This is a genomic window from Yersinia canariae (assembly GCF_009831415.1).
Lineage (GTDB): Bacteria > Pseudomonadota > Gammaproteobacteria > Enterobacterales > Enterobacteriaceae > Yersinia > Yersinia canariae.
This window is the reverse complement of record NZ_CP043727.1, coordinates 1-115,343: the sequence shown is the minus strand read 5'-3', so window position 1 is coordinate 115,343 and position 115,343 is coordinate 1. Positions and strand designations below refer to the sequence as shown.

Genomic DNA, 115,343 nt, shown 5'->3' with positions numbered 1-115,343 from the left:
TGCCATTGGAATTGTGGTGGGTATCAGTGATACCAGTGCTTTCCCTATTGAACAACTCAAAGCCATTGATGCCGTTTTGGACAGTGACAGCCTGTTTCCACCCAGCCTGTGGCGCATCCTCTGCTGGGCCACGGAGTATTATCATTATCCGATAGGCGAAGTGCTGTTTCATGCTTTGCCCATCTTATTGCGACAAGGCAAACCCGCGCAATCCGCCCCATTGTGGCAATGGTTCGCCACAGAGCTTGGCCGCGCCACCCCACCAGAAAGCTTAAAGCGCGCGCCCAAACAGCAGCAAGCTCTTGCCGCATTATTACAAAAGCCGGTTTATCGCCATCAAGTCAATGAAATGGCATTAACGGAAAGCGCGTTGCAAGCATTGCGGAGCAAAGGGTTAATTGATCTTCGGGCGCAGGAAGTTGCTACCACTGACTGGCGTCATGGTTTTTCCGTGCTGGGCGAACGCCTGCGGCTCAACACCGAGCAAGCAACTGCCGTCGGGGCAATTCGCAGTGAAGATACCCAGTTTGCCGCCTGGCTGCTGGCGGGGGTGACCGGCTCGGGTAAAACCGAAGTTTATCTCAGTGTGCTGGAAAATATTCTGGCGCAGGGCCGTCAGGCGCTGGTTTTGGTCCCTGAAATTGGCCTAACCCCACAGACTATTGCCCGTTTTCGCGAGCGCTTCAATGCGCCGGTTGAAGTGCTCCATTCTGGCCTAAATGATAGCGAGCGTTTATCGGTTTGGCTGAGGGCGCGCAACGGTGAAGCCGCCATTGTGATTGGTACTCGCTCCGCCTTATTCACTCCATTCTCCCGTCTGGGCGTCATCATTATTGATGAAGAACATGATAGTTCTTATAAACAGCAGGAGGGCTGGCGCTACCATGCCCGGGATTTAGCCGTGTTCCGTGCCCGCGAAGAAGGTATTCCCATCGTGATGGGGACGGCCACACCTGCGTTGGAAACATTACATAATGTGCAAATGGGTAAATATCGCCAGCTCACCCTGTCGAAGCGGGCCGGTAATGCCAAGCCAGCAATACAGCACTTGTTAGATCTCAAAGGGTTGCCACTCAAGGTGGGCCTTTCTCAGCCGTTGCTAAAACGTATGAAAACCCATTTGCAAGCTGACAATCAGGTGATTTTGTTCCTCAACCGTCGGGGATATGCGCCCGCATTGCTGTGCCATGAATGTGGCTGGATTGCTGAATGTCAGCGCTGTGACCACTATTACACTTTGCATCAGAATCACCGCCAATTGCGTTGCCACCACTGCGACAGCCAGCGCCCAGTGCCACAACAGTGCCCAAAATGTGGTTCGACGCATCTGGTGTCAGTCGGCGTGGGGACGGAACAATTGGAGCGGGAGCTGGCCCCCCTGTTCCCAGACACGCCGATCACCCGCATTGACCGCGATACCACCAGCCGTAAAGGTTCCTTGGAACAACATCTGGCGGATGTGCATCAGGGCGGCGCGCGGATATTGATTGGCACTCAGATGCTGGCAAAAGGCCATCACTTCCCTGATGTCACTCTGGTGGCATTGCTGGATGTCGACGGTGCGCTATTCTCGGCAGATTTCCGCTCGGCAGAACGGTTTGCTCAACTTTATACTCAGGTATCAGGTCGTGCAGGCCGTGCGGGTAAGCAAGGTGAAGTCATTTTACAAACTCACCACCCGGAGCATCCGTTGCTGCAAATTTTGCTACAACAAGGCTACGATGCTTTTGCAAAACAAGCACTTGCAGAACGTAAAAGCGTATTTTTACCGCCTTATACCAGTCATATTATTGTTCGCAGTGAAGACCACGATAACCAGCAGTCGGCGCTGTTCTTGCAACAATTACGTAATTTGCTGGAAGCCAGCCCACTGAAAGACGATGCATTATGGATTATGGGGCCAGTCCCGGCACTTCAGGCCAAACGAAGCGGGCGCTTTCGCTGGCAATTATTGTTACAACACCCCTCGCGGCAATTACTGCAACGGCTCATTAAGACATCTCAGCCGCTCATCAATACCTTGCCACAGGTGCGGAAAGTTAAATGGACTTTGGATGTCGACCCAATAGACAGCTAAATCCTTGCCCTATTTGCCATTGCGACTGTGTTAGTTGCACTCATTAACCCGAATAACTTACTTAAGTAAGCCCATCGGGATTCATTCGTTTACTGTCTTTTAGAAAGGCCAATTATTGGGGTGATTGGTTTTTCCTTAACAGTTTTATTGTTTGATCTATCATTCAAAGCAATCGTTTACCCTGCTTTGTGCGAGCCAGTTCGAAAAACCCCACTTCTGTCACACTTTTAATGCAAATTAGGTAACAAATTGCCCCCACTATCTGTATAGAATGACGGAAAGTCTGTATTCAACCGAAACCACACTGCCCTGAAAGGATATGAGCGCGCTTACCGAAACTGCCGGTTTACGTGTGACAACCCGTTAATATTCTGAGCCACTGGCCACGGGATATCTCAAGCATGAGTGCTGGCTCGGAGCCAGAGCAAGGAGAAAGGCGTTGGAACATAAGAAAGAATTCACGATGGCCACCATGAAAGACGTTGCCGAAATGGCGGGTGTTTCAACTGCGACTGTATCGCGTGCATTGATGAACCCGGAAAAGGTTTCAACAGTGACTCGGCAAAAAGTGGAGCAAGCTGTTCTGGCTGTCGGTTACTCTCCCCATGCTTTATCTCGCAATATTAAACGTAACGAGTCGCGCACTATCCTGGTTATCGTGCCTGATATCAGCGACCCCTTTTTTGCTGACATCATCCAAGGCATTGAACATGCCGCAGCCCAGCAAGGCTATCTGATCTTAATTGGTGATTGTGCGCAACAAACCCAGCAAGAGCGCACTTTCGTTAACCTGATCATCACCAAGCAAATTGATGGCATGTTGCTGTTAGGTTCCAATCTTCCTTTTGATGCCAGTAAAGAAGAACAGCGCAATTTACCGCCGATGGTGATGGCAAACGAGTTTGCGCCGGAACTGGAACTGCCTACGGTGCATATCGACAACCTGACAGCCGCCTATGAAGCCGTTAATTATCTGCATGAGTTAGGCCACAAACGCATCGCCTGTGTGGCCGGGCCGGAGAATTTTCCGCTGTGCCAATATCGGCTACAAGGTTATATTCAGGCGCTGCGCCGCAATGGTATTGCGGTTGACAGTGACTATATTATCCGCGGTGATTTTAGCTATGAGGCCGGAGCAGAAACCTTTGCAACACTGATGGAACTGCCTCATCCTCCGACTGCAATATTTTGTCACAATGATGTGATGGCAATAGGGGCTATGTGGCAAGCCAAGAAAATGGGGCTACGCGTCCCGCAGGATGTCTCAGTCGTCGGCTTTGACGACCTGAAATTGTCACAGTATTGTGATCCGCCCTTGACCACCGTGGCACAACCACGTTATCAAATTGGTCAGCAAGCCATGTTACTATTACTTGAGCAGTTACAAGGGCATTCAGTACAAAGTGGCTCCCGCTTGTTAGACACCGAATTAATCATCAGGGAAAGTACTGCTGCGCCTAAACGCTAGGCAAATATTCAGGGGTTCAGTAACATGACGGACTTATTCCATCATCACGACGCAGCGAAACGATAGTGGCACAAAGAGATTATGTAAGCCGAGGGCGCTCAGGAGCGCGGCGCAAAAGCACCAGCCGAAAAAAACGCAGTGCTCCAGCAGTATCCAAAACCGTGATGGCACTGGCCGTCGCGCTATTAGTGGTATTTGTTGGTGGACTTTATTTCATCACCCACAATAAACCGGGTGAGCTTCCGTTACTGCCCAGCCATGACCCACGTACAGGCAATGGGCTGCCGCCGAAACCGGAAGAACGTTGGCGTTATATTAAAGAGTTGGAAAATCGTCAGATTGGCGTGCCAACACCAACCGAACCGTCTGCCGGTGGCGAAGTCAATACCAAAACACAGCTGACCAATGAACAGCGCCAATTGCTTGAGCAGATGCAGGCGGATATGCGCCAACAACCTACGCAGCTTTCAGAAGTGCCGTATAACCAAGGGATGCAAGTGCCGCGCTCAGCAGTGACCATCAAACCACCGGTCACGAATATGCAGCAGCAGCCATTAACGCCGCCGCGTCAGACGACTGCACCGGTACAGCAGCAAACACAAGCACCACAGACACAAGTGCAGCCGCAGGTCACGACTCCAACGCGTACACCGCAACCGACGGCTCCGGTAACACAACAGGCGGCAACACCGCCGAAGCCGGAAAAAGAGAAAGAAAAAGCACAACGCTGGATGGTGCAATGTGGTTCATTCAAAGCCGCTGACCAGGCCGAATCTATTCGCGCCCAATTGGCATTTGAAGGCATTGAAAGCCGCATTACCGCTGGCGGTGGCTGGAATCGCGTGGTAGTCGGCCCTTACAGCACCAAGGCGGCTGCCGATAAAGCCTTACAGCGTTTGAAAGGCGCTGGTCAGTCAGGATGCATTCCCCTCGCTGTTGGGGGTTGAAAAGTCATAATCCTCCCCCATTTATAATCTCAATATACCCCATACTGTTTTTCTGAATTCAGTATGGGGACTCATTCAGTCTGCAACGAGGGTCTGCTCGTGACAACAATTGTAAGTGTACGCCGTAATGGTCATGTAGTTATCGGTGGTGATGGCCAGGTCACTCTGGGCAATACCGTAATGAAGGGCAACGCTAAAAAAGTACGCCGCCTTTATAACAATAAAGTCATTGCTGGTTTTGCTGGTGGTACCGCTGATGCTTTTACCCTGTTTGAGCTATTTGAGCGCAAACTTGAGATGCACCAAGGCCACCTGACTAAAGCGGCTGTTGAGTTAGCCAAAGATTGGCGCACCGACCGTATGTTACGCAAACTCGAAGCACTGTTGGCTGTCGCGGATGAAACAGCATCACTCATTATCACCGGTAACGGCGATGTGGTTCAGCCTGAAGATGACCTGATTGCTATCGGTTCAGGCGGGCCTTATGCCCAGTCTGCTGCACGCGCGCTGCTGGAAAACACCGAATTGGGTGCTCGGGATATCGTCGAGAAATCTCTGAGTATTGCGGGGGATATCTGTATCTATACCAACCGCTTCCAAACCATTGAAGAATTAACGTACTAGGCGTTATTAACATACAAAGCGTAAGGATAGAGTGACATGTCTGAAATGACCCCACGCGAAATCGTCAGCGAACTTGATAGCTACATTATCGGCCAGGATAAAGCTAAACGTGCGGTGGCTATTGCCCTGCGTAACCGCTGGCGTCGGATGCAACTTAATGAAGAGCTGCGCCACGAAGTTACCCCTAAAAATATTCTGATGATCGGCCCAACCGGTGTGGGTAAAACTGAAATTGCTCGCCGCCTGGCAAAACTGGCCAATGCGCCGTTCATCAAAGTAGAAGCGACTAAATTCACCGAAGTTGGCTATGTTGGTAAAGAAGTGGACTCGATAATCCGCGATCTGACTGATGCCGCCATAAAAATGGTACGTCAACAATCCATTGAAAAAATGCGTTATCGGGCTGAAGAATTGGCCGAAGAACGTATTCTGGATGTGCTCATCCCGCCGGCTAAAAATAACTGGGGCCAGCCGGATGAAGCCCAAGAGCCATCCCCGACGCGTCAAGCTTTCCGCAAGAAACTGCGTGAAGGTCAGTTGGATGACAAAGAAATTGAAATCGATCTGGCGGCCTCACCGGTAGGTGTCGAAATCATGGCGCCTCCGGGCATGGAAGAGATGACTAACCAGTTGCAGTCCATGTTCCAGAACATTGCTGGTCAGAAACAAAAACCGCGCAAAATCAAAATCAAAGAAGCATTCAAACTGCTGATTGAGGAAGAAGGCGCGAAACTGGTTAATCCAGAAGAGCTAAAACAGCAGGCGATCGACGCAGTTGAGCAACACGGGATAGTGTTCATCGACGAAATCGATAAAATCTGTAAACGCGGCCAGACTTCAGGCCCGGATGTGTCCCGCGAAGGGGTGCAGCGTGACTTGCTGCCATTGGTCGAAGGTTGCACCGTATCAACCAAACACGGCATGGTCAAAACTGACCATATCCTGTTTATTGCCTCCGGGGCATTCCAGGTTTCCAGCCCGTCAGACCTAATCCCTGAGTTGCAAGGTCGTTTGCCAATTCGGGTAGAATTGCAGGCACTGACAACAGACGATTTTGAGCGCATCCTGACCGAGCCGAGTGCTTCACTGACGGAGCAATACAAAGCTCTGATGGCAACCGAAGGCGTGACTGTTGAGTTTACTCGTGAAGGGATCCGTAAAATCGCTGAGGCGGCGTGGCAAGTTAACGAGCGCACTGAGAACATCGGCGCACGTCGTTTGCATACCGTGTTGGAACGGCTGATGGAAGATATCTCTTATGACGCCAGCGAAAGTAATGGTCAATCCATTACTATTGATGCGGCATATGTTGGTCAACATCTGGATGAGCTGGTTGCTGATGAAGATTTGAGTCGTTTTATCCTATAACTCGCTTTATCAGCCTTTGCTGGATAAAATGGTTCGCCAAATTAATATTGAGTGGGAGGCATCGCCTCCCACTCTTATTTTTATTATATGATCGTTTTTTAACTCGCCGATATAGGCGGACCAGACTCCTATAAAATGAAGCAGAAAATGAGCCTATCAACTAACACCAACCAGACCCAGGCTTGGCTGGAAAGCCTTCGGCCAAGAACACTGCCACTGGCCTTTGCCTCTATCGTGACCGGCTCAGCTCTGGCTGTCTGGCTCGATAGTTTTAAACCCGCAGTCGCCTTGCTTGCCTTATTAACAGCTGGCCTGCTGCAAATTTTGTCCAATCTCGCCAATGATTATGGTGATGCCATTAAGGGCAGTGATACCGAAGAACGTATCGGGCCATTGCGCGGCATGCAGAAAGGGATGATTACTCGCGAGCAAATGAAAGTCGCGCTGATAATCACTGTCAGCCTGACAGCCATTTCGGGTATCGCCCTCATTACCGTCGCCTGTGAGAAACCCAGCGACGTGTTAGGTTTTTTACTGCTCGGGCTGATGGCCATTGTAGCCGCCATTACCTACACTGTCGGCAGTAAACCCTATGGTTATATGGGGTTAGGTGATATTTCGGTATTAGTCTTCTTCGGCTGGCTGAGTGTCGCCGGGACTTATTATCTTCAATCCGGGCACTTTGACAGTGTCGTCATGCTACCCGCGACCGCCTGTGGTTTACTGGCAACCGCGGTGTTAAATATTAATAATTTGCGCGATATCGAAAATGACAAAGCCAATGGCAAAAACACATTCGCAGTGCGTTTAGGCCCCGTCGTCGCGCGTTATTACCATGCTCTATTGATTGCCGCCGCTATCTTCTGTCTGGCGTTATTTAGCATGCTGAATCTGCATAGCTGGGCGGGTTGGATTTTTATTCTGGCCGTTCCCCTGCTGGTCAAACACGCCTTATTTGTACTGCGTGAACCTACAGCCGCGGGCATGCGCCCGATGCTCGAACATATGGTCAAAGCCGCTCTACTGACCAATATCCTGTTCGCTATTGGCCTAGTGCTCAGTTAATTCAGCCTTTTATTTCCCCGGGCAGCGCCAATAGAACCTGCCCGGAGTGATTTAACAATTGATGATTTTGCCAACAGTAGCCAGAAAGGGATATACTTAACATCCCAGCCGCAACCAGACGTTAATCCTATGAAATATGATACTTCCGATCTCTGTGATATCTATCATGAAGAGGTAAATGTGGTAGAACCACTGTTCTCCAATTTTGGCGGACGTACTTCATTTGGTGGCAAGATAACCACTGTAAAATGTTTCGAAGATAACGGCTTGTTGTTTGATCTACTGGAAGAAAATGGTCTTGGCCGTGTTTTAGTCGTCGATGGCGGTGGTTCAGTGCGCCGCGCATTAATCAATGCTGAGTTAGCTGACTTGGCATTGAAAAACGAGTGGGAAGGCATTGTGGTTTACGGTGCTGTCCGTCAGGTTGATGAACTGGCCGAATTGGATATTGGTATCCAGGCGATGGCCGCGATTCCTGTCGGTGCCGCAGATGAAGGTATTGGTGAGAGTGATATCCGCGTTAATTTTGGCGGGGTGACATTCTTCTCCGGTGACCACTTGTACGCAGACAACACCGGGATTATCTTGTCAGAAGAACCATTGGATATTGAGTGATATCTCTCTGATTTATAGATAATTCTCATTAGATAGGGCGATATTGATATCGCCCTTTTTGTTGCCCTTCAGACTCAAAGTGGCTACGTGACTAGAGGCTTTTAACTGTGCATGAGTGATGTTTTAAGCCAACTGGCACTCAGACCTCTTCCATCTTTCCCAACAGTGCCCGCAGACGATCCTGCCAAACATGCTGTTCTTGTTTCAGTTGCTCATTTTCGCGCACTAGCGCTTCACGGCCACCAGCAGCTTCCTGAACTTCTTGGGACAGGGTGTTATTTTTCTCTTTCAGCTCTTCAATTTCCATCTGTAATAAAGTGATGGTATCAATCGCCTGCTGAACTTTAACTTCCAATTTCTCAAATACTTCAAATGACATTCTTCGGTCCCCTTATGGTAGCAAGGCGTACATCTCTTGGTCGCAGTCATCATTCTTAACTTCAGTTGCTGCATTAACTAAAGCAACCACTGAGAAATGAAACTGCTGTGAATACTGATTTATCGCGCTATATCCATCGAACGAGTGCACCAAGCGCTATGTTTTAGGTGCCCGAGCGCACAAGCAACGCAGTTTGATAAAAACGATGGTCTTGTAAAGTGATGACCTTGTAGGGCGATTGTATGTAGCCAGTCCCCACCTGTCTAGCGCCATACCGGTACAAACCACACTCTGTAGCAATTTCGTGTCAGGAACCATCAGCAAAAACTGAAAAACCACTATGACCCATCGTGTAAAGTTATACACCCCCTTAACAACTAAGGAAGAAAGTACTGGTCTGATCACACTTTTAAAGTCCCTTAAGAGCCGTGGATAACGCGAAATCGCTCATTTTTATGACACACAACACACATTTTGATTTCGCTATTTCTCGTTTGTGCTCGTTAACGATAAATTTACATCACTCCCTTCGCAGTCCGAAGGGCAAAAATAAGAAATACCCTATAAATCTCTGTCTCTAGGACATCTACTATGAGCCAAACCGCTAGTTCGACCTTGAAGGGCCAATGTATCGCGGAGTTTCTCGGTACCGCTCTACTCATCTTTTTTGGTGTGGGCTGTGTCGCCGCATTAAAATTGGCAGGAGCCAGTTTTGGGCAGTGGGAAATTAGTATTATTTGGGGCCTGGGTGTTGCTATGGCCATTTATCTCACAGCAGCGATTTCAGGCGCTCATCTTAATCCGGCAGTCACCATTGCTTTGTGGTTATTTGCCTGTTTCGATCGCCGTAAAGTTATTCCCTACATTTTGGCGCAAATTGCAGGTGCATTTTGTGCAGCGGCCTTGGTGTTCGGCCTCTACTACAACCTGTTCATCGATTTTGAACAGACTCATCAGATAGCACGCGGCAGTGTTGAGAGTCTGAATCTGGCAGGCATTTTCTCTACTTATCCAAACCCTCACATTTCTGTTTTCCAAGCTTTCCTGGTTGAAACCGTTATTACCGCTATTTTGATGTGCCTTATCTTAGCGTTGACTGATGATGGTAATGGTATTCCACGCGGCCCACTGGCCCCGCTCCTGATTGGTATTCTGATCGCCGTTATCGGTGGTTCAATGGGGCCATTGACCGGGTTCGCATTAAACCCAGCACGTGACTTTGGTCCAAAACTGTTTGCTTATTTTGCAGGCTGGGGCGAAATCGCCTTCACTGGCGGGCGTGACATTCCTTACTTCCTGGTACCAATATTCGGGCCTATCGTGGGTGCATTAGTGGGTGCATTCGGTTATCGCGCTCTGATTGGTCGCCATTTACCCTGCGATGTGTGTGCCGTTGATGATGAAGAAACCACGGTGACGACCACAGAACGCAAAGCGTAAATAATAGATACTTAGAAACGGCAACTTAAAAGTAGGCTAACTATGACAACCGAAAATACTACTCCAAAGAAATATATTGTCGCGCTTGATCAGGGAACCACCAGTTCCAGAGCAGTGGTGCTGGACCACGATGCCAATATCGTGAGTGTTTCTCAGCGTGAATTCACCCAAATTTACCCGAAAGCAGGTTGGGTTGAGCACGACCCAATGGAAATATGGGCGACCCAAAGCTCCACTCTGGTCGAAGTGCTGGCCAAAGCAGGTATCAGTTCTGATGAAATTGCGGGTATCGGTATCACCAACCAACGTGAAACAACCATTGTTTGGGACAAAGCAACGGGTAAGCCGGTGTATAACGCGATTGTCTGGCAATGTCGACGCACCGCAGACATCTGTGAAAAGCTGAAAAAAGAAGGTCTGGAAGAATACATCCGCTTCAATACTGGGCTGGTGGTCGACCCTTACTTCTCTGGCACCAAAGTTAAATGGATCCTCGATAACGTAGAGGGCGCGCGTGAGCGTGCTGAGCGCGGCGAACTACTGTTTGGTACTGTGGACACCTGGCTTGTGTGGAACATGACTCAGGGCCGCGTACACGTAACGGATTACACCAACGCATCACGCACCATGATGTTTAATATCCGCACCAAAGAGTGGGATGAGCGCATGCTGAAGGCGCTGAATATTCCGCGCGCCATGTTGCCTGAAGTTCGCCCATCCTCAGAAGTTTATGGCCAGACCAACATTGGTGGTAAAGGCGGTACACGTATTCCAATCGCAGGTATCGCCGGTGACCAACAAGCAGCACTGTTTGGTCAACTGTGTGTACAGCCGGGGATGGCGAAGAATACTTACGGTACTGGCTGCTTCTTGTTAATGAACACCGGGACTGAAGTGGTTCAATCCAAAAATGGCCTGTTGACCACTATCGCCTGCGGCCCACGCGGCGAAGTGAATTATGCACTGGAAGGGGCAGTATTTATTGGCGGCGCATCCATTCAATGGCTGCGTGATGAGCTGAAACTGATTAGTGACTCATTCGACTCTGAATATTTCGCGACTAAAGTCAAAGACAGTAATGGTGTGTATGTGGTGCCAGCCTTCACCGGCTTGGGCGCCCCATATTGGGACCCGTATGCCCGTGGCGCTATCTTTGGCCTGACTCGTGGTGTGAACAGCAACCATATTATCCGTGCAACACTTGAGTCTATTGCTTATCAAACTCGTGATGTATTGGATGCTATGCAAGCAGATTCCGGTGAACGGCTGAAATCACTGCGCGTTGATGGCGGTGCAGTCGCGAACAACTTCCTGATGCAATTCCAAGCTGACATTCTGGGCACGCGCGTTGAGCGCCCGGCAGTACGTGAAAGCACCGCGTTGGGTGCCGCATTCCTAGCGGGTCTGGCAACTGGCTTCTGGAGTGATCTGGATGAAGTGAAGAGTAAAGCGACCATTGAGCGCGAATTCCGTCCAGGGATCGAAACCACCGAACGCGACTTCCGCTATAAAGGCTGGAAGAAAGCAGTGGCCCGCGCCCAAGCTTGGGAAGAGCACGAATAATAACGGTCTGCGGGTAAAATCGAGTCTGTTTTAAGCTCTCTATAACGCGCCATTATCCCCCGATGGCGCGTTTTCTATTGTGAAAAATCTCATCACACCAAAAGACACCCTTACAGCTTCACTTCACAAAGATGATAGAATTCCTGCTTACATTCTTCTATCTTCTATTACCCTAAATAATTCGAGTTGCAGGAAAGCGGCAAGTGAGAGAAGCACCAAGAGCTTACATTAAGTAAGTGACTGGCGTGATTGAGCGTAGCCAACGCAGATGCAGCTTGAAGTATGACGGGGATACAGGTCTAACCATGAAACGTGAATTAGCCATCGAGTTTTCCCGTGTCACTGAAGCTGCTGCGCTGGCGGGCTATAAGTGGCTGGGTCGGGGCGATAAAAATGCTGCCGACGGCGCTGCTGTACGGGCCATGCGTATTATGCTCAATCAGGTCAATATTGATGGGCAGATTGTCATCGGTGAAGGTGAAATCGATGAAGCCCCAATGCTGTTTATCGGTGAGCATGTCGGTACTGGCCAGGGCGATGCTGTTGATATCGCGGTTGACCCTATTGAAGGCACCCGCATGACCGCAATGGGTCAGGCCAATGCGCTGGCGGTATTGGCGGTGGGAGATAAAGGCACATTTTTGCATGCGCCTGATATGTATATGGAAAAGCTGGTGGTTGGCCCTGGGGCAAAAGGGGCAATCGACCTTAATCTGCCACTGGAACTCAATCTGCGCAATATTGCCATCAAGCTCAATAAACCCCTGACTGATTTAACGGTTATCACACTCGCCAAACCGCGCCATGACGGGATCATCGCCGAAATGCAGCAACTTGGCGTCAAAGTGTTTGCTATCCCAGATGGTGATGTTGCGGCCTCCATTTTAACCTGTATGCCAGAAAGTGAAGTGGATGTGATGTACTGCATCGGCGGCGCGCCTGAAGGTGTGATTTCTGCTGCGGTGATACGCGCGCTGGATGGTGATATGCAGGGGCGTTTATTGCCACGCCATCAAGTAAAAGGCGATAACGAAGACAACCGCCGCATGGGTGAGCAAGAACTGGTGCGCTGCAAAACCATGGGGATTGAAGCCGGTAAAGTGTTGTTACTGGGGGATATGGCCCGCAATGACAATGTGATTTTCTCCGCCACCGGGATAACCAAAGGTGACCTGTTGGAAGGTATTTATCGCAAAGGCAACATGGCAACCACCGAGACCCTGCTGATTCGCGGCAAGTCCCGCACTATCCGCCGTATCCGCTCCACCCATTTTCTTGATCGTAAAGACCCGGCTCTGCATGAATTCTTGCTCTAATCCGGTTCATAAATAGCATGAGCAATAAGTCAAAACGGGCGCGACACTCAAGTTTCACCCGTTTTTATTCAGTATTATCAATCAGTTAAACGCGATGTTCTTGCGGTTGCATCCGGTGGGATAACGGCCACCAGCACAACAAAATCAATAGCGCCATGGCAAACATCAACAACCCCAAACTGAATTGCCCGGTTTGTGGCAGCATGGCCGATAACCACGTCGCTAAACCTGACCCGATATTCTGCAAGCCGCCAACCAAAGCCCCTGCCGCACCCGCCAGATAAGGGAAAGGTTCCATTGCCCCGGTCGTGGCAAGAGGAAATAACATCCCGGCACCAAAGAAGAACAGCGCTGCGGGTATCACCAGTGTCCAAATATTCATGATGCCAAACCAGCCGGGTATCCACATCATCAAACCGGCCAGCAGACAGCTGATGACGGAGTGCCACATCAGGTTTTGGAAGGTTTTACCGTCACGACCGGCATACCATGCACCAAAGAACGCCGCCGGAATCGGCAGGATAAATAAAATACTGACCGTCACCCCACTTAACCCTAAGACACCGCCCATCAAGACGCCGGCACTGGCTTCAAATACCGCAATACCGGCTAATGCGCCAATCAACATCACCAGATAACAGCTAAAAGCGCGATCCGATAGCAATAGGCGGAAACTGGCTAGCATTCGCCGCTTTTCGGTTTGTTGCGGGCGAGTCTCCGGTAACCAACGGAACATGCAAAATGCCACCCCACCACATAAAAAGAGCAGAAATGCATAGCAAGCACGCCAGCCGAACAGACTGGCCAACACTCCACCGATCACCGGCGCCATAAGAGGGCTGACCAAAATCCCCATATTCAACATACTGTTAGCGTAACGCAGCGCCGTGCCAGCATATAAATCTCGTGGCATTGTGCGCGCCATTACCCCCGCAACCCCCGTCCCCATGCCCTGCAAAGCACTGGCCGCTACCAGCATAGGCAAACTATCCGACAGCCAGGCCCCTAATGCGCCCAACATAAATATCATCATGCCCGTCAGAATCACCGGGCGACGCCCAATCCTATCTGAGAGTGGGCCGTAAATCAGTTGCGAGAAGCCATAAGTCAATAAGTATGCCGCCATCACGCGCTGCACCGTCCCGGTACGCACTGATAAATCGCGGGCGATATCCGCAATAACAGGGACATAAATGGTTTGCGCCATTTGACCAACAGCAACCAACAGAATCAACATCGCCAACAGGTGGAAATTCTCTATTTTTCTCATTATCTTAACTAATTGTTAGCCGGACTTCGTGTCACACAATCTGGCAGCGAAAAACTGGATTTTGCGACACACCTCACTATTGGCGCATAAGCTAACAAATTCAGATTTTTTAGCGAGCCAGCACGACATATTGCCAAACGGCCGACTGGCAGATAAAAACACCATTGCCGTAAAGTTAACTGTCCATATGCGTGTTGCTGCGCCCTAATTGGGCAATGGCACCCATGGCGAAGAGAGATAACATTTAATCGATAATATTTTTCAGCCAGATGCCATAAAATATGACCATCATTTTAGACATCACATCAGATAAGCATATGACGGGAAAGAAATATGGCTGAATGGGTTAGTGGCAAAATTACTCACATCGAACACTGGACGGACGCTCTGTTTAGTATTCGGGTCAATGCGCCCGTCGATCCCTTTACCGCCGGTCAATTTGCCAAGCTGGCATTAGATATTAACGGTGAACGGGTACAGCGGGCCTATTCCTACGTCAATGCTCCCAGTGACGATAACCTAGAGTTCTATCTGGTTACTGTACCGGAAGGCAAACTCAGCCCGCGCCTCGACCAACTGGCGGTGGGAGGGGAAGTCATGGTGACCAAACAAGCTGCGGGTTTCTTTGTTCTGGAAGAAATTCCGGATTGTGACACGTTATGGATGTTGGCAACCGGCACGGCGATTGGCCCTTACCTGTCTATTTTGCAGGAAGGGCGCGATTTGGAGCGCTTCAAAAATTTGGTTCTGGTTCATGCTGCTCGCTTTGCCCGTGACCTCAGCTATCTGCCATTGATGCAGCAGCTCGAACAACGTTATAACGGCAAATTGCGTATCCAGACGGTTGTCAGCCGTGAAGAATCCCCAGGGTCATTGACGGGCAGAGTCCCGGCGCTGATTGAGAATGGCTCACTGGAAGCTGCTGTAGGCTTGAAGATTGATGCCGAAGACAGTCATGTCATGCTGTGTGGTAACCCGCAAATGGTGCGTGATACCCAGCAATTGCTAAAAGAACAGCGCGGGATGCGGAAACATTTACGCCGTAAACCGGGGCATATGACCAGTGAACAATACTGGTAAAGCTCAGTAACCTCATATCCAAGGGCGCAATAGCGCCCTTTTGCTTTATCAAACCTTATTAACTATTTGCTTTTTCAGCCAAAAATCTCACCGGCACAGCCTCTGGGCCAAAACGGTTATCGCCCTCGGTCCCGAGAAATGCACCACAGTCAATAAACATCATGACAATGATAAGTGTGGGAATAAACCGCCCAACGCCCCATTGCCAGATAGGCGCTAGCATCTGCCAGTTACCGGCCATTAGCATCCATGCGAGCACCATCAATAGCGCCCACCAACCGGCTTTATTGCGGTCATGCAGCCGCTTGACGACCACCGCCGCCGTAGGCCACAGTAAAAAGACAATAGCAAAAGCGGCGGTCTGAGTCGGAAGCCAATTTTGCCCTGCTAATGTAAAAACAACCAACATCGCCAGTAGCCACAACCCGATCCAGATCCAAAAATCACGCCGCCCGATACGGCCTTTAAACGAGAAACACCACTGCTGTATTGTCATCAATAACCTGATCCATTGAACTGATATAACGTAAAGTTGATATGCACAATAGAGTAACTCAACGCCGCAACTAACCTATAATCTTTGCAGTGAATTTTGACAATCACCACCAATTACCGTTTTAATCCCCTACACACACTTCAAACCACGGCGTAAGTCATGAGAAAAGAAATAACCGCAATGCTGACAATACTGCTGCTAATAGCAACGGTTAGCCGCGCTCATGCCGACCCCGAAGCTGGCGGAGATCAGCAGGCAGAAGAGACTCAGCCAACGGCACCTTACCTGCTTTCTGGCGCACCAACCTTTGATTTAACCCTGGTGAAATTCCGTGAGCGGTATAATCATGCCAATCCAACCTTGCCAATCAGTGAGTTTCACGCGATTACGGTAAAGGATGATTCACCGCCACTGACCCGGGCCGCCAGCAAGATTAATGAAAACCTCTATGCTTCCACAGCATTGGAGAGAGGTACGGGCAAGATAAAAACCATACAAATCACTTACCTGCCGATAAAAGGCAGTGAAGAAAAAACAGCCCGATTAATGGCTGTAAATTATATGGCGGCCATGATGCGCCAGTTTGAGCCCACTCTTACGGTCGAACAAAGTATCAGCAACGTGCAGCAACTGCTGACCCAAGGTAAAGGCTTGCCTTTCTTCACCCATCCTGTCGGCGCAATTCGCTATGTTGTGGCAGATAATGGCGAAAAAGGGCTTACCTTCGCTGTTGAACCGATTAAGCTGTCACTATCTGAAGCATAATCTCGCCGTAATTAATGACGAAAAGCAAAGCCATTGCCGCCAATCATCTCTATACTGTTGGACAGGTAAACTGCCTGTCGGGCAGTCATTATTATTGACCCTCGTGTCCCCTTGTTGGAGGAATAAATATGCGTCATCCATTAGTTATGGGTAACTGGAAACTGAACGGTAGCACTCACATGGTTAACGAGCTTATCGCTAACCTGCGTAAAGAATTGAGCACCGTTGAAGGTTGTGGCGTGGCCATTGCCCCACCCGCTATCTATCTGAATCAAGCTAAACATGAATTAGCCGGCAGCCGTATCGCACTAGGCGCACAGAATGTTGATGTGAATCTGTCTGGTGCATTTACCGGTGAAACTTCTGCTGAAATGCTGAAAGATATTGGTGCTCAATACATCATTATTGGCCACTCTGAACGCCGTACTTATCACAAAGAAAGTGATGAATTTATCGCGAAGAAATTCGGTGTGCTGAAAGAAGTCGGTCTGACTCCAGTATTGTGTATCGGTGAAACCGAAGCAGAAAACGAAGCTGGCCAAACTGAAGCTGTTTGCGCTAAACAGCTGGACGCAGTGCTGAACACCTTGGGTGCAAAAGCATTCGAAGGTGCCGTTATCGCTTATGAACCAATCTGGGCTATCGGGACTGGCAAATCAGCTACTCCAGCACAGGCTCAAGCCGTTCACAAATTTATCCGTGACCATATTGCTAAGCAAGATGCCGCCATTGCCGCACAAGTTATTATTCAGTACGGCGGTTCTGTTAACGATAAAAACGCAGCAGAACTGTTCACCCAGCCTGATATCGATGGCGCACTGGTGGGCGGTGCCTCACTGAAAGCTGATGCTTTCGCGGTTATTGTGAAAGCAGCAGCTGCAGCTAAAAAAGCTTAATTTTAGCGGGCAAGTTATTTATAAAGCCGGAGTTACCACTCCGGTTTTTCATTAATACTCTTATGAAATCCTTTCTGATATAAATCAATCCCGTCAGCGCCAACAGGGCCAAGGAATTTTCTTATCTCAATAACCTGATCTGAGATACTTGCCAGGTCACAGCTTAAATAGGTTTTCTTCTGCGCATCAAAAAAATGAACAAAATTACTATCTTTAAATTTAATCAGATTACAGGCATGCCCTTGTTTCGCACCTGGTAGCAGGCTTAGCATAGCTGGGCGATGAATAACAAGAACGCCATTTAATTCATCTGCGGTTTGATATTTTTCTAATTGAGAAATCAGCTCTGAAGCCGACGCCGCACTCTCAAATGGCAGCCCCATATTCCCTTTGACATCTGCACCTCGGAGCTTTGGCATAGCCAGATAAACTTCATTTCTCTCCAATGTCTCTGCAACGGCGGTCGCACAAGAAGCACAGTTAGTTTGACCAAAACCATGGAGACCAAATAGCTTAAGTAAAGCAGCCAGAGGCCGCAGTAACAGAGGCGGCTTCCCCTCACGATTTACGATATCTAACAAATAGTTTGTTAGATAATTCTGTTTGGTGACAAAGCAGCCATAGTTGCTGGGCTTAATACCAAAAGAGGCTTTCTCGTTTGCTATAGCTAATGATGGCGGTGTATAGGTATCCAAGTTTCCCAAATAGTGACAATTCATATCATGAAAAGATTCATCATTTAAACTCTTTGAGCTTTGTAACAATAACGGATTATTTATCCCCAATCCGTTGTTTTCTCCAGACTCTATTAAACTTGAACTCGAACTGAAATTACTAGCGCTGCTAATATTCATCTGCTTTTCTCTCCAATTTACTCAGCATTATTCAATAACGTATTTAACGTGTGTTGGCGAACCGGAGAGTTTTTATCTGTAAGAAGAGAGATAAATTGTGAAAATAATTTGAGCATGGGCGAGGCTGATAAAACAAAGCGCCCGTAAGTATTAATTTACGGGCGCTAAGTCTGCTACAGCTATCAAATCATTATTTTATGTTTTTTATTTTATCGCTTACTTATTTCGTCAAATACGCCGCCAGTCGCAAAATGCACCTGCTGTGCTTTCGTCCAGCCGCCGAAGACGTCATCAATGGTAAATAATTTCAGTTGAGGAAATTCTTTGGCAAACTTGGCCGCTACCGCCGGATCACGTGGGCGATAGTAATTTTCCGCGGCAATGGTTTGGCCTTCAGGTGAATACAAGTATTTCAGATACGCATCAGCCACTTCACGGGTGCCGCGCTTGTCGACCACTTTATCCACCACCGAGACTGTCGGCTCCGCCAAAATAGAAACACTCGGTGTAATGATATCAAACTGGTCTTTACCCACTTCATTCACCGCCAGCAAAGCTTCATTTTCCCAGGCAATCAATACATCGCCAATTCCGCGCTCCACGAAGGTATTCGTGGCCCCACGAGCGCCAGAATCCAAGACTTCCACATTCTTATACAGCTGTTTGACAAACTCTTGTGCCTTAGCTTGATCATTATTATTGTGCTCTAACGCATAACCCCATGCTGCCAGGTAGTTCCAGCGCGCACCGCCGGAGGTTTTTGGATTCGGCGTAATGACCGAAACACCCGGTTTCACTAAATCTGACCAATCATGAATCTGTTTTGGATTCCCTTTGCGAACCAGGAATACGATAGTTGAGGTGTAAGGTGCCGAGTTATCCGGCAAGCGCTTGATCCAATCTTTATCAATACGACCACGCTCAGCAATAGCATCGACGTCATAAGCCAGAGCCAGAGTCACAACATCAGCTTCAATACCATTAATAACCGAGGTCGCCTGCTTGCCCGAACCGCCATGTGACTGGCGTACGGTCACCTTGTCACCGGTTTTCTCTTGCCAATGCTTACTAAATGCCTGGTTATATTCTTGATAAAATTCACGTGTCGGGTCATATGACACATTCAGCAATTGAATATCTTTTGCCATGGCACCTGACGCCAGCAACAGTAATGAAAAACCTACACCCCATTTACGCATTGACCCGCTCCCCAGATTTATTGTCATTAACTTGAATAGTTATTAACTTAAAATGTAATCAACCCAATTGGTTGGCTTGATACTGAGCGTGCCAGAAACTTTCCAGTCAATTAAAGAATAAAAAAGTTTTGATTATATCAATATGAAATATAAAGCCGCTTAAATGCAAAAAGCCCCCGCGAGCGGAGGCCTTTTTTATCGAGCTATTGACTGTTTTAGAACAGTTTTTTCGCTGTGTCGTACCAATCTTCTTTAAATTTACTTTTCTTGTTTTCTGGCGCGATACAAACAGAGATTAATTCATGCACCATCTTCTCGTTCTGTACGCCAACACAGAAACCGCCGTGTGAATAGTCATGATTTTCCAACAGCAGGTCAACAGCATAAGCGCCCATGCGAGAGGCAAGAATACGGTCATAAGGAACCGGAGCACCACCACGCTGGATATGACCCAGAACCGTGCCACGCGTTTCACGACCAGTTTCTTTCTCAATGTATTTGGCCAGTTCGTCGATATTGTCCAGTTTTTCAGTAATAGCAACAATTGCGTGCTTTTTACCTTTCTCGATGCCCGCTTTGATTTCTTTTACCAAATCATCACGCTTGAACTCGACTTCAGGGATCGCGATAAACTCACATCCCCCGGCAATGGCTGCCGCCAGTGTCAAATCGCCGCAATAACGGCCCATGACTTCAACGATGGAAATACGCTGATGCGAGGAAGAAGTATCGCGTAAGCGGTCAATAGCTTCTACCACTGTGCCCAGTGCGGTAAAGAAACCGATGGTGTAGTCAGTACCTGCCACATCATTATCAATAGTGCCCGGCAAGCCGACACAGTGAATTCCGCCTTCTTTGGTCAGTAAATCTGCACCAGCATAAGAACCGTCACCACCGATAACAACCAGGCCATCGATGCCACGGTCTTTCATATTCTGTAGAGCAACTTTACGTTTTTCCGGGTCACGGAACTCAGGGAAACGCGCTGATCCCAAGAAGGTACCACCGCGGTTAATCATATCTGACACGCTATAGCGGTCCAGCTTCCTCATACGGTTTTCGTACAAGCCAAGATAGCCATCTTCAATACCGAAAACTTCCAATCCTGCTGACAAAGCAGCACGAACAACCCCACGAATGGCTGCGTTCATGCCTGGCGCATCACCGCCGCTTGTTAGTACACCGATTTTCTTGACCATGACTACCTCTGAACTTGTAGATGCGATTTTTTAAAATTATTTATTTGCCGATTATGTCTTGCACAGGTGAATAGTACAGAAAATCAGCTTTATGAGCTTAATATTGAATATTATAGCAAAAACACCAAGCTGAATTGATTCAAGTCATGCCATTTGGCGGTATTTTCTTCATGGCTGAACCATTTGTAACCACAGTTTACCTGTAGTTAATGTAGCAATAACTGATGAATAAATTATAACTCCCAATGCGCATGACGTTCTTTCGGTACTACCGCACTAGGATCTTGATGGATAAGTACATCTGCGCCGGGGAAGCGGTGTAATAGCGCCCGCTCCACTTGGTCTGCTAAAATATGCGCCTCCATCAATGGCAGCATATCCTCCATTTCGAGATGAAGTTGAATAAAGCGTGTTGGCCCCGACTGACGTGTCCGCAGGTCATGAGCACCAATGACGCCCGGCCATGAAGTCACAATATCGATAATTTCCTGCCGCTCATCATCCGGCAATGCCCGATCCAACAAAGCTTGTACGGCTTCATAACCCATACGCAATGCGCTATACAGAATATAAACACCGATACCCAACGCAAACAACGCATCCGCCCAATGAAAACCATACCAACTCAATGCCAATGCAATAAGAATAGCACCATTCATCATGACGTCAGATTGATAGTGCAACATATCGGCACGAATAGCTTGGCTCTGTGTTCTTCGCACCACCCAACGCTGAAATGTGACTAATATCAGTGTACTGAATAGTGCAATTAACGTTACCCAGATACCTATGCCAGGATCTTGTAATGGTGTCGGTGATGCCAAATGTTGGAAACCGGTCAAAAACAGGAACAACGCCGAGCCGGAAATAAACATACTTTGCGCCAGCGCAGCCAGAGACTCAGCTTTGCCGTGACCAAAAGTATGTTCTTCATCAGCAGGTTGCAGGGAATAGCGCACCACAAAAAGGTTTGTCAAAGAGGCGGCCAGATCTACCAGAGAGTCAACTAACGCGGCCAACAAGCTCACTGACCCGGTATGCCACCAGGCAAAAATTTTAATTATCAGTAAGATTGATGCCAGCGCAGTGGCACTGAGCGCAGCAGCTTTCACCAAGCGCGCATATTGCGGATCCATAACTCATACCGAATAATATTCAAGGGTTATTAGTATAACGGAAATGAGACAAAAAAAAGCCCCGCCATCATGGCGGGGAAAGACAGGGATGGTGTCTATAGCAAGGAAAACAGGGTATTACTGGGTACTACTTACTTCTGGGCAGAAGAGGGTTGTGCTGCTGGCGCTTGCTGCATTTTTTCAATGCGCTGCTGGTGCTTTTGGTTCAAGGCAGCTTTTTGCTCTGGAGTGAGCAAGTTAAACATTTGGTTACGAACTTTGGCCATTTCGACCTGACGATCAATCTGGTCCTTGGACATTTTCTCGGCCTGCGCTCTGACAGCAGCTTCGTCGAATTTATCCGCGGTAATCAGTTTGTGCATTGCTTCGCGGTCAGCCATATCTACACGAGGCTGGTCTTGGCGAGACTGACGCATTAGGTCACGCATTTGCTGACGTTGCTGTTCTGTCAGATTGACACCATCAAACATGTTATGGTGACCACGGCCATCTTTCTTGTTCATCATCGCACCGTCACCGTGGCACCAGCTATCAGTGGCACCCGCCTTATCGGCAGCGAAGGCGGCTTGAGAGCCGAGAACTAACATTGACGCCATGATTAACGTTGCTACTTTAGTTACTTTGCGCATCATTTAACTCCTAGGTTCTATCTGCTAAGCGATTTATGCTCTGCGATTCAATGAGGAGCAGTCTACCGGTCCGGCTGCAAACTAGCGTCAGTGGATGTAAAACTGGAGTCAGGGCATGTAAAGCTAAGTAAAGTCATGGAATACCGGCAATTGATAACGTATTTTGCGTCAAGAGGAGAAACAATCATGCATAAAATCCTATTAGTTGATGATGATCGTGAACTGACGTCGCTGTTGAAAGAATTATTGGAAATGGAAGGTTTTAATGTTGTTGTTGCTCACGATGGTGAGCAGGCATTAAACCTGCTGGATAGTTCTATCGACTTGTTATTACTTGATATTATGATGCCGCGCAAAAACGGTATCGAAACCTTGAAAGAGTTACGTCAACACCATCAGACCCCAGTAATTATGCTGACGGCACGTGGCAGCGAACTGGATCGGGTACTTGGTCTTGAGCTGGGTGCGGATGATTATCTGGCAAAACCATTTAATGACCGTGAGCTGGTTGCACGAATCAGAGCTATCTTGCGCCGTTCTAACTGGAGCGAGCAGCAGCAAAATGTCGATCAAGGTGCGCCAATACTGGAAGTTGATTGTCTACAATTGAACCCAGGCCGTCAGGAAGCCAGCTTTGAAGGCCAATCGCTGGAATTAACCGGTACAGAATTTACCTTACTCTACCTGTTGGCTCAGCACCTCGGCCAGGTAGTCTCGCGTGAGCATCTCAGCCAGGAAGTGCTGGGTAAACGATTGACACCTTTTGACCGCGCTATTGATATGCACATTTCCAATCTGCGCCGTAAATTGCCGGATCGCAAAGACGGGCTACCTTGGTTTAAAACCCTGCGTGGCCGCGGGTATTTGATGGTCTCTGAAACATGATTAACAGTTTAACGACGCGAATTTTTGCGATTTTCTGGTTTACTTTAGCACTGGTATTAATGCTGGTGCTGATGGTGCCCAAGCTCGATTCGCGTCAAATGACAACCTTGCTCGACAGTGAACAGCGTCAGGGAACGATGCTGGAGCAACATATCGAAGCCGAACTGGCCAGTGACCCAGCCAATGATTTGATGTGGTGGCGTAGGCTTTATCGCGCCATCGAAAAGTGGGCGCCACCGGGCCAGCATTTAGTGCTAGTGACCACGGAAGGCCGTGTCATTGGCGCTCAGCGCCACGAAATGCAAATGGTGCGTAATTTTATCGGCCAGTCAGATAACTCAGACCAGCCGAAAAAGAAAAAATATGGCCGCGTTGAGATGGTCGGCCCTTTCTCCATCCGGGATGGCGAAGATAACTATCAGCTTTATCTGCTGCGCCCAGCCAGTAGCCCGCAATCTGATTTTATCAATTTGATGTTTGACCGGCCGCTGCTGTTATTGATTGCGACGATGTTAATCAGTGCGCCACTGTTGTTGTGGTTGGCATGGAGCCTGGCGAAACCCGCGCGTAAGTTGAAGAATGCCGCTGATGATGTAGCGCGAGGTAATCTGAAACAGCACCCTGAGCTGGAATCCGGCCCACAAGAATTTTTGGCCACGGGTGCCAGTTTCAATCAGATGATCAGTGCTCTTGACAGGATGGTTGTAGCCCAACAACGGCTGATTTCGGATATCTCCCATGAATTGCGAACCCCACTAACCCGCCTGCAACTGGCGACAGCACTGATGCGCCGCCGCCATGGCGAGGGGAAAGAATTGGAGCGTATCGAAATGGAAGCGCAACGGTTGGATAGCATGATCAATGATTTGCTAGTGTTATCGCGCAGTCAGCATAAAAACGAGTTACATCGAGAGCCCATTAAAGCCAATGAACTTTGGTCTGATGTGCTGGAAAATGCACAATTTGAAGCTGACCAGATGGGGAAAACACTGGAAGTGACCGCCCCACCGGGGCCATGGACCTTATTTGGCAATCCTGCGGCCCTCGACAGTGCGCTGGAGAATATCGTGCGTAATGCACTGCGTTATTCTCATCATCACATTGCCGTGGCATTCAGCTCGGATAATCAGGGAATAACTATCACTGTCGATGATGATGGGCCAGGTGTCAGCCCAGAGGACCGTGAGCAGATATTCCGGCCATTCTATCGTACAGATGAAGCGCGAGATCGCGAGTCCGGCGGAACGGGTTTGGGGCTGGCAATTGTGGAAACTGCGGTGAATCAGCATCGCGGTTGGGTACGCGCCGAGGACAGCCCATTAGGGGGGCTACGCCTGATAATCTGGCTGCCACTTCACCCACTCAAAGCTTAATATATCTTTCACACTTGGCGCTGTAAGTGAATGACTGCAACGCCAAGTGTTTAAGATATAAATATTATTATTTATAGACATTGTTACTTATAAACATTGTTATCCGATCATACAGGATCGGGTGGATCGCCCGCGACCTCTCTCTGCCCCTCTTTTTCCAGTAGGCGCTTCTTGCGCTCAATTCCCCAGCGGTAACCTGACAATGCCCCATCCTGACGAATAACCCGATGACAGGGAATAGCCACGGCTAATATATTGGCAGCGCAAGCTCCTGCAACTGCACGCACGGCTTTCGGTGAGCCGATTTTCGCGGCGATATCAGCATAACTGGCCGTCTGACCCACCGGTATCTCTCGTAGTGTCTGCCAAACTCGCTGCTGGAAAGCCGTGCCGCGGATATCCAGTGGCAAATCCAGCCCAAATTGGGGCGCTTCAACGAGCCCAACCACCTGTGCAAACCATTGCTCGAACTCGGCATCCCCACCAATTAATTTCGCTAACGGAAACTTATCTTGTAATTGCTCCACCAGCAGGGCCGGTGAGTCTCCTAACAAAATAGCGCATATCCCCAGTTCACTTTTCGCCATCAAGAGAGCGCCGAGAGAGCTTTCTCCTACAGCAAAATGCAATGTGACATCGCGCCCACCCTTGCGGTAGCGAGTTGGAGTCATCCCCAGTAACTGATTCGATTGCTCATAAAAACGGCCATTGGAGTTATAACCAGCTTCAAAGATGGCATCAGTCACCGAACCTTGTCCCGCCAATTGCTCACGGACTCGCGCACTACGGGTCGCAGTGGCGTATGCCTTGGGCGTTAACCCGGTAATAGATTTAAATAGCCGATGGAAATGAAAAGCACTGAGATTTAGCTCAGCCGCGAGCGCATCTAGTGTATAAGGTGTTTCGGCTTGCTCAATTAAGCGACATGCCTGGCTAACTTTCTCTGCCTGCTGTTGCGCCAGAGATAACTGATTAGGTTGACAACGTTTACAGGGGCGATAACCGGCAAATTCAGCCGCATCATTATCAGCAAAAAATTCAATGTTTTCTGCTTTGGCCTGACGGGATGAACATGAGGGCCGGCAATACACGCCGGTAGTTTTCACCGCATAAACAAACTGGCCATCGGCAGTTTTATCACGATTGAAAATGGCAGCCCAGCGCGGGTCTGGCGCACTGTCTAGAACGCCCCTAATTGATGCCATGATGAATACCCCCATTGATACTGACTGTGGCGACCAACATATAAAATCATTACAGTTGGTACTCTCCGCTCCTTGCTTTCAAATTTTTATTTTATGACATCCTATTATGGTCAACAAAATAGCCAACCGCTGCACTGAGAGGGGGTTTCTGATATCCTGCGCCCCTCATTATTGGGGGACATATGCTTAATATCGTTTTATTTGAACCCGAAATCCCGCCGAATACCGGCAATATTATCCGGTTATGTGCGAATACTGGCTGCCAGCTCCATCTGATTAAACCGTTAGGTTTCACCTGGGATGACAAACGCTTACGCCGTGCGGGTCTTGATTACCATGAGTTTGCTAACATTAAGCATCACCATGATTATCAAGCCTTTTTAGACAGTGAAAATCTCGATGGCGCGCAATCTACCGGAGCACATCCTGCCCGCTTGTTTGCCCTGACCACCAAAGGGACGCCAGCGCATAGCGCCGTCAGTTATCAGGTGAATGATTATCTGCTGTTTGGCCCAGAAACCCGCGGTTTACCGCCCAATGTTTTGGATGCATTGCCTGCTCAACAGAAAATCAGAATTCCAATGCAAGCCGATAGCCGCAGCATGAATCTGTCAAATGCCGTGTCTGTTGTGGTGTACGAGGCCTGGCGGCAATTGGGTTATCCGGGTGCATTACTGAAAGAGTAGTTGTTCCGACCGAAATATGCCGGTGGTCAGCTAGCAACCCAATAGAAAGGTGCATCCTCAAAGGCATTGGAGTTGCAGGTAGGCGGCAAGTGAACGAGTCCCGATGAGCTTACATGAGTAAGTGATTCGGGTGAGCGAACATAGCCAACAACCCTGCGGCTTCAAGGACAAAGAGGATTAGATGCCGTCGCCGTACTCAAACCCGTGGCTCGCCCCATTGAAATGCTGATCCATGTCTAACGAGGGTTTATCACTCTCCGGTTTACCGACAATGCGGGCAGGAACACCAGCGGCTGTTGTATGAGGAGGTACCGCCTGCAACACGACTGACCCGGCACCAATTTTAGCACCACGCCCGACTTCGATATTCCCCAGAATTTTAGCTCCCGCGCCAATCATCACGCCTTCACGGATCTTCGGATGACGGTCACCACTGGTTTTACCGGTCCCCCCTAAGGTGACGGATTGCAGAATGGAAACATCATTCTCAACCACAGCGGTTTCACCAATCACAATGCCGGTAGCATGGTCCAGCATGATGCCGCAACCAATAGTTGCCGCTGGGTGGATATCCACACCAAAAGCGACAGAGACTTGATTTTGCAGGTAAATTGCCAGCGCTTTGCGATCCTGCGCCCATAGCCAATGGCCGATGCGATAAGCCTGTAGTGCATGAAAACCTTTCAGATACAGCAATGGCGTAGAATATTTATCAACAGCAGGGTCACGCAAGCGAACCGCCAGGATATCGCGAGCAGCAGAGACTATCATCTGCGCATCTGCACGATAGGCATCTTCAACCACCTCACGGATGGCAATTGCGGGCATGATGGGATTAGCCAGTTTATTCGCCAGAATATAGCTCAGTGCACTGCCCAAATTTTCATGCTTCAATAATGTCGCGTGAAAAAAACTTGCCAGCATGGGCTCACACTCGGCCAGCGCTCTCGCTTCTGATTTAATGCTACTCCAAACCAGCTCTAACTCTTCTAACGACATTGCATACTCCTGCCCATAAACAAGCCGCCTCGGGGAACGGCCGAAGCGACTAATACCCTGATTCCTTAATACTAAGGATTACGGATATATCTTTATTATTTTATTTCAGCTGAACAACCTAAATGCCGCTTTTCTCATCTTTTTTGGTCCGACCCAATAAGGTCAGTGCCGCTTCACGCGCATTTTTATGGCTGTACAGCACCTGATAAATTTGTTCAGTTATTGGCATTTCAACGCCATAGCGCTGTGCGAGCGCCAGAACTTCCTTGGTATTGCGGTAACCTTCAACCACTTGACCAATTTTATCCTGTGCTTCTTGTACGCCTAACCCCTGCCCAAGCATGATGCCAAACCGGCGATTGCGAGATTGGTTATCTGTGCAGGTTAGCACCAAATCACCTAACCCTGCCATGCCCATAAAGGTGGAGGGATCAGCGCCTAATGCTGAGCCTAAACGCGTCATTTCGGCTAAACCACGGGTTATCAATGCAGTACGCGCATTGGCACCAAAACCAATGCCGTCGGACATCCCAGCGCCAATTGCGATCACATTTTTAACCGCACCACCGAGTTGCACTCCGATAAAATCAGGATTGCTATAAACGCGGAAACTTTTGCCACAATGCAATAGTTGTTGTAGGTCTTCACTAAATTGCACATCGGTCGAAGCCAATGCAATTGCAGTCGGCAAACCGGCAGCCAGCTCTTTGGCAAAGGTCGGGCCGGAAACAACCGCCAGCGGGATGCTCTCTCCCAGCACTTCCCGCGCAACATCCGCCAACAAGCGGCCAGTTTCGGCTTCAAGCCCTTTGGTTGCCCAGACAATTCGCGCATCCGGGCGTAAGTGCGGTTTGAGCTGATTCAATACCGCCCCGAAGACATGGCTGGGCACAACCACTAGCACATCACGGCTGGCTGCCAGCGCGCGTGCCAGATCAGTTTCCAGTAACAGTGTGTCAGGGAAAGGGACATCGGGCAGAAAAGCTTGATTACAACGGTCTTGTTGCAGGGTTTGAATATGCTTAGGGTCGTGACCCCATAACACGACTTGGTGGCCATTACGCGCCAGCGTAATGGCTAATGCGGTGCCGTAAGATCCGGCACCGATGACAGTCATTGAAGCATGGGTGGTGTTCATCAGGCATCCTGACGTTGTTCAGCACCTTCGCCTTCAGCCTGCTGTTGCAGATAGTTCATGAACAGGGCATCAAAGTTAACCGGTGCCAGATTCAGCTGCGGGAAAGTACCGCGAGAAACCAGGCTGGTGATACATTCACGCGCATACGGGAACAAGATGTTCGGGCAATATGCACCTAAGCAATGCGCCAGTTGGGTACCGTCGATACCCGCGATGGAGAAGATGCCGCCCTGCTGTACTTCACACAGGAATGCTGTTTCTTCGCCCAAAGAGGCCGTTACAGTCACACGCAGTACCACTTCATACACATCTTCAGCCAGCTGACTGGAAGCAGTATCAAGATCAAGTTTAACTTCTGGCTGCCAATCCTGCTGGAAAACCTGCGGAGCATTTGGTGCTTCGAAGGAAATATCTTTGGTGTAGATACGCTGGATCTGGAAAGCCATTTCGGTGTTGTTTTGTTCTGACATGTGTATAGATACCCTAAAGTTAGACGTCCTTATTAAACAGCACTTCTGTCGAGAGCCTTTTCCATTAAATTAATGGGCCCACTGACAAGTTAAAGCAGCGGGTCAAGCCCACCGCGCGCATCCAGGGCGTGTAAATCATCACAGCCACCGATATGCTGCCCATCAATAAATATCTGAGGCACCGTCGTCCGCCCGCTGCGAGCAATCATCTCTTCACGTTTGGCCGGGTCACTATCAATTGCGATTTCATGGAAAGCAGCACTTTTGCTATTCAGCAACGCCTTAGCACGATGACAGAATGGGCATGTTGCTTTGGTATAAATCTCAATTTTCGCCATAGGTACACCTCAGTTAAAGTTACAATCTATTGATATAGCGAATATAATTCTTACTTACCGCGCGCCAGTGGCAGATTTTCACCACTCCAGCCGGAGATACCTTCTTTCAAGGTAAACACCCGCTCAAAACCAGCTTTATTCAGCAACTCAGCGGACGCACGTGAAGTTGTCCCTGTAGCACAAACTACAATAATAGGCTGTGCTTTGTGCTTTTCCAACTCAGCTAAACTGCCGTTCTTAATATCACTTGGCAGCAAATTAATAGAGCTGGCGATATGACCTTTGCGATAATCATCACGAGTGCGGATATCAACCACAACCGCATCTTCTTTGTTAATCAGACGCGTCGCTTCACCACGGGTAATCTCTTTGACTTTTGACAGAGTCGTTTTAAAGCTGGTGAAAATTACGGCAACGAACAACGCCACCCAAGCCAAGCTCAAAACTGGATGCTGGCTAATGAATTGCATAATCTCTTGCAACATGGGGGTAAAAACTCCCGTTAGTTAGGGGATAATATTCAAGGTCACAGAGTATACCTGCGCGTTGCGGCAAATACAGCCAATATGCAAGTGCTATTGCAGAAACTGCGAGCAATCTCGGGAAGTTTTGTCGCCTCTTTGATGATTTTTACGCAAAACCCCACACCAATGTTGATCTCTTTGGGCTATTTTTAACCGGTTTTGTAGTAAATTACCGCCTTTCTAATAAGAAAGAGGTTATGCAATGTCGAGCACTAAAAAACCGCTGGTTCTGACAATTCTGGATGGCTATGGTCACCGTGAAGAACAGCAAGATAATGCCATTCTGAATGCCCAAACACCGGTTATGGACCGTTTATGGCAGCAACAGCCTCATACATTAATTGCCGCTTCAGGTCTGGATGTCGGTTTGCCAGATGGGCAAATGGGTAACTCTGAAGTGGGTCACGTTAATTTAGGGGCCGGTCGTATTGTTTATCAGGATTTGACCCGCCTCGACAAAGAAATCAAAGACGGTGATTTTTTCACTAATCCAACGCTAACCGCCGCCATTGATAAAGCGGTTAAAGCAGGCAAAGCGGTCCATATCATGGGCCTGTTGTCTGCTGGCGGTGTTCATAGTCACGAAGACCATATTTTAGCGATGGTTGAATTGGCGGCCAAACGCGGTGCGACTGCAATTTACCTGCATGCGTTCCTCGATGGACGTGACACTCCGCCGCGTAGTGCTGAATCTTCACTGAAACGATTCACTGAAAAATTTTCTGAGCTGGGTAAAGGGCGCATTGCCTCAATTATTGGCCGCTACTATGCCATGGATCGCGATAACCGCTGGGACCGTGTACAGCTGGCCTACGACTTGCTGACCCAAGCAAAAGGTGAGTTTACAGCTGATAACGCGGTTGCTGGTCTGCAAGCCGCCTATGCACGTAATGAAAATGATGAATTCGTCAAACCCACTGTTATTCAGGCCGCAGGCGAACCCGATGCGGCCATGAACGATGGCGACGCGTTGATTTTCATGAACTTCCGTGCTGACCGTGCCCGCCAAATCACTCGCACCTTTGTGAATGCCGACTTTGACGGCTTCAAACGCGATAAAGTGGTTAACTTCGGCGATTTTATCATGCTGACCGAATATGCGGCTGATATTAAAGTGGCTTGCGCTTATCCACCTGCATCACTGGAGAATACCTTCGGTGAATGGCTGATGAAACATGACAAAACACAGTTGCGTATTTCTGAAACTGAAAAATATGCTCATGTCACTTTCTTCTATAACGGCGGTGTTGAAGAGCCATTTAAAGGTGAAGATCGCATTCTGATTAACTCACCAAAAGTGGCAACTTATGACCTACAACCTGAGATGAGCTCGGCAGAACTGACCGAAAAACTCGTCGCGGCCATCAAAAGCGGCAAATATGATGTGATCATTTGTAACTATCCAAATGGCGATATGGTCGGCCACACTGGCGATTTCGATGCTGCGGTGAAAGCAGTAGAAACACTGGATAATTGCATTGAGCAAGTGGTTGCCGCCGTGAAAGCGGTTGATGGCCAATTGCTTATCACCGCCGACCACGGCAATGCTGAGCAGATGCGAGACCCGGCGACCGGTCAGGCGCACACAGCCCACACCAGCCTGCCAGTTCCCCTGATTTATGTCGGCAATAAAGCGGTTAAAGCAGTTGAAGGCGGCAAACTTTCAGATATCGCCCCAACCATGCTGTCACTAATAGAAATGGAAATCCCGCAAGAGATGACTGGTAAGCCGCTGTTCATCGTGGAATAATCTTTCGTTATGAAGGAAAAGGCGTCATTTGCGATCTCCATGGTTACGGAACTGGCCATCAACGGCAATACTGAGAGCTCCTCAGTGTTGCCCAATAAGTTGCTGCGCCGCCCGTGGTCTGCACTGTACGCCAGCGTTTTTTGCGCTGGCGTATTGCTGTTCCCATTATCCAGCCATGCCGTTGATGCCCCCGCTGCTGCAAAAACAGCAGACAACAAAACCCAGTTGAAAACTATTCAGCAAGATATCGCTGAGAAAGAAAAAAGTGTCCAGCAACAAAAACAGCAACGCAGTTCGTTGCTTGACCAGTTGAAACAACAGGAAAATACGATTGCTCAGGCCAGTCGTAGCTTGCATGAAACCCAAAGTACCCTGACTGAACTGGACAAAGAAATCTCCAACCTCACCGCTTCGATTGGAAAGCTACAAAGTAAACAATCCCAGCAACAAGATATCCTGTCAAAACAACTTGATGCCGCCTTTAAGCAAGGCCAACACAGTGGTTTACAGCTTATTTTAAGTGGCGAAGAGAGCCAGCGCAGTGAGCGCATTTTGGCCTATTTCAGCTATCTCAATGAAGCCCGCCAGAAATCTATCGAAGCATTGGAGCAAACCCGCACCAATCTGTCTGCTGAGAAGAAAGTGCTGGAGCAAAAGAAAAACCAGCAAAAAGCTTTATTGGATGAGCAAAAAACTCAGCAACAAAAGCTGGAGCAAGCCCGCACGGCACGTAAGAAAACCCTGACGTCGTTGGAGGCCTCGCTGGAGAAAGATCAGCAAGGTCTGGCGGAGCTAAAACTGAACGAATCACGTTTACGTGATCAAATCGCTAAAGCCGAACGCGAAGCCAAAGCCCGTGCCGAACGCGAAGCTAAAGAAGCCGCTCGCGTACGCGAACAAGTGAAAGCCAAAGAGCAGCAAGCCAAGAAAACGGGCTCGAGCTATAAACCAAGTGAAAGTGAGCGCTCATTAATGGCGCGAACTGGCGGTCTCGGGCGTCCAGGCGGTCAAGCAGTTTGGCCGGTGCGGGGCAATGTGACCCATCGCTTCGGTGAAGCTTTACAAGGTGAGCTACGCTGGAAAGGCATGGTCATTTCCGCACCAGAAGGCAGCGAAGTCAAAGCAATTGCCGATGGCCGGGTGCTACTGGCGGACTGGCTACAAGGCTATGGTCTGGTGGTCGTCGTTGAGCATGGCAAAGGGGACATGAGTTTATATGGCTACAACCAGAGTGCGCTGGTCAATGTGGGCGCACAGGTGAAAGCAGGCCAGCCGATTGCTCTTGTTGGCACCAGCGGTGGCCAGGGCGAACCATCACTCTATTTCGAAATCCGTCGTCAGGGACAAGCTGTTAACCCACAACCTTGGTTAGGAAGATAGAGAACAACGTTAGGGAACACCTATTGCGCTATTTCAATACACGTCGGTTTATCATAGTAAGCACCCTACTCATCGCCAACGCCGCACAAGCGGGCAAACTTTCGATTGTTATTGATGACTTTGGTTATCGCCCTCAGAACGAAAACAAAGTGTTACAGATGCCGCTGCCTATTTCTGTAGCAATCTTACCGAATGCTCCCTACGCCAAAGAAATGGCGGTCAAAGCTCATAATCAAGGGCGCGAAATTCTGATTCATTTGCCAATGGCACCGCTGAGCAAGCAACCGCTGGAGCGCGATACATTGCAGCCATCAATGAGCAGCGAAGAGATCCAGCGTATCATTCGCCAGGCGGTAAATAACGTCCCTTACGCCACTGGCATGAATAATCATATGGGTAGCGCGATGACTTCCAGCTTGCCCGGCATGCAGAAAGTGATGCAGGTACTGGAACACTATCAGCTCTATTTTCTCGATAGCGTCACTATTGGCAACAGCCAGGCCAGTAAAGCTGCCGAAGGCACTGGTGTCAAAGTCATTAAGCGCAAAGTCTTTTTGGATGACTCACAAAATGAAGCCGCAATTCGCCAGCAATTTAATCGCGCAGTAGAACTGGCGCGCCGTAATGGCTCGGCTATTGCTATTGGGCATCCGCATCCGGCTACCATTAAAGTGCTGCAACAAATGTTGCCCCAATTACCTGCCGATATTGTATTGGTCAGGCCTAGTGCGCTGCTGAATGAACCGGTACACAATAATAGCGGCAGCGGCACTGTCTCTTCGGGTAAATCAAAACCGCGTGACCCGGCTAAAGGCGAGCGCCAGAAAGCTATCAAGCAATGCAACACGAAAGCCAGTTATGTTCCGGAGAAAATCTACGCCGATAAGATGTTTATTATCTTAGGTGAGAGCCTGATGCAAAGCCCGGCCGTGACATTTGTTCAGAAGCATTGGCAGCAATATTTCCCACCCGCAGCGCCCGTAACTCCGGTTGATAAACCCGCAGCCGAACAACCTAAAGCTGAAAATCCGTAATGTGCTCAATAAAAACGGGGCGGTCATCATCTGACTGCCCCGCTTTCAACTCGGTAACTTCAAGGCCGAAGGGCATCCCCAAAGTCATTGGAGCTACAGGTAGACTGCCAGTAAACGAATCCTGATGAGCTGACTCAAGTCAGTGATTCAGGTGAGTGCACGCAGCTAACACCCCTGTAGGTTCAAGGACGAAGGGGATTAATCCCAGCCTAAAACCACCTTACCCGACTTACCCGAACGCATGGCATCAAACCCTTGCTGGAATTCATCAATAGAGAAACGATGAGTAATAATTGGGGTTAAATCCAAACCAGATTGAATCAATGCCGCCATTTTGTACCAAGTTTCAAACATCTCACGGCCATAAATCCCTTTGATAAACAGCCCCTTAAATATGACCTGATTCCAGTCAATAGACATATCAGATGGCGGTATCCCCAGCATCGCAATGCGACCACCGTGATTCATTGAGTTGAGCAATGTACGGAAAGCTGGCGGCGCGCCGGACATTTCCAGACCGACATCAAATCCTTCGGTCATACCCAGCTCAGCCATCACATCATTCAGATTCTCTTTGCTGACGTTGACTGCTCGGGTCACCCCCATTTTACGCGCCAAATCCAGCCGATATTCATTCACATCAGTGATAACAACATGACGAGCACCAACATGCTTGCAGACCGCAGCCGCCATAATGCCAATCGGGCCTGCGCCGGAAACCAAGACATCTTCCCCAACTAAATCAAAGGATAATGCGGTATGCACGGCATTACCGAAGGGATCAAAAATAGCAGCAAGCTCATCAGAAATATTGTCGGGGATTTTGAATGCATTAAAAGCAGGAATCACCAAATACTCGGCAAAAGAACCCGGCCGGTTTACGCCGACCCCCACGGTATTGCGACAAAGATGGGTACGGCCACCACGACAATTACGGCAATGCCCACAAGTAATATGGCCCTCACCAGACACCCGGTCACCAATATTAAAACCTTTAACTTCCTGACCGATAGCTACAACTTCACCGACATATTCGTGGCCGACGACCATTGGGACAGGGATAGTTTTTTGTGACCATTCATCCCAGTTATAAATATGCACATCAGTGCCGCAAATAGCTGTTTTGCGAATTTTGATCATGATGTCGTTGTGGCCCAGCTCTGGCTGCGGCACCTCGGTCATCCAAATACCTTCTTCTGCTTTCAGCTTGGACAGGGCTTTCATAGACGAGACTTTCATGAACATTCCTTACGCAATAACGTTAAGCTGTTTGCCAATACGGATGAAGGCCTCTACAGCCCGCTCAACCTGCTCTGGCGTGTGATCTGCGGACATCTGGGTGCGGATACGCGCCTGACCCTTTGGCACCACCGGATAGAAGAACCCGGTAACGTAAATACCTTCTTTCAGCAGCGCATTGGCAAATTCTTGTGCTAGTGTCGCGTCACCCAGCATCACTGGGATAATGGCATGATCGGCACCGGCTAATGTGAAACCGGCGGCACTCATTTTCTCGCGGAATAAACGAGCATTCGACCATAAGCGCTCGCGTAATTCAGCGCCGTCTTCCAATAGAGATAACACTTCAATTGAGGCAGCGACGATTGCCGGGGCCAATGAGTTTGAGAACAAATAAGGCCGTGAACGCTGACGCAACCACTCAACAACTTCTTTACGACCGGCGGTATAGCCGCCTGATGCCCCACCCAGTGCCTTGCCTAATGTGCCAGTGATAATATCAACGCGATCTATCACTTCGCAGTATTCATGAGTACCACGGCCATTCGCACCAACAAAACCAACTGCATGGGAATCATCAACCATCACTAATGCCTGATACTCATCAGCCAAGTCACAGACACCTTTCAAGTTAGCAATCACGCCATCCATAGAGAACACGCCGTCGGTGGCAATCATAATATGGCGCGCACCATCAGCTTTAGCCTGTTCTAACTGGGTTTTCAATTCGCTCATATCATTGTTGGCATAGCGGTAGCGCTTTGCTTTACATAACCGCACACCATCAATGATTGAGGCATGATTCAGCGCATCGGAAATAATGGCATCTTCTGGCCCCAGCAAGGTTTCAAACAAACCGCCGTTAGCATCAAAGCAAGATGAATAAAGAATGGCATCTTCCATACCCAGGAAACTGGCCAGCTTCTGTTCCAGTTCTTTATGAGTATCTTGGGTGCCGCAAATAAAACGAACCGAGGCCATACCAAAACCATGGGTATCCATGCCTTTTTTAGCCGCAGCGATCAGCCGAGGGTGGTTTGCCAAGCCCAAGTAGTTGTTAGCACAGAAATTAATCACATGACGGCCATCGGCCACGGCAATATCGGCTTGCTGGGCAGAAGTTATTATTCGCTCATTTTTATACAGCCCTTCAGCGCGGGTCGTTTTGAGTTGTTGTTCTAATTGCTGATAAAAGGGATTTCTATCAAAAGGCAGGGTCATTCGGTTATCTCCAGAATTGGCAGTTTCACCCTACATTTTACTGCCTGACGGATGAACTGACGAGAAACCTTGTCTTGTATTATAAAAAATGCAGCACATATCACGGTGAACAATCCTAAAGCCGCATAGAAACGGAGAGATTAGCCCCTTCCGGCTGTGCGCTATCCTATGAAATGTTATGATAACGGCAAATAGAGTGTGGGGCATTGTGCCCGACCAAGAAGATTAGCAAGGGTGAACCTGATGATTATCGTCACTGGCGGCGCCGGTTTCATTGGCAGCAACATCGTTAAGGCACTGAATAATATCGGCTATAAAGATATTCTGGTTGTAGATAACCTGAAAGACGGCACCAAATTCGTCAATCTGGTTGATCTGGATATCGCTGATTACATGGATAAAGAAGATTTTGTTGCCAGCATTGTTGCCGGTGATGATATGGGTGATATTGATGCGATTTTCCACGAGGGTGCCTGTTCTTCCACCACTGAGTGGGATGGCAAGTACATGATGGATAACAACTATCAGTATTCAAAAGATATCCTACACTTCTGTCTGGATCGCGCTATTCCGTTCCTATACGCCTCCTCCGCTGCCACCTATGGCGGGCGTACTGACAATTTTATTGAAGATCGTCAGTATGAACAGCCACTTAACGTTTATGGCTATTCCAAATTCCTATTTGACCAATATGTGCGCGAAATTCTGCCACAAGCTGATTCACAGATTTGCGGATTCCGTTATTTCAATGTTTATGGCCCACGCGAAGGCCATAAAGGCAGCATGGCGAGTGTTGCTTTCCATCTGAATAACCAGATCAATGCAGGCGAAAATCCTAAATTGTTCTCCGGCAGCGAAAACTTCAAACGCGACTTTATTTATGTTGGCGATGTTGCCGACGTTAACCTGTGGTTCTGGCAAAACGGTGTCTCAGGTATTTTCAACTGCGGTACAGGTCGCGCGGAATCTTTCCAGGCTGTGGCCGATGCAGTGGTGGATTTCCACCAAAGTGGGCCGGTGGAATACATTGAATTCCCAGAAAAATTGAAAGGCCGTTATCAGGCATACACGCAAGCTGATCTGACTAATTTGCGTGCTGCCGGTTATGACAAGCCGTTCAAAACGGTCGCCGAAGGCGTCAAAGAATACTTGGCCTGGCTCAATCGCTCAGTCTAAATCACTTGCTGCAAGGAATTGATAAACGGTATGAAAATACTGGTCATTGGCCCTTCTTGGGTTGGCGATATGATGATGTCGCAAAGTCTTTACCGCACCCTGAAGGCCAAATATCCGGCAGCAGAAATTGATGTGATGGCACCCGCATGGTGCCGTCCACTTTTGGCCCGAATGCCAGAAGTGCGTCACGCGGTCCCGATGCCATTAGGCCATGGTGTTTTTGCTTTTGAGGAGCGCCGCCGTTTGGGTTTGGCCCTGCGTGAAACGGGATATGATTGCGCTTACGTGCTACCAAATTCATTTAAATCTGCCCTGATACCTTATTTTTCAGGGATTAAACAGCGAACTGGCTGGCGTGGCGAAATGCGCTATTTCTTGCTCAACGACATGCGCATTCTGGATAAACAAGCTTTCCCAATGATGGTCCAGCGCTATGTGGCACTGGCCTATGATAAAGAGCTTATTCGCTCAGCCGACGATTTACCTCAGCCTTTACTATGGCCCCAATTGCAGGTTCAGGATGAAGAAATTGCCGAGATTACGGCGTCATTCAACCTGACAGATAACCGCCCAATTATTGGTTTTTGCCCCGGCGCAGAATTTGGCCCAGCAAAACGGTGGCCGCATTACCACTATGCTTCATTGGCGCAGAAACTGATTGATGTTGGCTATCAGGTCATCTTATTAGGCTCAGCCAAAGATAATGAAGCCGGTGAAGAAATCCGTCAGGCGCTCGATGAAAGTTCTCGCGAATATTGTCTCAATTTTGCAGGCCAAACCTCACTGGACCAAGCAGTAGTGATGATTGCCGCTTGTAACGCCGTGGTCAGCAATGACTCGGGTTTGATGCATGTGGCTGCGGCATTAAATAAACCATTAGTCGCCTTATATGGCCCTAGTAGCCCGGATTTCACCCCACCGCTGTCTGATAAAGCCACAGTTATTCGCCTGATCACTGGTTATCACAAAGTGCGTAAAGGCGACAGTGCTCAAGGTTATCATCAGAGTTTGATTGATATTCAACCTGAACAAGTGATGGCAGCCCTTGAGAAGCAACTCAGCACACAAACCTGCTCAGCGAAAGAGGCCGATTAATGCATGTATTAATCGTTAAAACCTCATCAATGGGGGATGTTTTACATACATTACCCGCGCTGACAGATGCTATGAATGCAATCCCCGGCATTCGCTTTGACTGGGTGGTAGAAGAGGGCTTCAGCCAAATCCCGAGCTGGCATCCTGCAGTAGATAAAGTGATCCCCGTGGCTATTCGCCGTTGGCGCAAAAATTGGTTTGGCAGTGATACCCGGCAAGAGCGTTGTGATTTTAAGCGCGTGGTACAGCAGCGCAGTTATGATGTGGTGATCGATGCTCAGGGGCTGATTAAAAGTGCCGCACTCATTACCCGGATTGCGAAAGGAATGAAACACGGCCCGGATTGTAAAAGTGCCCGAGAGCCCTTTGCCAGTTGGTTTTATAACTGCCGCCATGAGATTGATACCAAACAACATGCTGTCGAGCGTATCCGCCAACTGTTTGCCAAAAGCCTCGGCTATGACAAACCAGAAAGTTACGGTGATTATGCTATCGCGCAACGCTTTTTAAGCGAGTTACCCAAAGATGCCGGTCAGTATCTGGTCTTCTTGCATGCAACCACTCGCGACAGTAAACACTGGCCTGAGAGTCATTGGCTGAAGCTGATTGAGTTGGTCGCACCTACGGGGTTAAAAATAAAATTACCTTGGGGCGCAGAACATGAGTATCAGCGAGCTTTGCGGCTGGCGGAGCATTCTCCTTTTGTTGAAGTTTTGCCTAAACTCAGTCTTCAGCAAGTTGCAGAGGTTCTGGCCGGTGCAAAAGCAGTGGTTTCCGTTGATACTGGCCTCAGCCATCTGACTGCAGCTTTGGACCGCCCTAACATTACCCTGTTCGGCCCAACTGACCCAGGTTTGATTGGTGGCTATGGAAAAAATCAGATAGCAGTGATTTCCGAGCAGAAAAGTATGGATACCATTACGGCTGAAACCATTATGGCGAAATTAGAAACACTGGTTTTATAAGTATTTTCTTTTTTCCCTGGCCATATCTGCTTGAAAAATTCGTTCGTAAGTATTTACTGTGTAATAACAATAGACTTTGATAATTATCAGAGTCTATTGTTTTCGGCATCAAAATAGTTAAGCATTATTAATATGTAACCTGCGTTATTAAGAGAGTCTGTTAATTCACTTTCCGCTAATAACTGCCTATCGGTTTCTCTGAGTATCTAATTAATGATTCAATACATTACCCATAAAACTGAAATTAGATAAACATACGATAAACCACTAAATAACAAAATATTATCAGCTAAAAATATCACTATTGGATAAGCTTATGATATCAACATCTACATGATTCATTACGGCCCTAGGTAATGAAAATCATTCTCATCATTAAACCGGAAAAATCATTTTTATCCCTGCTATTTGTTGAAAATTTATATTCTTTTTTATGAATAACCTGAGCTTACTCGGGTTATCGGGCAACCCCTGTGGAAAAGAGCCTTTCTTGCTCAAATATGGTATTATTCTTAATAATCCATATAAATGAAATTGATAGAATGTTACTGCGTTTATATCAGGTATTACTCTACCTTATTCAACCTCTGATTTGGCTACGGTTGCTGTTACGTAGCCGTAAAGCCCCCGCTTATCGCAAGCGCTGGGGGGAACGCTATGGTTTTTGTGCCGGTAAAGTTGTTGCCGGCGGTATCATGCTGCATTCAGTTTCAGTCGGTGAAACACTGGCCGCTATCCCATTAGTCAGAGCACTACGCCACCGCTACCCATCATTGCCCATTACCGTGACCACCATGACGCCCACCGGTTCTGAGCGCGTCCAATCCGCTTTTGGCAAAGATGTTCATCATGTTTATCTGCCCTATGACCTTCCCGGCTCAGTAAACCGTTTTCTTGATCAGGTGAATCCCAAACTGGTCATTATCATGGAAACTGAACTGTGGCCAAACCTAATCAATGCATTGCATCGTCGCAAAATCCCCTTAGTCATTGCCAATGCACGCCTTTCGGCCCGCTCAGCTGCTGGCTATAAAAAAATCGGTAGTTTTATCCGTAATATGTTGCAACGGATCACACTGATTGCTGCGCAAAATCAAGAAGATGGCGACCGTTTCATTGAATTGGGTCTCAGACGTTCACAACTGACCGTCACGGGCAGCTTGAAATTTGATATTTCTGTTACACCTGAATTAGCCGCCAGAGCCGTGACATTACGCCGTCAATGGGCGCCACATCGGCCAGTCTGGATAGCAACCAGCACCCATGACGGCGAAGAAACTATTTTGCTGGAAGCTCATCGCCAATTATTACAACATTTCCCAACATTGTTGCTGATTCTGGTACCACGCCATCCAGAACGCTTCCCGAAAGCGATTGAATTAACACAAAAAGTTGGGCTGAGCTACACCTTACGCAGCAAAGGCGAGGTTCCGTCGAGCAGTACACAAGTTGTGATCGGCGACACCATGGGTGAGCTGATGTTGCTATATGGCATTGCCGATTTAGCCTTTGTTGGTGGTAGCCTGGTTGAGCGCGGTGGTCATAATCCACTGGAGGCGGCGGCTCATGCTATCCCTGTGCTGATGGGGCCACATACATTTAACTTCAAAGATATTTGTGCCAAGCTGGAACAAGCTGAAGGGTTGATTACAGTGACCGATACCTCGTCGCTGGTGAAAGAAATCACCCAGTTGCTGACAGATGAAGATTGCCGCCTCTATTATGGCCGCCATGCGGTTGATGTATTGCATGAAAATCAGGGCGCACTGCAACGATTATTGCACTTGCTGGAGCCTTATCTACCGCAACGGAGCCACTAAATGAGTGCCCCAAAACGCCTGTCAGTGGTGATGATAGTCAAGAATGAAGCCTCCCTACTGACAGATTGCCTGGCGTCAGTTAACTGGGCTGATGAAATCGTAGTATTGGATTCAGGTAGTGAAGATGAAACCGTTGCTCTGGCCGAGCAGCATGGCGCAAAAGTGTACAGCAACACAGAATGGCCCGGCTACGGCAAACAGCGGCAATTAGCCCAGCAATATGCCACTGGTGATTATATTTTGATGCTGGATGCTGATGAACGTGTAACACCAGAACTTAAAAGTGCGATTGAAGCCGTGTTATTGGCTCCTGAAGAAGGCGCAGTTTATAGCTGTGCGCGGCGGAACCTGTTTTTAGGCCGTTTCATGCGTCATAGCGGCTGGTATCCCGATAGAGTTTCCCGTCTATATCCACGCGATCAATATCGTTACAACGATGATTTGGTTCATGAATCACTTGATAGTGGCTCTGCTAAAGTTATCCCGCTGTCCGGCGACTTACTGCATCTAACCTGTCGTGACTTTTTTGCCTTTCAACGAAAACAGCTTAATTATGCCCAAGCTTGGGCAAATCAGCGCCATCAGCAAGGTAAACGTTGCAGTTATTTCTCGATTCTCAGCCATACTCTCGGGGCATTCTGTAAGACATGGTTATTACGTGCCGGTTTCCTCGATGGTAAACAAGGGCTATTGTTGGCGGTCGTAAACGCACAATATACCTTTAATAAATATGCCGCTCTGTGGGCATTGAGCCATCAATATCAGAAGAGTGAGAAATCATGACTACTAAAGCCATCTATCCGGGGACATTTGATCCTATTACCAATGGGCATTTGGACTTAGTCACCCGTGCCTCAGAAATGTTTAGCCATGTTATTTTGGCTATTGCCGATAGTTCCAGCAAGAAACCGATGTTTACCCTGGCCGAACGGGTAGCATTAGCAAAGCAAGTGACTGCGCCACTGAAGAATGTTGAAGTATTAGGATTCAGTGAACTTATGGCGGAATTTGCCAAAAAGAACAATGCGAATATTTTAGTGCGGGGTTTACGTTCAGTTTCAGATTTTGAATATGAATGGCAATTAGCGAATATGAATCGCCATCTAATGCCAAAGCTGGAAAGTGTCTTTCTGATGCCATCAGAAAAATGGTCGTTTATCTCTTCTTCATTGGTGAAGGAAGTGGCACGCCATGGTGGTGATATCACGCCATTCCTTCCTGCCCCTGTCACTGCGGCGTTGATGAATAAGCTGGCTAAATAGATTAATGCTGGCAGTGGCGGCAAAAAAACGTGCTGCGCTGCCCATGTTTTGCAATTTCAATCACATTCCCACAACGGCGGCATAACTCGCCTGCCCGCCCGTATACCTGCAATTCTTGTGCAAAATAACCCGGCTTACCATCCGACTGTAAAAAATCGCGCAATGTGGTGCCACCCTGCTCAATAGAGTGTAATAGCACGGCTTTGATTGTTGCCACCAGCTGTGTTATCTCGGTTTCGGTTAATGAACCGGCAGCGCGTTCAGGTAGAATACCCGCCGTGAATAGCGATTCACTGGCATAAATGTTGCCAACCCCAACCACCACTTTGTTATCCATCAGCCACTGTTTAATTACGGTACGTTTGTTACGTGACTTCTCAAACAGATATTCCGGAGTAAACTCATCACTCAGCGGCTCTGGCCCTAAATGCGCAAGTACACTACTGGTTTCAAGGTCTTTCGCCCATAACCAAGCACCAAAGCGGCGTGGGTCGGTATAACGCAGTATTTTGCCATTACTGATCACCAAATCGACGTGATCATGTTTTTCCGCTTCAGTTTCTTCTGACAAAATACGCAGACTACCTGACATCCCAAGATGTACGATAATCCAACCGGTTTTCAGTTCTATCAATAAGTATTTAGCCCGGCGTTGAACACTTAACACCGGCTGGTCACTGAGCGCGAGGATTTCATCGGACACTGGCCAGCGCAAGCGGGCATTCCTAACCACGGCATACAGGATTTTCTGGCCGACAAGATAAGGCTCGATCCCGCGTCGGCTGGTTTCAACTTCTGGTAATTCAGGCATGCAACCTCCCTAAACGTATCTCACTGGGCTTTATATAATAAAAAACCCGGCCGAGGCCGGGTTTTCTTAATCCACCAAAATTAAAATTATTTAATTTTAGCTTCTTTGTAGATCACGTGTTGACGGACAACTGGATCGAATTTCTTCAGTTCCAATTTTTCCGGCTTAGTACGCTTGTTCTTCGTAGTGGTATAGAAGTGACCAGTACCAGCAGAAGAAACCAGCTTGATCTTCTCGCGAACACCTTTAGCCATGATTCAGTTCCTTAATACTTCTCACCGCGGGCACGAATTTCGGCCAAGACCGTTTCGATACCCTTCTTATCAATAACACGCATACCTTTAGCAGATACACGCAGAGTTACAAAGCGCTTCTCGCCCTCAACCCAAAAACGGTGAGAGTGAAGGTTCGGCAGAAAACGGCGTTTGGTCGCGTTCATTGCGTGGGAACGGTTGTTACCGCTCACCGGGCGCTTGCCAGTAACTTGGCAGACTCGGGACATGTCTATTCTCCAAAAATCAAATCAGCTCGAGCTTCGTATAGGATTTGGCCGCCTCGTCAGGCTTTAGAGCCCATCTCAGCAAATTCACTGAGAAGACTCACTGTCATCAGGTCAGAAACCCCTGTCACCAGGCTATAAACCTGCTGAGATAGGCTCTTCACGCCAAACCCAAGATTCTCAAAGGTGGCGTAGTATACGCTCTGAAGCGTAAGTGCTCAAGTCCCGAACAGCTAAAGATCCCGAAAGGATCAATTATTATTTCACTAAAGCCATCCGCGCTCGGCAAATGAGACACATTCACCCCGTCCAACCACCAAATGATCGAGCACCCGAATATCCAATAATGAACAGGCTTTTATCACCTGCGTAGTCATCAAACGGTCGGCTTGGCTCGGTTCAGCCTTACCCGACGGGTGATTATGCGCCAGAATCAGCGCGGCGGCATTAACCTTCAGCGCTTCACGCACAATTTCCCTCGGATGGACCTCAACGCTGCTGATGGTACCAGTAAACATCTCCTCATGGCGAATAACACGATGCTGGTTATCTAAAAACATCACTAAAAAAACCTCTCGTTCACGATGAGAAAGAATGTTTTGTAGAAATCTTTGGGTGATATCGGCATTAAGCAGGACACTTTCCCGCATCAGATGAGATGAAAAACAACGGCACGCCAGTTCTGAGATGGCCTGAATCTGGCTATATTTCGAAACACCAATCCCTTTTTTTGCACATAACGCCTGATAATCGGCAGAGATAAGCCCATGAAGCGAGCCGAACTCATCTATCAGGTATTCAGCCATTTTCATTACATGCATGCCCGGAATACCCGTACGTAGAAAAATAGCGAGCAACTCAGCATCAGTCAGTACAGCAGCACCGTATTTAAGCAATTTTTCTCTTGGCGCCATAGCCCCATACCATTCATCCATTCCCTGGCTCCTGTTTATCCCTGAACAGCCCGAGCAGCATGGCAGAAGGTTTTGTGAGCTGCCATACCACGGTTAGCAGCATGCGCAACGCCTCGCAAATTTGATGATTGATAGCATCATGAAATGCCCTGATAGCTAATCTAGCCAGCGGTTATGCTAAAATATCGCCTCTTACGGCTTTCATTTGGACAATCATGATGACGGGACTTTCCGGCAAACATATTGTGCTCGGAATTAGCGGGGGTATCGCCGCGTATAAATCTCCTGAGCTGGTACGCCGCTTGCGCGACAGAGGCGCAGAGGTACGCGTGGTGATGACCAACGCCGCCAAAGCATTCATTACACCGCTCACGTTACAGGCAGTTTCGGGCTATCCCGTCTCTGATGATTTACTCGATCCTGCTGCCGAAGCGGCTATGGGTCATATTGAACTGGGTAAATGGGCTGATTTAGTCATTATGGCCCCAGCAACAGCAGATTTACTGGCCAGAGTAGCGGCGGGTATGGCAAATGACTTGCTGACCACGGTTTGTCTGGCAACCGCAGCACCTATTGCAGCCGTGCCCGCCATGAATCAGCAGATGTACCGTGCTGCGGCCACTCAAGTAAACCTACAGACGCTCGCCAATCGTGGAGTGCTATTGTGGGGGCCAGACAGTGGTAGTCAGGCCTGTGGTGATGTTGGCCCTGGCAGAATGCTGGACCCGCTGGAAATTGTCACATTGGCTCAGGATCATTTCTCTGCGAAACAAGACCTGCAACATTTGAGTGTCATGATTACTGCGGGGCCAACGCGTGAGGCACTTGATCCAGTGCGCTTTATCAGTAATCAAAGTTCGGGCAAGATGGGCTTCGCTATTGCCCAAGCAGCCGCAGCCAGAGGGGCAAAAGTGACTCTGGTTGCCGGGCCAGTAACGCTCCCAACGCCTGCGGGAGTGAATCGTATTGATGTTGTCAGTGCGCTGGAGATGCAGCAAGCAGTTCAAAACTTAGCTGCCCAGCAGAATATTTTTATTTCTTGTGCTGCAGTAGCGGATTACCGCGCCGAGCAAGTTTCTGACGAGAAAATAAAAAAACAGGGCGATGAAATTACGCTTAAGTTGGTGAAAAATCCGGATATTGTTGCTGGGGTTGCTTCGATGGCGAAAAAACGTCCATTTGTTGTTGGATTTGCTGCCGAAACCCAGAATGTGGAAGAATACGCGCGACAAAAACTGGCGCGAAAGAATCTGGATCTTATTTGCGCTAATGATGTATCGCTCGCAGAGCATGGTTTTAACAGTGATACTAATGCCTTGCACCTTTTTTGGCCGACTGGCGAGAAACGTTTACCGCTCAGCGATAAGCACATCCTCAGTCAGCGTTTAATAGACGAGATTGTCAGCCGTTATGATGAAAAAAATCGACATTAAAATTCTGGACCCACGTGTTGGCAATGAATTTCCTTTACCAACTTATGCTACAGAAGGTTCGGCCGGCTTGGATTTACGAGCCTGTCTAAGTGAAGCCGTGGATTTACAGCCAGGGCAAACAACCTTGTTACCTACGGGCTTGGCAATACATATCGGCGATAGCGCACTGGCTGCTGTTATTTTGCCGCGATCAGGGCTTGGGCATAAACATGGCGTGGTATTGGGTAACTTGGTTGGGCTGATTGACTCTGATTATCAAGGTCAGTTGATGGTCTCTGTTTGGAACCGTGGTCAACAACCTTTTACTATCGAGCCAGGCGAACGTATTGCACAAATGGTATTTGTTCCTGTGGTACAAGCAGAATTCAATCTGGTTGAAGACTTTGATCTTAGTGAACGTGGTACCGGTGGTTTTGGTCATTCTGGGCGCCAATAACCTACCCTAGACCTCTATACCGTAAAAAAGCTATCACATAAGCCGCCGGGGCCTAGCCTCAGTGCGGCCGGTATTTGGGGTTTGTTATTAAGTCATTTTTAGCAAGGGTCTACTCGGACATGGCAGAAAAAGAAAATACGAAAAGGAATAGGCGCGAGGAAATTTTGCAGGCTTTAGCACAGATGCTGGAATCCAGCGATGGCAGCCAACGCATTACTACCGCCAAACTCGCCGCAAATGTGGGGGTTTCGGAAGCAGCGCTTTATCGTCATTTCCCCAGTAAAACGCGGATGTTTGATAGCCTGATCGAGTTTATTGAAGACAGTCTGATGTCCCGCATTAATTTGATTCTGCAAGATGAAAAAGAGACGTTTAATCGCCTCCGGCTTATCCTGCTGCTGGTATTAGGATTTGCAGAGCGCAATCCTGGGCTAACTCGCATTATGACTGGGCATGCACTGATGTTCGAGCAAGACCGCTTGCAAGGGCGAATTAACCAGTTGTTTGAACGAATCGAAGTGCAATTGCGTCAAGTTCTACGCGAGAAAAAACTGCGTGATGGACAAGGTTTTATCCATGATGAAGCCCTACTGGCAACGCAGTTACTGGCATTTTGTGAAGGGATGCTCTCGCGCTTTGTTCGTTCAGAATTCCGCTATCGTCCGACGCAAGAGTTTGATGCTCGCTGGCCTCTGATTGTGGCTCAACTCCAGTAAACTCAATTTAAGTTGAGTTTTGAATGATATAAAAAGGGCCTTATGGCCCTTTTTTGTATTCTAGATTTAGAAAATCTTAAACGCCGTACTGTTCGCGATAGTGGCGTACTGCTGCCAAATGATCGGCCATTTCCGGTTTCTCTTCCAAATAACTGATGACATCATTGAGCGTCACAATAGCAATCACTTTGCAGTGATAATCACGTTCAACTTCCTGAATCGCTGAAATCTCACCACGGCCACGCTCTTGGCGGTCTAATGAAATCATCACGCCAGCCAAAGTAGCGCCCTGTGCATTGATAATTTCCATTGATTCACGAATCGCAGTACCAGCAGTTATAACATCATCCACCAGCATGACTCGGCCTTGTAATGCGCTCCCGACCAAGCTACCGCCCTCGCCGTGGTCTTTTGCTTCTTTACGGTTAAAACAGTAAGGCACATCGCGCTCGTGGTGCTCTGCCAATGCGACAGCGGTGGTGGTCGCAATAGGGATGCCTTTATATGCCGGCCCGAATAAAAGATCGAATTCCACGCCACAATCCATCAATGCCGCAGCATAAAAGCGCCCGAGTTTTGCCAGATCAAGCCCAGTATTAAACAATCCTGCATTAAAGAAATAGGGGCTAATCCGCCCAGACTTTAGGGTAAATTCGCCAAACTTCAACACCTGCTTGTTAAGCGCAAACTCGATAAACTCACGCTGATAGGCTTTCATTGGTACTTCTCCTCTCCAGATTGTGACCGCTTTCGTTAATCACTGGGTTTATTAATTTGATACACCACAAACCTGACTCACTACCACTATACAGGCGTGACTCCTTGATTTTCAGGCAAAAAAAAGGCGACTAGCAAGTCGCCTAAATCAATTATTGCTCCAACGCCGCTTTCTGCGCCTGGAAGATAGCCTCTATTCCTCCCCGGGCGAGATCCAACAACGCCAGTAACTCTTCATGGCTAAACGGTTCACCTTCTGCGGTGCCTTGCACCTCAATCATCCGGCCATCTTCCATCATAACCACATTCATATCCGTTTCTGCCGCAGAATCCTCTACGTATTCCAGGTCGCAAAGGGCTTCGCCTTTAACGATACCAACAGAAACTGCCGCGACCAGCCCTTTCATCGGGTTCGCCTTTAATTTGCCGCTAACCACCAACTTATTCAGCGCATCAGCCAATGCCACACAAGCGCCACTGATTGAAGCTGTACGGGTGCCGCCATCGGCCTGCAATACATCGCAGTCTAAAGTGATAGTGAATTCACCCAGCTTCTTCAAATCCACTGCCGCACGTAAAGAACGAGCAATCAGGCGTTGAATTTCTAAAGTACGACCACCTTGTTTACCTTTTGCGGCTTCGCGCGCATTACGGCTGTGAGTCGAACGCGGCAACATGCCATATTCAGCGGTTATCCAGCCCTGGCCTTGGCCTTTCAGAAAACGCGGAACACCCTCTTCAACCGTGGCGGTGCACAATACTTTGGTATCGCCAAACTCAACCAACACGGAACCTTCAGCGTGTTTCGTGTAATTACGGGTCAGGGTCAATGGGCGGACTTGTTGTGCTGCTCGGTCTGCTGGACGCATGGGCTTTCTCCGGCTTTAAATCGATATTGGTCGCGCATTATACGGCCTTAGTGATGTAATGCCTATCCTGCCTGCGCCTCGGAGGCTATAATCCCTACATCTTTTCTTTAAAACGGGTACGCAACAATGATCCGCAGCATGACCGCCTACGCCCGGCGTGACATTAAGGGTGAATGGGGCAGCGCAGCCTGGGAGCTGCGTTCCGTTAACCAACGCTACTTAGAAACTTATATTCGCTTACCAGAACAGTTCCGCAGTCTGGAGCCAGTTATCCGTGAACGCATCCGCGGCCGCTTAACGCGTGGCAAAATTGAGTGCAACTTGCGTTTCGAACTGGATGCTAGCGCACAAAGTTCTTTGATCCTTAATGAAAAACTGGCAAAACAATTAGTTGAAGCCGGTAACTGGGTCAAGATGCAGAGTGATGAAGGTGAAATCAATCCGGTCGATATTCTGCGCTGGCCTGGAGTCATGGCTGCTGAAGAACAGGATTTGGACACTATCAGCACCGAGCTGATGCAGGCACTGGATATTGTGCTAGATGACTTTATCATTTCGCGCGAAACCGAAGGTGCGGCGCTGAAAACCCTTATTGAACAGCGGCTTGATGGTGTTAGCGCGGAAGTGGTTAAAGTCCGAGCGCATATGCCAAACATCTTGCAGTGGCAACGTGAGCGGTTGCTGAGCAAGCTGGAAGAAGCACAGGTTCAGTTGGAAAATACGCGTCTGGAGCAGGAATTGGTGCTGATGGCACAGCGTGTTGATGTGGCGGAAGAGCTGGATCGTTTGGAAGCGCACGTCAAAGAAACGCACAATATTCTGAAAAAGAAAGAGGCTGTTGGTCGCCGCCTTGATTTTATGATGCAGGAATTTAACCGCGAGTCGAATACGCTGGCATCAAAATCAATCAATGCCGAAGTCACTAATTCGGCCATTGAGTTGAAAGTGCTTATCGAACAAATGCGCGAACAAATCCAGAATATCGAGTAATTATATTTATTCATAAGTTTTGCCTGAACCCGGAGAAATCCGGGTTTTTATTACTCTGCATGTGCCAAATAAATCAGAGAAAGGTCTCCCCCATCATCCAATTCTGAGCGGCCGGTTTTTACAAAACCGCACTCGATGTCAGACAACGTGGGACATTCGTTGTTTTTCTCTCGCCACCTAAAGTATGTTGAACACATAGAACCCGTTGCCGATTACTTCCAACAATTTCAGAGGTGAGATCGGAATAATGTGAATAAATAAGGAAATGGACATGCAGTTAACTGTACTGGTTGATAACAATACCCTAATAGATAAATACCTGACAGCCGAACCTGGTGTTTGTTATCACCTTAAAATTGATGGAAAAACGTTTCTTTTTGATACCGGATATTCTGATGTTTTTCTACGTAACGCGGCAATCTTGGGCATTGATATTAGCGATATCGATGGTGTAATTATCTCCCACGGTCATAACGACCATAGCTGGGGATTATCTCATCTCGCTCAACATCTAGACCGGATAAATCACCATAGTGTGAACAAAATAAATCTTGTAGCTCACCCCAACGCTTTTATCCCTAAATACCATGAAGATAAATCAATAGGTGCTAATTTACCGGCAGATAGCTATCCCACCTTTTTCAAACGGATTAATCAGTCAGGTGTTTATTACATTACTGATAATTTGCTTTTTTTAGGCGAGATAGAACGTAGTAACGATTTTGAAGGACTGCATCCTATAGGAAAAACTATTAATTGTTGCGGTCATGAAGTTGACGATTTTGTCATAGATGACAGCGCAATTGTTTATACCAGCGCTGAAGGTATCGTCATCATTACTGGTTGTTCCCACTCTGGGGTCTGCAATATTATTGATTATGCGATTAAAGTCACTGGCGATAAACGCGTCCTAGCTGTTATTGGTGGGTTTCATCTATTAAATGCAGAAGCTTCCATCCTCACCAAGACATCAGATTATTTCAAGCAGCTCAATGCACAAGCTATATATCCCTGCCATTGTACCGATCTAAAAGCCAAAATAGCGCTAGCCAGTTTGGTTAATGTAGAAGAGGTCGGCGTGGGCATGGTACTAAACTTTAAATAGCCGGCAGATGACCACCAATAGATTGCCGCTATCACCGATGGCGGCAGCATGAGTCTCGGGATTGGCTTTGGGATAATCGTGATCGCCCCCAAATAGAATGCCCAGATTGCTTATCACTGGCATACTTTCATCAGTAACTAGTTAAAAACCACACTTATTCCCCATTCCATGCCCCAGTAAACTGTTTCTCATCTTTCCTTTATCACTTTAGGATTTTACCTAAATGAGCATAACGATATAAAAACAGTGCCTTTTATTTTTTTCATGCTTAACTTTCATCACAACCTGAAAGCAGAAAAAGCATTTAATATGATTATCGCTACTATCTACGATCTAGTATGAATAAATTACACATATACTTTATTTGTTGAGTGCTCGCTGAAGAGTCATGCTCCAGAAGCCAAGATGACTGGAAAAGCCAGAGATAGGGTCGCTAAATTTCTGGTTAAGGTAAGTAAAAGACACATATACACTTTTAGGGGGTCGCATATGTTCGAAAACCAAGACACATCGATCCTTAATACCTATTTTGGTACTAATAGCCCCTTTTGGCGGCTTGCTTTTGATAGCCAAGCTTTAGAGTTATCTGCAATTAAAGAGACAACAAATATTGCAATACCTCTCAATTCTGTTCAAACAATGAAAATCCGGAGCTTAACTGGTATTACCGCCAGTTTAGATATTGAAATTGAGATTTATGGTCATCCTCTTCATTTACATCTTGTCGGCCGTAAAATTAATGACAAGGAGTGGGGAGGCACAGCCTCAGCCTATTCTGATACAGAATCTGTCGCTCGTGATTTGGTGATGGGTCTTTCCTTTGCAGAACAAGTCGTCTCTGAAGCCAACTCAGTTATTGTTATTCTCGATAAAGATGGCTATGTGCAACGTTTTAACCACCTTAGCGAAGAATATACTGGCAAGAAAGAGCAGGATGTTATTGGTAAAAATGTCTACGACTTGTTTATGACAGCCAAGGAAGGGGCATCTTCACGGAAAAATATTGAGGGATTTTTTCAGCGTGGCGCATCTTATGAAGTAGAGCGTTGGGTAAATACCGTCAAGGGAAAACGTCTCTTTTTGTTTCGTAATAAATTTGTTCATAGTGGCAGTGGGAAAAACGAACGCTATCTTATCTGTTCTGGTACGGATATTACCAAAGAGCGGCGTGCCCAAGAGCGTCTTAGGATTTTAGCCAATACTGATATGATTACTGGTTTACCTAACCGCCATGCAATTCATGAGCGCATTAACAGTGCAATCCAAACCCGCGGTGAGACCTCTGTGGGGATTATTTATCTCGATCTCGATAACTTCAAAAAAGTGAATGACCATTATGGTCATATGTTTGGTGACCGATTACTAAAAGATGTCTCACTTGCTATTTTAAGTTGTTTGAGTGATGACGAAATGCTTGCCCGGCTAGGTGGTGATGAGTTTATTATTCTCGTTGAAAACGCCACCATGGATTTACTTGAAACGACGACGCAACGAATCCTCAACCGAATGAAATTGCCATTCCGAGTTGGGTTAATCGAGGTATATACCGGCTGTTCAATTGGTATTGCGCTATGTCCAGAACATGGTGACACACTGGAAAATATTATACGCAGTGCAGATACAGCCATGTACACGGCGAAAGAACATGGAAAACAAACCTATTCCATCTTCTCGCAGCAAATGAATAAAAAAGTATCAGAATATGTTTGGCTCGATACCAATTTACGTAAAGGTTTAGAACAGCATCAATTACAAGTCTTTTACCAACCCAAAATATCCACTAAAACCGGAAAGGTGCACAGTGTCGAAGCCCTCGTCAGATGGCTATCACCTGAACGAGGTTTAATTGCGCCTCTGGAGTTTATCTCATATGCAGAAGAATCAGGGCTTATCAGGCCATTGGGTAAATGGGTACTGCAAACATCGATGCAACAAGCCGTGGATTGGAAAAAGCTTGGGATTAATCTACGAATTGCAGTAAACGTTTCTGCCCGGCAATTGATTGATGAAGCTATCGTTACCAGTTTTATTGAATCTCTTGAAGCCAGTGAACTGGAGTCCAGTTTAGTGGACGTCGAATTAACTGAGAGTTGCTTAATTGATAATGAAGATGCCGCCATTAATATAATAAAACAGCTACGGCACTTAGGTGCTCAAGTTCATTTAGATGATTTTGGTACGGGTTACTCTTCACTTTCCCAGTTAGCGCGTATCCCCATTGATGCCATTAAACTGGATCAAAGTTTTGTCCGCCATATTGATACTAATCCTATTTCACAATCCTTGGTGCGAGCCATTATTGTTGTTGCCGAGGCACTTAACATGCAGGTGATTGCTGAAGGAGTAGAGACTAAAGAGGAAGAAGAGTTTCTGGATTCTATTGGCATTGATGAGAAACAGGGTTTTCTTTACGCCAAACCAATGCCCGCAGATGAACTGGAGCATTGGTTGGTGACGCAACACCCTCACCTTTTACTGGATTAGGTGCAAAACTATATTGCCTTTGGTATGGCCGAAGTATGTCTGTCTTGCAACATAACCAGCCGTTCAATATAAGCGATATCTTTCAGTTCAATAGAAAATGCAGAATCAACCCAGTCTTCTGTAATATCCATTAACTCTGAACGTGTTAATTGTAAAACACGCTGGCGAACTCGAATCATTGCCCTCATACCATTAAGCTTAGGCCTGATAGTGTCTATAAATGTCCGCGTCGCGAGATAAGCATCCCCAGGCTGAAATAACTTATCGACTAGACCTCGACTCTCATACCATTCCGCAGCATGAGATTCGCCAGTCCAAATCAATTGTTCTGCCACCCGCATCCCCGCTTTTCTGGCAACCAGTGAATATCCCCCCATGCCAGGAAATAAATTAAATGCAATCTCCGGAAAACCCATTCTGGCTGTCGTTTGTGCCAACACAAAATGATGAGCTAATGCCGCCTCAAATCCCCCCCCTAATGCACTGCCTTCAATCATTGCAATAGAGATAGCGCCAGTATCAAACCCACGAGAAGCCGCATGAACACAATCAACGCAAGCTCGAGCATAAGCCATCAGTGCTTCCCGTTTATGATTTCTGATTGTTTGGGCGAAAAAGTTTAAATCTCCTCCTACATTAAACATATTGGGGACTACTGAACCTGTGACCCAAAAATCTATAGGTAATTTTGACTCTTTAGCGGCTTGGGCTAAGGTCATAATATTTTCGATTAGCTCTAGGTTAAAGCAGGGACGAGGATGAGCGCGCAGTAGCATCCATAAAGTATTACGTCCTTCTTCGTAATAAGCCGATATTTGAGATAAATGGCCGGCTTCAGTAAAAGAGCGGCAGCTAGGCAGATTAATCATATTCATATTCCATCCAATGAGTGAGTTAAACACAGGTCGATCGCCTAATCCTTCTTGAGGAAGTGCTACATTTGCCTTGATAACGGCAACTTAAGCTGGCAGATAAATAGTGAGTCACCCAATAGATAAATGATGAGTAAAGCAGGAAAAATTTAAATGGCTGGCATGTTTAAAGCGTAATTAAAGGCTTTGTAGAATATATACTCTCAAGGGGATCGAATTTCAGATGAAAAAAATCTTCTGATATGGATAAAATACTGACTGAATTTTTATCCCTGACGGATTTCTTATGCTGCAGATTCTGCACTTTCTTTTGGCATTGATTGCTATTACGGTCTTGGCTTTACTGGCTAGTCATGACCGTAAAAATATCAAACTTCGTTATATTTTTCAGTTACTGCTTATAGAGATTGCGCTAGCTTATTTCTTTTTACACTCGGACAGTGGATTAGGTGCAATTAAATATTTTGCTGGATTATTCGAATCTTTGATGAAATTTGCCTCAATAGGCACAAGTTTTGTTTTTGGTGAGATGAATGAACAAGGTTTGGCATTTATATTTCTGAACGTTCTTTGCCCAATCATTTTCGTGTCCGCATTGATTGGTATTTTACAGCATTTCCGTATATTACCGCTCATCATACAGATTGTCGGTACCCTACTATCCAAAGTAAATGGCATGGGTAAACTAGAGTCTTTTAATGCTGTGAGTACATTGATTCTAGGGCAATCAGAGAATTTCATTGCTTACAAAGGCATTATAGCTGATATATCACCGCGCAGAATGTACACCATGGCAGCCACCGCAATGTCGACAGTCTCTATGTCAATTGTCAGTGCTTATATGACCATGCTTGATCCAAAGTTTGTTGTAACAGCACTAATACTGAATATGTTTAGTACTTTTATTGTACTTTCGATTATTAACCCTTACCCCGTCACAGAAGAGCCGGAGTTGAAGCTTAATAAACTTCATGAAGACCAAAGTTTTTTTGAAATGCTCGGAGAGTATATTCTGGCTGGATTTAAAATTGCGATGATTATAGCCGCGATGTTAATAGGGTTTATTGCAATAATCTCAGCTATTAATGCTTTATTTAATACTTTATTCCACATCAGCTTTCAAGGTGTACTGGGATATCTATTTTATCCATTGGCTCTACTGATTGGCATACCTGCTCAAGATGCTTTGCATGCAGGAAGTATTATGGCAACCAAACTAGTAGCAAATGAATTCGTGGCCATGATTGAGTTGAAAAAAGTTGCTGCTGAAATGTCTCCGCGAGGTTTGGGTATTCTCTCTGTCTTTTTAGTCTCATTTGCTAATTTTGCTTCAATTGGGATTGTAGCGGGTGCTATTAAAGGGCTGAATGAGCAACAGGGCAATGTGGTTTCACGATTCGGATTAAAATTGGTATATGGTTCAACTTTAGTCAGTTTACTTTCAGCCGCTATTGCCGGACTTGTCTTGTAAGAAAATATAAGCCACATAAAGTCAATGATATTACTGGCCTTTTACCTCTTGTAAGAGAGATAAAAGGCCAAAACTAAGGTGCGATATTAGCCTTTAAAAATCAACACATACAGGAGCATCTACTCGCATAACAGACTCTTGTGCAAACTGCTGTTTATAACGGGAACGCAAAGATTCAATGGCAGCTTCTTTGTCATCTTTATGAATAAGCATCAATGCCTTACTGTTTTCTTTAGCTACATTGCCATCATTTCCTAGCCATTGCCCTTTAGCATCAATAACTGTCAGGCCATCTTTAAAGCGGCTGGTCACATCATTATCAACAAAAGACTGCCATTCAGTGGGTGAAATAGCAGCCCCATGAGGACGATTCAAGCCAAAATAGAGAGTTGTTTGTGTCATCAACTCACCTTTAATACAGCCGGGAACTGAAACCTTTACCGTTGCTGTATTTGCCTGGCTTGTTCTATCAATACAACCGCTTAGTAATATTCCGATAGCAGTCATACCAGCTAAGAGCCCGACCCGATATTGGAGCGACTTAAGACACATACCCATAATCCCACTGAAGAAAAGATAAAATAGAGATAAAAACTACCATTCGATAAGTCACTCTGCAATCGGGCAGAATAGTGCTCAAATCTAGATTTAGTACTCTTATATCATCTTGATTATCGATTTTTTCCATAGAATTATTAATGATTAATAAATGTATCTTTCATTTTTTATGAATAAATATCAATGTATTAATTAATATCATGATTAGATTAATTAATCTGAAACCCAAGACTTAGAAAATCTCAGTCGCGACAACTTAGTTTAATGACTACTCTGCGGCCCTCGCAGCCCTTAAGAAATTGAATTCAATATGCTACTCAGTGTTCTTTATATTATTGGTATCACCGCTGAAGCCATGACCGGAGCACTGGCTGCGGGACGCCGTCAGATGGATATGTTTGGCGTTATTATCATTGCATCTGCAACTGCCATCGGTGGCGGTTCTGTCAGAGATATGCTGCTTGGCCACTATCCACTTGGTTGGGTTAAGCATCCTGAATATATTGTGATTGTCGCCGTTGCTGCAATTGTCACAACGTGGATGGCTCCATTAATGAAGCATTTGCGCCATTTATTTTTAGTACTTGATGCTATTGGGCTCATTGTATTTTCCATTATTGGCGCACAAATAGCCCTCGATATGGGTCATAGCACTATCATTGCAGCTATTGCCGCGGTAATTACCGGTGTCTTTGGTGGTGTCCTACGCGATATGTTCTGTAACTGTATCCCATTGGTATTTCAGAAAGAAATTTATGCTGGCATCTCATTTGCTGCCGCGTGGATCTATATTGCGCTGCAATACACACCACTATCCCATAACTGGGTTGTTATCATTACACTTGTCACTGGACTAAGTGCTCGATTGCTGGCATTGAGATTTCGACTGGGTCTACCAGTATTTAAATATGAGCATTCTGAACATTAAGTTAAATAAAGGCACTACTCTTTAGGCTGAAACCCTGCAATCCCCTGTTGTGACAAGAAATCAGTCATGATTTGTACTTCTGGATGGTGTAAGAAATGATTAATCTGAGTTGCCCGTATCGATCCAATACCTGATATTAAGCGCCACTCGGCAATACTCTTTTGCTGCAAAGAACGCCAAGGAGAATCAACAGGTATAGCCAACGGGAATCCCAAAGCCTGTAGCCATTGAGAGAAAGGCTGCCGCCTGGCACGTTGAAATTGCTGATAAATCTTTTCTGCCCGCCCCTGTCCAATACCGGGAACCGCCGCAATTTGTTCAACAGACAGTGATAACCAGCCGACTAAATCATTGATAAGCCCATAATGGATAAGATCTCGCCACAACCCACCCCCTACCCCCTGCATATCAAGTCCATTAGCACCACTAAGCCATACTAAGCGAGATAGAAACTGAGGTTCGCACTCAAGAGGTAAGCGGCGGAAACAACTTAGCTGATGAAACTTATCCGCATCAGGCGGGGTAAACTCATGCCGCTGGCTCACTCGCCAGATAACCTCATCCAGCCGTGGAATACCTTGCCCCGCCAGTGTAATAATGACTTGATCACCGGGTATAATATTCCATTGTTTCCAACGGGAAATAGACCCAATATTGACTCTGCGGATCCATTTATCATCAATCTTTACCGGTGTAACCTGTAAAATAGCGGTGATTTTCCCGGTACGCCCAACTGTGAAATGGATATCTTTAATTTCAGTGAGTTGCTGCGGTGGTGGATATTTCCACGCCACAGACCAGTTTCCTGGCACTGATCGCCAATACCGCGCTGAGGGTTCTTCCTCTTGACGAATAACCACGCCATCGGTCACAAAAGGCAGAGGCGTTTGAAACCAAAGCTTCCGCCAGTGGACAACATCGTTAGCTGAAGTAATGGGTTTACTGTAGAGAGCCGTCAAAGGAAATCCCATTTCTTGTAATAGCCTGTTTTTCTCAGCCATATCTTTTGGCCCATCAGGCCACGCCCAAATGAAAATACCTAATTTGGTTAGCAGTGGAGATATAGATTTGCGCATCAGGGCACCTGCAACAGATGCTCTGGCATTAACGCCTCCTGATTTTGCTTGTTGATGGCCCTCCATTTGTAGGAATAACTCCCCTTGCAGGATTAACAAAGGTGGGGCGGTGGCAATATATTGTGGAATAGCAGAAATAAGTGGTGATTTATCCGTCCAGTTCTGGCCTTTCAAACCATTTCCACGGCTTAGAACTTGGGTCAATTTCCCAGTCTGATACACTAGTGTGACCGCAATGCCGTCTATTTTGGGTTGTATCCACAGATTTTTCCGCCCGGATATCCAATTAATGAGCGCAGTTTCATTTTTAAGCTTTTTTAATCCCGTATGAGCAACAGGATGAGGTGTTTTCCCTTTACCCGGTATCAGTATGTTATTCGTTCTATCGGGCAACCCATGGCATGACCGCCATCCATGCAATTTATTCTGCAATTGGTCGTAAATATCATCAGGAAGCAGGCTAATACCCTGCTGGTAATAAGTTACATCCCACTGACGCAGCTGCTTTTCCAATAAATTAATTTCACCTGATATTCTTTCTCCTGACCATTCAGGGCAAATAGGCTCCGCTATGGCATTCCAATTGATAAAACCGACAATCAGCAAGCTTAATATTTTCAGTTTTTTGCACATTCATCAGTACCTCGCTTTGATGGCTGGCAGTAAAACCTGAAAACGTTCATCCGTCGAAGGTGAAAAAATTTAAATGCGCACATGACCCAATAATACTTTTACACTTGCTGCAACAAGCTGAAATTACGCAATGCTCCCCGCAAAATCATAAAAACGTGCTGTTTATGGGCGAAACATTGAGGTGAAATGCGTTGTAACGCTGCATCACGCTTAGCAGCCGTGTATACTGTGCGGAGATTCACACTTCTGCTTTCTATATATCAACCTAATCAACTGAAACGTCATCATGGTTCAAGGCACGCTATACATAGTTTCCGCACCCAGTGGGGCAGGGAAATCAAGCCTGATTCAGGCTTTGTTAAAAACACAACCTTTGTACGACACGCAGGTTTCTATTTCACATACTACGCGTGCTAAACGTCCTGGGGAGAATCACGGCGAGCATTACTTCTTTGTTTCTAAGGAAGAGTTTTGCCAGATGATTGATGACGATGCTTTTCTTGAGCATGCCAAAGTCTTTGAAAATTACTACGGCACCTCACGTCTGGCAATTGAACAGGTTCTCGCAACCGGCGTCGATGTGTTTTTAGATATCGATTGGCAAGGCGCGCAGCAAATTCGCGCAAAAATGCCCACCGCGCGCAGTATTTTTATTTTGCCCCCATCCAAAGAAGAATTGGATCGCCGTTTACGCGGCCGTGGGCAAGATAGCGAAGAGGTTATTGCAAAGCGAATGGCGCAAGCTGTCGCAGAAATGACCCATTACGCAGAATATGATTATTTAATCGTGAATGATGATTTCAATCTGGCATTGTCTGATCTGAAAACCATTATTCGTGCTGAACGACTGCGTTTAGGCCGCCAGAAACAGCGGCATGACGCTTTAATCACCAAATTATTGGCAGACTGAACAGAGTTTCAGTATCATGCCCAGTCATTTCGTCACCTGTGGAGTAGCAGAATTATGGCACGCGTAACTGTTCAAGACGCTGTAGAGAAAATTGGTAACCGTTTTGACCTGGTGTTGGTCGCTGCTCGTCGGGCACGTCAAATCCAGTCCGGCGGTAAAGACGCACTGGTTCCAGAAGAAAACGATAAAGTTACTGTGATTGCACTGCGCGAAATCGAAGAAGGCCTGATTACTAATCAGATTCTCGATGTGCGTGAACGCCAAGAACAACAAGAGCAGGAAGCCGCAGAGATCCAAGCGGTAACCGCGATTGCTGAAGGTCGTCGTTAATTAGACAGTGAGTCTGCCTTGTACCTGTTTGAAAGCCTGAATCTGCTGATTCAACGTTACCTGCCAGAGGAGCAGATTAAGCGCCTCAAACAGGCATATCTTGTCGCGCGTGATGCTCACGAGGGTCAGACACGCTCCAGTGGTGAGCCCTATATCACTCATCCGGTTGCTGTGGCCTGTATTCTCGCGGAGATGCGGCTCGACTACGAAACCTTAATGGCAGCGCTGTTGCATGACGTCATTGAAGATACACCTGCCACTTATCAAGATATGGAGCAGTTGTTCGGGAAAAGCGTAGCTGAGCTGGTCGAGGGTGTTTCTAAACTCGATAAATTAAACTTCCGCGATAAAAAAGAAGCTCAGGCGGAAAACTTCCGCAAAATGATCATGGCGATGGTGCAAGATATTCGCGTCATTTTGATCAAACTGGCTGACCGCACCCATAACATGCGAACACTGGGTTCTTTACGCCCGGATAAACGTCGCCGTATTGCCCGCGAAACTCTTGAAATATATAGTCCACTAGCCCACCGGCTGGGGATCCATCATTTAAAAACTGAGCTAGAAGAGCTGGGTTTTGAAGCGCTCTACCCCAATCGCTACCGCGTCATTAAAGAAGTGGTGAAAGCCGCGCGTGGTAACCGCAAAGAGATGATTCAGAAAATCTTGGCGGAGATTGAAGGGCGTCTGACAGAGGCGGGTATACCTTGCCGCGTCAGTGGTCGAGAAAAGCATCTCTATTCCATTTATTGCAAGATGAACCTGAAAGAGCAGCGTTTTCACTCCATCATGGATATCTATGCTTTTCGGGTTATCGTTAAAGAAGTCGATACGTGTTACCGCGTATTGGGGCAAGCTCACAGCCTGTACAAACCCCGCCCTGGCAGGGTAAAAGACTATATTGCCATTCCTAAGGCTAACGGTTATCAATCGTTGCATACCTCATTAATCGGCCCTCATGGCGTTCCGGTTGAGGTGCAAATCCGTACTGAAGATATGGATCAGATGGCCGAAATGGGGGTTGCTGCACACTGGGCTTATAAAGAGCAAGGTGAATCCGGCACCACCGCCCAGATCCGTGCCCAGCGCTGGATGCAAAGTTTGCTGGAATTACAGCAAAGCGCGGGCAGCTCATTTGAATTTATTGAAAGTGTAAAATCTGATTTATTCCCTGATGAGATTTACGTTTTCACCCCGGAAGGGCGAATTGTTGAGTTACCTGCCGGTGCAACGCCTGTCGATTTTGCTTATGCCGTGCATACCGATATTGGCCATGCCTGCGTAGGCGCACGTGTTGATCGCCAGCCCTATCCGCTTTCTCAGTCATTGAGCAGTGGCCAGACTGTTGAAATAATTACCGCTCCGGGCGCACGACCTAATGCCGCCTGGCTGAATTTTGTTGTCAGCTCGAAAGCTCGCGCCAAAATTCGTCAATTACTGAAAAACCTTAAACGTGATGAATCGGTAAGTCTTGGCCGCCGATTACTAAATCATGCCTTAGGGAATGGTCGTAAACTGTCTGATATTTCTGAAGAAAATATCAAGCATGAATTGGATCGCATGAAGTTGGCGACGCTGGATGATTTGCTGGCGGAGATTGGTTTGGGTAATGCAATGAGTGTGGTGGTGGCTAAAAACCTATTAGGTGACCCCTCCACGCTAGCAACTTCTGGTACCCGTAATCTGTCAATTAAAGGTGCAGACGGAGTCCTGATCACCTTTGCCAAGTGCTGCCGCCCGATTCCGGGTGACCCAATCATCGCCCATATCAGCCCGGGCAAAGGTTTGGTTATTCATCACGAATCTTGCCGTAATATTCGGGGCTACCAAAAAGAGCCCGAGAAATTTATGGCCGTTGAATGGGATCAAGAGACTGAGCAAGAGTTTATTGCTGAAATTAAAGTCGATATGTTCAACCAGCAAGGTGCTTTGGCAAATCTGACCGCAGCGATTAATGCGGCCGAATCTAATATTCAGAGCCTAAATACTGAAGAAAAAGATGGTCGGGTATACAGCGCCTTTATTCGCCTGACTACGCGTGACCGAGTCCATCTGGCTAACATTATGCGTAAAATTCGTATCATGCCGGATGTAGTCAAAGTAAGCCGTAACCGTAATTAACGCCTATGAATCCTCAACGCTATGCGCGGATTTGTGAAATGCTTGCTACCAGGCAGCCGGATCTGACGGTCTGTCTGGAGCAAGTACATAAACCTCATAATGTCTCCGCGATTATTCGTACTGCTGATGCCGTTGGTATTCATCAAATTCATGCGATCTGGCCTAGCCCTGAAATGTATACGCGGCTCTCTTCTGCCGCCGGTAGCAATAGTTGGGTTCAGGTAAAAACACACACTCACATTACCGATGCTATTACTCATTTAAAATCGCAAGGTATGCAAATTCTCGCGACTCATCTGTCTGATAAGGCAGTTGATTTCCGTGAAATCGACTATACCCGCCCAACCTGTATTTTAATGGGACAGGAAAAAACCGGCATATCTGAAGAAGCCCTGGCAATGGCGGATAAAGACATCATTATTCCGATGATCGGGATGGTGCAATCCTTGAATGTTTCAGTCGCCTCTGCGCTAATTTTATATGAAGCACAGCGGCAGCGGCAAAATGCAGGTCTGTATCAGCGGGCACAGAGTGTTTTGTCTGAAGATGAGCAACAGCGGCTATTATTTGAAGGCGGCTACCCCGTGTTGGCGCAAGTGGCTAAACGTAAAGGGCTTTCTCGGCCTCATATTGATGAGCAGGGACAGGTTATTGCTGATGCACAATGGTGGTCTGCCATGCAATCCACGAGTCTTAAATGAAAGGCCGCCTACTGGATGCCGTACCCCTCAGTACACTTTCCGGTGTTGGCGCAAGTCAGGCCGGGAAACTGGCTAAAATGGGTCTGGAAACCATTCAAGATCTGCTACTCCATCTTCCGTTACGCTACGAGGACCGCACCCGGCTATACCGAATTGGCGATCTATTACCCGGCCTTTCGGTCACGGTTGAAGGCGAGGTTCTTCGTTCAGATATTAGTTTTGGCCGCCGCCGTATGATGACCTGTCAAATTAGCGACGGCAGCGGTGTACTCACCCTGCGCTTTTTCAACTTCAATGCCGCGATGAAAAACAGCTTGTCTCCGGGTAAGCATGTGATTGCCTATGGCGAAGCTAAACGGGGCAATACTGGCCCGGAAATTATTCACCCAGAATATCGAGTGCATGGCGAAAATATCGGCGTTGAATTGCAGGAGTCATTGACCCCCGTTTACCCCACCACGGAAGGCATTCGGCAAGCAACCTTACGCAAGCTTATTGATCAAGCTCTGGCGATGCTGGATTCCAGTGTTATTGCCGAGTTGCTGCCGATTGAATTAAGCCGGTCGTTGATCAGCTTGCCAGAAGCTATTCATACGCTGCATCGCCCACCAGCAGATATTCAACTAGCTGATTTAGAACAGGGCAAGCACCCGGCACAGCGGCGGCTGATAATGGAAGAGTTGCTGGCCCATAATCTCAGTATGTTGGCGGTCAGGGCGGGAGCACAAAGCTATCGGGCGCTGCCACTGTTGCCCGAAGAGCAACTTAAACAACGTTTTCTTGCCGCACTGCCCTTCACACCAACTCATGCCCAGCAGCGGGTCGTGGCAGAAATCGAGCAAGATATGACCCACAATTTCCCCATGATGCGGCTGATTCAAGGGGATGTGGGTTCTGGAAAAACACTGGTTGCCGCACTGGCGGCACTGCGCGCTATTGCTCATGGTAAACAGGTCGCGCTGATGGCCCCGACTGAATTATTGGCTGAACAACATGCCACAACTTTCCGCCAATGGCTGGAGCCATTGGGTTTGGAAGTGGGCTGGCTGGCCGGGAAACAAAAAGGCAAAGCGCGTCAGGCGCAACAAGAAGCCGTCGCCAGTGGTCGGGTATCCATGGTTGTCGGTACTCACGCCATGTTTCAGGAGCAAGTGCAATTTTCTGGGTTGGCACTGGTTATTATTGATGAACAGCATCGTTTCGGTGTTCATCAGCGGCTCGCATTATGGGAAAAGGGCGAAGAGCAGGGCTTCCACCCGCACCAGTTAATTATGACCGCGACTCCCATTCCCCGAACTTTGGCCATGACAGCTTATGCTGACCTTGATACTTCGGTGATTGATGAATTGCCTCCAGGTAGAACACCTGTCACGACAGTAGCCATTCCTGACACCCGCCGCAGTGATGTTATTCAGCGGGTCAAAAATGCCTGTCTGGAAGAGGGGCGGCAAGCTTATTGGGTCTGCACATTGATTGAAGAGTCTGAACTGCTGGAGGCCCAGGCTGCTGAAGTCACCTGTGAAGAGCTGAGAATTGCACTGCCAGAAATCAAAGTCGGTTTGGTTCATGGCCGTATGAAAGGGCCAGAAAAACAAGCTGTTATGCTGGCTTTTAAACAGGGTGAATTGCAATTACTGGTTGCCACTACAGTGATTGAAGTTGGGGTTGATGTTCCCAATGCCAGTTTGATGATAATTGATAATCCGGAGCGATTAGGGTTAGCGCAATTGCACCAGTTACGCGGCCGCGTTGGCCGTGGTGCCGTCGCGTCACATTGTGTTCTGCTTTATAAAACGCCCCTCAGCAAAACAGCTCAGATGCGTTTACAAGTGCTACGTGACAGCAATGACGGCTTTGTTATTGCTCAACGGGATTTAGAAATACGTGGGCCGGGTGAACTCTTGGGAACACGCCAGACCGGCAGTGCCGAGTTTAAAGTGGCTGATTTACTACGAGACCAGGCCATGATTCCAGAAGTGCAGCGAGTAGCTCGTCATCTGCATCAGCAATATCCCGAACACGCACGGGCGTTGATAGAGCGCTGGCTACCCGAGCGCGCGCGTTACACTAATGCTTAATCAATAATGCATAAGGGGCGGATATAGCCGCCCCCAAAAAACCATTACCCCACGGCCGCAGGGAAAATTGGCAGTAACAGGTAAAGCTTAATCACGATTACATTGACGATATCAATAAAGAACGCGCCGACCATCGGTACCACCAAGAAGGCTAAATGTGATGGGCCGAAACGATCAGTAATAGCCTGCATATTGGCAATAGCGGTCGGCGTTGCGCCTAAACCAAAACCACAATGCCCTGCGGCTAACACTGCTGCATCATAGTTTTTCCCCATCAACCGATAAGTGACGAAGATAGCGTACAGCGCCATCGCCAGTGCCTGTGCTGATAGAATCACCAGCATCGGTAATGCCAGTGACGCCAGCTCCCACAGTTTTAGGCTCATCAACGCCATTGCTAAAAACAGTGACAAACTGACATTCCCTAGCACTGAAACTGCGCGATCAAAGACTTTATAAAAACCAATTGCCGACACCGTGTTACTGAGGATAACCCCAACGAATAACACACAAACAAAGGTCGGTAACTCAAACATTGTGCCCTGCAGCCCACCAGAAATCACTTGGCCAGCCATGAGGCAAATGGCAATCATGGCAATGGTTTCGACCAATACCAATGACGTTATCATACGGCCAGCAGAAGGCTTTTCGAAAGCAGACGGCACTTCGCTGTCCTCTGGGGTGCCATCCGGTGTGGAAGAGTGTTTTACCAAATAGCGGGCTACCGGGCCGCCAATCAACCCACCCAGAACCAAGCCAAATGTCGCGCAAGCCATGGCAACTTCGGTTGCATTTTCAAAACCATAACGTTCAACGAACACTTTACTCCATGCGGCACCTGTACCGTGCCCGCCTGATAGCGTAATTGAGCCGGCCAATAAGCCCATTAGCGGATCCAACCCCATCAGTTTCGCGAGAGCTATACCAATCGCGTTTTGCATCAATAGCAAACCGACGACAGCAAAGACAAACACACTCAGGGCCTTGCCACCCGCCCGTAAACTGGCCAAGTTAGCATTCAGGCCAATTGTTGCAAAGAATGCCAACATCAAGGGATCTTTCAGCGACATATCAAAGCTGATTTCCCAACCGAGGGTCTTTTGCATCAGCAGCATGAGAAAAGCCACCAGCAATCCGCCGGCAACGGGTTCAGGGATAGTGTACTTTTTTAGAAAAGGGACAGTTTGTACGAGTTTTCGGCCTAATAATAAAACCAGACAGGCCGCGACTAGCGTGCCATAGGTATCGAGATGAAACATCTTGGTACTCCATGCGATTGAAATATCGAATAAAAATATGACGTTAGACAGTTCCTTAATAAACGCCAAAGCAGTAAGAGGGGGATTAGAAAAAAAAATGCCCCGAATTACAAGTTTAGTAATAGAAAAAAATGAAGCCGCACCAGACCGGTATATTTAAAAAAATGCAGCGCAACCGATTGCTTTTGTGAGGCGGATCATTAAAATGCCCTCTTTGCCGATCCGGGAATGCCACTCCATGTCTACGCAATCCGCCGAACTTGATGCACCACAGCAGACAACAACTCGCCCCAGTGAATTAATTTATCGTTTAGAAGACCGCCCTCCACTCGCCCAAACCCTGTTTGCCGCGTGCCAACATTTATTGGCAATGTTTGTTGCAGTGATAACTCCCGGCCTACTGATTTGTCAGGCGCTGGGACTGCCGGCGGAAGATACCCAGCGAATTATTAGCATGTCATTGTTTGCCTCTGGCCTGGCATCGCTACTGCAAATTAAAACTTGGGGGCCAGTTGGCTCTGGCCTGTTATCTATTCAGGGCACCAGTTTTAACTTTGTTTCTCCGCTGATTATGGGAGGATTGGCGTTGAAGAATGGTGGGGCTGATATCCCAACGATGATGGCGGCCTTATTCGGTACTTTGATGGTCGCCTCCTGTACAGAAATTATACTTTCCCGTTTCTTACATCTGGCGCGCCGCATTATCACCCCACTGGTATCCGGTATTGTGGTGATGATTATTGGGCTGTCATTGATTCAAGTTGGGCTGACATCTATTGGTGGCGGTTATGGCGCAATGAGCGACCATACTTTTGGCTCACCTAAAAATCTCTTGTTGGCGGGTGCCGTGCTGTTGGTCATTGTTTTACTCAACCGCCAACGTAACCCGTATCTGCGGGTCGCCTCACTGGTTATTGCCATGGCCGTCGGGTATCTGCTGGCCTGGACACTGGGTATGCTGCCCGAAAGCCGTCCAGTCGTAGATACCGCCCTAATTACCATCCCAACGCCGCTGTACTACGGTTTATCTTTTGACTGGAATCTATTGGTGCCATTGATGCTTATCTTTATGGTGACCTCACTTGAGACCATCGGAGATATCACAGCAACCTCAGATGTTTCAGAGCAACCAGTTCATGGCCCGTTGTATATGAAACGCTTGAAAGGTGGTGTGTTGGCAAATGGTTTGAACTCCATGCTATCAGCCGTGTTTAACACTTTCCCTAACTCCTGCTTTGGTCAGAATAATGGGGTTATCCAATTGACCGGTGTTGCCAGCCGCTATGTTGGTTTTGTTGTCGCGCTAATGCTGATTGTCCTGGGCTTGTTCCCCGCAGTCGCTGGGTTTGTACAACATATTCCAGAACCTGTGCTGGGGGGCGCAACTCTCGTGATGTTCGGTACGATTGCCGCTTCCGGCGTGCGTATCGTGTCACGCGAAACCCTTAACCGCCGTGCAATTATGATTATGGCGCTGTCATTAGCCGTTGGTATGGGTGTCGCACAACAACCGTTAATTCTGCAATTTGCACCTGATTGGGTGAAAACCCTGCTTTCTTCCGGGATAGCGGCTGGCGGTATCACCGCCATCGTACTTAACCTACTCTTCCCACAAGAAAAATAATCTTTGCGCTAATACGTTGCTGAAATGGCCGGTCGTAATCGATACCGGCTATTTTTTTATGCCCTGATAACTGATTGTCTATTGAGCTAATGGACAATTTGCGGCATAAACAGGGTTCCGTATACAGACAGGTGTGGAAAAACCGGATGAAATTTCTCGGGAAAGTGCTGCTAACGTTATTACTGCTACTGGTGCTGTCGATAGTGCTGTGCTACGTACTGCTTCAGACCCGTTGGGCTGCCGGTTGGCTAAGCCATTGGGTCAGTGATAACAGCGAATATCGCCTCTCTCTGGGGAAAGTAGATCACTCATGGTCACAACCTGGGCAAATCAGTATCACTGATGTTTTGCTAGGCCGGGCCAATCAACCCGCGTTTCTTATTGCCCAGCAAGCGGTGTTAGGTCTGAGCTGGCGACAACTGACCGAACCTCGCCATTTTCTTAGCCTTAATTTGCAAAATGGGAGCTTAACTCTCAATAACAGCGCATCACCGCTCCCCTTGCAGGCTGATACGTTGAGGCTGACCAATATGGCGCTGAATACCACCATTGAGCCGCAAAATACGGCGGGTCAGTGGAAAGTGACGGGCCAACAAGTCAATGGTGGGCTCATCCCTTGGCAATCATTGCCGGGTAATAGTTTGGGTGAAAATGCCCAATTCCAGTTCAGTGCTGGCTCATTGACCATTAATGGCATTACAGCCCAAAAGCTGTATCTGCAGGGCTCAATCCAGAAAAAGACCTTTACTTTTAATAACTTCGGGGCTGACCTTGCGCAAGGGGAACTGACGGGTAATGCCAGCCAATCCGCCGATGGCAGTTGGTTGATTGACCGCCTGCGCCTGAGTAATATCCGCCTGCAAACAGCAGCAACTTTAGAAGACGTCTGGGATACATTTTTACAACTTCCCCCCATCACGCTGAAGCGCTTTGATTTAATTGATGCGCGTGTTGAAGGGAAAAACTGGGCATTTAATGACTTAGATCTGACACTTAAAAATATCACGTTTAAGCAAGGTGATTGGCAAAGTGATGATGGCGAGTTATCCCTTAATGCCGGTGATATTATTAAAGGTAATATTCATCTGATTGACCCCATCGCGACATTTACATTGTCACCAGCAGGGGTAGCCATTAATCAATTCTCCACTCGCTGGCAGGATGGCCTGTTAAGAACCCAAGGGAACTGGGCGCGTGATACTCACCGCCTACAGCTTGATGAGCTGACATTGGTGGCTCTGGTTTATACCCTCCCCGCCGACTGGAAGCAGCAATGGCAGCAAACTCTGCCAAACTGGTTGTCCGAGGTCTATGTCAGTAAGTTGAGTGCTAACCGTAACTTATTAATTGATATTAGCCCTGACTTTCCCTTCCAAATTACGTCACTGGATGCCGCAGGGACTAATTTACTGCTAGCCAAAAATCATCAGTGGGGAATGTGGTCTGGCTCATTAATGCTGAATGCCGGGAATGCGACCTTTAATAAAAATGATGTTCGCCGTCCATCATTAGCGTTGAGCGCTAATGAGCAACAAATTACATTTAGTGATTTAAGTGCTTTCACCGCCGAGGGGTTGCTGGAAGCCACTGCAACGATTGACCAAACCCCAGCCCGAGCCTTATCCCTTGATCTGACCGGCCGCTCCGTTGACCTTAATATTTTACAAAATTGGGGATGGCCAGCATTACCACTACAAGGGTTGGGTAATCTGAAACTGCAGATAAAAGGTCATATGGCAGCAGATAAGCCATTGAAACCCACCATTAATGGCTCTCTGCAAGCCACTGACAGCCATGGACAACAAGTTAATCAAATGATGCAACATGGCGAGGTGCGCAGCGTAGCAGGCCAGTAAGGGGCATGCGCCGCGCTTATCAAGTGGTTAACAATGACATTGAACACAAATCGCCGATGACGTGAAGTTTTAACGTCACCGGCGTAAGCAATTCCTCTACATAAGGGGGAAAGACTTAGAATATTCGAAGAAACTTTGCGGCACATAATTATTGATTTTATTTTCATAGCAATAATCAACTATCTGCTGCTTGCTGGAAACACCGACTTTCCTATATATAATTTGTGTGATATTACAAACAGATCCAGTTGATAGGAGGAGTTTTTTCGCAATCTCTTTACTTGAGAATGAATGTAAAATATAAAACAACACTTCCCATTCTCTCTTTGAAAATAGGTCAGATGGGGGGGTAAAAATAAGTGATGTTGGTGCTTTTATCTTACTTAATCGCGAAAGTATAATGTCTTCCACTGGTCTAACATGAAAAATAACACCCTGAGATATACCATTCTCATCTATTAGTGGATATTTATCACAAAAATTAGGTTTTAAATATGAAAGCCCATCCCATGCATGTATTTCAACCGATGTTATACGTTCCTGTAATAACTCCACCTTACGGTCATGGGCCTGAAATTCGGTCTGAAACTCTGCTATAGGTGTCGGAAGCTCACCATCAAGACGCCCTTCGACACAATATTTATCAGGCAATGCTAATAATTTATTAAATCTATTATTTCCATAGACAATACGCGACTGTTTATCTTTTATTCCCCAAGGCTCTGAGCTTCCCTCCCAAAATCTTATGAGTATCTCCAGTGAATCCTTTAAGTGTTTATTCATTATATTCTCCAGTTAAATTTCACTTAATTTAAATTAATGGAAAAGAACCTGAATACTCAAAAAAGCTCTGTGGGATGTAATTATTGATCTTGTTTTCATAACAATATTCTATTACCTGACGCTTACTGGCAACCCCCGTTTTATTATATATTTTTTGAATGATGTTACAGACTGTTCTGGATGATAAGTGGAGTTTTTTGGCAATTTCGGCACTTGAGAATGAATGTATAACATAAAACAGCACCTCCCATTCTCGTTTCGAAAAGAGATCAGATGGGGGAGTAAAAATAAGTGATGTTGGCACTTTTATCTTATTTAAATGCGTTAATATTATATCTTCTACTGGCCGGCCATGACAAATGACCCCTTGAGAAATTCCGTTTTCATCTATAAGTGGATATTTATCAACAAAGTATGGCTGAAAATATGAACGCCCATCCCATGCATGTATTTCAACCGATGTTATGCGGTCTTGCAATAATTCTACCTTGCGGTCATGCTCTTGAAATTCAACTTGAAACTCTGATATTGGTGAAGGAAGTTCGCCATCTAATCGCCCTTCCATGCTAAATTTATTCGGTAATGCTAATAACCTGTGCACTCTATTATTTGTATAAACATACCTTGACTGGTTATCTTTTACTGCCCAAGGTTCAGAGCTATGTTCCCAAAACCTTATTAGCATTTTCAGTGATTTTAAAAGTGCCGAATCCATTATATCTCTCTCCCTGGTTTGATTTTCCTTATCCCTCTAATAATGCTACATCCGCTATAATCAATAAATCTACTGGGCCATATTTCTTGCGGAGTAATACCAATAGCTTCTGCAATAATCATTTCACCCTTTGGCCATGGGCGTGTCAGCGCATTAGAAAGTGTGCCCGGAGATAACCCGCTCTCCCTTGATAAGGCAGAAAGAGAGCCTTTCTTTTTACGTATGGCGGCCAAGATTTCTTGTCTGTGCCAATCTTTATTCACCTTTATTCTCCCTACTTTATAAATGTTATAGATATCACTCAATTTTATAAACTGATAATCAAATAACATTATTAATAACAATCGAAGAAATCACAATTATGAATATATCAAAAAATCACTAGAGAGTGATAACGGATTAAATAACGATTTCTCGGTATCGTCTAGTGTAGAATTTACTCTATTTACCACAGGGTAATATCGCGATGAATATACAAGAAAAGTAAGGGCGTTAATTGAGAAACAATTTAAGAAAGAAATTCGTTATTATATAGAATGTGAAAATTACATTGCCTAAGTTATATTTTCAAATATAAAATATATATTACTGACAATCCAAGTCTATTTAAGAACATTATTACCTGCTGAAGCTTTAAATGCTGCAATAATCATTCATCAAGTCACCCGCTCATTGTTCATCAACGAACGGGCAAGATAAAAATTAGTTAACGCCATCACTCCCCGCATCGACGGGCAAGACCATGTAGGTTCCTGAGAATACCGCGCCGGCATCCTCATCACCGAATAAGTTCACATCTAGCTGAACTCTGGCACGGCGGCCACGAGCCAATCTATCCAGATCACCACTGAGTGAGCTTAGCTCTGCAACGGCTCTTGGTCGCCCAGTAACAGGGGCGCTGTAGCGAATATGGGCATCAGCAAGAATGATGGTGCCGCCTAAATGGCGCTCGCGAAGTAATAACCAAATCAGCCCCCAGCCCGTCAGCGTTGCTAACGAGAAAAGGCTGCCGGCGAATAAGGTATGGTGAGGATTCTGATTACCCGCTTCTGGCATCGTTGTCACAAAGCGCTGACCAGTATATTGGCTGATACGCACCCCCATTTTTTCGCTAAGGGGAATATGGTCATACCAAGCTTGCTGCAATTGGCCACACCAATCAGGACGATGCAGAATATCATCCATGGTGACAACTGGTTTAATCATTAAGAAATGACGAACAGGTGTTGTCTGCGGGGCAGTAATTTCCCCCTGACTAACAAAACCTAATTTAGCGAAAAAGTCGACGGCGTCTTCACGGGCGCTACACACCACCCGCTTTACACCTTCTTGGCGCGCGACAGATTCTAGCGTCATCGCGACTAACGTCCCTAATCCCTTTGCGCGAACTGATGGGTCTACCGCCAGAAAACGAATTGCGGCCTCATTATCAGCATTGATGTATAAACGGCCAATCGCGACAGGTTTGCCTTGCTCATCCACCACCATTTGGTGATGCGCCATCGCGTCATAAGCATCTTTTTCAGAACCTATCGGTTGATGCAGCGGCTTGCGTAACATTTCCCAACGGAATTGATAATAATCTTTAAGTTCTTGTTCTGTTGTGGGCACGCGCAAGTGGTACATAGGAGCATTCTCTCTTTAAAATTATCAATGAAATCTATGTCATAACCCTCAGCTTTGGGTGATATCTTTGTCTCTATACTTGTAACCAGAACGTCACTGGGCCATCGTTTACCAAACTAACTTTCATATCCGCTGCAAATAATCCCGTTTCAGTTTTTACACCACGCTCGCGGCATTGAGCAACAAAATACTGATAAAGCCGGTCAGCTTCTGCGGGAACAGCCCCACGGGAAAAGCCCGGTCTCATGCCCTTTTGGGTATCGGCAACAAGTGTAAATTGTGAAACCACCAGCACACTGCCCCCCGCCTGCTGGACATTCAGATTCATTTTGTCATTCTCATCACCAAAAATTCGGTACCCCAAGACCTTTTCACATAGCCGTTGTGCTTTCTGCTCAGAATCGTCTTGCTCGACGCCGAGCAATATCAACAACCCAGGGCCTATTTCACCTACAACATTCCCATCAACCACGACATTGGCGCTGAGCGCCCGTTGAATCAACGCAATCATAATGCCTTACATCTCCTGACTTTGGCCTTTATCTGCACTTATGGCATGCCGTTGTGCGCGATATTCACCCAAGGTGACAGTGATTTCCGCACCCAACAATACAATGCACCAGCTCCAGTAAACCCAGAGGAATAAAATCGGGATAACGGCCAACACCCCGTAAATCAACTGGTAAGATGGAAACAGCGTGATATACATTGTGAATCCTTTCTTACCCAACTCAAAAAGCAGGGCGGCAACGAGCGCGCCAATAACTGCATCTCGGGCGGGCACCCTAACCGTCGGCACCACACTGTACAATAGCCAAAATGAAACCCAAGAAATCAGTAACGGGAATAGCCGCAGAGTTTCGTCAATCATACTGTCGACTTGGGCATTTGCCAGCCACTGCAATGACAGCAGATATGAACTAATAACCATACTGGCCCCGACGAGAATCGGCCCTAATGTCAGTACCATCCAATAAACAGCAAATGAAAACACCAGTGACCGGTGAACTTTACTGCGCCAGATAATATTGAGCACGCTATCGACGGAGTAAATCAGCAGTAGTGCGGTCACAATTAAACCGCAAGTGCCCACAACCGTCATACGGTTTGAGTTCGCGACAAATTGCTCAAGGTAATTTTGAATAATATCGCCAGTTGCGGGCATAAAATTGGCAAATATGAAGGCTTTCAATTTTATGCTGATATCGGCAAACATCGGAAAAGCAGCAAACAGGGCAAAAATCACCGTGACTAAAGGCACTAGAGAAAGTAATGATACATAGGCCAAATGCCCAGCTAGCATTGTTAACCCATCTTTATCTATTCGGGTATATAGCATTCGCCCGAACGTAATACTGGGTTTTAGAGGTGCAAGTGAGCGAAAACGCAGAAAACTCGCCATGTTTATCTCTCAGCCAATACGGGTAATTAGGCTTTGTTATGGGTTAGCGTGATGTTTAAGGCTAACCCATTAACGTCTGGAGTAAGAACTTATCAGGAAAAATAATCAGGAATAACCTTTCGGTCAGTGACATGTATGCCAGTAATGCCCTCTATTCTGGCTGCAACTATATTCGCCTCGACATCATCAAAGAATACAGCGTGTTCCGCTGGAATATTTTCCGCACTCAGCACATGTTGATAAATTCTGGCTTCAGGTTTGCGCATCCCCAAATCTTGGGACAGATACATATGATCCGCAGCAGCAGCAACCTCGGGGTAATGCTGTGGCCAATAATTGCAATGTAGGCGGTTAGTATTAGACAGCACCACCACGCGGTGCCCTTCAGCCCGTAATTTTTGCATGATCGCGATAACTTCGGGACGTAAAGCCACAAAAACCGCCTGCCAACCTTCAGCAAACTGCTCAAAACTCAGTGATAACCCCATTTCATCACTGAGTTGGCGGGCAAAATCCTCATCACTGATTTCACCGCGCTCATGCTGCTGGAAGACCTCTCCCATCGTAAAGCGCTCACTCAATGTCGCTAACGGAACACTGCTTAATTTACTCCAGACACCCAACACGCGTTTGAAGTCGATATCAACAATCACATTCCCTAGATCAAAGATATACAGCATGACGCTCTCCCAATTAGATGGTGAGTTTTACTGTAACGGGAAAAAAGAACACTGAACAGAGAGAGGAAGAAAAAGGAGGGGTCGGTCAGGAAAAATAATATTTTTACAGGAAGTAAATAGAACAAACAGGTTTCAAGTTACAGGAGGGCGGTAAAGGAACTCAGGGCGCATTAAACGCCCTAAGTATCAGTAGAACCAAGAAGAATTAACCTTCTTTAGGACCACGACCTGCACGCTTACGATCGTTTTCCGTCAAATGACGCTTACGGATACGAATCGACAGCGGGGTAACTTCGACCAATTCATCGTCATCGATGAATTCCAGAGCCTGTTCCAGAGTTTTCTTCAGGAAAGGAACCAGAGTGGTTGCTTCGTCAGTACCGGATGCACGCATGTTGGTCAGCTGCTTACCTGTCAGGCAGTTTACAGTCAGGTCGTTAGAACGTGAGTGAATACCGATAATCTGGCCTTCATACACTTCAGTACCATGACCGATGAACAGCTTGCCGCGGTCTTGCAGTTTGAACAATGCGAACGCAACAGCTTTGCCCTGACCGTTAGAAATCAGTACGCCATTTTGACGTTGGCCGATCTCGCCTGGACGCACATCATCATAATGACTGAATGTGGAGTACAGCAGGCCAGTACCTGAAGTCATGGTCATGAATTCAGTACGGAAGCCAATCAGGCCACGGCTTGGGATCATATAATCCAGACGAATACGACCTTTGCCGTCCGGAACCATGTCCTTCACGTCACCTTTACGCTCACCCATGGCTTGCATTACTGCGCCCTGGTGCTGTTCTTCGATATCCAAAGTTACGCTTTCAAATGGTTCTTGATTGCGGCCGTCGATAACACGGTTGATAACTTTAGGACGAGATACAGCCAGTTCGAAACCTTCGCGACGCATGTTTTCGATCAGAACCGACAGGTGAAGTTCACCACGGCCAGATACGCGGAACGCATCAGAATCTTCAGTTTCTTCAACACGCAATGCTACGTTATGAATCAGCTCTTTGTTCAGGCGGTCAAGAATTTGACGTGAAGTCACGTACTTACCTTCTTTACCACAGAACGGAGAGGTGTTAACGCAGAAATACATAGTAACGGTTGGTTCATCAACAGACAGTGCTGGCAATGCTTCAACAGCATTAACGTCACAGATAGTGTCAGAGATGTTCAACTCACCCAGACCGGTGATAGCCACGATGTCGCCAGCTTCAGCCTCGGTAGCTTCGATACGCTCCAGACCCATGTGAGTCAGAACTTTACCCACTTTACCGTTACGCGTCTTGCCTTCGCTATCAATGATAGTGACTTGCTGGTTTGGCTTAACTTTACCGCGTTTGATACGACCGATGCCGATAACACCAACATAGTTGTTGTAATCCAGCTGAGAGATCTGCATCTGGAACGGCGCTTCAAGCTCAACTTGTGGCGCAGATACATGGTCAACGATAGCTTGATACAACGGAGTCATGTCTGCCGCCATATCATTGTGGTCTTCACCCGCGATACCCATCAATGCAGATGCATAAATGATAGGGAAGTCCAGTTGTTCGTCAGTTGCATCCAGGTTGACGAACAGGTCAAACACCTGATCCACAACCCAGTCAGGACGTGCGCCCGGACGGTCAACTTTGTTGATTACCACGATTGGTTTCAGACCATTAGCAAAAGCTTTTTTGGTCACGAAACGGGTCTGCGGCATCGGGCCATCCATTGCGTCGACGACCAACAGCACAGAGTCAACCATAGACATTACACGCTCAACTTCACCACCGAAATCGGCGTGTCCTGGAGTATCCACGATGTTGATGCGGTAGTCTTTCCATTTAATGGCAGTATTTTTTGCGAGGATAGTTATCCCACGCTCTTTCTCCAAATCGTTGGAGTCCATTACACGTTCAGTTGCTTCAGTACGTTCACCGAAAGTACCAGATTGTTGTAGCAACTTATCAACCAGGGTAGTTTTCCCATGGTCAACGTGCGCAATAATGGCGATGTTACGCAGATTCTCGATCACAGCTTTTTTGCCTCAGGCATTTAGAAATAGCGCGCTATTGTACACGTATTAGGCGAGGGACTAAACAAGATCACAAACTTCTCTTATAAACAACCTAACGGCGGTGTGTTTGTGATCCCTTTCACGGTGCAAAAATAGCCTCCCGGCCCCTTTCTGCACCAATACAGTGCCCAACGGCGCAAATGAAGCACCAAAATAGTGCAATATAACTATCCTGGTGCATACTGAATATCAGCAGACCCCCATGATATGGCATAAATGGGGGATTTGGAAAGTTGGCATAGATTTCGCAATGTATTTTAGCATGAATAGCCAGCGCGAATAACAGTACGAAATAAAAAGTGACAAGTTTGCTGTTTTGACTGATGCACACTTGCAGGTAAAAGGTTTTAGAAACAACTGTTTGTTGAAACAAGAAGTTTTTACCGGCAAAAATGCCAGAGCACCATAAACCTCAGTAATACACGGTAATCGTTCCACGACGACGACTATGACAAATCCGGGAGATATAAGTATGTCCGCTGAACATGTTTTGACGATGCTGAATGAGCACGAAGTGAAATTCGTTGATTTGCGCTTCACCGATACTAAAGGGAAAGAACAGCACATCACTATTCCGGCTCATCAGGTCAACGCTGACTTCTTTGAAGAAGGCAAAATGTTTGATGGCTCCTCGATTGGTGGCTGGAAAGGCATTAACGAATCCGACATGGTACTGATGCCAGACGCCAGCACCGCTGTTATGGACCCGTTCTTCGAAGATTCCACACTGATTATCCGTTGTGACATCCTTGAGCCAGGTACTCTGCAAGGTTATGACCGCGACCCACGTTCTATCTCCAAACGCGCGGAAGAGTTCCTGAAAGCTTCTGGCATCGCAGATACCGTGTTGTTCGGGCCTGAACCAGAATTCTTCTTGTTCGACGATGTTCGTTTTGGTAGCAGCATCCGTGGTTCTCACGTCGCTATCGATGATATCGAAGGCGCATGGAACTCCAGCACCAAATACGAAGGCGGCAACAAAGGTCACCGTCCAGCTGTAAAAGGAGGTTACTTCCCAGTTCCTCCAGTCGACTCTTCACAAGATCTGCGCTCTACCATGTGTTTGACCATGGAAGAAATGGGTCTGGTTGTTGAAGCGCATCACCACGAAGTGGCGACAGCGGGTCAGAATGAAGTGGCAACTCGCTTCAATACCATGACCAAGAAAGCTGACGAAATTCAGATTTACAAATATGTCGTGCACAACGTGGCACACGCATTTGGTAAAACTGCGACCTTTATGCCGAAACCAATGTTTGGTGATAACGGTTCAGGCATGCACTGCCATATGTCTTTGTCCAAGAACGGCACTAACCTGTTCGCGGGTGACAAATATGCTGGTCTGTCTGAAATGGCGCTGTTCTACATCGGCGGTATTATCAAACACGCAAAAGCAATCAACGCCTTGGCTAACCCAACGACTAACTCCTACAAGCGTTTGGTCCCAGGCTATGAAGCACCGGTCATGTTGGCTTATTCAGCCCGTAACCGCTCAGCTTCTATCCGTATCCCTGTGGTTGCCAGCCCGAAAGCTCGTCGTATTGAAGCGCGCTTCCCGGATCCAGCGGCTAACCCATACCTGTGCTTCGCAGCACTGCTGATGGCTGGCCTTGATGGCATCATCAACAAAATTCACCCTGGTGATGCGATGGACAAAAACTTGTATGACTTGCCACCGGAAGAAGAAGCTGAAATTCCAAAAGTTGCAGGTTCACTGGACGAAGCAATGGCTGCATTGAACGAAGACCGCGAGTTCCTGACCCGTGGTGGCGTGTTCACTGACGACGCTATCGATGCTTACATCGAATTGCGTAAAGAAGAAATGGACCGCGTTCGTATGACTCCGCACCCAGTTGAGTTCGAACTGTACTACAGCGTTTAATTTTAATTAGTCGTTTTTTTTGTTGCCGTGGAAACTTTTAGCCCATCTTCGGATGGGCTTTTTTCTCCACTTTTCATTTTCGTCATAATTCCTCTGGCTCAGTTGCGACTGAACCGATAGGATTAATGCACCAAAAGTGTGCAGGAGTCTGCGTAATGGCAACAGGCACGCTGCCCGATGCTGGGCAGATCCTTAATTCTCTCATTAATAGTATTCTGCTATTAGATGATGATTTGGCTATCCACTATGCCAATCCCGCCGCCCAGCAACTTCTGGCGCAAAGCTCCCGTAAACTTTTTGGTACACCTCTGCCAGATTTATTAGGCTATTTTTCTCTCAATATCGATTTGATGCGGGAAAGTCTGAAAGATGGGCAAGGTTTTACCGATAATGAAGTGACATTAGTGGTTGATGGCCGTGCACATATTTTATCGCTGACCGCGCAGTCACTCCCTGAAGGTTTTATATTGCTGGAAATGGCGCCGATGGATAATCAGCGTCGATTAAGCCAAGAGCAATTGCAACATGCACAACAAGTTGCAGCCCGAGATTTGGTGCGCGGGTTAGCTCACGAGATTAAGAACCCGTTAGGTGGCTTACGGGGCGCGGCACAATTATTGTCAAAAGCCTTACCCGATCCGGCACTGCTGGAATATACCAAAGTCATTATTGAGCAGGCTGATCGCTTACGTAACTTGGTTGACCGCTTATTAGGCCCACAGCGGCCCGGTCAACATGTTACACAGAGTATTCATCAGGTTGCTGAACGAGTTTGCCAGCTAGTCTCATTAGAGAAACCGGATAACGTGACGTTAATCCGTGACTATGACCCAAGTTTGCCTGAGTTGGCGCATGACCCCGACCAAATTGAGCAAGTGCTACTGAATATCACCCGCAATGCATTGCAAGCTTTAGGTAAGGCCGGTGGCACAATTACACTTCGGACCCGCACCGCATTTCAGATAACGCTGCATGGCGTGCGCTACCGTTTAGCAGCGCGCATTGATATTGAGGACGATGGCCCAGGCGTGCCAACGCAATTACAAGATACCGTGTTCTATCCGATGGTCAGCGGTCGTGAGGGGGGGACTGGCCTTGGCCTGTCGATTGCCCGCAGTCTTATTGATCAACATTCGGGTAAAATTGAATTTAACAGTTGGCCGGGACATACCGAATTCTCGGTTTACCTGCCTATTCGCCAGTGAGGTTTCTATGCAACGAGGGATAGTCTGGATCGTCGATGACGATAGCTCCATCCGCTGGGTGCTTGAGCGCGCACTGACTGGAGCGGGCCTAAACTGTACAACATTCGATTCCGGTAATCAGGTGTTGGATACGCTGGCCACACAAACCCCGGATGTGTTGTTATCCGATATCCGTATGCCCGGCATGGACGGATTAGCACTGCTGAAACAGATTAAGCAGCGCCACCCCATGCTCCCGGTCATCATAATGACGGCACATTCTGATTTAGACGCCGCGGTGAGCGCCTATCAGCAAGGGGCGTTTGATTATCTGCCCAAACCTTTTGATATTGATGAAGCGGTCGCGCTGGTTGAACGGGCTATCAGCCATTATCAGGAACAGCAACAACCTGCTCGCGCCCAACCCGCCAGTGGCCCTACGGCTGATATCATTGGTGAAGCACCGGCGATGCAGGACGTTTTCCGCATCATTGGCCGCTTGTCTCGCTCCTCTATCAGTGTGCTAATTAACGGGGAGTCGGGGACGGGTAAAGAGTTAGTGGCCCATGCATTACATCGCCATAGCCCGCGCGCCAAAGCTCCCTTTATTGCGCTGAATATGGCCGCAATTCCGAAAGACTTAATTGAGTCCGAGTTGTTCGGCCACGAGAAAGGAGCCTTTACCGGCGCGAATCAAGTCCGCCAAGGGCGTTTTGAACAAGCAGATGGCGGCACACTGTTTTTGGATGAAATCGGTGATATGCCGCTGGATGTACAAACCCGCCTGTTGCGAGTGCTGGCTGATGGTCAGTTCTATCGGGTTGGCGGTTATGCGCCAGTCAAAGTGGATGTGCGCATCATTGCGGCGACTCACCAAAACCTGGAGCTTCGTGTTCAGGAAGGTAAATTCCGTGAGGATTTATTCCACCGTTTGAATGTGATTCGAGTGCATTTACCTCCGCTGCGTGAGCGCCGTGAGGACATTCCGCGTCTGGCCCGCTACTTCTTGCAAGTGGCCGCAAAAGAATTGGGCGTGGAAGCTAAGAATTTGCATCCTGAAACAGAAGTCGCGCTAACTCGCCTGCCTTGGCCGGGGAATGTGCGCCAACTGGAGAACACCTGCCGCTGGCTGACAGTCATGGCTGCTGGGCAGGAAGTCCTTATTCAGGACTTACCTTCTGAGCTGTTCGAGACCAGTACGCCAGATGCTTCCGGTCAGCGGATGCCAGACAACTGGTCAACATTGCTGGCGCAATGGGCTGATCGCGCACTCCGCTCTGGTCATCAAGATTTGTTATCGGAAGCACAGCCCGAAATGGAGCGCACGCTGTTAACGACCGCATTACGTCATACCCAAGGGCACAAACAGGAAGCGGCGCGCTTGTTGGGTTGGGGCCGAAATACGCTAACGCGTAAGCTAAAAGAGTTGGGAATGGAATAGTTTTGTTTGAAAATCACCCTCATCACTGAGGGTGATCTCATCAGATAACGCGGGAGAACTGCTGTCTGCGCGCTTGTTTACGTAAATAAATATCAAAACACATACAGATATTACGAATGAGTAAACGCCCGCGCGGCGTCACACGAATACTTTTATCATCCCGCTCCACCAGCCCATCTTGTTCAAAGGGGGCGAGCAACTCAAAATCTTCAGCAAAATAATCTGCAAAACGAATACCATAATGCTGTTCAATCGGCTGATAACTGATCTGGAAATTACAAATCAGTGTTTTAATCACGTCACGGCGCAAGCAATCATCTTCCGTCATGGTCAGGCCACGCCACAATGCATTGCCGCGCTGCTCCACCACTGCATAGTAAGTCTTCAAATCTTTTTCATTTTGCGCGTAACTGTCACCCAACATGCTAATGGCCGACACTCCCAACCCGAGTAAGTCACTCTCCCCTTGGGTGGTATAGCCCTGGAAATTACGATGCAATTTACCTTCCCGCTGGGCAACGGCTAACTCATCATCTGGCCGGGCGAAATGATCCATACCAATAAACTGATAGCCGGATTCGGTTAAGAAACTGATGGTGTGCTGTAAAATATCCAGCCGCTGTTCAGCGCTGGGTAAATCCGCATCTTTAATTTTGCGCTGTGCCGCAAACAGGCTCGGCAAATGGGCATAATTGAAGACACTTAGGCGGTCAGGACTGAGTTCGGCCACCCGTTTGAGGGTAAACGCAAAACTTTCTGGTGTCTGTTTTGGTAAACCATAAATCAAATCAATATTGGTTGAGTTAAAACCCAAGGCCTTGGCACGGGCAATGAGCGCAAAGATAAAATCTTCATCTTGCTCACGGTTAACCAGCCGTTGAACCTCTTTATTGAAATCCTGCACCCCCATGCTCAGGCGGTTAAACCCTTCAGCACGCAGATGATCGAGCACATCCAGCTCAATTTCACGCGGATCAACTTCAATTGACTGCTCAGCGCCGGGCAGAAAATCAAAGTTTTCACGTAACAGATTCATCAAATGAGTGATTTGTGTTTTATTCAGATAAGTGGGTGTGCCACCCCCCCAATGCATCTGGCTAACCTGACGCCCGGCAAACAACGCAGCACGCTGGCGGATCTCTTGTTCCAATATCGCCAAATATTCATCAGCTTTGTGTTGTTGGCGCGTCACCAACTTATTGCAACCGCAGAAATAACAAAGCTTGTGGCAAAATGGGATATGCACATACAGCGACAAGGGCCGCTGTGGATAACGTTTCACCGCCTGCTGAAAAGCAGATTCATTGTAATCTTCACTAAACTCAAGGGCTGTGGGATATGAGGTATAGCGCGGCCCTGAATAATTATATTTTTGAATCAGGGACAGATCCCAAACTATAGCGTGCTCAGACATGTTCATTCCTTCCGATATTTTCGCTTACCGGGCCGGTTAAGGGGCAGATGTTTTCGTTGTCTGGCCGCAGTAGCGCTGCGCAACCGCATTCTTCGTTGCGACAGTCGCCATAGTTTACCCAATAACCACAGTAGATAACATGTAAGTAGTAGGGCTATTACCGGGATCACCCATTTCATGGTTTAAAATGTATCTTTTGGATTACCGCTCTTCAGTAATTTTAAGATATCTTCCGGCTTTTCTTCGCGCTCTTCATCATCTTCATCGTCGCCCAGTTCAATACCCAATTGCTCCATCAGGGCATCGATACGGTCCAACGTCAGATCAACATAAGCTTGGTCTTCTTTGCTCAAAACTTCATCATTATCAAGTCTGTCCAGCAATGCATCCAAGCGCTCATCGTTTTCCAGCTTAGCCAGCTCTTCTTCCGGTGTCAGACGTGGCTTGGCTTCAACTTTGGCCACAGGCTTAGTGGTTGGCTTCGCTTTTGCCTTGCTCTCGACCATCAAAGGCACCGGCACTTTGCTGCCAATGCGCGGATCTTTTTCTTGAGTTTCGCTTTGACCCTTCTTATTGCCACCCTCGACATTCGTTCTCGCACCTGAGCGATTACCGCTGTGTCTCTTCTGACGTTTGCGCTCGCGGGCTTCAATATCAAGCTCTACACGGGTTTTTTTATGACGCTTTGGCGTTGCGGTGCCTTTCGGGGCCGCACGGTCAGCGCGTGGTGCTTTATTTGGTTGCTTCATAACCTGTGCTCTTAAATGAGTATGGGATCGGATTGAGTATATACCCGTCATCTTCCAAGTTGCAGATGCTCACTTACTGCTTTCCTGCATCTTGAAATTTATTGAGTATAAGATTGGGCGGAATCTAGCAGAAAGAAGAGAAAGAAAAAAGGCGGCAGATTAACCTGTCGCCTTTTTTCGCACCTTCTGCGGAAGGATATCCTTACAGCGCATTCCCTGCACTTACATAACGTCCCGGTTTCTCCCTCCTGCATTTTGCCTTCCTTGCCATCCCTTCAACCCTGAAGGTGACTCACCCGGCACTCCGACCTGTGTCCATAAACATCCCTTTATATAAGCTCCCTATATCATCCCTGGCTCACAGTATATCCATTACATTCCTTAAGCATAGGCAACTCATCCTAAGTCTTTAAGCTCCTTGCCAGCACATCATGTACTGTGAAAAACAAAACCAGTCATTTGTTTTTATTCAAAAAAATAATCATAGAAACAAACTAACCGCTGATAAGTGTAGCCGACTTTTAATAAAGTTTTTCTTAACAATCATTCAATGATAAGCGATTAGTTTTTCCTACAATGACCACTAACTCACAAAAACTATAATTTCACAAAAAAAACAGATGTATGAGTGTCACGATCCCCTGCGAAATAACGTACGAAAGGTAGATACCCTAAATAATTCGAGTTGCAGGAAAGCAGAAAGCGCACTCACATGCAGCTCGAAGTATGACGGGTATAAAGATAAACCCCCTTTTTTCGGCTCGATGCAGTTATAATCGCTGCATGTAAGCTATCTCTCGCGGAGACGACAAATTTTGACTATCAGAAATTATAACTATCACATGACTCACTTCGTCATCAGTGCTCCGGATATTCGCCATCTGCCACGTGATGAAGGTATTGAGGTGGCATTTGCTGGCCGCTCAAATGCAGGTAAATCGAGCGCTCTCAATACATTAACCAATCAGAAAAGCCTGGCCAGAACCAGTAAAACCCCGGGCCGTACTCAGCTAATTAACTTATTTGAAGTGGTTGAGGGCGTACGTCTGGTCGACTTGCCGGGATACGGCTATGCCGAAGTCCCTGAAGAGATGAAACTCAAGTGGCAGCGCGCATTAGGGGAATATTTACAGAAACGTAATTGCCTGAAAGGATTAGTTGTGTTGATGGATATTCGTCATCCGCTAAAAGATTTGGACCAGCAGATGATTACATGGGCTGTCGCCGTCGGCACCCCGGTTATGTTGTTGCTGACCAAAGCCGATAAGCTGGCATCTGGCGCACGCAAAGCCCAACTGAACATGGTTCGGGAAGCGATCATTCCATTTATGGGTGATATTCAGGTTGAAGCTTTCTCATCATTGAAAAAGATTGGCGTTGATAAATTGCGCGAAAAACTGGATACCTGGTTCAGCGAGATCCCGCCGGAAGTGATGATTGATGATTATGACGATGAAGGTGAGTGATTAATAACCGCTAACAGCAGCCCGCAAGGGCTGTGACCCCGAGGGGATATTCATACCGCCCTGAAACGAGTTCCTGACAATATCCCTCACGCCAAAGTAAAAATCATCAAACTCTATTTTTACCGCGGCTATCTCGCTGTTTCTCTTTAGATTCACGAAAAATGCTGACAAAATCCCATAAAAAACGCCCCAGTCAATAAATGACTGGGGCGGCTAATATATAGCCAAATCCGATTACGTGAAGTAAAAGGTCTGAAAGATAGAACATCTTACCTCTGTACCCTACATCTGTAACTCTACATCATTTTTTTGCAGGGCAAAAGAATTTTTTGTTGTATAGTTACACAAATTGGCACGATTCAGCGCACATCACCGCCGCATTATCGCTCCTAAATGTAGCTTAATTACATAAAATGCTTTATTTATCACCACTTACCCACACAACTAATGAGCTTGATCCCAGTTATAGCCCACACCGACATCAACTTTTAATGGCACCGCCAGTTGCATGCTTTGTTCCATCAGCTCACGAATTTTCTGCTCAGCGCTTTCCAATACACTTTCATGCACTTCAAATACCAATTCATCGTGTACCTGCATAATTACCCGCACCAAAGGCTCAGGTTCTTGCTGCAACCATGCATCTACTGCAATCATTGCGCGCTTAATAATATCAGCGGCAGTTCCCTGCATCGGCGCATTGATAGCCTCGCGTTCAGCAGCCTTACGACGAGTTGCATTACGTGAGTGAATGTCTGGCAGATAGAGACGACGGCCATCCAGGGTTGTGACATATCCTTGATCAGCAGCTTGCTTACGTGTGCGCTCCATATATTCCAGCACGCCTGGGTAGCGTTCAAAATAGAGATCCATATAACGTTGCGCTTCCCCACGAGGAATGTTCAACTGCCGCGCCAAACCAAATGCGCTCATACCGTAAATCAAACCAAAGTTAATGGCCTTAGCACTGCGGCGTTGTTCATTCGTGACTTTTTCCAGAGGTAAACCAAAGACTTCCGCCGCCGTCGCGCGGTGAATATCCTTGCCGGCCGCAAATGCAGCTAGCAACCCTTCGTCCTGTGACAAATGGGCCATGATGCGCAGCTCAATCTGTGAATAGTCCGCCGCCATGATGCGATAACCTTCTGGGGCAATAAAAGCCTGGCGTATGCGACGCCCTTCTTCATTTCGCACCGGAATATTTTGCAGATTAGGATCTCGGGAAGATAAGCGCCCGGTCGCAGTGACGGCCTGATGATAAGAAGTATGAACTCGCCCAGAAACAGGGTTAATCATCAACGGCAATTTATCGGTATAAGTACTTTTCAGCTTCGCCAGGCCACGATATTCAAGAATAACTTTCGGCAAAGGGTAATCCAATGCCAATTCAGCCAGTACCTCTTCATTGGTTGAAGCAGCGCCACCTGGTGTTTTCTTCAAGATAGGCAATTTTTGTTTTTCATACAAAATGGCCTGTAATTGCTTAGGTGAGGCGAGATTAAAGGGCTCTTCTGCCAATTCATGAGCCTGTCTTTCCAACTCATCAAGGCGGATAGTCAGTTCTTTAGAATGTGCCGCCAATATATTCTGGTCAATCAGGACACCAGTGCGCTCAATGCAGGACAGGATCGGCAGCAAAGGCATCTCAATTTCTTGGAAAACCCGCTTTAGACCTTCACTTTGCTGTAGCTTCGGCCACAACACCAAATGCAATTGTAAGGTAACATCCGCATCTTCTGCCGCGTAAGGGCCAGCTTGTTCTAAGGCAATTTGGTTGAAAGTAAGTTGGTTTTTACCTTTACCGGCGATCTCTTCAAAAGTAATAGTTTTATGATTGAGATAACGCTCGGCCAAGCTATCCATATCGTGTCGACCGGCAACACTGTCTAAAACATAAGATTCCAGCATAGTATCGAAAGCAATACCGCGCAGTTCTATGTCATAACGCGCCAGCATGCTTTGGTCAAACTTAAGATTCTGCCCCACTTTAAGGGCCTTATCATCTTCCAGTAATGGCTTAAGTTGGGCCAAAACCCAATCCCTATCAAGCTGTACAGGTGCATCCAGGTAATCATGTGCTAATGGCAAATAAGCTGCCTCACCCGGTGCCACAGCAAAAGAGAGGCCAATTAAATTGCTGCTGAGCGTATCAAGACCGTCAGTTTCCGTATCAAAAGCAAAAACCTCCGCTTTCTTAAGCCGCTCAATCCAATCATTTAAAGATGTCTCATCCAAGATAGTTTGATAATTCTCTTGTGAGAGCACAGCAGTAACTTCAGCTACAGGAGCTGATTCTGCTGCAACAAAAGCTTTATTGCTTGTCTGGGCTGCTGGCCTGTCTTTTTTAGCATCCAGCCATTTACCGGCTTCGACATCTGCCAACCAGCGCTTAAATTCATAACGACTGAATAATTGATGCAATTGCTCATCATCCGGCGCTGAGACTTTCAGCTCATCACAAGTGACGTCCAGTTCAACATCCGTTTTAATAGTGGCCAGTTTATAGGAGAGATAGGCAACATCTTTATTCTGCTCTAATTTGGCAGACATTGTTTTTGCACCACGGAATGTTAGCGTGGCTATTTTATCCAAATTGCTAAATAGCGCATCCAATCCGCCCAGACCTTGCAATAAAGCCTGCGCCGTTTTCTCGCCGACGCCCGGTACGCCCGGAATATTATCTGAGGAATCCCCCATCAATGCGAGAAAATCAATAATCAGCTCAGGAGGAACGCCATATTTTTCGCACACTTCTTGTGGCCCTAAAATAGCGTTATTCATTGTATTGATAAGAGTGATATTTGGCGTAACTAATTGCGCCATATCTTTATCACCAGTACTGATTAATACAGCATGACCTGCTTTTTCCGCTTCTTGTGCCAAAGTACCGATAACATCGTCAGCCTCAACGCCGGAAACCACCAATAAAGGCAACCCCATCGCCTTAACCATCTGGTGAAGCGGCTCAATTTGGGTCCGTAAATCATCTGGCATCGGTGGGCGGTGGGACTTATATTCCGCAAAAAGTTCATCGCGGAATGTTTTACCTTTGGCATCAAAAACGACGGCCACATGGCTTGGCCGATATTGCAACAACAGACTGCGCAACATGTTCAACACGCCATACATCGCACCCGTTGGCTCGCCGCTGCCGTTGGTTAACGGCGGGAAAGCATGGTATGCACGATAGAGGTAAGAGGAACCGTCAACAAGGATCAATGGGTTTTCTGCAATCTGGGCCATAGAGTTTCTTCATCTTTATTCAGCAAGGTCTGACGTTAAGAATGCCATAGCTGGCCGCAAGAGACGAATTTTAGCGTCCATTCTTGTGCGAAAAAGAGCATTTTTACATTGTGATCTTAAAGATCCAGATTGTGGATAACTTTGTGAATAAAAACATGAGCAGATTATATCTTTCAACCTGTTTTTTATAGCGTAATATTTTTAACAATAAAAATCAGATAGTTATAATTATGACTTTCTTATTTTTCTGTCATAATTTATTTATCTAATTTGTGGATATTACTTATTTAGTGACTTTAATAAGGTCAGTAATTTTTACTTAAGAGAAATTTACTGATACAAAATTTTTATAACTTCACACAGACTCATTTTATCTTTTTTGCACTAAACAATATGGGCAATTACCTATCACTGAAATAAATAATTCAACCAAAAACAACACCAAAATAAATAAAAGTCAGCATTCTGTTGCATGACTATCACACGAGAAAATATGATATTTTCGGGGCATAGATGGAAGCGGGTTTGATATGAACAGATATTGGAGAAGTGAAAAGAGGGGCTAATAAAATTCAGCCCCTCTTTTTATACTATTATTTCTGTGTCAGTAGGAACTTAACGACATCCGCATACTGTTTAACATAGTTATCCATTGAGCTGGTATCCATGCCATCGTTCTTAATCATATATTTGCCATTAACAAACATCGCGGGTACACCACGTAATTGTAAATCTTCAGCGGCTTTTTGCTGCTGAACAACCAGTGATTTAACCACAAAGCTATTTAATGCTGCGTCATAATCTTCGCCGCTCACACCCGCTTTAATGAAAACGTTACGGATATCATCAGGAGTTTGTACAGTTTGTGTTTTCTGTACACCTTCAAACATCAGTGGAGTGATTTTCTCTTCAACACCTAATGCCATAGCAACAGCCCATGCTTGAGTCAGTTGCTTACCCAATGGGCCAAGGAATTCAACATGGTAACGGGTCATTTTAGTCCCTTCAGGCAGTGCTTTTTTCACGGTCTGAGGAACATGATAAACCTCTTCAAACTGGTAGCAGTGAGGGCAATAGAAAGAGAAAAACTCTAAAACCTGAGGCTCACCAGTGACCGGCTTGTTTAATGTTTGGTACTGAGTACCATCAGTGAATTGTGCTGCCGATGCACTGAATGCCATCACCATGCCAACGAGTGCTAACCATACATTTTTCATACTATAACAATCTCCATTATCTTAGCTTTAGTACATTGGCATCAGCTGTAAAGGGGGTGCCTGCAACAGCTTAACCTGTTCTGTAAATGATGCAGTCTGCTGCAACCAGAAGTCAGACTCCGCCATCCACGGAAAACTTTTAGGAAATGCCGGGTCCTGCCAACGTCTGGCGACCCATGCAAGGTAATAAACCATCCGCATCGCGCGTAACGGTTCAATGAGTGCGAGTTCACGTTGGTCAAAATCAGCAAACTCACCATAAGCTTCTAGCAAGATATCCAACTGAATTAATTGCTCGCGACGCTCACCGTGTAACAACATCCAAAGGTCCTGAACCGCCGGGCCATTTCGAGCATCATCCAAGTCAACAAACATCGGCCCATCACGCCACAAAATATTACCCGGGTGACAATCACCGTGTAATCGTAATGGTAGCCAGTCGGTGTGCCAATACTGCTTTATCGTGCTAATGAGCAGGTCAGTTGCGGCCAGAAATTTATCCCGCTGTTTTGCCGGCACCAACTCACTACTGGCCAATAACTGACGCGGTTCAGTCAGATACTCCTCAATTCCTATTGTTGAGCGAGCAACAAAAAGAGAATCACTGCCCACCTGATGAATTCGGCCTAAATAGCGCCCAACCCACTCTAATTGATCAAGGTTATCAATTTCATACTGACGCCCACCAACACTCGGAAAAACCGTAAAGAAAAAACCACCATGAGTATGCAAGGTGTCCCCATTTAGCGGCAATGGAGCTATCACCGGGATTTCCGACTCTGCCAAATCAAGCGAGAACTGATGTTCCTCCAGAATTTGCTCACGGCTCCAGCGCTCAGGACGATAAAACTTCACCACGTACCGTTTACGATCTTCGTCCATAAACTGATAAACGCGATTTTCGTAGCTATTGAGCGCAGTTAATCCTGAATCCACCCGTAACCCAACCCCTTCGAGGGCATCCATAATCAGGTCAGGGGACAATGTCTGAAAATTAAAAGCAGAGCTGTTCATAACAACATTCAGTCTTTATAAGTGACAGCGGCTCGCTGAGAATAAGAAATAGTATCATCAAAGCCCCTATCTACGCAGACAGGAGTATGACTAATCTTTAATGATGCCACGCGCGCGCAATATGGCAGTTTTAAAGTCTTCTTCATAATCTTTTTTCAGGCCAGGAATCACTTCCGTCGATGCTGAACCGCGCATTTTTAGATGATAAATAAGAATATCGTCCGTTAGCTCTGATAACTCGCCTTCAAAACCAGCCTCATCCGACAGTTTTTGTAAAAACTGCACCAGATTTAAATCGGGCTCTTGCTGCCAGGCTGGATGTAAAAGCTCAATCAGTTCATTAACACGATGGCATTTCATAGCAAATTTATCCTATTTAAAAATATGCTGACAAAGTAGCAGGGATATTCACACAGGGAAAGAGAGCCTATTGTCAATAAAAGTAAATCCTGACCAATCCACCTATTTAAAGATACAATTCGTCAGTCAATCGAATACAGCGGAGTGATGGAAATGCAGCCCAATATTACTGGTGTTATTCTTGCTGGCGGCCGTTCTTCCCGAATGGGAGGTAATGACAAAGGGCTTATTCTTCTTCACGGTAAACCATTGTTTCAATATGTCATTGATAGATTAGAATCTCAGGTTAACGATCTCTTTATTAATGCTAATCGTAATCAAGATCTCTATCAAGAAAGTGGAGTTCCTGTCATTAACGACATCATTACCGGCTTTGTAGGCCCATTGGCCGGCATGCATACGGGTTTGAGCTATTCAGCTACGGAATGGGTTGTATTTGCGCCCTGCGATGTTCCAGCGCTTCCTGACAACTTAGTATCTCAGCTTTGGCAAGGAAAGCAGCAAGCATTGGCGGCCTATGTTCACGATGGTGAGCGAGCGCACCCGACGTTTGCACTAATGCATATTAGTCTGAAACCACTCCTTGCCGAATATCTCGCAAGAGGAGATCGCAAGCTGATGATATTTATGGAAAGTATTAACGCACAGCCGGTAGTATTCAACGGACAAAGCGGTCAATTCAGTAACCTAAATACTCCAGCAGACTGCGATTTATGGGAACAGAGTCAAAGAGGGGTATTATGAGCAAAAAAACACCACCACTATTAGGTATTGCCGCATACAGTGGTACAGGAAAAACAACATTACTCAAAAGCCTGATTCCTTTATTACAACAGCGCCAAATCCGGGTCGGTCTGATTAAACATACGCATCACAATATGGAAATTGACACACCAGGCAAGGATAGCTATGAATTACGTAAGGCTGGCGCGCACCAAACCCTCGTAGCCAGCGATTGTCGCTGGGCGTTAATGACAGAAACCCCAGAACAAAAACCGTTGGATCTGCACTATCTAGCCAGTAGGTTAGATACTACAACTATCGATATAATCTTGGTGGAGGGTTTTAAGCATGAGCCAATCAACAAAATTGCCCTCTATAGAGAAGCCGTAGGAAAACCTTACGCGGATTTAATTGATAAGTATGTTATTGCGTTAGCAAGCGATAAACCAATAGATACAACAGTGAGACAATTAGATATTAATCAGCCAGAACAGATTGCAGACTTTATTTGTCATTGGCTTCAAATGAACTTATCACAACTATAAAACAAAAAAAGGCCACCCGCCAGGGTAGCCTTCTCTTTTATTATTTCGCTATTCGCGCATAACGAACTATCCGCCATCCCACACAAAAAACTAATTTGTTTCAGTTTTCTATATCGCGCGCATAGCAAAAACCCCACGCTTTTGGCATGGGGTCTCGGCTTGATTTGATGCCTGGCAGTGTCCTACTCTCGCATGGGGAGACCCCACACTACCATCGGCGCTACGGCGTTTCACTTCTGAGTTCGGCATGGGATCAGGTGGGTCCACCGCGCTATGGCCGCCAGGCAAATTCTGTCTAAACTAACCCGCTATGCAATCCTACACACAGCCAGCCAGCCCAATCTCGGAACGTCGCTGAAAATCTCTCTCAAATCACCAAAACACCTTCGGTGTTGTAAGGTTAAGCCTCACGGATCATTAGTACTGGTTAGCTCAATGCATCGCTGCACTTACACACCCAGCCTATCAACGTCATAGTCTTTAACGTTCCTTCAGGGGGCTTAAAGCCCCAGGGAAGACTCATCTCGAGGCAAGTTTCCCGCTTAGATGCTTTCAGCGGTTATCTCTTCCGAATTTAGCTACCGGGCAATGCCATTGGCATGACAACCCGAACACCAGTGATTCGTCCACTCCGGTCCTCTCGTACTAGGAGCAGCCCCTCTCAATCTTCCAACGCCCACGGCAGATAGGGACCGAACTGTCTCACGACGTTCTAAACCCAGCTCGCGTACCACTTTAAATGGCGAACAGCCATACCCTTGGGACCTACTTCAGCCCCAGGATGTGATGAGCCGACATCGAGGTGCCAAACACCGCCGTCGATATGAACTCTTGGGCGGTATCAGCCTGTTATCCCCGGAGTACCTTTTATCCGTTGAGCGATGGCCCTTCCATTCAGAACCACCGGATCACTAAGACCTACTTTCGTACCTGCTCGAGCCGTCACTCTCGCAGTCAAGCTAGCTTATGCCTTTGCACTAACCTCACGATGTCCGACCGTGATTAGCTAACCTTCGTGCTCCTCCGTTACTCTTTGGGAGGAGACCGCCCCAGTCAAACTACCCACCAGACACTGTCCTCACCCCGGATCACGGGGCCGAGTTAGAACATCAAACATTAAAGGGTGGTATTTCAAGGTTGGCTCCACGCAGACTGGCGTCCACGCTTCGATGCCTCCCACCTATCCTACACATCAAGGCTCAATGTTCAGTGTCAAGCTATAGTAAAGGTTCACGGGGTCTTTCCGTCTTGCCGCGGGTACACTGCATCTTCACAGCGAGTTCAATTTCACTGAGTCTCGGGTGGAGACAGCCTGGCCATCATTACGCCATTCGTGCAGGTCGGAACTTACCCGACAAGGAATTTCGCTACCTTAGGACCGTTATAGTTACGGCCGCCGTTTACTGGGGCTTCGATCAAGAGCTTCGCCTTGCGGCTGACCCCATCAATTAACCTTCCAGCACCGGGCAGGCGTCACACCGTATACGTCCACTTTCGTGTTTGCACAGTGCTGTGTTTTTATTAAACAGTTGCAGCCAGCTGGTATCTGCGACTGGCTTCGGCGCCGAGAGCAAGTCTCTTTACCTAATGCCAGCGTGCCTTCTCCCGAAGTTACGGCACCATTTTGCCTAGTTCCTTCACCCGAGTTCTCTCAAGCGCCTGAGTATTCTCTACCTGACCACCTGTGTCGGTTTGGGGTACGATTTAATGTTACCTGATGCTTAGAGGCTTTTCCTGGAAGCTTGGCATCAACTACTTCATCACCGTAGTGACTCGTCATCACACCTCAGCGTTGATAAGCAACCGGATTTACCAAGTCGCTCCGCCTACATGCTTAAACCGGGACAACCGTCGCCCGGCTAGCCTAGCCTTCTCCGTCCCCCCTTCGCAGTAACACCAAGTACAGGAATATTAACCTGTTTCCCATCGACTACGCTTTTCAGCCTCGCCTTAGGGGTCGACTCACCCTGCCCCGATTAACGTTGGACAGGAACCCTTGGTCTTCCGGCGTGCGGGCTTTTCACCCGCATTATCGTTACTTATGTCAGCATTCGCACTTCTGATACCTCCAGCAACCCTCACAGGTCACCTTCAACGGCTTACAGAACGCTCCCCTACCCAACAACACCTAAGTGTCGCTGCCGCAGCTTCGGTGCATGGTTTAGCCCCGTTACATCTTCCGCGCAGGCCGACTCGACCAGTGAGCTATTACGCTTTCTTTAAATGATGGCTGCTTCTAAGCCAACATCCTGGCTGTCTATGCCTTCCCACATCGTTTCCCACTTAACCATGACTTTGGGACCTTAGCTGGCGGTCTGGGTTGTTTCCCTCTTCACGACGGACGTTAGCACCCGCCGTGTGTCTCCCGTGATAACATTCTTCGGTATTCGGAGTTTGCATCGGTTTGGTAAGTCGGGATGACCCCCTAGCCGAAACAGTGCTCTACCCCCGAAGATGAGTTCACGAGGCGCTACCTAAATAGCTTTCGGGGAGAACCAGCTATCTCCCGGTTTGATTGGCCTTTCACCCCCAGCCACAAGTCATCCGCTAATTTTTCAACATTAGTCGGTTCGGTCCTCCAGTTAGTGTTACCCAACCTTCAACCTGCCCATGGCTAGATCACCGGGTTTCGGGTCTATACCTTGCAACTAGACGCCCAGTTAAGACTCGGTTTCCCTACGGCTCCCCTATTCGGTTAACCTTGCTACAAAATATAAGTCGCTGACCCATTATACAAAAGGTACGCAGTCACACCACGAAGGTGCTCCCACTGCTTGTACGTACACGGTTTCAGGTTCTATTTCACTCCCCTCGCCGGGGTTCTTTTCGCCTTTCCCTCACGGTACTGGTTCACTATCGGTCAGTCAGGAGTATTTAGCCTTGGAGGATGGTCCCCCCATATTCAGACAGGATGTCACGTGTCCCGCCCTACTCATCGAGTTCACAGCAAGTGTGTTTTTGTGTACGGGAGTATCACCCTGTACCCTGCGACTTTCCAGACGCTTCCACTAACACACAAACTGATTCAGACTCTGGGCTCCTCCCCGTTCGCTCGCCGCTACTGGGGGAATCTCGGTTGATTTCTTTTCCTCGGGGTACTTAGATGTTTCAGTTCCCCCGGTTCGCCTTGCATGGCTATGTATTCACCATGCAATAGTGCAACGAATTGCACTGGGTTTCCCCATTCGGGTATCGTCGGTTGTAACGGTTCATATCACCTTACCGACGCTTTTCGCAGATTAGCACGCCCTTCATCGCCTCTGACTGCCTAGGCATCCACCGTGTACGCTTAGTCGCTTAACCTCACAACCCGAAGGTGTCTTTACAGACATCGTCGTATTGCGATTATTTGAGAGACTCTAATACAGGTTAATCCTTATCTCAGTACTTCTACGGAGAGATAAGTTTCAGCTGTATTGTTTCAATTTTCAGCTTGTTCCAGATTGTTAAAGAGCAATATCTTAAACACGACTCGTTAAAGTCATCTTTAAGATATTTTCAGTTCATAAAGAACCGGTGATAATGTCTTTCACACATTATCGGAGTGGCGTCCCCAAGGGGATTCGAACCCCTGTTACAGCCGTGAAAGGGCAGTGTCCTAGGCCTCTAGACGATGGGGACACAAAAATCCGATTAAATCATTCAACTTAATCGTTTTTGCATCAGCATGAGTCGAAACTCACAACATCAACAGGTGCTCTTGCTCGTTTACATTCATCAGACAATCTGTGTGGACACTGCGCAATGCGTATCGTTAGGTAAGGAGGTGATCCAACCGCAGGTTCCCCTACGGTTACCTTGTTACGACTTCACCCCAGTCATGAATCACAAAGTGGTAAGCGCCCTCCCGAAGGTTAAGCTACCTACTTCTTTTGCAACCCACTCCCATGGTGTGACGGGCGGTGTGTACAAGGCCCGGGAACGTATTCACCGTAGCATTCTGATCTACGATTACTAGCGATTCCGACTTCATGGAGTCGAGTTGCAGACTCCAATCCGGACTACGACAGACTTTATGTGGTCCGCTTGCTCTCGCGAGTTCGCTTCACTTTGTATCTGCCATTGTAGCACGTGTGTAGCCCTACTCGTAAGGGCCATGATGACTTGACGTCATCCCCACCTTCCTCCGGTTTATCACCGGCAGTCTCCTTTGAGTTCCCACCATTACGTGCTGGCAACAAAGGATAAGGGTTGCGCTCGTTGCGGGACTTAACCCAACATTTCACAACACGAGCTGACGACAGCCATGCAGCACCTGTCTCACAGTTCCCGAAGGCACCGAAGCATCTCTGCTAAGTTCTGTGGATGTCAAGAGTAGGTAAGGTTCTTCGCGTTGCATCGAATTAAACCACATGCTCCACCGCTTGTGCGGGCCCCCGTCAATTCATTTGAGTTTTAACCTTGCGGCCGTACTCCCCAGGCGGTCGACTTAACGCGTTAGCTCCGGAAGCCACGCCTCAAGGGCACAACCTCCAAGTCGACATCGTTTACAGCGTGGACTACCAGGGTATCTAATCCTGTTTGCTCCCCACGCTTTCGCACCTGAGCGTCAGTCTTTGTCCAGGGGGCCGCCTTCGCCACCGGTATTCCTCCAGATCTCTACGCATTTCACCGCTACACCTGGAATTCTACCCCCCCTCTACAAGACTCTAGCTTGCCAGTTTCAAATGCAGTTCCCACGTTAAGCGCGGGGATTTCACATCTGACTTAACAAACCGCCTGCGTGCGCTTTACGCCCAGTAATTCCGATTAACGCTTGCACCCTCCGTATTACCGCGGCTGCTGGCACGGAGTTAGCCGGTGCTTCTTCTGCGAGTAACGTCAATCACTGCGGTTATTAACCACAATGCCTTCCTCCTCGCTGAAAGTGCTTTACAACCCGAAGGCCTTCTTCACACACGCGGCATGGCTGCATCAGGCTTGCGCCCATTGTGCAATATTCCCCACTGCTGCCTCCCGTAGGAGTCTGGACCGTGTCTCAGTTCCAGTGTGGCTGGTCATCCTCTCAGACCAGCTAGGGATCGTCGCCTAGGTGAGCCGTTACCCCACCTACTAGCTAATCCCATCTGGGCACATCCGATGGCGTGAGGCCCTAAGGTCCCCCACTTTGCTCTTGCGAGGTCATGCGGTATTAGCTACCGTTTCCAGTAGTTATCCCCCTCCATCAGGCAGTTTCCCAGACATTACTCACCCGTCCGCCGCTCGCCGGCGAAGTAGTAAACTACTTCCCGCTGCCGCTCGACTTGCATGTGTTAGGCCTGCCGCCAGCGTTCAATCTGAGCCATGATCAAACTCTTCAATTTAAGATTTGTTTGATTTGCTACTAATGAAAGTAGCGATGCTCAAAGATTACTTTCTGCAAATATGCATTCGAACCGAGGTTCAAATGTGTACTGCTTTGGTCACTCTTCAAGACTTTGATATTTCTTTGCCTGTCGAAACAGGCTTCGATATCGTCTTGCGAGTGCCCACACAGATTGTCTGATAAATTGTTAAAGAGCGTTCGTTACCCGTTTGCCTTGCGGCGAATCTTACGGTAACGCGGGAGGCAGATAATACGCTTTCCCGCTGAAGAGTCAAGAGTTTATTTGTTTTCTTTCGAAGTCAAAGTCTATCTTTTCTCTTCCTGACCCGGCGAAGTATGTTTCGTTGTTCCCGGTCAGTGGAGGCGCATTATAGGGAGTTCCTGACAGCCTGCAACCCCTAATTTGAAAAAACTTTTCAACCGTGTTTTTTTTCAGCAATAATGGGATAAAAGGCCAATGTTTAAACAATTATTAAGCTAAACATTCAATACCCGAGTTAAACAGTAGAGTAAAATAGAAGTATAAGAAGACAGATAGGACAAAACACCATGCAACTAAATACCCAACAACAGGCCGCTCAGCGCAATCTTTCATATCTGCTGGCCGAAAAAATTGGCCAACGCATCCTTGCAGGAGAATATGAAGCCGGCAGTATCTTGCCTGGTGAGATAGAGTTGGGGGAACAATTTGGTGTCAGCCGTACCGCAGTTCGTGAAGCCGTAAAGATGCTCGCTGCAAAAGGGATGTTATTACCGCGTCCACGTATCGGCACTCGCGTTATGCCGCAAACCAACTGGAACTTCCTTGATCAGGAATTACTAACCTGGTGGATGACTAGGGAGAATTTCGATCAAGTCATGCAACACTTCCTTATATTAAGGAGGTCACTTGAACCTCAAGCTTGTTCACTGGCCGCTACCCATGCCAATGAAATGCAGAAAGCCCTGTTAGCATCATTAATGACAGAGATGCGGGAGCTGCATGCCCATTTTAATCGTGAACGCTGGATTCAAGTGGATGCTCAGTTTCATCAATTAATCTATGAAGCCAGCGGTAATCCATTTTTAACATCTTTCGCTAATTTGTTCAGTTCTGTTTATCACAGTTACTTTCGTTCAATTACCGGCGATGAAGTGATTAAGCTGCAACACCATCAAAATATTGTCGATACCATTTTGGCCGGTGATAACCAAGGTGCGTTAGTGGCTTGTCAGGTGCTATTAAAAGAGAAAGACTAACTGCCAAATGTTGTTTATATCTATATATATAGAGAGGGTACTCACGCCCACCCAATATAATCAGGACGGACAATGATAAAATCTGCACGCAGCATGGCGGGCCTCCCTTGGATAGCCGCCATGGCTTTCTTTATGCAGGCTTTGGATGCCACAATACTGAATACTGCACTCCCTTCAATCGCGGAAAGTCTTAATCGTTCACCTCTGACAATGCAGTCGGCCATTATTAGCTACACCCTCACGGTTGCGATGCTAATTCCGGTGAGTGGCTGGCTGGCCGATCGTTTCGGAACTCGGCGGGTTTTCATTTTAGCGGTTTCATTATTTACGATGGGGTCATTACTGTGTGCGCTGTCCGGCTCTCTGCCATTTTTGGTTGCTTCCCGTGTTATTCAAGGGGTGGGTGGCGCTATGATGATGCCCGTTGCCAGACTCGCACTTATCCGAGCTTATCCGCGCAGTGAGTTATTACCAGTATTAAATTTCGTCACCATCCCAGGATTAATTGGCCCGGTAATGGGACCATTATTAGGTGGCTTGCTGGTAACCTACGCCACATGGCACTGGATTTTCATCCTTAATATTCCTATCGGCTTATTGGGCATATTTTATGCTCGCAAATATATGCCGGACTTCACCATGCCAAAACGCGCCTTTGATATTATCGGATTTCTGCTATTTGGTAGCAGTTTAGTCATGATATCCGTGAGCCTGGAAATTATGGGGCGGCCCGATATTGCCAGTTATCTGCCTATTATGGTGCTACTGGCCGGTTTATTGATGCTGCTCTTCTATATATTCCATGCGAAAGGGCATCCAAATCCTCTCATTGGTTTGCCGTTGTTTAAAACCCGCACATTCTCTGTCGGTATTGCCGGTAACGTAGCATCACGTTTAGGTACAGGTTGTGTTCCTTTCTTGATACCACTGATGTTGCAGGTTGGATTTGGTTATTCCGCTATTATTGCCGGTTGCATGATGGCGCCAACGGCCATTGGTTCAATGATGGCTAAATCCGCTGTCACCCAAGTTTTACGTTCATTAGGATACCGCACGGTATTAGTTGGTATTACGGCCATTATTGGTGTGCTGATTGCCTTATTTGCATTTCAATCGCCGGGCATGCCAGCTTGGATGATGATATTGCCGCTATTTATCTTGGGTATGGCGATGTCGACACAATTTACCGCGATGAACACCATTACGTTGGCTGACTTAACAGATAGCAATGCCAGTTCAGGTAACAGTGTCTTAGCGGTAACCCAGCAACTGGCGATTAGTTTCGGGGTGGCTATCAGCGCAGTGGTTTTACGGTTTTACGATGGATTGTCGCTTGGTGATAATGTCGACCACTTCCACTACACCTTTATTACGATGGGGGTGGTGACGTTGCTTTCATCCGTGGTGTTCTTATTACTCAAACCTAAAGATGGCGATAACTTAATTCAGGGCCGTAATGTAAAAAAAGTGAATCAGCCCGCAGAGAGTGAGGTTTAACGGACGGCGACTGAACCGCGCTCAATTAGCTCGGGAGTGAGAATCAGAACCTGTGGTTCCGCTTCCGGGTTATTTAGCCGGTGAATAAGAGTATCAATAGCCAGTTCGCCGAGGTCATCTTTTGGTTGATGAATCGTCGTCAAAGGTGGCGTCATATATTGTGCGATTTCAATATCATCATAACCGATGACCGCCATATCTTGCGGAATCGATAACCCTGCCTGATGCAAAGCCTGATAAACACCAACCGCCATAGCATCATTACTGGTAAATACTGCTTCAGGGGGCTGCGGCAATGCAAGTAACTGCTTCATAGCAACTAAACCGCCACCAAATTCAAAGTCACTGGCAACCTCATAACCTGGAAGCACGGGTAGGCCCGCGCGATCCATTGCCTGGCGGAATCCTTCCAAACGTTCTTTCGCCGGTGTTTTATCTTGTGGGCCAGCAATACAGGCAATACGAGTATATCCTCTAGCAATCAAATACGAGGTTGCCATTTCTCCGCCCAATAAAGAGTTGTCCTGGATGACGTCATTGACCCCTTCGAAAGGCGCCCAGTCCATCATAATAATCGGCAGAGAAGGATAACAACGCAGAATATCCTGCGACGGGCGGTGACTCTCAGTGCACATCAGTAGCAAACCATCGACCCGTTTTTGCATCAGGGTTTCAATGCTACGACTCATGCGATCAATATCGCCCTCGGTATTACACAGAATCAAACTGTAGCCGCGCTCATAGCAACTGCGCTCCACGCCACGTACCACTTCAGCATAAAATGGGTTGCTACTGGCAGTAACTAACATGCCGATAGTCCGAGTTTCGTTGAGTTTTAAACTCCGCGCCAGCGCAGAAGGTGCATAGTGAAGTTGCTTGATGGCTGCCAGCACTTTGTCGCGAATAGGATCGCTAACAAAACGATTCTTATTAATGACATGCGAGACAGTAGAGGTTGATACGCCCGCTAAGCGGGCGACATCTTTCATGGTGGCCAAAGTTATACCCGATCTTGTAAGAAACTGTCGATTTCGGCCCGCCAAGGAATGGAAGGTTGTGCGCCAGAACGAGTCACTGCTATAGCGGCCGCAGCATGCGCAAATCGGACGGCTAAGTCCATCGATTGGCCTTCTAATAAAGCAGTCAGTAATGCTCCATTGAATGTATCACCGGCGGCGATAGTATCCACCGCATTAACTTTGAATCCCGCGACCAACTTACCCTCGCCTTGCTCACTGAGCCACACACCGCGGCTGCCCAAGGTAATAATGACGGTTGCGATACCTTTATCATGCAGAATCTGAGCAGCTTTTGCTGCATCATCATCCAGCTCAATATGAATACCCGTTAAGCGCTCAGCTTCCGTTTCATTTGGGGTAATCATATCCACCAGCATTAACAGCTCATCGGGCAGTTCGCGGGCTGGAGCCGGATTCAGGATAACCTGAGTTTGATGCTGTTTTGCCAATTTAGCGGCGGCGATAACGGTCTCAAGAGGGGATTCCAGTTGCATCAATAATGCATCTGCGTCAATAACTTGCTGCTGATAGCAACCAAGATATTCAGGAGTCACCGCCGAGTTTGCCCCCGCATGAATACCAATAACGTTCTCGCCTTCACCATTAACAAAAATCAGCGCCACACCTGTCGTGGTGCCCGCTACCGCCTCAATAGGTGCGGTATCAATATTATCACTGGCTAACTGCTGGCGTACCCGGTCACCAATATCATCTTCACCCACACAGGCAATAAACGCGATATTCGCCCCGCTACGGCCAGCGGCAACGGCTTGATTAGCCCCTTTTCCGCCGAAAGCAACTTTATACTGCTTCCCGATCACCGTTTCACCTGGACGCGGAAACTGCTCAATATTCAAAATATGGTCGGCATTGATGCTACCCAAGACCACTAATTTACCTGTTTCCATCGTATTTATTCCTATGTAGATGACGTCACCGCCCAGATGACTGCGGCGGCGACGTTATGCCCTGCTTTTCTTTATTATTCTTTAATGAAAAACGTTATTGCTTAGTCACTAACTTCAAGTCAACTGGGATAACGGCTTGTACTTTTTCGCCTTTCAATACTTTATCCGCAGTTTGCACCCCAATAACACCAATCTGGTCAGGACGTTGAGCGATGGTTGCGCCCATTTTGCCGCTTTCGACCGCTTTGATACCATCGTCAGTGCCATCAAAACCAACCACTAACACATCAGTTTTGCCCGCAGTCTGCAAAGCACGCAGTGCGCCCAGCGCCATTTCGTCATTCTGAGCAAAGACCGCCTGAACATCTGGGTGAGCCGTCAGCAAGTTCTGCATGACATTCAAACCTTTAGTGCGGTCAAAATCAGCCGGTTGGCTAGCCAGCAACTGGAATTTGTTTTTTTCCATTGATTGCTTGAAGCCCTCGCCGCGCTCACGAGCAGCAGATGCCCCCGCAATCCCTTCCAACTGAATCACTTTGGCATCAGTACCGACTTTCTTCGCAATGTAATCACCGGCCATTTTGCCGCCGAAACGGTTATCAGAGGCCACGTGGCTCACAACAGTGCCGGCGTTAGCCAAGCGGTCGAGGGTAATCACTGGAATATTGGCCTGATTGGCCATTTTAACCGCGTTGCCGACGGCATCTGAGTCAGTTGGGTTAATCAGCAACAATTTGGTGCCGCGCACAGTTAAATCCTGCACGTTAGCCAATTCTTTAGCCGGGTTGTTTTGGGAGTCCAATATCACCAGGTTGTAGCCAAGCTTATCCGCTTCTTTTTGTGCGCCGTCTTTCATTGAAACAAAGAACGGGTTATTCAGCGTGGAAACTACCAGCGCGATCGTGTCTTTTGCCAGCGCGTTAGCACTTACGGTAGCGCTCAATGCAACAACAGAGATCAATGTAGCCAGTTTCTTCATTTTCATGGTCGCAATTCCTGTAGGGAGAGAGGTTATTTGCTGCTTTTGTTGTCTACCAATACCGCAAGCAGGATAACCACTGCTTTGACGATCATTTGGTAGTAAGAGGAGACACCCAATAAATTCAAACCGTTATTTAAAAAGCCGAGGATTAATGCGCCGATTAGAGTGCCAACAATACGCCCTTTGCCCCCAGCAAGACTGGTACCACCCAAGACAACAGCTGCTATTGCATCCAGCTCATAACCGGTACCGGCTGTAGGTTGTGCTGATGATAAGCGGGCAACTTCAATAATCCCTGCCAATGCCGCTAACAACCCACAGAGTGAATAAACAATGATTTTAACTTTATCAACACTAATACCAGAGAGGCGTGTTGCAGACTCATTCCCCCCCAGCGCATAGATATAACGGCCTAAGCGCGTGTGGTGCAGCATGTACCATGCCGCAATAAAGACAATAGCCATCAACCAGATAGGAGTTGGCACACCAAATGGACGCCCAATACCGAACCAGCCAAAAGTATCTGCCACATCAGTAAAACCGGTATTTATCGGGCTACCATTGGTATAAACCATGGTGACACCGCGCAGTAACAGCATCATGACCAAAGTGGCAATAAATGCCTGCACTTTGCCTTTAGCAACAATCACCCCGGTGATGCCGCCAATAAACGCCCCCAATGCTAACGCGGCACCGACAGCCACCAGCGCATTGACTTCCAGCCCGACAATCGAGGCCGCAACCGCGCCAGTCAGCGCCAATAATGACCCCACTGACAGGTCAATACCGGAGGTCAGGATAACCAGTGTCATCCCGACGGCCATAATGGCGTTGACGGAAGTCTGCTGGAGAATGTTAAACATGTTATTAAGGGTAAAAAAGTTCGGGCTTAGTGACGAAACCACAGCAATCAGCACCAACAGCGCAATCAGTGATTTTTGTTCTAATAACCATTCTTTACTGAACCAGCGCTTTGTCTGGATAGTCTGGGAACTCATATCTGATTACTCCTGCTCGACTCGCTTTTACTTGTCAATAAATCACGTTTACCGACGGCCGCAGCCATCAATACTTCCTGGGTCGCCTGTTCAATAGTGAACTCGCCGCTTAGCTGGCCTTCATGCATCACAAGAATGCGGTCACTCATGCCCAGCACTTCCGGCATTTCCGAGGAAACCAGAATGATGCTCAGCCCTTCTTGTTTGAATTGATTAATTAACTGGTAGATTTCTTTTTTGGCCCCGACGTCCACACCGCGAGTCGGTTCATCAAGAATCAAAACTTTCGGCCGAGTCATTAAGCCACGGGCGATAGCCACTTTCTGCTGATTACCACCCGATAACAAACCAATTGGCTGTTCCATGGAAGGCGTTTTGATATTAAATAAACGTATGAAATCTGCGACCGCCAGTTGTTCATCTGCGTGCTTGAGTGAACCGCCCGCACGGCTGAAATAACGTAATGCCGTCAAAGACATATTCTCTTTCACTGACATTCCCAGCACTAAACCATCGCGTTTACGGTCTTCGGAAATATAAACAATGCCGTTTGCCAAACCGTCCTGCGGTGAATGAGTGACCACTTCGCGGCCATCTAACATTACAAAGCCCGATTTACGCGGCAGCGCACCATAGATGATTTTCATCAGCTCAGTGCGGCCAGCACCCATTAAACCCGCGACGCCCAAAATCTCACCGCTGTAGAGTGTGAAACTGACATTTTCCACCCCTGGCCCGCATAACTGTTTGACCTGTAGACGTTTTTCACCACGCGGTAAATTCAGACGCGGATATTGCTCTTCCAATTTGCGGCCAACCATCATCTCAATCAGTGAGTTTTCAGTCAGCGTATTCACCGGTTTTTCTGCGATAAACTGCCCATCACGGAATACTGTGACGTCGTCGCAAATCTCAAAGATTTCTTTTAAGCGGTGGGAGATATAAACAATGCCACGGCCTTCTGCTTTTAACTCTCTAATAACATTAAATAAAGAAGCCGTTTCGGTATCAGTCAGTGCATCGGTTGGCTCATCCATGATGATGACTTTGGATTCAAAGCTCAGCACTTTGGCGATTTCCACCATTTGCTGATCACCAATGGAAAGCTCGCCCACCAGCCGATGGCTGCTGTAACTGATATTCAGACGCGCCAGCAATAAATCGGCTTCGGCATACATCTTTTTCCAATCGATGCCACCAAAACGATTAACAAACTCACGGCCTAAAAAGATATTTTCTGCGATGGTTAATTGTGGGATCAGGTTAAGTTCCTGATGAATAATGCCGATCCCCGCTTCCTGCGAGTCTTTCGGGCCATTAAACACCACTTCTTTACCCAAGAAATGCTGACTGCCGGCATCTTTATTGTAGATACCGGTCAGCACTTTCATCATGGTCGATTTTCCGGCCCCATTTTCCCCTACCAGCGCCATCACCCTGCCTGGGTAAACACTCAGCGCAGCACCGGAGAGTGCTTTGACGCCGGGAAAGGCTTTATCAATCCCCTTCAGTTGCAGCAAAGGTTGCATAAATGCCTCAGAAAGTTACGCCGGAGCAGAGAATGATGTTAGCAAAGGGGGAACATTCCCCGCTACGAATCACTGCCCGGCTTTGTTTGGTTTGCTCTTTAAAAGCCTCATGGCTGATATAGTGCAAAGCAATTTGGTTTCCCTGGTGTTGCTCAAGTTGTGTAATTTGGGCGAGTAACGTTTCATGGAGTTGCGGGTTATTTTTAATAATTTCCTGCGCAAGGTAAGCACTCTCAACCTGCATTTCTTGCACGACTACCTCAAAAACCTGGAGGAACCCAGGGACGCCTCGAGTCAATGCCAAATCGATACGTGTGGTGGTTGCCGGTATTGGCAGCCCCGCATCACCTATCACAATCTGATCGGTATGGCCCAAGCGGGAGATAACAGCGGAAATATCAGAATTCAGTAATGCGCCTTTTTTCATTTTCTACTCCAACAGCGAAACGTTTCGCTGATACTGAGTTTAGAAAAATAGCCGCAGAAGGCAAACCCAATTTGGTGAAATTGTGATCGCCATCGAAACGTTTCGCTGAACAAATGAAAAGTGGGAATCATAGATGTAGAAAAGGCCGCTATGTTTAACGGCCTTTTCAGATTAAATCTCTACCTGTGTCCCCAGTTCAATAACCCGGTTAGGTGGGATCTCAAACTGATCGGCGGCGCGCAGCGCATTACGGCTGAGGGCAATAAACAGCTTGCCGCGCAAGAACAGATACCACGGCCGTTTGGTCAGAATAAGTGACTCGTGGGACATAAAGAACGAGGTCTCCATCATCTGGCAGGGCAACCCCTCCAAACCGCAGCGATGGAAAATTTCTTCCACATTCGGCGTTTCATGCCAACCATAACTGGCGACGACCCGCCAGAAAGTCGGTGAGAGCTGCTCAATAGTCACTCGATTGACATTATGAACATACGGCGCATCTTCAGTTCGCAGTGTCAGCAGCACAACCCGCTCATGTAATACTTTGTTATGTTTAAGGTTATGCAGTAATGCAAACGGAATCACATTCATCGCCCGAGACATATACACCGCGGTGCCAGGAACGCGTACTGGTGGTGATTTTTCCAGTGAGGCAATCATAGCTTCCAGTGAATTACCGTGTTCATGCATACGGCGTAGCAAACTGAAACGCTCACTTTTCCACGTGGTCATGATGATGAACATCACCAAGCCCAATGACAATGGCAACCAACCGCCGGAGAACAGTTTCAGTGCGTTAGCGGAGAACATCGGCACATCAACAATCAGTAATGCCACCAGCAAGAAATAGACAAAAAAGCGATTCCAGTGCCAATTTTTCAGTGCCACAGTGCAGAACAGAATACTGGTAATGACCATAGTACCCGTCACGGCAATACCATAAGCTGCGGCCAGATTACTGGAGCGCTCGAAGCCGACAATCACTAATACCACCGCCAGATATAGTGTCCAGTTAATCACCGGAATATATATCTGGCCCGACTCCATTTCTGAAGTATGAATAATGCGCATCGGCGGCAAATAACCCAAACGAACCGCCTGGCGAGTCAGCGAAAATACGCCAGAAATGACCGCTTGCGAGGCAATAACTGTTGCTAGTGTTGCCAGTATTAATAACGGAATCAATGCCCAATCAGGGGCAAGCAGGAAGAAAGGGTTTTTGATAGCTTCTGGGTTTTTCAGTAATAATGCGCCCTGGCCAAAATAATTCAGCACCAATGACGGTAAAACCACCGTGAACCACGCCAACCGAATAGGAAATTTACCAAAGTGCCCCATATCCGCATATAAGGCTTCTACCCCGGTAATCGCTAAAACCACCGCGCCAAGAGCAAAGAACGAAACAGACTTATATTCCGTGAAGAAGCTTATTGCCCACTTAGGATTCAGTGCAGCCAGCACTTCTGGGTTGGCGATAATACTGCGCAAACCTAGCAGCGCCAAGGTCAGGAACCAAACCAACATTACTGGGGCAAACAATTTACCAACACTGCCAGTGCCGTGTTTTTGAATAATAAACAGCAGAGTTAACACGGCAATAGAGCAGGGGACAATATAAGGATCAAGAGCAGGAGCGGCAATTTCCAGCCCTTCGATGGCCGACATAACCGATATTGCCGGAGTGATGACCACCTCGCCATAAAAGAAACTGCCGCCAATTAGTCCGAGGATAACCAAAATAGAAGTGGCTCTGGAAGAGGTATTACGCCCAGCCAAAGACATTAACGTTAAAATCCCCCCTTCACCGGCGTTATCCGCGCGCATGACATAGGTCAGATATTTAACCGAGACAATCAGAATTAACATCCAAAAAATCAGTGATAAAAAACCGAATACCACATCAGGGCGGACATCAAAACCATAATGACCAGAAAAACACTCTCTCAGGGTATAGAGCGGGCTGGTACCAATATCACCGTAAACCACCCCAATTGCTGCCAGGGTTACCGCCGATAAAGATTGTTTTTTATGTTCTGTGCTCATAATTGAATTCTTTTTGCTAGAACATCCATAAGCTGATATGTGCGCTGAAGAACCGCAATCACCGGTTCTATATTCTTATACACGCCACCAAAAGGCGCACAGTATGCACCATTTCAATAGATTGCCTACTCTTAAATCAAGCAACCATAAGAGCGAAAATAGATCGACTACAAATAGCTAATGATATAAAAATATTACTAATCAACGATCTATCCTATTGAGAAAAACAGGCCATACCACTAAGAAAATGAGGATTTATTCCCCCCGATCAGGTAAAAATTAATCAACTAATGGAACATATAGAGCAATTATGGCGCAATCATCACAATTAGCTGAAAGAATCTCCCGCTTGAGCAGTGCCCTAGAAAGTGGTCTGTATGAAAGACAGGAAGCTATCCGCTTGTGTTTATTGGCCGCTCTCAGTGGTGAGAGTGTCTTCCTGCTCGGCCCACCGGGGATTGCTAAAAGCCTGATTGCCCGCCGACTGAAATTTGCTTTCCGTAATGCGCGGGCATTTGAATATCTAATGACCCGTTTTTCTACGCCGGAAGAAGTCTTTGGCCCACTCTCGATTCAGGCCTTAAAAGAAGAAGGGCGCTATCAGCGCATGACTGGCGGTTACTTGCCAGAAGCTGAAATCGTTTTCCTGGATGAAATCTGGAAAGCTGGCCCGGCTATCTTGAATACCTTACTCACCGCAATTAATGAAAGACGTTTTCGTAATGGTGATCGGGAAGACAGTATCCCAATGCGCTTGTTGGTGACCGCCTCTAACGAATTACCCGATGCGGACAGCAGCCTGGAAGCGCTTTATGACCGAATGTTAATCCGGTTATGGCTAGATCGCGTACAAGAAAAACAGAATTTCCGCTCTTTGCTCCTTAGCCGGCAAAATGAAAATCATAATCCTGTGGCTGAAAATCTCAGTATCAGTGATGAAGAGTTTTATCAGTGGCAGCCCTTAATAGACAAAATAGCGCTGCCGGATAACTGTTTTGAGCTTATTTTTCAGTTACGTCAACAGCTCAGTGCGCAAGAACATGCGCCGTATGTCTCTGACAGGCGTTGGAAAAAGGCCCTGCGCTTACTGCAAGCCAGTGCTTTTTTCAGTGGGCGGGATGAAATAACCCCTATTGATTTAATTTTGTTAAAAGATTGCTTATGGCATGACCTGAGTTCGCTCAAATTGCTACAGCAGCAGCTTGAACAACTGCTAACTGAGAAGGGATATCAGCAGCAAAGCTTATTAATGAAGCTCCAGCATATTAATGGCCAATGGTTACAACACCAGCAGCAGCAAAGTGACCATCAAGCGCTGACAGTGACGAAACAGAGCGGCATGTTCAGCCGTAAACCGCAATATTCTCTGCCAGACCATCTTACTGACAGCACCCTGACACTGTTCTTGCAAAAACCGCTTAACTTGCATGATATTCAGGTCAATCATCTGCAAATAGAAAAAGAAGCGCTATCTCAATGGCTGAATAAAGGGAGTGCTTTACGCGCCAAATTAAATGGTGTCGGCTATGCCCAATCTATTGATGCCGAAATTGATGAACAACTTCATATCACGGTACTGGATGTGAGCCGCCAGCCATCCATACTGTCACAACCCGGCGCATCCACAACCAGTGTGCCGCCCGAGCTGCTGGTGGAGTTGGCCGAATTGGAAAATAACCTGGCCGAGAAGCGGCGGTTATTCAATCAGCATCAGCCTTGCTTATTCATCCCCTCTTCTTGGTTAGCAAAAATAGAAGCCAGTTTGTTGCAGGTGGCTGAGCAAGTGAAACAGCTACAACAAAAATTACGCGGTCATTAATCGATGCTCAGCCTGGCAACTCTGGATTTGCTACTATCAATAAGTGAAAGCGAGCTTATTGAAGAGATGGTGGTCGGATTACTGGTCTCACCGCAGTTAGCAATATTCTTTGAAAAATTCCCGCGCATTAAACGGGCATTAATGAAAGATATCCCCGGCTGGAAGCAAAACTTGCAACAGCGTATTCGTGAGGCGAAAGTCCCCGCAGGGTTGGCAAATGAATTTGCCTTATATCAACAGAGTTTGTTGGAGGTTAGCCCTCAGTTTTATGCCCATATCCCCGATATTGTGGCGCAGTTACAACAATGGCATTCGCCCTTTGCTACCCAAGCAAAAACATTGCTACAAACTGCTGATTTAGAAAATAATCCCCAAGCCGGTGATAGTTTTCAAACCTTATTTTTACAGCGCTGGCGCGTCAGCCTGACCTTACAAACCATTACTATCCATCATCAGCTACTTGAACAAGAACGCGAACAGCTTTTGGCCGAGTTACAACAGAGATTGGCACTCAGCGGTGCTTTAGAGCCTATTATGGCCACGAATGAGGGTGCAGCAGGGCGGCTTTGGGATATGAGTCAGAGCCATTTGCAGCGCGGTGATTATCAATTATTACTGCAATATGGCGATTTCCTGCAACAACAGCCGGAATTACAGCAATTAGCGGAGCAACTAGGCCGGAGCCGCAGCGCCAAAGCACAACCCACTCCCGAGGCCCGCTACGAACCTTACACCGTCATGGTTCGTCAACCTGATACTGTGCCAGAGGAGGTCAGTGGCATTCATCAGAGCAATGATATTTTGCGATTACTGCCGACTGAGTTAGTTATGTTGGGGATGAGTGAATTGGAGTTTGAGTTTTATCGCCGTTTACTGGAGCGGCGTTTGCTCACTTACCGCTTGCAGGGTGATAACTGGCAGGAAAAAACCTTGCAGCGCCCAGTCAGCCTTAAAAGTCATGACGAACAACCTCGCGGCCCCTTTATTGTCTGTGTCGATACCTCCGGTTCGATGGGGGGCTTCAATGAACAATGTGCCAAAGCTTTCTGTCTGGCCCTGCTACGTATTGCGCTGGCGGATAATCGCCGCTGTTACATCATGCTCTTTGCTACCGAAATCATTCACTACGAGCTATCGTCAGCCAGTGGTATTGAGCAAGCAATACGTTTTCTTAGCCAACATTTCCGGGGGGGAACTGATTTGGCAGCTTGTTTAGCCAATACCCTGAATAAAATGGAAGAGAGAGATTGGTATGACGCGGATGCCGTGATTATTTCCGATTTTATTGCCCAGCGCCTACCGGAGGAATTGATCAGAAAGATTAAAATCCAGCAGCAAGCCCATCAACACCGGTTCCATGCCGTGGCGATGTCAGCCTATGGCAAACCCGGCATCATGCGGATTTTCGATCACATATGGCGCTTTGATACCGGGTTAAAAAGCCGCTTAATACGCCGTTGGAAACGATAATAAATAGCTTTAGTTCAGTAACCCCGCCCCCACGTTAATAGACAAACCCAATATTGTCATATTGAAAACAAAGGATAAAACCGACTGCAATAGCACCACGCGGCGAATATCTGATGTGCCGGTCGAAACATCCGCAGTTTGCGAAGCCACACCAATAGTGAATGAAAAATAGAGGAAATCCCAATAAGAAGGTTCAGTGACCTCTTTAGGGAAAATTAACGGGAGAATAGCGTCCGACTTATCACGGGACAAATAAAATAAATGGGCATAATGCATGGTAAACGCGGTTGGCAATAATAACCACGATACTAATAACGTCATTCCGGTGAGGATTAAATGGAATGCTTTGACCGAGCCAGATAACTGATTCGCCGTGCTTAACTCAAACAGAATAACCAGAATACTCGCCAGACACGCCATGCTGACAATACTCAATACCATCGAAGCACTTTCATCCTGCACTCGAGCTATTAATCTGATTTTTTTCGGATCAGTTCGCAATAATTGCAGCCATAAAAAGAACAAATAGAGCCATGCGAATATATTCCAACTCACCATCAGACGCAGTAATACAGTCAAATGTGATGGCAACAGAAAGTAAGTGATTATTCCTGCGCCAACGGATAATAGCAGCCTTGGACGAGCATGAGAGTAATGTTTAAGAGGGTGAAATCGAGCCATAACGTCAACAACCTTATTGGTGGAATACCTCAGTATTATGCCACCTACAGCATAGATGAAAGAACCCGCTTACGTTTATGATGTTAAAAACCCGCAATAGCGGTATAAGCCATGCGGGTTGAAATAATACAGAAATAGTCTGGCGGGACTTACAGCAGGCCTTCAACCTTCTCGCTGATTTCTGGCCCCCACACCCCACATTGGACCTGGCCAATATGTTGTTGTTGCAGCAATAACATCACTAAACGGGACTGTCCGATGCCACCACCAATGGTCTGCGGCATTTCACCTTTTAGCAGCGATTGGTGCCATTCCAGTTTCAAACGGTCTTCATCAGATGTCAGCGCTAACTGGTGTTTCAGTGCTTGTGCATCCACACGAATCCCCATAGATGAGATTTCAAAAGCATCTTCCAGAACCGGGTTCCAAACAATAATGTCGCCGTTCAACCCGGCAAAACCTTCAGCACTAGCAGTGGTCCAGTCATCATAATCTGGTGCGCGGACATCATGAGACTTGCCATCTGCCAGTTTGCCACCAATCCCAATCAAGAATACCGCGCCCAACTCTTTGGCAATCGCGCGTTCACGGCCCTTAGCATCCAAATCAGGGAATTTAGCGCGCAAACTTTCACTGTGGATAAAATGAATCTGCTCTGGCAGGAAAGGTTTCACACCAAACTCAGTGCTGATTGCCGCTTCAGTTTCTTTAATTGCTGTGTAGATCTTGCTAACAGTGGATTTCAGGTAAGCCAGGTTGCGCTCGCCATCACCCATTACGCGTTCCCAATCCCACTGATCTACATACACAGAATGAATAGCACTGAGGCGATCTTCATCAGGACGCAATGCTTTCATGTGGGTATAAATCCCTTGGTCAGTCCCAAAATCAAAGCGCCCTAAGGTTTTGCGTTTCCATTTAGCTAATGAATGAACAACTTCAAAAGTCGCATCTGGCAAAGTTTTCACTTTTACCTGCACGGCTTTCTCTGACCCAGAAAGGTTATCTTGGGTACCATCACCGACACGGCTCAGGATAGGAGCTTGAACTTCAATTAGCCCCAATTGCTGTTCTAACTGGCGGGAAAAGAAGGATTTTACGAAGCTGATTTGCTGTTGTTTTTGGATAAATTGTTTTTTCATTGCCGTTTTCTCAATTCGTTGTTGTTTATTATGCCATCTGGCTTGTCATCGATTAAGCAACAGAATTGGGGTTAAATTCAATATCCAACAAACAATATTGCCATTTCACTTTTAATCATTCATTTTTATGGCGCTATAATTAAATAATCGATAAAAAAAGGGGGTTAATATGGGTGAAATTTATCAAATCGATAATCTCGATCGCGGCATCCTGAACGCATTAATGGAAAATGCGCGCACACCTTATGCAGAATTAGCTAAAAATTTTGGGGTCAGCCCCGGAACTATTCATGTCCGAGTAGAGAAAATGCGCCAGGCAGGGATTATTACTGCCGCCTGCGTCCACGTGAATCCAAAACAGCTGGGATATGATGTGTGCTGTTTTATCGGCATAATTTTGAAAAGTGCCAAAGATTACCCTTCGGCCCTGAAAAAACTGGAGAGTTTAGAAGAAGTTGTCGAGGCTTATTACACCACAGGCCATTACAGTATCTTTATTAAGGTCATGTGTAAGTCGATAGATGCGCTGCAACAGGTACTTATCAACAAGATCCAGACTATTGATGAGATCCAGTCAACTGAGACGCTTATTTCCCTGCAAAACCCCATTATGCGTACCATCGTGCCCTGACCCCTAAATAACTATACCCACATTATCCACAGGTAGATCCCAGCTGATTCACAGCGTACAATACCGGTTCATTACTTCGGTTGGGTTCTTTATGGCTGACATTACCTTGATCAGTGGCAGTACGCTTGGCAGTGCTGAATATGTTGCTGAACATTTAGCTGAGAAATTAGAAGAAGCAGGTTTCTCCACAGAAACGCTGCATGGCCCGGAATTAGACGAGCTGACTTTAGATGGTATGTGGTTAGTCATCACTTCCACCCATGGTGCCGGTGATCTACCAGACAATCTTCAACCTTTATTAGAACAAATCGAAGAACAGAAACCGGATCTCTCTCAGATTCGTTTTGGTGCCGTCGGTTTGGGCAGTTCAGAATATGACACTTTCTGCGGTGCAGTCAGGAAACTGGATCAAGAATTGATAGCGCTAGGAGCCAAACGTCTGGGTGATATTTTAGAAATAGACGTCATCCAACATGAAATTCCTGAAGATCCGGCCGAGGTTTGGGTTAAAAATTGGATTAATTTGCTCTAATTTGCTTAAAGATCACGCGAACGAATGTGGATAAGTAGGCTTAAAAGCAGGGTAAAAGCGGTACATATCCACATAACAACCTTGGTGACTGAAAGTGCCTGTGCATAACTTGCCATTTAGATCCCAGCTTATACGCAATAGGATCACCGATCATTCACAGCAAACGATCCTCCTTAATCTCATGATCTTTAATGTGAATAATCACTTATCCACAGAGGATCATGATCCTAATAAGAGATCTAATAAAGAGATCTTTAAATAAAAAGATC

At 47.2% G+C, this 115,343-nt stretch carries 100 protein-coding genes, 1 tRNA gene, 3 rRNA genes and 2 pseudogenes (1 of these 106 running past the window's edge); 52 read left to right on the top strand and 54 right to left on the bottom strand.

Annotated elements, in window-relative coordinates:
- From priA to rraA, 7 genes are all read left to right on the top strand, one after another.
- Positions 1 to 2,077, top strand: the 3' portion of a protein-coding gene (gene priA, locus F0T03_RS00530; RefSeq protein ID WP_159677029.1) for a primosomal protein N'. It extends 122 nt beyond the left edge of the window; the window shows 2,077 of its 2,199 coding nt (coding positions 123–2,199); its start codon lies off the left edge, out of view; the stop codon is at positions 2,075 to 2,077.
- Between the two features lie 439 nt (positions 2,078 to 2,516).
- Positions 2,517 to 3,545 (top strand): DNA-binding transcriptional regulator CytR, encoded by a 1,029-nt coding sequence (gene cytR / locus F0T03_RS00525; protein ID WP_145555257.1) that lies wholly within the window; start codon positions 2,517 to 2,519, stop codon positions 3,543 to 3,545.
- A gap of 65 nt (positions 3,546 to 3,610) precedes the next feature.
- Positions 3,611 to 4,492, top strand: coding sequence for a cell division protein FtsN (ftsN, locus tag F0T03_RS00520; protein ID WP_145555256.1), 882 nt, complete (start codon positions 3,611 to 3,613; stop codon positions 4,490 to 4,492).
- Between the two features lie 99 nt (positions 4,493 to 4,591).
- On the top strand, positions 4,592 to 5,116 hold the full coding sequence (hslV, locus tag F0T03_RS00515; protein ID WP_004714422.1) for an ATP-dependent protease subunit HslV: 525 nt from the start codon (positions 4,592 to 4,594) through the stop codon (positions 5,114 to 5,116).
- Positions 5,117 to 5,152: 36 nt separating this feature from the next.
- Positions 5,153 to 6,484, top strand: a complete 1,332-nt coding sequence (gene hslU, locus F0T03_RS00510; protein ID WP_145555255.1) for an ATP-dependent protease ATPase subunit HslU — start codon at positions 5,153 to 5,155, stop codon at positions 6,482 to 6,484.
- 147 nt (positions 6,485 to 6,631) lie between these two features.
- Positions 6,632 to 7,549, top strand: coding sequence for a 1,4-dihydroxy-2-naphthoate polyprenyltransferase (locus tag F0T03_RS00505; protein ID WP_159677028.1), 918 nt, complete (start codon positions 6,632 to 6,634; stop codon positions 7,547 to 7,549).
- Positions 7,550 to 7,678: 129 nt separating this feature from the next.
- Positions 7,679 to 8,164 carry a ribonuclease E activity regulator RraA gene (gene rraA, locus F0T03_RS00500; RefSeq protein ID WP_004714419.1) on the top strand — a complete coding sequence of 162 codons (486 nt, stop codon included), beginning with the start codon at positions 7,679 to 7,681 and terminating at the stop codon, positions 8,162 to 8,164.
- A gap of 139 nt (positions 8,165 to 8,303) precedes the next feature.
- On the opposite strand, the gene zapB is transcribed toward rraA, so the two are convergent.
- Positions 8,304 to 8,543: a septal ring assembly protein ZapB gene (gene zapB / locus F0T03_RS00495; RefSeq protein WP_004392238.1), complete on the bottom strand. Its 240-nt coding sequence runs from the start codon at positions 8,541 to 8,543 to the stop codon at positions 8,304 to 8,306.
- A gap of 591 nt (positions 8,544 to 9,134) precedes the next feature.
- On the opposite strand from zapB, the gene F0T03_RS00490 reads away from it, so the two are divergent.
- From F0T03_RS00490 to glpX, 3 genes are all read left to right on the top strand, one after another.
- Positions 9,135 to 9,983, top strand: coding sequence for an MIP/aquaporin family protein (locus tag F0T03_RS00490; protein WP_145555252.1), 849 nt, complete (start codon positions 9,135 to 9,137; stop codon positions 9,981 to 9,983).
- 42 nt (positions 9,984 to 10,025) lie between these two features.
- Positions 10,026 to 11,546 carry a glycerol kinase GlpK gene (gene glpK, locus F0T03_RS00485; protein WP_145555251.1) on the top strand — a complete coding sequence of 507 codons (1,521 nt, stop codon included), beginning with the start codon at positions 10,026 to 10,028 and terminating at the stop codon, positions 11,544 to 11,546.
- 305 nt (positions 11,547 to 11,851) lie between these two features.
- Positions 11,852 to 12,862 carry a class II fructose-bisphosphatase gene (gene glpX / locus F0T03_RS00480; protein WP_159677027.1) on the top strand — a complete coding sequence of 337 codons (1,011 nt, stop codon included), beginning with the start codon at positions 11,852 to 11,854 and terminating at the stop codon, positions 12,860 to 12,862.
- Between the two features lie 85 nt (positions 12,863 to 12,947).
- On the opposite strand, the gene emrD is transcribed toward glpX, so the two are convergent.
- Positions 12,948 to 14,132, bottom strand: a complete 1,185-nt coding sequence (gene emrD / locus F0T03_RS00475) for a multidrug efflux MFS transporter EmrD (RefSeq protein WP_159677026.1) — start codon at positions 14,130 to 14,132, stop codon at positions 12,948 to 12,950.
- A 333-nt stretch (positions 14,133 to 14,465) separates the two neighbouring features.
- Between emrD and fpr the strand changes: the two genes are divergently transcribed.
- Positions 14,466 to 15,212, top strand: coding sequence for a ferredoxin--NADP(+) reductase (fpr, locus tag F0T03_RS00470; protein WP_145555248.1), 747 nt, complete (start codon positions 14,466 to 14,468; stop codon positions 15,210 to 15,212).
- Between the two features lie 58 nt (positions 15,213 to 15,270).
- On the opposite strand, the gene F0T03_RS00465 is transcribed toward fpr, so the two are convergent.
- On the bottom strand, positions 15,271 to 15,708 hold the full coding sequence (locus tag F0T03_RS00465; protein WP_145555247.1) for a DUF805 domain-containing protein: 438 nt from the start codon (positions 15,706 to 15,708) through the stop codon (positions 15,271 to 15,273).
- Between the two features lie 159 nt (positions 15,709 to 15,867).
- On the opposite strand from F0T03_RS00465, the gene F0T03_RS00460 reads away from it, so the two are divergent.
- Positions 15,868 to 16,473 (top strand): DUF1454 family protein, encoded by a 606-nt coding sequence (locus F0T03_RS00460; protein ID WP_162526848.1) that lies wholly within the window; start codon positions 15,868 to 15,870, stop codon positions 16,471 to 16,473.
- A gap of 128 nt (positions 16,474 to 16,601) precedes the next feature.
- Positions 16,602 to 17,369 (top strand): triose-phosphate isomerase, encoded by a 768-nt coding sequence (gene tpiA, locus F0T03_RS00455; RefSeq protein WP_145555246.1) that lies wholly within the window; start codon positions 16,602 to 16,604, stop codon positions 17,367 to 17,369.
- A 32-nt stretch (positions 17,370 to 17,401) separates the two neighbouring features.
- Here the strand turns inward: tpiA and F0T03_RS00450 are convergent, their stop codons facing one another.
- The 5 genes from F0T03_RS00450 to cpxP all read right to left on the bottom strand — a co-directional run bounded on the left by F0T03_RS00450 (position 17,402) and on the right by cpxP (position 22,386).
- Complete coding sequence (locus F0T03_RS00450; protein ID WP_145555245.1) at positions 17,402 to 18,223, bottom strand: hypothetical protein; 822 nt, start codon at positions 18,221 to 18,223, stop codon at positions 17,402 to 17,404.
- A 209-nt stretch (positions 18,224 to 18,432) separates the two neighbouring features.
- On the bottom strand, positions 18,433 to 19,422 hold the full coding sequence (locus tag F0T03_RS00445) for a sulfate ABC transporter substrate-binding protein (RefSeq protein ID WP_145555244.1): 990 nt from the start codon (positions 19,420 to 19,422) through the stop codon (positions 18,433 to 18,435).
- Between the two features lie 215 nt (positions 19,423 to 19,637).
- A complete protein-coding gene (gene pfkA / locus F0T03_RS00440; RefSeq protein ID WP_145555243.1) occupies positions 19,638 to 20,621 on the bottom strand; it encodes a 6-phosphofructokinase in 984 nt (327 codons plus the stop codon).
- A gap of 233 nt (positions 20,622 to 20,854) precedes the next feature.
- On the bottom strand, positions 20,855 to 21,757 hold the full coding sequence (gene fieF / locus F0T03_RS00435) for a CDF family cation-efflux transporter FieF (protein WP_145555242.1): 903 nt from the start codon (positions 21,755 to 21,757) through the stop codon (positions 20,855 to 20,857).
- 131 nt (positions 21,758 to 21,888) lie between these two features.
- Positions 21,889 to 22,386, bottom strand: a complete 498-nt coding sequence (cpxP, locus tag F0T03_RS00430; protein ID WP_145562180.1) for a cell-envelope stress modulator CpxP — start codon at positions 22,384 to 22,386, stop codon at positions 21,889 to 21,891.
- Between the two features lie 186 nt (positions 22,387 to 22,572).
- Between cpxP and cpxR the strand changes: the two genes are divergently transcribed.
- Together cpxR and cpxA are read left to right on the top strand one after the other, a co-directional pair.
- Complete coding sequence (gene cpxR, locus F0T03_RS00425) at positions 22,573 to 23,271, top strand: envelope stress response regulator transcription factor CpxR (RefSeq protein WP_025379997.1); 699 nt, start codon at positions 22,573 to 22,575, stop codon at positions 23,269 to 23,271.
- Entirely contained in the window at positions 23,268 to 24,644 is a 1,377-nt protein-coding gene (gene cpxA, locus F0T03_RS00420) for an envelope stress sensor histidine kinase CpxA (RefSeq protein WP_145555241.1), read from the top strand. Before cpxR ends, cpxA begins: the two co-directional genes overlap by 4 nt.
- A 107-nt stretch (positions 24,645 to 24,751) precedes the next feature.
- On the opposite strand, the pseudogene ada reads toward cpxA, so the two are convergent.
- Positions 24,752 to 25,889 (bottom strand): annotated as a pseudogene (gene ada / locus F0T03_RS00415) (bifunctional DNA-binding transcriptional regulator/O6-methylguanine-DNA methyltransferase Ada).
- A 142-nt stretch (positions 25,890 to 26,031) separates the two neighbouring features.
- Between ada and trmL the strand changes: the two are divergent.
- Positions 26,032 to 26,535 (top strand): tRNA (uridine(34)/cytosine(34)/5-carboxymethylaminomethyluridine(34)-2'-O)-methyltransferase TrmL, encoded by a 504-nt coding sequence (gene trmL, locus F0T03_RS00410; protein WP_145555240.1) that lies wholly within the window; start codon positions 26,032 to 26,034, stop codon positions 26,533 to 26,535.
- Between the two features lie 177 nt (positions 26,536 to 26,712).
- Here trmL and cysE read toward each other — a convergent pair whose 3' ends face one another.
- The 5 genes from cysE to F0T03_RS00385 form a co-directional block, all read right to left on the bottom strand.
- A complete protein-coding gene (cysE, locus tag F0T03_RS00405; protein WP_145555239.1) occupies positions 26,713 to 27,534 on the bottom strand; it encodes a serine O-acetyltransferase in 822 nt (273 codons plus the stop codon).
- 118 nt (positions 27,535 to 27,652) lie between these two features.
- The gene (gpsA, locus tag F0T03_RS00400; protein ID WP_050138748.1) at positions 27,653 to 28,672 is read right to left on the bottom strand and encodes an NAD(P)H-dependent glycerol-3-phosphate dehydrogenase; all 1,020 of its coding nucleotides are present in this window, start codon (positions 28,670 to 28,672) and stop codon (positions 27,653 to 27,655) included.
- A complete protein-coding gene (gene secB, locus F0T03_RS00395) occupies positions 28,672 to 29,142 on the bottom strand; it encodes a protein-export chaperone SecB (protein ID WP_005164715.1) in 471 nt (156 codons plus the stop codon). Before secB ends, gpsA begins: the two co-directional genes overlap by 1 nt.
- 89 nt (positions 29,143 to 29,231) lie before the next feature.
- Positions 29,232 to 29,480, bottom strand: coding sequence for a glutaredoxin 3 (grxC, locus tag F0T03_RS00390; protein WP_145555238.1), 249 nt, complete (start codon positions 29,478 to 29,480; stop codon positions 29,232 to 29,234).
- 50 nt (positions 29,481 to 29,530) lie between these two features.
- Positions 29,531 to 29,965: a rhodanese-like domain-containing protein gene (locus tag F0T03_RS00385; RefSeq protein ID WP_145555237.1), complete on the bottom strand. Its 435-nt coding sequence runs from the start codon at positions 29,963 to 29,965 to the stop codon at positions 29,531 to 29,533.
- A gap of 241 nt (positions 29,966 to 30,206) precedes the next feature.
- Between F0T03_RS00385 and gpmM the strand changes: the two genes are divergently transcribed.
- The 3 genes from gpmM to F0T03_RS00370 are packed head-to-tail and all read left to right on the top strand — an operon-like array spanning position 30,207 to position 34,168.
- Positions 30,207 to 31,754, top strand: a complete 1,548-nt coding sequence (gene gpmM, locus F0T03_RS00380) for a 2,3-bisphosphoglycerate-independent phosphoglycerate mutase (protein ID WP_159677024.1) — start codon at positions 30,207 to 30,209, stop codon at positions 31,752 to 31,754.
- Between the two features lie 39 nt (positions 31,755 to 31,793).
- The gene (gene envC / locus F0T03_RS00375; protein WP_425511043.1) at positions 31,794 to 33,134 is read left to right on the top strand and encodes a murein hydrolase activator EnvC; all 1,341 of its coding nucleotides are present in this window, start codon (positions 31,794 to 31,796) and stop codon (positions 33,132 to 33,134) included.
- Between the two features lie 23 nt (positions 33,135 to 33,157).
- On the top strand, positions 33,158 to 34,168 hold the full coding sequence (locus tag F0T03_RS00370) for a divergent polysaccharide deacetylase family protein (protein ID WP_159677022.1): 1,011 nt from the start codon (positions 33,158 to 33,160) through the stop codon (positions 34,166 to 34,168).
- 198 nt (positions 34,169 to 34,366) lie between these two features.
- On the opposite strand, the gene tdh is transcribed toward F0T03_RS00370, so the two are convergent.
- On the bottom strand, positions 34,367 to 35,392 hold the full coding sequence (tdh, locus tag F0T03_RS00365; protein ID WP_159680594.1) for an L-threonine 3-dehydrogenase: 1,026 nt from the start codon (positions 35,390 to 35,392) through the stop codon (positions 34,367 to 34,369).
- Positions 35,393 to 35,416: 24 nt separating this feature from the next.
- A complete protein-coding gene (gene kbl / locus F0T03_RS00360; RefSeq protein ID WP_145555233.1) occupies positions 35,417 to 36,628 on the bottom strand; it encodes a glycine C-acetyltransferase in 1,212 nt (403 codons plus the stop codon).
- Positions 36,629 to 36,871: 243 nt separating this feature from the next.
- On the opposite strand from kbl, the gene rfaD reads away from it, so the two are divergent.
- The 6 genes from rfaD (at position 36,872) to coaD (ending at position 42,946) form a co-directional block, all read left to right on the top strand.
- Positions 36,872 to 37,804 (top strand): ADP-glyceromanno-heptose 6-epimerase, encoded by a 933-nt coding sequence (gene rfaD, locus F0T03_RS00355; RefSeq protein ID WP_145555232.1) that lies wholly within the window; start codon positions 36,872 to 36,874, stop codon positions 37,802 to 37,804.
- Positions 37,805 to 37,834: 30 nt separating this feature from the next.
- Complete coding sequence (gene rfaF, locus F0T03_RS00350; protein WP_145555231.1) at positions 37,835 to 38,899, top strand: ADP-heptose--LPS heptosyltransferase RfaF; 1,065 nt, start codon at positions 37,835 to 37,837, stop codon at positions 38,897 to 38,899.
- A complete protein-coding gene (gene rfaC, locus F0T03_RS00345) occupies positions 38,899 to 39,864 on the top strand; it encodes a lipopolysaccharide heptosyltransferase RfaC (protein ID WP_159677021.1) in 966 nt (321 codons plus the stop codon). Before rfaF ends, rfaC begins: the two co-directional genes overlap by 1 nt.
- A gap of 542 nt (positions 39,865 to 40,406) precedes the next feature.
- Positions 40,407 to 41,684, top strand: coding sequence for a lipid IV(A) 3-deoxy-D-manno-octulosonic acid transferase (waaA, locus tag F0T03_RS00340; protein WP_145555229.1), 1,278 nt, complete (start codon positions 40,407 to 40,409; stop codon positions 41,682 to 41,684).
- Entirely contained in the window at positions 41,685 to 42,467 is a 783-nt protein-coding gene (locus F0T03_RS00335) for a glycosyltransferase family 2 protein (RefSeq protein ID WP_159677020.1), read from the top strand.
- A complete protein-coding gene (coaD, locus tag F0T03_RS00330; RefSeq protein WP_145555227.1) occupies positions 42,464 to 42,946 on the top strand; it encodes a pantetheine-phosphate adenylyltransferase in 483 nt (160 codons plus the stop codon). Before F0T03_RS00335 ends, coaD begins: the two co-directional genes overlap by 4 nt.
- A gap of 1 nt (position 42,947) precedes the next feature.
- Here coaD and mutM read toward each other — a convergent pair whose 3' ends face one another.
- From mutM to radC, 4 genes are all read right to left on the bottom strand, one after another.
- A complete protein-coding gene (gene mutM / locus F0T03_RS00325; RefSeq protein WP_145555226.1) occupies positions 42,948 to 43,757 on the bottom strand; it encodes a bifunctional DNA-formamidopyrimidine glycosylase/DNA-(apurinic or apyrimidinic site) lyase in 810 nt (269 codons plus the stop codon).
- Positions 43,758 to 43,843: 86 nt separating this feature from the next.
- Positions 43,844 to 44,011 (bottom strand): 50S ribosomal protein L33, encoded by a 168-nt coding sequence (rpmG, locus tag F0T03_RS00320; protein WP_004392084.1) that lies wholly within the window; start codon positions 44,009 to 44,011, stop codon positions 43,844 to 43,846.
- An 11-nt stretch (positions 44,012 to 44,022) separates the two neighbouring features.
- Positions 44,023 to 44,259, bottom strand: a complete 237-nt coding sequence (gene rpmB, locus F0T03_RS00315; RefSeq protein WP_005164747.1) for a 50S ribosomal protein L28 — start codon at positions 44,257 to 44,259, stop codon at positions 44,023 to 44,025.
- Between the two features lie 263 nt (positions 44,260 to 44,522).
- On the bottom strand, positions 44,523 to 45,191 hold the full coding sequence (gene radC, locus F0T03_RS00310) for a RadC family protein (protein ID WP_145555225.1): 669 nt from the start codon (positions 45,189 to 45,191) through the stop codon (positions 44,523 to 44,525).
- Positions 45,192 to 45,385: 194 nt separating this feature from the next.
- Between radC and coaBC the strand changes: the two genes are divergently transcribed.
- From coaBC to slmA, 3 genes are all read left to right on the top strand, one after another.
- Positions 45,386 to 46,603 carry a bifunctional phosphopantothenoylcysteine decarboxylase/phosphopantothenate--cysteine ligase CoaBC gene (coaBC, locus tag F0T03_RS00305; RefSeq protein WP_162526847.1) on the top strand — a complete coding sequence of 406 codons (1,218 nt, stop codon included), beginning with the start codon at positions 45,386 to 45,388 and terminating at the stop codon, positions 46,601 to 46,603.
- The gene (gene dut, locus F0T03_RS00300; protein ID WP_162526846.1) at positions 46,581 to 47,039 is read left to right on the top strand and encodes a dUTP diphosphatase; all 459 of its coding nucleotides are present in this window, start codon (positions 46,581 to 46,583) and stop codon (positions 47,037 to 47,039) included. Before coaBC ends, dut begins: the two co-directional genes overlap by 23 nt.
- A gap of 119 nt (positions 47,040 to 47,158) precedes the next feature.
- On the top strand, positions 47,159 to 47,755 hold the full coding sequence (gene slmA, locus F0T03_RS00295; protein ID WP_004714376.1) for a nucleoid occlusion factor SlmA: 597 nt from the start codon (positions 47,159 to 47,161) through the stop codon (positions 47,753 to 47,755).
- Between the two features lie 76 nt (positions 47,756 to 47,831).
- On the opposite strand, the gene pyrE is transcribed toward slmA, so the two are convergent.
- On the bottom strand, positions 47,832 to 48,473 hold the full coding sequence (pyrE, locus tag F0T03_RS00290) for an orotate phosphoribosyltransferase (protein WP_145555224.1): 642 nt from the start codon (positions 48,471 to 48,473) through the stop codon (positions 47,832 to 47,834).
- 151 nt (positions 48,474 to 48,624) lie between these two features.
- The gene (gene rph / locus F0T03_RS00285) at positions 48,625 to 49,341 is read right to left on the bottom strand and encodes a ribonuclease PH (RefSeq protein WP_159677019.1); all 717 of its coding nucleotides are present in this window, start codon (positions 49,339 to 49,341) and stop codon (positions 48,625 to 48,627) included.
- A 126-nt stretch (positions 49,342 to 49,467) separates the two neighbouring features.
- Here rph and F0T03_RS00280 point away from each other — a divergent pair, with 126 nt between their 5' ends.
- The 3 genes from F0T03_RS00280 (at position 49,468) to pdeR (ending at position 53,920) form a co-directional block, all read left to right on the top strand.
- Positions 49,468 to 50,331, top strand: coding sequence for a YicC/YloC family endoribonuclease (locus F0T03_RS00280; RefSeq protein WP_159677018.1), 864 nt, complete (start codon positions 49,468 to 49,470; stop codon positions 50,329 to 50,331).
- A 271-nt stretch (positions 50,332 to 50,602) separates the two neighbouring features.
- On the top strand, positions 50,603 to 51,436 hold the full coding sequence (locus F0T03_RS00275) for an MBL fold metallo-hydrolase (RefSeq protein ID WP_159677017.1): 834 nt from the start codon (positions 50,603 to 50,605) through the stop codon (positions 51,434 to 51,436).
- Between the two features lie 489 nt (positions 51,437 to 51,925).
- On the top strand, positions 51,926 to 53,920 hold the full coding sequence (gene pdeR, locus F0T03_RS00270) for a cyclic di-GMP phosphodiesterase (protein WP_159677016.1): 1,995 nt from the start codon (positions 51,926 to 51,928) through the stop codon (positions 53,918 to 53,920).
- Between the two features lie 8 nt (positions 53,921 to 53,928).
- On the opposite strand, the gene F0T03_RS00265 is transcribed toward pdeR, so the two are convergent.
- A complete protein-coding gene (locus F0T03_RS00265) occupies positions 53,929 to 54,795 on the bottom strand; it encodes a crotonase/enoyl-CoA hydratase family protein (protein WP_162526845.1) in 867 nt (288 codons plus the stop codon).
- Between the two features lie 283 nt (positions 54,796 to 55,078).
- Between F0T03_RS00265 and F0T03_RS00260 the strand changes: the two genes are divergently transcribed.
- Positions 55,079 to 56,263: a NupC/NupG family nucleoside CNT transporter gene (locus tag F0T03_RS00260; protein ID WP_159677015.1), complete on the top strand. Its 1,185-nt coding sequence runs from the start codon at positions 55,079 to 55,081 to the stop codon at positions 56,261 to 56,263.
- A 93-nt stretch (positions 56,264 to 56,356) separates the two neighbouring features.
- On the opposite strand, the gene F0T03_RS00255 is transcribed toward F0T03_RS00260, so the two are convergent.
- The gene (locus F0T03_RS00255; RefSeq protein ID WP_374757563.1) at positions 56,357 to 56,770 is read right to left on the bottom strand and encodes a DUF3574 domain-containing protein; all 414 of its coding nucleotides are present in this window, start codon (positions 56,768 to 56,770) and stop codon (positions 56,357 to 56,359) included.
- Positions 56,771 to 57,131: 361 nt separating this feature from the next.
- On the opposite strand from F0T03_RS00255, the gene F0T03_RS00250 reads away from it, so the two are divergent.
- Positions 57,132 to 57,749 (top strand): trimeric intracellular cation channel family protein, encoded by a 618-nt coding sequence (locus tag F0T03_RS00250; RefSeq protein ID WP_005165881.1) that lies wholly within the window; start codon positions 57,132 to 57,134, stop codon positions 57,747 to 57,749.
- 14 nt (positions 57,750 to 57,763) lie between these two features.
- Here F0T03_RS00250 and ligB read toward each other — a convergent pair whose 3' ends face one another.
- Positions 57,764 to 59,458, bottom strand: coding sequence for an NAD-dependent DNA ligase LigB (ligB, locus tag F0T03_RS00245; protein ID WP_159677014.1), 1,695 nt, complete (start codon positions 59,456 to 59,458; stop codon positions 57,764 to 57,766).
- A gap of 286 nt (positions 59,459 to 59,744) precedes the next feature.
- Here ligB and gmk point away from each other — a divergent pair, with 286 nt between their 5' ends.
- Genes gmk through recG form a run of 5 tightly spaced genes read left to right on the top strand, consistent with a single transcriptional unit; the run spans position 59,745 to position 65,598 of the window.
- Entirely contained in the window at positions 59,745 to 60,368 is a 624-nt protein-coding gene (gene gmk / locus F0T03_RS00240; RefSeq protein WP_004704191.1) for a guanylate kinase, read from the top strand.
- A gap of 54 nt (positions 60,369 to 60,422) precedes the next feature.
- On the top strand, positions 60,423 to 60,698 hold the full coding sequence (rpoZ, locus tag F0T03_RS00235; RefSeq protein WP_004392061.1) for a DNA-directed RNA polymerase subunit omega: 276 nt from the start codon (positions 60,423 to 60,425) through the stop codon (positions 60,696 to 60,698).
- A gap of 18 nt (positions 60,699 to 60,716) precedes the next feature.
- Entirely contained in the window at positions 60,717 to 62,819 is a 2,103-nt protein-coding gene (spoT, locus tag F0T03_RS00230) for a bifunctional GTP diphosphokinase/guanosine-3',5'-bis pyrophosphate 3'-pyrophosphohydrolase (RefSeq protein WP_129195299.1), read from the top strand.
- A gap of 5 nt (positions 62,820 to 62,824) precedes the next feature.
- The gene (gene trmH / locus F0T03_RS00225; RefSeq protein ID WP_145554440.1) at positions 62,825 to 63,520 is read left to right on the top strand and encodes a tRNA (guanosine(18)-2'-O)-methyltransferase TrmH; all 696 of its coding nucleotides are present in this window, start codon (positions 62,825 to 62,827) and stop codon (positions 63,518 to 63,520) included.
- Complete coding sequence (gene recG / locus F0T03_RS00220) at positions 63,517 to 65,598, top strand: ATP-dependent DNA helicase RecG (RefSeq protein WP_159677013.1); 2,082 nt, start codon at positions 63,517 to 63,519, stop codon at positions 65,596 to 65,598. The genes trmH and recG overlap by 4 nt, the downstream gene beginning before the upstream one ends.
- A 44-nt stretch (positions 65,599 to 65,642) precedes the next feature.
- Here recG and gltS read toward each other — a convergent pair whose 3' ends face one another.
- The gene (gene gltS / locus F0T03_RS00215) at positions 65,643 to 66,857 is read right to left on the bottom strand and encodes a sodium/glutamate symporter (protein ID WP_159677012.1); all 1,215 of its coding nucleotides are present in this window, start codon (positions 66,855 to 66,857) and stop codon (positions 65,643 to 65,645) included.
- Between the two features lie 238 nt (positions 66,858 to 67,095).
- Between gltS and F0T03_RS00210 the strand changes: the two genes are divergently transcribed.
- Both F0T03_RS00210 and F0T03_RS00205 read left to right on the top strand, forming a co-directional pair.
- Positions 67,096 to 68,481 carry a nucleobase:cation symporter-2 family protein gene (locus F0T03_RS00210; protein ID WP_145554437.1) on the top strand — a complete coding sequence of 462 codons (1,386 nt, stop codon included), beginning with the start codon at positions 67,096 to 67,098 and terminating at the stop codon, positions 68,479 to 68,481.
- A 146-nt stretch (positions 68,482 to 68,627) separates the two neighbouring features.
- The gene (locus F0T03_RS00205; protein WP_159677011.1) at positions 68,628 to 70,337 is read left to right on the top strand and encodes an AsmA family protein; all 1,710 of its coding nucleotides are present in this window, start codon (positions 68,628 to 68,630) and stop codon (positions 70,335 to 70,337) included.
- 96 nt (positions 70,338 to 70,433) lie between these two features.
- On the opposite strand, the gene F0T03_RS00200 is transcribed toward F0T03_RS00205, so the two are convergent.
- From F0T03_RS00200 to typA, 8 genes are all read right to left on the bottom strand, one after another.
- The gene (locus F0T03_RS00200) at positions 70,434 to 71,120 is read right to left on the bottom strand and encodes a helix-turn-helix transcriptional regulator (RefSeq protein WP_145562171.1); all 687 of its coding nucleotides are present in this window, start codon (positions 71,118 to 71,120) and stop codon (positions 70,434 to 70,436) included.
- Between the two features lie 28 nt (positions 71,121 to 71,148).
- On the bottom strand, positions 71,149 to 71,835 hold the full coding sequence (locus F0T03_RS00195) for a helix-turn-helix transcriptional regulator (protein WP_159677010.1): 687 nt from the start codon (positions 71,833 to 71,835) through the stop codon (positions 71,149 to 71,151).
- Entirely contained in the window at positions 71,835 to 72,098 is a 264-nt protein-coding gene (locus F0T03_RS00190) for a helix-turn-helix domain-containing protein (RefSeq protein ID WP_145554433.1), read from the bottom strand. Before F0T03_RS00190 ends, F0T03_RS00195 begins: the two co-directional genes overlap by 1 nt.
- Before the next feature lie 439 nt (positions 72,099 to 72,537).
- Positions 72,538 to 73,461, bottom strand: coding sequence for a fatty acid biosynthesis protein FabY (gene fabY, locus F0T03_RS00185; RefSeq protein WP_145554432.1), 924 nt, complete (start codon positions 73,459 to 73,461; stop codon positions 72,538 to 72,540).
- A gap of 73 nt (positions 73,462 to 73,534) precedes the next feature.
- Positions 73,535 to 73,972: a D-aminoacyl-tRNA deacylase gene (dtd, locus tag F0T03_RS00180; protein ID WP_145554431.1), complete on the bottom strand. Its 438-nt coding sequence runs from the start codon at positions 73,970 to 73,972 to the stop codon at positions 73,535 to 73,537.
- 6 nt (positions 73,973 to 73,978) lie between these two features.
- A complete protein-coding gene (locus F0T03_RS00175) occupies positions 73,979 to 74,863 on the bottom strand; it encodes a virulence factor BrkB family protein (RefSeq protein ID WP_145554430.1) in 885 nt (294 codons plus the stop codon).
- 92 nt (positions 74,864 to 74,955) lie between these two features.
- Complete coding sequence (yihX, locus tag F0T03_RS00170) at positions 74,956 to 75,543, bottom strand: glucose-1-phosphatase (RefSeq protein ID WP_145554429.1); 588 nt, start codon at positions 75,541 to 75,543, stop codon at positions 74,956 to 74,958.
- 205 nt (positions 75,544 to 75,748) lie between these two features.
- A complete protein-coding gene (typA, locus tag F0T03_RS00165) occupies positions 75,749 to 77,572 on the bottom strand; it encodes a ribosome-dependent GTPase TypA (protein ID WP_145554428.1) in 1,824 nt (607 codons plus the stop codon).
- Positions 77,573 to 78,086: 514 nt separating this feature from the next.
- Between typA and glnA the strand changes: the two genes are divergently transcribed.
- The 3 genes from glnA (at position 78,087) to glnG (ending at position 82,121) form a co-directional block, all read left to right on the top strand.
- Positions 78,087 to 79,496, top strand: coding sequence for a glutamate--ammonia ligase (gene glnA / locus F0T03_RS00160; protein ID WP_145554427.1), 1,410 nt, complete (start codon positions 78,087 to 78,089; stop codon positions 79,494 to 79,496).
- A gap of 155 nt (positions 79,497 to 79,651) precedes the next feature.
- The gene (gene glnL / locus F0T03_RS00155; protein WP_145554426.1) at positions 79,652 to 80,701 is read left to right on the top strand and encodes a nitrogen regulation protein NR(II); all 1,050 of its coding nucleotides are present in this window, start codon (positions 79,652 to 79,654) and stop codon (positions 80,699 to 80,701) included.
- A 7-nt stretch (positions 80,702 to 80,708) separates the two neighbouring features.
- Entirely contained in the window at positions 80,709 to 82,121 is a 1,413-nt protein-coding gene (gene glnG, locus F0T03_RS00150; RefSeq protein WP_159677009.1) for a nitrogen regulation protein NR(I), read from the top strand.
- Positions 82,122 to 82,161: 40 nt separating this feature from the next.
- On the opposite strand, the gene hemN is transcribed toward glnG, so the two are convergent.
- On the bottom strand, positions 82,162 to 83,535 hold the full coding sequence (gene hemN / locus F0T03_RS00145) for an oxygen-independent coproporphyrinogen III oxidase (RefSeq protein ID WP_145554424.1): 1,374 nt from the start codon (positions 83,533 to 83,535) through the stop codon (positions 82,162 to 82,164).
- A gap of 182 nt (positions 83,536 to 83,717) precedes the next feature.
- Complete coding sequence (gene yihI, locus F0T03_RS00140) at positions 83,718 to 84,284, bottom strand: Der GTPase-activating protein YihI (protein ID WP_145554423.1); 567 nt, start codon at positions 84,282 to 84,284, stop codon at positions 83,718 to 83,720.
- A gap of 815 nt (positions 84,285 to 85,099) precedes the next feature.
- Here yihI and yihA point away from each other — a divergent pair.
- Positions 85,100 to 85,750, top strand: coding sequence for a ribosome biogenesis GTP-binding protein YihA/YsxC (yihA, locus tag F0T03_RS00135; RefSeq protein ID WP_145554422.1), 651 nt, complete (start codon positions 85,100 to 85,102; stop codon positions 85,748 to 85,750).
- A 223-nt stretch (positions 85,751 to 85,973) separates the two neighbouring features.
- On the opposite strand, the pseudogene spfP reads toward yihA, so the two are convergent.
- The 5 genes and pseudogenes from spfP to F0T03_RS00115 form a co-directional block, all read right to left on the bottom strand.
- A pseudogene (spfP, locus tag F0T03_RS21980) lies at positions 85,974 to 86,018 on the bottom strand (small protein SpfP); the annotation flags it as partial.
- A 176-nt stretch (positions 86,019 to 86,194) separates the two neighbouring features.
- Entirely contained in the window at positions 86,195 to 88,993 is a 2,799-nt protein-coding gene (gene polA / locus F0T03_RS00130) for a DNA polymerase I (protein ID WP_159677008.1), read from the bottom strand.
- Positions 88,994 to 89,586: 593 nt separating this feature from the next.
- Positions 89,587 to 90,210, bottom strand: coding sequence for a thiol:disulfide interchange protein DsbA (gene dsbA, locus F0T03_RS00125; protein ID WP_145556592.1), 624 nt, complete (start codon positions 90,208 to 90,210; stop codon positions 89,587 to 89,589).
- A 27-nt stretch (positions 90,211 to 90,237) separates the two neighbouring features.
- Complete coding sequence (locus F0T03_RS00120) at positions 90,238 to 91,224, bottom strand: serine/threonine protein kinase (protein ID WP_145556591.1); 987 nt, start codon at positions 91,222 to 91,224, stop codon at positions 90,238 to 90,240.
- A gap of 90 nt (positions 91,225 to 91,314) precedes the next feature.
- Positions 91,315 to 91,584, bottom strand: coding sequence for a YihD family protein (locus F0T03_RS00115; RefSeq protein WP_049562874.1), 270 nt, complete (start codon positions 91,582 to 91,584; stop codon positions 91,315 to 91,317).
- A gap of 153 nt (positions 91,585 to 91,737) precedes the next feature.
- Between F0T03_RS00115 and mobA the strand changes: the two genes are divergently transcribed.
- Positions 91,738 to 92,328 carry a molybdenum cofactor guanylyltransferase MobA gene (mobA, locus tag F0T03_RS00110; RefSeq protein ID WP_162526844.1) on the top strand — a complete coding sequence of 197 codons (591 nt, stop codon included), beginning with the start codon at positions 91,738 to 91,740 and terminating at the stop codon, positions 92,326 to 92,328.
- Entirely contained in the window at positions 92,325 to 92,852 is a 528-nt protein-coding gene (mobB, locus tag F0T03_RS00105; protein ID WP_145556589.1) for a molybdopterin-guanine dinucleotide biosynthesis protein MobB, read from the top strand. The genes mobA and mobB overlap by 4 nt, the downstream gene beginning before the upstream one ends.
- Before the next feature lie 169 nt (positions 92,853 to 93,021).
- Here mobB and rrf read toward each other — a convergent pair.
- The 4 genes from rrf to F0T03_RS00085 form a co-directional block, all read right to left on the bottom strand.
- Positions 93,022 to 93,137: ribosomal RNA gene (rrf, locus tag F0T03_RS00100) — 5S ribosomal RNA — on the bottom strand.
- A gap of 111 nt (positions 93,138 to 93,248) precedes the next feature.
- Positions 93,249 to 96,155, bottom strand: a 23S ribosomal RNA gene (locus tag F0T03_RS00095).
- Between the two features lie 242 nt (positions 96,156 to 96,397).
- Positions 96,398 to 96,473 (bottom strand) — tRNA-Glu (locus tag F0T03_RS00090).
- A 138-nt stretch (positions 96,474 to 96,611) separates the two neighbouring features.
- A 16S ribosomal RNA gene (locus tag F0T03_RS00085) occupies positions 96,612 to 98,155 on the bottom strand.
- The 16S, 23S and 5S rRNA genes sit together here with 1 tRNA gene alongside, the layout of an rRNA operon.
- A 551-nt stretch (positions 98,156 to 98,706) precedes the next feature.
- Between F0T03_RS00085 and F0T03_RS00075 the strand changes: the two genes are divergently transcribed.
- Both F0T03_RS00075 and mdtD read left to right on the top strand, forming a co-directional pair.
- Positions 98,707 to 99,396 carry a FadR/GntR family transcriptional regulator gene (locus F0T03_RS00075; protein ID WP_145555361.1) on the top strand — a complete coding sequence of 230 codons (690 nt, stop codon included), beginning with the start codon at positions 98,707 to 98,709 and terminating at the stop codon, positions 99,394 to 99,396.
- A gap of 72 nt (positions 99,397 to 99,468) precedes the next feature.
- Positions 99,469 to 100,893 (top strand): multidrug transporter subunit MdtD, encoded by a 1,425-nt coding sequence (mdtD, locus tag F0T03_RS00070; RefSeq protein ID WP_145555360.1) that lies wholly within the window; start codon positions 99,469 to 99,471, stop codon positions 100,891 to 100,893.
- Here the strand turns inward: mdtD and rbsR are convergent.
- From rbsR to kup, 7 genes are all read right to left on the bottom strand, one after another.
- Positions 100,890 to 101,891 (bottom strand): ribose operon transcriptional repressor RbsR, encoded by a 1,002-nt coding sequence (rbsR, locus tag F0T03_RS00065; RefSeq protein WP_159677005.1) that lies wholly within the window; start codon positions 101,889 to 101,891, stop codon positions 100,890 to 100,892. The genes mdtD and rbsR overlap by 4 nt on opposite strands.
- Before the next feature lie 2 nt (positions 101,892 to 101,893).
- On the bottom strand, positions 101,894 to 102,820 hold the full coding sequence (gene rbsK, locus F0T03_RS00060; RefSeq protein WP_145555358.1) for a ribokinase: 927 nt from the start codon (positions 102,818 to 102,820) through the stop codon (positions 101,894 to 101,896).
- Positions 102,821 to 102,914: 94 nt separating this feature from the next.
- Entirely contained in the window at positions 102,915 to 103,805 is an 891-nt protein-coding gene (gene rbsB, locus F0T03_RS00055; RefSeq protein ID WP_145555357.1) for a ribose ABC transporter substrate-binding protein RbsB, read from the bottom strand.
- Between the two features lie 26 nt (positions 103,806 to 103,831).
- The gene (rbsC, locus tag F0T03_RS00050) at positions 103,832 to 104,800 is read right to left on the bottom strand and encodes a ribose ABC transporter permease (RefSeq protein ID WP_145555356.1); all 969 of its coding nucleotides are present in this window, start codon (positions 104,798 to 104,800) and stop codon (positions 103,832 to 103,834) included.
- Complete coding sequence (rbsA, locus tag F0T03_RS00045; protein ID WP_159677004.1) at positions 104,797 to 106,329, bottom strand: ribose ABC transporter ATP-binding protein RbsA; 1,533 nt, start codon at positions 106,327 to 106,329, stop codon at positions 104,797 to 104,799. Before rbsA ends, rbsC begins: the two co-directional genes overlap by 4 nt.
- A 7-nt stretch (positions 106,330 to 106,336) precedes the next feature.
- Entirely contained in the window at positions 106,337 to 106,756 is a 420-nt protein-coding gene (gene rbsD / locus F0T03_RS00040; RefSeq protein ID WP_145555354.1) for a D-ribose pyranase, read from the bottom strand.
- A gap of 171 nt (positions 106,757 to 106,927) precedes the next feature.
- The gene (gene kup, locus F0T03_RS00035) at positions 106,928 to 108,799 is read right to left on the bottom strand and encodes a low affinity potassium transporter Kup (RefSeq protein ID WP_145555353.1); all 1,872 of its coding nucleotides are present in this window, start codon (positions 108,797 to 108,799) and stop codon (positions 106,928 to 106,930) included.
- A 310-nt stretch (positions 108,800 to 109,109) separates the two neighbouring features.
- Here kup and ravA point away from each other — a divergent pair, with 310 nt between their 5' ends.
- Together ravA and viaA are read left to right on the top strand one after the other, a co-directional pair.
- A complete protein-coding gene (gene ravA, locus F0T03_RS00030) occupies positions 109,110 to 110,618 on the top strand; it encodes an ATPase RavA (RefSeq protein ID WP_159677003.1) in 1,509 nt (502 codons plus the stop codon).
- A 3-nt stretch (positions 110,619 to 110,621) separates the two neighbouring features.
- On the top strand, positions 110,622 to 112,088 hold the full coding sequence (gene viaA / locus F0T03_RS00025; RefSeq protein WP_145555351.1) for an ATPase RavA stimulator ViaA: 1,467 nt from the start codon (positions 110,622 to 110,624) through the stop codon (positions 112,086 to 112,088).
- 9 nt (positions 112,089 to 112,097) lie between these two features.
- Here the strand turns inward: viaA and F0T03_RS00020 are convergent, their stop codons facing one another.
- Together F0T03_RS00020 and asnA are read right to left on the bottom strand one after the other, a co-directional pair.
- Positions 112,098 to 112,769 carry a DUF1345 domain-containing protein gene (locus F0T03_RS00020; RefSeq protein WP_145555350.1) on the bottom strand — a complete coding sequence of 224 codons (672 nt, stop codon included), beginning with the start codon at positions 112,767 to 112,769 and terminating at the stop codon, positions 112,098 to 112,100.
- A gap of 149 nt (positions 112,770 to 112,918) precedes the next feature.
- Entirely contained in the window at positions 112,919 to 113,911 is a 993-nt protein-coding gene (asnA, locus tag F0T03_RS00015) for an aspartate--ammonia ligase (protein ID WP_145555349.1), read from the bottom strand.
- Positions 113,912 to 114,080: 169 nt separating this feature from the next.
- Between asnA and asnC the strand changes: the two genes are divergently transcribed.
- Together asnC and mioC are read left to right on the top strand one after the other, a co-directional pair.
- Positions 114,081 to 114,542 (top strand): transcriptional regulator AsnC, encoded by a 462-nt coding sequence (gene asnC / locus F0T03_RS00010; protein WP_004393055.1) that lies wholly within the window; start codon positions 114,081 to 114,083, stop codon positions 114,540 to 114,542.
- Positions 114,543 to 114,633: 91 nt separating this feature from the next.
- Positions 114,634 to 115,074: an FMN-binding protein MioC gene (gene mioC / locus F0T03_RS00005; protein ID WP_159677002.1), complete on the top strand. Its 441-nt coding sequence runs from the start codon at positions 114,634 to 114,636 to the stop codon at positions 115,072 to 115,074.
- Positions 115,075 to 115,343 lie beyond the last annotated feature (269 nt).

Excerpts from the sequence above, each read along its gene's own strand:
- tdh (WP_159680594.1), bottom strand. The coding sequence starts at position 35,392 with ATGAAAGCCCTGTCCAAGCTGAAAGCAGAAGAAGGTATTTGGATGACC.
- gpsA (WP_050138748.1), bottom strand. The coding sequence starts at position 28,672 with ATGAACACCACCCATGCTTCAATGACTGTCATCGGTGCCGGATCTTAC.
- trmL (WP_145555240.1), top strand. The coding sequence starts at position 26,032 with ATGCTTAATATCGTTTTATTTGAACCCGAAATCCCGCCGAATACCGGC.
- F0T03_RS00075 (WP_145555361.1), top strand. The coding sequence starts at position 98,707 with ATGCAACTAAATACCCAACAACAGGCCGCTCAGCGCAATCTTTCATAT.
- secB (WP_005164715.1), bottom strand. The coding sequence starts at position 29,142 with ATGTCAGAACAAAACAACACCGAAATGGCTTTCCAGATCCAGCGTATC.
- rpmG (WP_004392084.1), bottom strand. The coding sequence starts at position 44,011 with ATGGCTAAAGGTGTTCGCGAGAAGATCAAGCTGGTTTCTTCTGCTGGT.
- rfaD (WP_145555232.1), top strand. The coding sequence starts at position 36,872 with ATGATTATCGTCACTGGCGGCGCCGGTTTCATTGGCAGCAACATCGTT.
- cpxR (WP_025379997.1), top strand. The coding sequence starts at position 22,573 with ATGCATAAAATCCTATTAGTTGATGATGATCGTGAACTGACGTCGCTG.
- glpX (WP_159677027.1), top strand. The coding sequence starts at position 11,852 with ATGAAACGTGAATTAGCCATCGAGTTTTCCCGTGTCACTGAAGCTGCT.
- mioC (WP_159677002.1), top strand. The coding sequence starts at position 114,634 with ATGGCTGACATTACCTTGATCAGTGGCAGTACGCTTGGCAGTGCTGAA.
- asnC (WP_004393055.1), top strand. The coding sequence starts at position 114,081 with ATGGGTGAAATTTATCAAATCGATAATCTCGATCGCGGCATCCTGAAC.
- F0T03_RS00335 (WP_159677020.1), top strand. The coding sequence starts at position 41,685 with ATGAGTGCCCCAAAACGCCTGTCAGTGGTGATGATAGTCAAGAATGAA.
- rbsK (WP_145555358.1), bottom strand. The coding sequence starts at position 102,820 with ATGGAAACAGGTAAATTAGTGGTCTTGGGTAGCATCAATGCCGACCAT.
- glnG (WP_159677009.1), top strand. The coding sequence starts at position 80,709 with ATGCAACGAGGGATAGTCTGGATCGTCGATGACGATAGCTCCATCCGC.
- radC (WP_145555225.1), bottom strand. The coding sequence starts at position 45,191 with ATGGATGAATGGTATGGGGCTATGGCGCCAAGAGAAAAATTGCTTAAA.
- rph (WP_159677019.1), bottom strand. The coding sequence starts at position 49,341 with ATGCGTCCAGCAGACCGAGCAGCACAACAAGTCCGCCCATTGACCCTG.
- pyrE (WP_145555224.1), bottom strand. The coding sequence starts at position 48,473 with ATGAAAGCCTATCAGCGTGAGTTTATCGAGTTTGCGCTTAACAAGCAG.
- cpxA (WP_145555241.1), top strand. The coding sequence starts at position 23,268 with ATGATTAACAGTTTAACGACGCGAATTTTTGCGATTTTCTGGTTTACT.
- F0T03_RS00175 (WP_145554430.1), bottom strand. The coding sequence starts at position 74,863 with ATGGCGAGTTTTCTGCGTTTTCGCTCACTTGCACCTCTAAAACCCAGT.
- rbsA (WP_159677004.1), bottom strand. The coding sequence starts at position 106,329 with ATGCAACCTTTGCTGCAACTGAAGGGGATTGATAAAGCCTTTCCCGGC.
- F0T03_RS00020 (WP_145555350.1), bottom strand. The coding sequence starts at position 112,769 with ATGGCTCGATTTCACCCTCTTAAACATTACTCTCATGCTCGTCCAAGG.
- F0T03_RS00255 (WP_374757563.1), bottom strand. The coding sequence starts at position 56,770 with ATGACTGCTATCGGAATATTACTAAGCGGTTGTATTGATAGAACAAGC.
- mdtD (WP_145555360.1), top strand. The coding sequence starts at position 99,469 with ATGATAAAATCTGCACGCAGCATGGCGGGCCTCCCTTGGATAGCCGCC.
- kbl (WP_145555233.1), bottom strand. The coding sequence starts at position 36,628 with ATGACCCTGCCTTTTGATAGAAATCCCTTTTATCAGCAATTAGAACAA.
- F0T03_RS00210 (WP_145554437.1), top strand. The coding sequence starts at position 67,096 with ATGTCTACGCAATCCGCCGAACTTGATGCACCACAGCAGACAACAACT.
- glpK (WP_145555251.1), top strand. The coding sequence starts at position 10,026 with ATGACAACCGAAAATACTACTCCAAAGAAATATATTGTCGCGCTTGAT.
- F0T03_RS00465 (WP_145555247.1), bottom strand. The coding sequence starts at position 15,708 with ATGACAATACAGCAGTGGTGTTTCTCGTTTAAAGGCCGTATCGGGCGG.
- F0T03_RS00115 (WP_049562874.1), bottom strand. The coding sequence starts at position 91,584 with ATGAAATGCCATCGTGTTAATGAACTGATTGAGCTTTTACATCCAGCC.
- coaD (WP_145555227.1), top strand. The coding sequence starts at position 42,464 with ATGACTACTAAAGCCATCTATCCGGGGACATTTGATCCTATTACCAAT.
- fabY (WP_145554432.1), bottom strand. The coding sequence starts at position 73,461 with ATGTACCACTTGCGCGTGCCCACAACAGAACAAGAACTTAAAGATTAT.
- cysE (WP_145555239.1), bottom strand. The coding sequence starts at position 27,534 with ATGTCGTTAGAAGAGTTAGAGCTGGTTTGGAGTAGCATTAAATCAGAA.
- F0T03_RS00250 (WP_005165881.1), top strand. The coding sequence starts at position 57,132 with ATGCTACTCAGTGTTCTTTATATTATTGGTATCACCGCTGAAGCCATG.
- rbsB (WP_145555357.1), bottom strand. The coding sequence starts at position 103,805 with ATGAAAATGAAGAAACTGGCTACATTGATCTCTGTTGTTGCATTGAGC.
- mobA (WP_162526844.1), top strand. The coding sequence starts at position 91,738 with ATGCAGCCCAATATTACTGGTGTTATTCTTGCTGGCGGCCGTTCTTCC.
- polA (WP_159677008.1), bottom strand. The coding sequence starts at position 88,993 with ATGGCCCAGATTGCAGAAAACCCATTGATCCTTGTTGACGGTTCCTCT.
- gltS (WP_159677012.1), bottom strand. The coding sequence starts at position 66,857 with ATGTTTCATCTCGATACCTATGGCACGCTAGTCGCGGCCTGTCTGGTT.
- F0T03_RS00450 (WP_145555245.1), bottom strand. The coding sequence starts at position 18,223 with ATGAATATTAGCAGCGCTAGTAATTTCAGTTCGAGTTCAAGTTTAATA.
- hslU (WP_145555255.1), top strand. The coding sequence starts at position 5,153 with ATGTCTGAAATGACCCCACGCGAAATCGTCAGCGAACTTGATAGCTAC.
- F0T03_RS00505 (WP_159677028.1), top strand. The coding sequence starts at position 6,632 with ATGAGCCTATCAACTAACACCAACCAGACCCAGGCTTGGCTGGAAAGC.
- rpmB (WP_005164747.1), bottom strand. The coding sequence starts at position 44,259 with ATGTCCCGAGTCTGCCAAGTTACTGGCAAGCGCCCGGTGAGCGGTAAC.
- rpoZ (WP_004392061.1), top strand. The coding sequence starts at position 60,423 with ATGGCACGCGTAACTGTTCAAGACGCTGTAGAGAAAATTGGTAACCGT.
- ligB (WP_159677014.1), bottom strand. The coding sequence starts at position 59,458 with ATGTGCAAAAAACTGAAAATATTAAGCTTGCTGATTGTCGGTTTTATC.
- emrD (WP_159677026.1), bottom strand. The coding sequence starts at position 14,132 with ATGAGAAAAATAGAGAATTTCCACCTGTTGGCGATGTTGATTCTGTTG.
- ravA (WP_159677003.1), top strand. The coding sequence starts at position 109,110 with ATGGCGCAATCATCACAATTAGCTGAAAGAATCTCCCGCTTGAGCAGT.
- zapB (WP_004392238.1), bottom strand. The coding sequence starts at position 8,543 with ATGTCATTTGAAGTATTTGAGAAATTGGAAGTTAAAGTTCAGCAGGCG.
- rbsD (WP_145555354.1), bottom strand. The coding sequence starts at position 106,756 with ATGAAAAAAGGCGCATTACTGAATTCTGATATTTCCGCTGTTATCTCC.
- grxC (WP_145555238.1), bottom strand. The coding sequence starts at position 29,480 with ATGGCGAAAATTGAGATTTATACCAAAGCAACATGCCCATTCTGTCAT.
- rbsC (WP_145555356.1), bottom strand. The coding sequence starts at position 104,800 with ATGAGTTCCCAGACTATCCAGACAAAGCGCTGGTTCAGTAAAGAATGG.
- viaA (WP_145555351.1), top strand. The coding sequence starts at position 110,622 with ATGCTCAGCCTGGCAACTCTGGATTTGCTACTATCAATAAGTGAAAGC.
- gpmM (WP_159677024.1), top strand. The coding sequence starts at position 30,207 with ATGTCGAGCACTAAAAAACCGCTGGTTCTGACAATTCTGGATGGCTAT.
- F0T03_RS00490 (WP_145555252.1), top strand. The coding sequence starts at position 9,135 with ATGAGCCAAACCGCTAGTTCGACCTTGAAGGGCCAATGTATCGCGGAG.
- pdeR (WP_159677016.1), top strand. The coding sequence starts at position 51,926 with ATGTTCGAAAACCAAGACACATCGATCCTTAATACCTATTTTGGTACT.
- F0T03_RS00445 (WP_145555244.1), bottom strand. The coding sequence starts at position 19,422 with ATGCGTAAATGGGGTGTAGGTTTTTCATTACTGTTGCTGGCGTCAGGT.
- dut (WP_162526846.1), top strand. The coding sequence starts at position 46,581 with ATGATGAAAAAAATCGACATTAAAATTCTGGACCCACGTGTTGGCAAT.
- mobB (WP_145556589.1), top strand. The coding sequence starts at position 92,325 with ATGAGCAAAAAAACACCACCACTATTAGGTATTGCCGCATACAGTGGT.
- fieF (WP_145555242.1), bottom strand. The coding sequence starts at position 21,757 with ATGGATCCGCAATATGCGCGCTTGGTGAAAGCTGCTGCGCTCAGTGCC.
- yihI (WP_145554423.1), bottom strand. The coding sequence starts at position 84,284 with ATGAAGCAACCAAATAAAGCACCACGCGCTGACCGTGCGGCCCCGAAA.
- F0T03_RS00275 (WP_159677017.1), top strand. The coding sequence starts at position 50,603 with ATGCAGTTAACTGTACTGGTTGATAACAATACCCTAATAGATAAATAC.
- slmA (WP_004714376.1), top strand. The coding sequence starts at position 47,159 with ATGGCAGAAAAAGAAAATACGAAAAGGAATAGGCGCGAGGAAATTTTG.
- hemN (WP_145554424.1), bottom strand. The coding sequence starts at position 83,535 with ATGTCTGAGCACGCTATAGTTTGGGATCTGTCCCTGATTCAAAAATAT.
- fpr (WP_145555248.1), top strand. The coding sequence starts at position 14,466 with ATGGCTGAATGGGTTAGTGGCAAAATTACTCACATCGAACACTGGACG.
- coaBC (WP_162526847.1), top strand. The coding sequence starts at position 45,386 with ATGATGACGGGACTTTCCGGCAAACATATTGTGCTCGGAATTAGCGGG.
- F0T03_RS00280 (WP_159677018.1), top strand. The coding sequence starts at position 49,468 with ATGATCCGCAGCATGACCGCCTACGCCCGGCGTGACATTAAGGGTGAA.
- asnA (WP_145555349.1), bottom strand. The coding sequence starts at position 113,911 with ATGAAAAAACAATTTATCCAAAAACAACAGCAAATCAGCTTCGTAAAA.
- glnL (WP_145554426.1), top strand. The coding sequence starts at position 79,652 with ATGGCAACAGGCACGCTGCCCGATGCTGGGCAGATCCTTAATTCTCTC.
- envC (WP_425511043.1), top strand. The coding sequence starts at position 31,794 with ATGGTTACGGAACTGGCCATCAACGGCAATACTGAGAGCTCCTCAGTG.
- cpxP (WP_145562180.1), bottom strand. The coding sequence starts at position 22,386 with ATGCGCAAAGTAACTAAAGTAGCAACGTTAATCATGGCGTCAATGTTA.
- mutM (WP_145555226.1), bottom strand. The coding sequence starts at position 43,757 with ATGCCTGAATTACCAGAAGTTGAAACCAGCCGACGCGGGATCGAGCCT.
- trmH (WP_145554440.1), top strand. The coding sequence starts at position 62,825 with ATGAATCCTCAACGCTATGCGCGGATTTGTGAAATGCTTGCTACCAGG.
- F0T03_RS00260 (WP_159677015.1), top strand. The coding sequence starts at position 55,079 with ATGCTGCAGATTCTGCACTTTCTTTTGGCATTGATTGCTATTACGGTC.
- rfaF (WP_145555231.1), top strand. The coding sequence starts at position 37,835 with ATGAAAATACTGGTCATTGGCCCTTCTTGGGTTGGCGATATGATGATG.
- dsbA (WP_145556592.1), bottom strand. The coding sequence starts at position 90,210 with ATGAAAAATGTATGGTTAGCACTCGTTGGCATGGTGATGGCATTCAGT.
- F0T03_RS00460 (WP_162526848.1), top strand. The coding sequence starts at position 15,868 with ATGAGAAAAGAAATAACCGCAATGCTGACAATACTGCTGCTAATAGCA.
- dtd (WP_145554431.1), bottom strand. The coding sequence starts at position 73,972 with ATGATTGCGTTGATTCAACGGGCGCTCAGCGCCAATGTCGTGGTTGAT.
- glnA (WP_145554427.1), top strand. The coding sequence starts at position 78,087 with ATGTCCGCTGAACATGTTTTGACGATGCTGAATGAGCACGAAGTGAAA.
- gmk (WP_004704191.1), top strand. The coding sequence starts at position 59,745 with ATGGTTCAAGGCACGCTATACATAGTTTCCGCACCCAGTGGGGCAGGG.
- kup (WP_145555353.1), bottom strand. The coding sequence starts at position 108,799 with ATGAGCACAGAACATAAAAAACAATCTTTATCGGCGGTAACCCTGGCA.
- tpiA (WP_145555246.1), top strand. The coding sequence starts at position 16,602 with ATGCGTCATCCATTAGTTATGGGTAACTGGAAACTGAACGGTAGCACT.
- F0T03_RS00265 (WP_162526845.1), bottom strand. The coding sequence starts at position 54,795 with ATGAATATGATTAATCTGCCTAGCTGCCGCTCTTTTACTGAAGCCGGC.
- waaA (WP_145555229.1), top strand. The coding sequence starts at position 40,407 with ATGTTACTGCGTTTATATCAGGTATTACTCTACCTTATTCAACCTCTG.
- F0T03_RS00205 (WP_159677011.1), top strand. The coding sequence starts at position 68,628 with ATGAAATTTCTCGGGAAAGTGCTGCTAACGTTATTACTGCTACTGGTG.
- rraA (WP_004714419.1), top strand. The coding sequence starts at position 7,679 with ATGAAATATGATACTTCCGATCTCTGTGATATCTATCATGAAGAGGTA.
- F0T03_RS00385 (WP_145555237.1), bottom strand. The coding sequence starts at position 29,965 with ATGTTGCAAGAGATTATGCAATTCATTAGCCAGCATCCAGTTTTGAGC.
- recG (WP_159677013.1), top strand. The coding sequence starts at position 63,517 with ATGAAAGGCCGCCTACTGGATGCCGTACCCCTCAGTACACTTTCCGGT.
- F0T03_RS00120 (WP_145556591.1), bottom strand. The coding sequence starts at position 91,224 with ATGAACAGCTCTGCTTTTAATTTTCAGACATTGTCCCCTGACCTGATT.
- yihX (WP_145554429.1), bottom strand. The coding sequence starts at position 75,543 with ATGCTGTATATCTTTGATCTAGGGAATGTGATTGTTGATATCGACTTC.
- F0T03_RS00195 (WP_159677010.1), bottom strand. The coding sequence starts at position 71,835 with ATGGATTCGGCACTTTTAAAATCACTGAAAATGCTAATAAGGTTTTGG.
- pfkA (WP_145555243.1), bottom strand. The coding sequence starts at position 20,621 with ATGGTCAAGAAAATCGGTGTACTAACAAGCGGCGGTGATGCGCCAGGC.
- F0T03_RS00200 (WP_145562171.1), bottom strand. The coding sequence starts at position 71,120 with ATGAATAAACACTTAAAGGATTCACTGGAGATACTCATAAGATTTTGG.
- rfaC (WP_159677021.1), top strand. The coding sequence starts at position 38,899 with ATGCATGTATTAATCGTTAAAACCTCATCAATGGGGGATGTTTTACAT.